This window comes from Pseudomonas flexibilis, assembly GCF_000802425.1.
In the GTDB taxonomy this organism is placed as follows: domain Bacteria; phylum Pseudomonadota; class Gammaproteobacteria; order Pseudomonadales; family Pseudomonadaceae; genus Serpens; species Serpens flexibilis.
On the sequence record NZ_JRUD01000010.1, the window covers coordinates 1 to 113521 of the forward strand.

General features: G+C 65.6%; 107 protein-coding genes, 1 tRNA gene, 1 other RNA gene and 2 pseudogenes (1 of these 111 cut by a window edge). 52 read left to right on the forward strand and 59 right to left on the reverse strand.

The window, feature by feature from the left end:
- Window positions 1-294: 294 nt before the first annotated feature.
- Window positions 295-786, reverse strand: a complete 492-nt coding sequence (locus SF06_RS17970) for a pilin (RefSeq protein WP_039560672.1) — start codon at window positions 784-786, stop codon at window positions 295-297.
- Between the two features lie 395 nt (window positions 787-1181).
- Between SF06_RS17970 and pilB the strand changes: the two genes are divergently transcribed.
- The 5 genes from pilB (at window position 1182) to SF06_RS07850 (ending at window position 6323) form a co-directional block, all read left to right on the forward strand.
- On the forward strand, window positions 1182-2885 hold the full coding sequence (gene pilB / locus SF06_RS07830; protein WP_027589494.1) for a type IV-A pilus assembly ATPase PilB: 1704 nt from the start codon (window positions 1182-1184) through the stop codon (window positions 2883-2885).
- 2 nt (window positions 2886-2887) lie between these two features.
- Entirely contained in the window at window positions 2888-4105 is a 1218-nt protein-coding gene (locus tag SF06_RS07835) for a type II secretion system F family protein (RefSeq protein ID WP_039560673.1), read from the forward strand.
- 115 nt (window positions 4106-4220) lie between these two features.
- Window positions 4221-5090, forward strand: coding sequence for a prepilin peptidase (locus tag SF06_RS07840; protein WP_027589492.1), 870 nt, complete (start codon window positions 4221-4223; stop codon window positions 5088-5090).
- A 56-nt stretch (window positions 5091-5146) separates the two neighbouring features.
- Complete coding sequence (locus tag SF06_RS07845; RefSeq protein WP_027589491.1) at window positions 5147-5386, forward strand: DUF2789 domain-containing protein; 240 nt, start codon at window positions 5147-5149, stop codon at window positions 5384-5386.
- A 67-nt stretch (window positions 5387-5453) separates the two neighbouring features.
- Window positions 5454-6323 (forward strand): EamA family transporter, encoded by an 870-nt coding sequence (locus SF06_RS07850; RefSeq protein ID WP_039560675.1) that lies wholly within the window; start codon window positions 5454-5456, stop codon window positions 6321-6323.
- Window positions 6324-6330: 7 nt separating this feature from the next.
- Here the strand turns inward: SF06_RS07850 and SF06_RS18835 are convergent, their stop codons facing one another.
- Window positions 6331-6456, reverse strand: coding sequence for a hypothetical protein (locus SF06_RS18835; RefSeq protein WP_256214691.1), 126 nt, complete (start codon window positions 6454-6456; stop codon window positions 6331-6333).
- Between the two features lie 150 nt (window positions 6457-6606).
- On the opposite strand from SF06_RS18835, the gene metR reads away from it, so the two are divergent.
- The 4 genes and pseudogenes from metR to SF06_RS07865 all read left to right on the forward strand — a co-directional run bounded on the left by metR (window position 6607) and on the right by SF06_RS07865 (window position 10891).
- Entirely contained in the window at window positions 6607-7533 is a 927-nt protein-coding gene (metR, locus tag SF06_RS07855; protein WP_027589489.1) for a transcriptional regulator MetR, read from the forward strand.
- 688 nt (window positions 7534-8221) lie between these two features.
- Window positions 8222-8992 (forward strand): annotated as a pseudogene (locus SF06_RS19010) (methyl-accepting chemotaxis protein); the annotation flags it as partial.
- A gap of 324 nt (window positions 8993-9316) precedes the next feature.
- Window positions 9317-9850, forward strand: a pseudogene (locus SF06_RS19015) (methyl-accepting chemotaxis protein); the annotation flags it as partial.
- A 120-nt stretch (window positions 9851-9970) separates the two neighbouring features.
- Window positions 9971-10891, forward strand: a complete 921-nt coding sequence (locus SF06_RS07865; RefSeq protein WP_039560677.1) for a bestrophin family protein — start codon at window positions 9971-9973, stop codon at window positions 10889-10891.
- 97 nt (window positions 10892-10988) lie between these two features.
- On the opposite strand, the gene putP is transcribed toward SF06_RS07865, so the two are convergent.
- Together putP and SF06_RS07875 are read right to left on the reverse strand one after the other, a co-directional pair.
- Complete coding sequence (putP, locus tag SF06_RS07870; RefSeq protein WP_039560678.1) at window positions 10989-12479, reverse strand: sodium/proline symporter PutP; 1491 nt, start codon at window positions 12477-12479, stop codon at window positions 10989-10991.
- A gap of 152 nt (window positions 12480-12631) precedes the next feature.
- Window positions 12632-14647, reverse strand: coding sequence for a TonB-dependent receptor (locus SF06_RS07875; RefSeq protein WP_039560679.1), 2016 nt, complete (start codon window positions 14645-14647; stop codon window positions 12632-12634).
- Window positions 14648-14815: 168 nt separating this feature from the next.
- Between SF06_RS07875 and lon the strand changes: the two genes are divergently transcribed.
- The 5 genes from lon (at window position 14816) to SF06_RS07900 (ending at window position 21385) form a co-directional block, all read left to right on the forward strand.
- Entirely contained in the window at window positions 14816-17188 is a 2373-nt protein-coding gene (gene lon / locus SF06_RS07880; RefSeq protein ID WP_039560680.1) for an endopeptidase La, read from the forward strand.
- Between the two features lie 176 nt (window positions 17189-17364).
- On the forward strand, window positions 17365-18423 hold the full coding sequence (locus tag SF06_RS07885; protein ID WP_039560683.1) for an acyltransferase family protein: 1059 nt from the start codon (window positions 17365-17367) through the stop codon (window positions 18421-18423).
- Window positions 18424-18498: 75 nt separating this feature from the next.
- Window positions 18499-19242, forward strand: coding sequence for a carboxy-S-adenosyl-L-methionine synthase CmoA (gene cmoA, locus SF06_RS07890; RefSeq protein WP_027589482.1), 744 nt, complete (start codon window positions 18499-18501; stop codon window positions 19240-19242).
- Window positions 19239-20198 (forward strand): tRNA 5-methoxyuridine(34)/uridine 5-oxyacetic acid(34) synthase CmoB, encoded by a 960-nt coding sequence (gene cmoB, locus SF06_RS07895; RefSeq protein WP_039560684.1) that lies wholly within the window; start codon window positions 19239-19241, stop codon window positions 20196-20198. Before cmoA ends, cmoB begins: the two co-directional genes overlap by 4 nt.
- 134 nt (window positions 20199-20332) lie before the next feature.
- A complete protein-coding gene (locus tag SF06_RS07900) occupies window positions 20333-21385 on the forward strand; it encodes a GGDEF domain-containing protein (RefSeq protein WP_039560685.1) in 1053 nt (350 codons plus the stop codon).
- Between the two features lie 6 nt (window positions 21386-21391).
- Here the strand turns inward: SF06_RS07900 and SF06_RS07905 are convergent, their stop codons facing one another.
- Window positions 21392-22231, reverse strand: coding sequence for an HDOD domain-containing protein (locus SF06_RS07905; protein ID WP_027589479.1), 840 nt, complete (start codon window positions 22229-22231; stop codon window positions 21392-21394).
- Window positions 22232-22248: 17 nt separating this feature from the next.
- A complete protein-coding gene (gene ygfZ / locus SF06_RS07910; RefSeq protein ID WP_039560686.1) occupies window positions 22249-23190 on the reverse strand; it encodes a CAF17-like 4Fe-4S cluster assembly/insertion protein YgfZ in 942 nt (313 codons plus the stop codon).
- Between the two features lie 170 nt (window positions 23191-23360).
- On the opposite strand from ygfZ, the gene SF06_RS07915 reads away from it, so the two are divergent.
- The 3 genes from SF06_RS07915 to SF06_RS07925 all read left to right on the forward strand — a co-directional run bounded on the left by SF06_RS07915 (window position 23361) and on the right by SF06_RS07925 (window position 25336).
- Window positions 23361-23615, forward strand: coding sequence for an FAD assembly factor SdhE (locus tag SF06_RS07915; RefSeq protein WP_027589477.1), 255 nt, complete (start codon window positions 23361-23363; stop codon window positions 23613-23615).
- Window positions 23599-24051 (forward strand): protein YgfX, encoded by a 453-nt coding sequence (locus tag SF06_RS07920; RefSeq protein ID WP_027589476.1) that lies wholly within the window; start codon window positions 23599-23601, stop codon window positions 24049-24051. The genes SF06_RS07915 and SF06_RS07920 overlap by 17 nt, the downstream gene beginning before the upstream one ends.
- Window positions 24052-24169: 118 nt before the next feature.
- Entirely contained in the window at window positions 24170-25336 is a 1167-nt protein-coding gene (locus tag SF06_RS07925; RefSeq protein ID WP_039560687.1) for a zinc-dependent alcohol dehydrogenase, read from the forward strand.
- Window positions 25337-25383: 47 nt separating this feature from the next.
- Here SF06_RS07925 and nadB read toward each other — a convergent pair whose 3' ends face one another.
- Complete coding sequence (nadB, locus tag SF06_RS07930; protein ID WP_027589474.1) at window positions 25384-26982, reverse strand: L-aspartate oxidase; 1599 nt, start codon at window positions 26980-26982, stop codon at window positions 25384-25386.
- 343 nt (window positions 26983-27325) lie between these two features.
- On the opposite strand from nadB, the gene rpoE reads away from it, so the two are divergent.
- The 12 genes from rpoE (at window position 27326) to pdxJ (ending at window position 37646) form a co-directional block, all read left to right on the forward strand.
- Window positions 27326-27910 carry an RNA polymerase sigma factor RpoE/AlgU gene (rpoE, locus tag SF06_RS07935; RefSeq protein WP_027589473.1) on the forward strand — a complete coding sequence of 195 codons (585 nt, stop codon included), beginning with the start codon at window positions 27326-27328 and terminating at the stop codon, window positions 27908-27910.
- A gap of 32 nt (window positions 27911-27942) precedes the next feature.
- On the forward strand, window positions 27943-28542 hold the full coding sequence (locus SF06_RS07940) for a sigma-E factor negative regulatory protein (protein WP_039560689.1): 600 nt from the start codon (window positions 27943-27945) through the stop codon (window positions 28540-28542).
- A gap of 11 nt (window positions 28543-28553) precedes the next feature.
- Window positions 28554-29489, forward strand: coding sequence for a MucB/RseB C-terminal domain-containing protein (locus SF06_RS07945; protein ID WP_037008502.1), 936 nt, complete (start codon window positions 28554-28556; stop codon window positions 29487-29489).
- Window positions 29486-29962 (forward strand): SoxR reducing system RseC family protein, encoded by a 477-nt coding sequence (locus tag SF06_RS07950; RefSeq protein WP_051587332.1) that lies wholly within the window; start codon window positions 29486-29488, stop codon window positions 29960-29962. Before SF06_RS07945 ends, SF06_RS07950 begins: the two co-directional genes overlap by 4 nt.
- A 27-nt stretch (window positions 29963-29989) precedes the next feature.
- Window positions 29990-31384 carry a DegQ family serine endoprotease gene (locus SF06_RS07955; protein WP_437123603.1) on the forward strand — a complete coding sequence of 465 codons (1395 nt, stop codon included), beginning with the start codon at window positions 29990-29992 and terminating at the stop codon, window positions 31382-31384.
- A gap of 130 nt (window positions 31385-31514) precedes the next feature.
- On the forward strand, window positions 31515-33314 hold the full coding sequence (gene lepA, locus SF06_RS07960; RefSeq protein ID WP_027589469.1) for a translation elongation factor 4: 1800 nt from the start codon (window positions 31515-31517) through the stop codon (window positions 33312-33314).
- Window positions 33315-33319: 5 nt separating this feature from the next.
- Entirely contained in the window at window positions 33320-34177 is an 858-nt protein-coding gene (gene lepB / locus SF06_RS07965; RefSeq protein WP_027589468.1) for a signal peptidase I, read from the forward strand.
- A 78-nt stretch (window positions 34178-34255) separates the two neighbouring features.
- Window positions 34256-34633, forward strand: coding sequence for a DUF4845 domain-containing protein (locus tag SF06_RS07970; protein ID WP_039560696.1), 378 nt, complete (start codon window positions 34256-34258; stop codon window positions 34631-34633).
- A complete protein-coding gene (gene rnc, locus SF06_RS07975; protein ID WP_027589466.1) occupies window positions 34630-35319 on the forward strand; it encodes a ribonuclease III in 690 nt (229 codons plus the stop codon). Before SF06_RS07970 ends, rnc begins: the two co-directional genes overlap by 4 nt.
- Complete coding sequence (gene era / locus SF06_RS07980; protein WP_039560698.1) at window positions 35312-36208, forward strand: GTPase Era; 897 nt, start codon at window positions 35312-35314, stop codon at window positions 36206-36208. The genes rnc and era overlap by 8 nt, the downstream gene beginning before the upstream one ends.
- Before the next feature lie 6 nt (window positions 36209-36214).
- A complete protein-coding gene (recO, locus tag SF06_RS07985; RefSeq protein WP_039560700.1) occupies window positions 36215-36919 on the forward strand; it encodes a DNA repair protein RecO in 705 nt (234 codons plus the stop codon).
- Window positions 36912-37646 (forward strand): pyridoxine 5'-phosphate synthase, encoded by a 735-nt coding sequence (pdxJ, locus tag SF06_RS07990; protein ID WP_039560705.1) that lies wholly within the window; start codon window positions 36912-36914, stop codon window positions 37644-37646. The genes recO and pdxJ overlap by 8 nt, the downstream gene beginning before the upstream one ends.
- 120 nt (window positions 37647-37766) lie before the next feature.
- Here the strand turns inward: pdxJ and ung are convergent, their stop codons facing one another.
- Window positions 37767-38468, reverse strand: coding sequence for a uracil-DNA glycosylase (ung, locus tag SF06_RS07995; RefSeq protein WP_027589462.1), 702 nt, complete (start codon window positions 38466-38468; stop codon window positions 37767-37769).
- A 228-nt stretch (window positions 38469-38696) separates the two neighbouring features.
- Here ung and SF06_RS08000 point away from each other — a divergent pair, with 228 nt between their 5' ends.
- From SF06_RS08000 to mmsB, 4 genes are all read left to right on the forward strand, one after another.
- Window positions 38697-39944, forward strand: coding sequence for an ABC transporter substrate-binding protein (locus tag SF06_RS08000; RefSeq protein ID WP_027589461.1), 1248 nt, complete (start codon window positions 38697-38699; stop codon window positions 39942-39944).
- Between the two features lie 170 nt (window positions 39945-40114).
- Complete coding sequence (locus tag SF06_RS08005; RefSeq protein ID WP_027589460.1) at window positions 40115-40933, forward strand: enoyl-CoA hydratase; 819 nt, start codon at window positions 40115-40117, stop codon at window positions 40931-40933.
- The gene (gene dspII, locus SF06_RS08010; RefSeq protein WP_027589459.1) at window positions 40930-42033 is read left to right on the forward strand and encodes an enoyl-CoA hydratase/isomerase DspII; all 1104 of its coding nucleotides are present in this window, start codon (window positions 40930-40932) and stop codon (window positions 42031-42033) included. The genes SF06_RS08005 and dspII overlap by 4 nt, the downstream gene beginning before the upstream one ends.
- 39 nt (window positions 42034-42072) lie before the next feature.
- On the forward strand, window positions 42073-42963 hold the full coding sequence (gene mmsB / locus SF06_RS08015) for a 3-hydroxyisobutyrate dehydrogenase (protein WP_039560708.1): 891 nt from the start codon (window positions 42073-42075) through the stop codon (window positions 42961-42963).
- A gap of 63 nt (window positions 42964-43026) precedes the next feature.
- On the opposite strand, the gene SF06_RS08020 is transcribed toward mmsB, so the two are convergent.
- From SF06_RS08020 to SF06_RS08030, 3 genes are read right to left on the reverse strand one after another with little or no spacing between them, the layout of a single operon-like run.
- Entirely contained in the window at window positions 43027-44340 is a 1314-nt protein-coding gene (locus tag SF06_RS08020) for an HlyD family type I secretion periplasmic adaptor subunit (RefSeq protein ID WP_027590787.1), read from the reverse strand.
- Window positions 44330-46480 (reverse strand): type I secretion system permease/ATPase, encoded by a 2151-nt coding sequence (locus SF06_RS08025; RefSeq protein ID WP_052199757.1) that lies wholly within the window; start codon window positions 46478-46480, stop codon window positions 44330-44332. The genes SF06_RS08020 and SF06_RS08025 overlap by 11 nt, the downstream gene beginning before the upstream one ends.
- 13 nt (window positions 46481-46493) lie before the next feature.
- Window positions 46494-47852 carry a TolC family outer membrane protein gene (locus SF06_RS08030; protein ID WP_039560710.1) on the reverse strand — a complete coding sequence of 453 codons (1359 nt, stop codon included), beginning with the start codon at window positions 47850-47852 and terminating at the stop codon, window positions 46494-46496.
- Between the two features lie 256 nt (window positions 47853-48108).
- Between SF06_RS08030 and SF06_RS08035 the strand changes: the two genes are divergently transcribed.
- Window positions 48109-50775 (forward strand): retention module-containing protein, encoded by a 2667-nt coding sequence (locus SF06_RS08035; protein ID WP_039560712.1) that lies wholly within the window; start codon window positions 48109-48111, stop codon window positions 50773-50775.
- On the opposite strand, the gene SF06_RS08040 is transcribed toward SF06_RS08035, so the two are convergent.
- Genes SF06_RS08040 through SF06_RS08050 form a run of 3 tightly spaced genes read right to left on the reverse strand, consistent with a single transcriptional unit; the run spans window position 50766 to window position 53694 of the window.
- On the reverse strand, window positions 50766-52739 hold the full coding sequence (locus SF06_RS08040; protein ID WP_039560713.1) for a bifunctional diguanylate cyclase/phosphodiesterase: 1974 nt from the start codon (window positions 52737-52739) through the stop codon (window positions 50766-50768). The genes SF06_RS08035 and SF06_RS08040 overlap by 10 nt on opposite strands.
- 50 nt (window positions 52740-52789) lie before the next feature.
- Window positions 52790-53407 carry a transglutaminase-like cysteine peptidase gene (locus SF06_RS08045; protein WP_052199758.1) on the reverse strand — a complete coding sequence of 206 codons (618 nt, stop codon included), beginning with the start codon at window positions 53405-53407 and terminating at the stop codon, window positions 52790-52792.
- Between the two features lie 35 nt (window positions 53408-53442).
- Window positions 53443-53694, reverse strand: a complete 252-nt coding sequence (locus SF06_RS08050; protein ID WP_027590782.1) for a hypothetical protein — start codon at window positions 53692-53694, stop codon at window positions 53443-53445.
- 121 nt (window positions 53695-53815) lie between these two features.
- On the opposite strand from SF06_RS08050, the gene SF06_RS08055 reads away from it, so the two are divergent.
- A tRNA-Gly gene (locus tag SF06_RS08055) sits at window positions 53816-53890 on the forward strand.
- A gap of 51 nt (window positions 53891-53941) precedes the next feature.
- Here SF06_RS08055 and SF06_RS08060 read toward each other — a convergent pair.
- The 3 genes from SF06_RS08060 to SF06_RS08070 form a co-directional block, all read right to left on the reverse strand.
- Window positions 53942-54499, reverse strand: a complete 558-nt coding sequence (locus SF06_RS08060) for a DUF2780 domain-containing protein (protein ID WP_039560719.1) — start codon at window positions 54497-54499, stop codon at window positions 53942-53944.
- Between the two features lie 80 nt (window positions 54500-54579).
- Window positions 54580-54885 carry a cell division protein ZapA gene (locus tag SF06_RS08065; protein ID WP_027590780.1) on the reverse strand — a complete coding sequence of 102 codons (306 nt, stop codon included), beginning with the start codon at window positions 54883-54885 and terminating at the stop codon, window positions 54580-54582.
- Window positions 54882-55166, reverse strand: a complete 285-nt coding sequence (locus tag SF06_RS08070) for a hypothetical protein (protein ID WP_234702686.1) — start codon at window positions 55164-55166, stop codon at window positions 54882-54884. The genes SF06_RS08065 and SF06_RS08070 overlap by 4 nt, the downstream gene beginning before the upstream one ends.
- A 66-nt stretch (window positions 55167-55232) precedes the next feature.
- On the opposite strand from SF06_RS08070, the gene SF06_RS08075 reads away from it, so the two are divergent.
- Entirely contained in the window at window positions 55233-55595 is a 363-nt protein-coding gene (locus SF06_RS08075) for a hypothetical protein (protein ID WP_437123604.1), read from the forward strand.
- 161 nt (window positions 55596-55756) lie between these two features.
- Window positions 55757-55981, forward strand: coding sequence for a hypothetical protein (locus SF06_RS08080; RefSeq protein ID WP_027590778.1), 225 nt, complete (start codon window positions 55757-55759; stop codon window positions 55979-55981).
- A 1-nt stretch (window position 55982) separates the two neighbouring features.
- On the opposite strand, the gene SF06_RS08085 is transcribed toward SF06_RS08080, so the two are convergent.
- From SF06_RS08085 to SF06_RS08105, 5 genes are all read right to left on the reverse strand, one after another.
- Entirely contained in the window at window positions 55983-57446 is a 1464-nt protein-coding gene (locus tag SF06_RS08085) for a helicase HerA-like domain-containing protein (protein ID WP_039560724.1), read from the reverse strand.
- Window positions 57447-57579: 133 nt separating this feature from the next.
- Complete coding sequence (groL, locus tag SF06_RS08090) at window positions 57580-59220, reverse strand: chaperonin GroEL (RefSeq protein ID WP_027590776.1); 1641 nt, start codon at window positions 59218-59220, stop codon at window positions 57580-57582.
- Window positions 59221-59265: 45 nt separating this feature from the next.
- Window positions 59266-59559 (reverse strand): co-chaperone GroES, encoded by a 294-nt coding sequence (locus SF06_RS08095; RefSeq protein ID WP_039560726.1) that lies wholly within the window; start codon window positions 59557-59559, stop codon window positions 59266-59268.
- A gap of 200 nt (window positions 59560-59759) precedes the next feature.
- Entirely contained in the window at window positions 59760-60209 is a 450-nt protein-coding gene (locus SF06_RS08100) for an FxsA family protein (RefSeq protein ID WP_027590774.1), read from the reverse strand.
- Between the two features lie 66 nt (window positions 60210-60275).
- Complete coding sequence (locus tag SF06_RS08105) at window positions 60276-61004, reverse strand: HugZ family pyridoxamine 5'-phosphate oxidase (protein WP_039560728.1); 729 nt, start codon at window positions 61002-61004, stop codon at window positions 60276-60278.
- Between the two features lie 102 nt (window positions 61005-61106).
- Here SF06_RS08105 and SF06_RS08110 point away from each other — a divergent pair, with 102 nt between their 5' ends.
- The gene (locus tag SF06_RS08110; RefSeq protein WP_027590772.1) at window positions 61107-61865 is read left to right on the forward strand and encodes an SDR family oxidoreductase; all 759 of its coding nucleotides are present in this window, start codon (window positions 61107-61109) and stop codon (window positions 61863-61865) included.
- 41 nt (window positions 61866-61906) lie between these two features.
- On the opposite strand, the gene SF06_RS08115 is transcribed toward SF06_RS08110, so the two are convergent.
- A complete protein-coding gene (locus SF06_RS08115) occupies window positions 61907-62920 on the reverse strand; it encodes a DUF481 domain-containing protein (protein ID WP_039560730.1) in 1014 nt (337 codons plus the stop codon).
- A gap of 119 nt (window positions 62921-63039) precedes the next feature.
- Between SF06_RS08115 and SF06_RS08120 the strand changes: the two genes are divergently transcribed.
- Both SF06_RS08120 and SF06_RS08125 read left to right on the forward strand, forming a co-directional pair.
- The gene (locus SF06_RS08120) at window positions 63040-63384 is read left to right on the forward strand and encodes an MGMT family protein (RefSeq protein WP_039560732.1); all 345 of its coding nucleotides are present in this window, start codon (window positions 63040-63042) and stop codon (window positions 63382-63384) included.
- A gap of 33 nt (window positions 63385-63417) precedes the next feature.
- The gene (locus SF06_RS08125; RefSeq protein WP_027590769.1) at window positions 63418-64950 is read left to right on the forward strand and encodes an AmpG family muropeptide MFS transporter; all 1533 of its coding nucleotides are present in this window, start codon (window positions 63418-63420) and stop codon (window positions 64948-64950) included.
- A 33-nt stretch (window positions 64951-64983) separates the two neighbouring features.
- Here the strand turns inward: SF06_RS08125 and SF06_RS08130 are convergent, their stop codons facing one another.
- Window positions 64984-65463: a YajQ family cyclic di-GMP-binding protein gene (locus SF06_RS08130; RefSeq protein WP_039560733.1), complete on the reverse strand. Its 480-nt coding sequence runs from the start codon at window positions 65461-65463 to the stop codon at window positions 64984-64986.
- Window positions 65464-65592: 129 nt separating this feature from the next.
- On the opposite strand from SF06_RS08130, the gene SF06_RS08135 reads away from it, so the two are divergent.
- Genes SF06_RS08135 through SF06_RS08150 form a run of 4 tightly spaced genes read left to right on the forward strand, consistent with a single transcriptional unit; the run spans window position 65593 to window position 70155 of the window.
- A complete protein-coding gene (locus SF06_RS08135; RefSeq protein ID WP_052199759.1) occupies window positions 65593-66549 on the forward strand; it encodes a GGDEF domain-containing response regulator in 957 nt (318 codons plus the stop codon).
- A gap of 55 nt (window positions 66550-66604) precedes the next feature.
- Window positions 66605-67516 (forward strand): putative 2-dehydropantoate 2-reductase, encoded by a 912-nt coding sequence (locus tag SF06_RS08140; RefSeq protein ID WP_039560735.1) that lies wholly within the window; start codon window positions 66605-66607, stop codon window positions 67514-67516.
- 44 nt (window positions 67517-67560) lie between these two features.
- Window positions 67561-69567 (forward strand): ATP-binding protein, encoded by a 2007-nt coding sequence (locus tag SF06_RS08145; RefSeq protein WP_027590766.1) that lies wholly within the window; start codon window positions 67561-67563, stop codon window positions 69565-69567.
- Window positions 69568-69573: 6 nt separating this feature from the next.
- Window positions 69574-70155 carry a cob(I)yrinic acid a,c-diamide adenosyltransferase gene (locus SF06_RS08150; protein WP_039560737.1) on the forward strand — a complete coding sequence of 194 codons (582 nt, stop codon included), beginning with the start codon at window positions 69574-69576 and terminating at the stop codon, window positions 70153-70155.
- 71 nt (window positions 70156-70226) lie between these two features.
- Here SF06_RS08150 and SF06_RS08155 read toward each other — a convergent pair whose 3' ends face one another.
- The 8 genes from SF06_RS08155 to SF06_RS08190 form a co-directional block, all read right to left on the reverse strand.
- Entirely contained in the window at window positions 70227-72266 is a 2040-nt protein-coding gene (locus SF06_RS08155) for an LTA synthase family protein (protein ID WP_039560830.1), read from the reverse strand.
- 85 nt (window positions 72267-72351) lie between these two features.
- A complete protein-coding gene (locus SF06_RS08160) occupies window positions 72352-72951 on the reverse strand; it encodes a hypothetical protein (protein WP_027590763.1) in 600 nt (199 codons plus the stop codon).
- The gene (locus SF06_RS08165; RefSeq protein WP_039560738.1) at window positions 72948-74246 is read right to left on the reverse strand and encodes a sialidase family protein; all 1299 of its coding nucleotides are present in this window, start codon (window positions 74244-74246) and stop codon (window positions 72948-72950) included. The genes SF06_RS08160 and SF06_RS08165 overlap by 4 nt, the downstream gene beginning before the upstream one ends.
- 127 nt (window positions 74247-74373) lie before the next feature.
- Window positions 74374-75318: a Nudix family hydrolase gene (locus SF06_RS08170; RefSeq protein ID WP_039560739.1), complete on the reverse strand. Its 945-nt coding sequence runs from the start codon at window positions 75316-75318 to the stop codon at window positions 74374-74376.
- 2 nt (window positions 75319-75320) lie between these two features.
- Window positions 75321-75956 carry a glutathione S-transferase family protein gene (locus SF06_RS08175; protein WP_039560740.1) on the reverse strand — a complete coding sequence of 212 codons (636 nt, stop codon included), beginning with the start codon at window positions 75954-75956 and terminating at the stop codon, window positions 75321-75323.
- A 111-nt stretch (window positions 75957-76067) separates the two neighbouring features.
- Window positions 76068-77285: a bifunctional glutamate N-acetyltransferase/amino-acid acetyltransferase ArgJ gene (gene argJ, locus SF06_RS08180; protein WP_039560742.1), complete on the reverse strand. Its 1218-nt coding sequence runs from the start codon at window positions 77283-77285 to the stop codon at window positions 76068-76070.
- A 110-nt stretch (window positions 77286-77395) separates the two neighbouring features.
- A complete protein-coding gene (gene secA / locus SF06_RS08185) occupies window positions 77396-80134 on the reverse strand; it encodes a preprotein translocase subunit SecA (RefSeq protein ID WP_039560743.1) in 2739 nt (912 codons plus the stop codon).
- 229 nt (window positions 80135-80363) lie between these two features.
- Window positions 80364-81284 (reverse strand): M23 family metallopeptidase, encoded by a 921-nt coding sequence (locus SF06_RS08190; RefSeq protein ID WP_039560745.1) that lies wholly within the window; start codon window positions 81282-81284, stop codon window positions 80364-80366.
- 78 nt (window positions 81285-81362) lie between these two features.
- On the opposite strand from SF06_RS08190, the gene SF06_RS08195 reads away from it, so the two are divergent.
- On the forward strand, window positions 81363-81824 hold the full coding sequence (locus SF06_RS08195) for a DUF721 domain-containing protein (protein WP_027590756.1): 462 nt from the start codon (window positions 81363-81365) through the stop codon (window positions 81822-81824).
- Between the two features lie 185 nt (window positions 81825-82009).
- Here the strand turns inward: SF06_RS08195 and lpxC are convergent, their stop codons facing one another.
- The 18 genes from lpxC to rsmI form a co-directional block, all read right to left on the reverse strand.
- Window positions 82010-82921, reverse strand: a complete 912-nt coding sequence (gene lpxC, locus SF06_RS08200; RefSeq protein ID WP_027590755.1) for a UDP-3-O-acyl-N-acetylglucosamine deacetylase — start codon at window positions 82919-82921, stop codon at window positions 82010-82012.
- A gap of 111 nt (window positions 82922-83032) precedes the next feature.
- The gene (gene ftsZ / locus SF06_RS08205) at window positions 83033-84217 is read right to left on the reverse strand and encodes a cell division protein FtsZ (protein ID WP_027590754.1); all 1185 of its coding nucleotides are present in this window, start codon (window positions 84215-84217) and stop codon (window positions 83033-83035) included.
- 48 nt (window positions 84218-84265) lie between these two features.
- Complete coding sequence (ftsA, locus tag SF06_RS08210) at window positions 84266-85513, reverse strand: cell division protein FtsA (RefSeq protein ID WP_027590753.1); 1248 nt, start codon at window positions 85511-85513, stop codon at window positions 84266-84268.
- A 16-nt stretch (window positions 85514-85529) separates the two neighbouring features.
- Window positions 85530-86399: a cell division protein FtsQ/DivIB gene (locus SF06_RS08215; protein ID WP_052199760.1), complete on the reverse strand. Its 870-nt coding sequence runs from the start codon at window positions 86397-86399 to the stop codon at window positions 85530-85532.
- Window position 86400: 1 nt separating this feature from the next.
- The gene (locus tag SF06_RS08220; RefSeq protein WP_027590752.1) at window positions 86401-87339 is read right to left on the reverse strand and encodes a D-alanine--D-alanine ligase; all 939 of its coding nucleotides are present in this window, start codon (window positions 87337-87339) and stop codon (window positions 86401-86403) included.
- Window positions 87336-88745, reverse strand: a complete 1410-nt coding sequence (gene murC / locus SF06_RS08225) for a UDP-N-acetylmuramate--L-alanine ligase (protein WP_037009079.1) — start codon at window positions 88743-88745, stop codon at window positions 87336-87338. The genes SF06_RS08220 and murC overlap by 4 nt, the downstream gene beginning before the upstream one ends.
- A gap of 34 nt (window positions 88746-88779) precedes the next feature.
- Window positions 88780-89850, reverse strand: a complete 1071-nt coding sequence (gene murG / locus SF06_RS08230) for an undecaprenyldiphospho-muramoylpentapeptide beta-N-acetylglucosaminyltransferase (RefSeq protein ID WP_039560747.1) — start codon at window positions 89848-89850, stop codon at window positions 88780-88782.
- Window positions 89840-91045 (reverse strand): putative lipid II flippase FtsW, encoded by a 1206-nt coding sequence (gene ftsW, locus SF06_RS08235; protein ID WP_027590749.1) that lies wholly within the window; start codon window positions 91043-91045, stop codon window positions 89840-89842. Before ftsW ends, murG begins: the two co-directional genes overlap by 11 nt.
- Window positions 91042-92391 carry a UDP-N-acetylmuramoyl-L-alanine--D-glutamate ligase gene (murD, locus tag SF06_RS08240; protein ID WP_039560748.1) on the reverse strand — a complete coding sequence of 450 codons (1350 nt, stop codon included), beginning with the start codon at window positions 92389-92391 and terminating at the stop codon, window positions 91042-91044. The genes ftsW and murD overlap by 4 nt, the downstream gene beginning before the upstream one ends.
- 13 nt (window positions 92392-92404) lie before the next feature.
- On the reverse strand, window positions 92405-93487 hold the full coding sequence (mraY, locus tag SF06_RS08245) for a phospho-N-acetylmuramoyl-pentapeptide-transferase (RefSeq protein WP_039560751.1): 1083 nt from the start codon (window positions 93485-93487) through the stop codon (window positions 92405-92407).
- A complete protein-coding gene (locus SF06_RS08250) occupies window positions 93487-94857 on the reverse strand; it encodes a UDP-N-acetylmuramoyl-tripeptide--D-alanyl-D-alanine ligase (protein WP_039560752.1) in 1371 nt (456 codons plus the stop codon). The genes mraY and SF06_RS08250 overlap by 1 nt, the downstream gene beginning before the upstream one ends.
- Window positions 94850-96313: a UDP-N-acetylmuramoyl-L-alanyl-D-glutamate--2,6-diaminopimelate ligase gene (locus SF06_RS08255; RefSeq protein ID WP_027590745.1), complete on the reverse strand. Its 1464-nt coding sequence runs from the start codon at window positions 96311-96313 to the stop codon at window positions 94850-94852. Before SF06_RS08255 ends, SF06_RS08250 begins: the two co-directional genes overlap by 8 nt.
- Complete coding sequence (locus SF06_RS08260; RefSeq protein WP_039560755.1) at window positions 96313-98037, reverse strand: peptidoglycan D,D-transpeptidase FtsI family protein; 1725 nt, start codon at window positions 98035-98037, stop codon at window positions 96313-96315. The genes SF06_RS08255 and SF06_RS08260 overlap by 1 nt, the downstream gene beginning before the upstream one ends.
- A complete protein-coding gene (ftsL, locus tag SF06_RS08265; RefSeq protein WP_027590743.1) occupies window positions 98034-98321 on the reverse strand; it encodes a cell division protein FtsL in 288 nt (95 codons plus the stop codon). Before ftsL ends, SF06_RS08260 begins: the two co-directional genes overlap by 4 nt.
- Entirely contained in the window at window positions 98318-99259 is a 942-nt protein-coding gene (gene rsmH, locus SF06_RS08270; protein ID WP_027590742.1) for a 16S rRNA (cytosine(1402)-N(4))-methyltransferase RsmH, read from the reverse strand. The genes ftsL and rsmH overlap by 4 nt, the downstream gene beginning before the upstream one ends.
- A gap of 2 nt (window positions 99260-99261) precedes the next feature.
- A complete protein-coding gene (gene mraZ / locus SF06_RS08275) occupies window positions 99262-99717 on the reverse strand; it encodes a division/cell wall cluster transcriptional repressor MraZ (protein ID WP_027590741.1) in 456 nt (151 codons plus the stop codon).
- 292 nt (window positions 99718-100009) lie between these two features.
- Window positions 100010-100357, reverse strand: an RNA gene (gene rnpB / locus SF06_RS17720) — RNase P RNA component class A.
- Window positions 100358-100368: 11 nt separating this feature from the next.
- Window positions 100369-101226 carry a 16S rRNA (cytidine(1402)-2'-O)-methyltransferase gene (rsmI, locus tag SF06_RS08280; protein WP_169745300.1) on the reverse strand — a complete coding sequence of 286 codons (858 nt, stop codon included), beginning with the start codon at window positions 101224-101226 and terminating at the stop codon, window positions 100369-100371.
- Window positions 101227-101346: 120 nt separating this feature from the next.
- Between rsmI and SF06_RS08285 the strand changes: the two genes are divergently transcribed.
- The 4 genes from SF06_RS08285 to SF06_RS08300 are packed head-to-tail and all read left to right on the forward strand — an operon-like array spanning window position 101347 to window position 104679.
- A complete protein-coding gene (locus SF06_RS08285; RefSeq protein WP_027590739.1) occupies window positions 101347-103158 on the forward strand; it encodes a penicillin-binding protein activator in 1812 nt (603 codons plus the stop codon).
- On the forward strand, window positions 103158-103526 hold the full coding sequence (locus tag SF06_RS08290; RefSeq protein WP_027590738.1) for a YraN family protein: 369 nt from the start codon (window positions 103158-103160) through the stop codon (window positions 103524-103526). The genes SF06_RS08285 and SF06_RS08290 overlap by 1 nt, the downstream gene beginning before the upstream one ends.
- Window positions 103527-103555: 29 nt before the next feature.
- The gene (locus SF06_RS08295) at window positions 103556-104149 is read left to right on the forward strand and encodes a phosphoheptose isomerase (protein WP_027590737.1); all 594 of its coding nucleotides are present in this window, start codon (window positions 103556-103558) and stop codon (window positions 104147-104149) included.
- Entirely contained in the window at window positions 104146-104679 is a 534-nt protein-coding gene (locus tag SF06_RS08300) for a BON domain-containing protein (RefSeq protein ID WP_027590736.1), read from the forward strand. Before SF06_RS08295 ends, SF06_RS08300 begins: the two co-directional genes overlap by 4 nt.
- A gap of 56 nt (window positions 104680-104735) precedes the next feature.
- Here SF06_RS08300 and SF06_RS08305 read toward each other — a convergent pair whose 3' ends face one another.
- The 9 genes from SF06_RS08305 to SF06_RS08345 all read right to left on the reverse strand — a co-directional run bounded on the left by SF06_RS08305 (window position 104736) and on the right by SF06_RS08345 (window position 111618).
- Entirely contained in the window at window positions 104736-105137 is a 402-nt protein-coding gene (locus SF06_RS08305) for a ClpXP protease specificity-enhancing factor (protein WP_039560758.1), read from the reverse strand.
- Window positions 105138-105156: 19 nt separating this feature from the next.
- The gene (locus SF06_RS08310; protein WP_027590734.1) at window positions 105157-105771 is read right to left on the reverse strand and encodes a glutathione S-transferase N-terminal domain-containing protein; all 615 of its coding nucleotides are present in this window, start codon (window positions 105769-105771) and stop codon (window positions 105157-105159) included.
- Window positions 105772-105859: 88 nt separating this feature from the next.
- Window positions 105860-106639 (reverse strand): cytochrome c1, encoded by a 780-nt coding sequence (locus SF06_RS08315; RefSeq protein WP_027590733.1) that lies wholly within the window; start codon window positions 106637-106639, stop codon window positions 105860-105862.
- Window positions 106639-107850, reverse strand: coding sequence for a cytochrome b (locus tag SF06_RS08320; RefSeq protein WP_027590732.1), 1212 nt, complete (start codon window positions 107848-107850; stop codon window positions 106639-106641). The genes SF06_RS08315 and SF06_RS08320 overlap by 1 nt, the downstream gene beginning before the upstream one ends.
- Window positions 107850-108443, reverse strand: a complete 594-nt coding sequence (petA, locus tag SF06_RS08325) for a ubiquinol-cytochrome c reductase iron-sulfur subunit (RefSeq protein ID WP_027590731.1) — start codon at window positions 108441-108443, stop codon at window positions 107850-107852. The genes SF06_RS08320 and petA overlap by 1 nt, the downstream gene beginning before the upstream one ends.
- 247 nt (window positions 108444-108690) lie before the next feature.
- The gene (rpsI, locus tag SF06_RS08330) at window positions 108691-109083 is read right to left on the reverse strand and encodes a 30S ribosomal protein S9 (protein WP_027590730.1); all 393 of its coding nucleotides are present in this window, start codon (window positions 109081-109083) and stop codon (window positions 108691-108693) included.
- Between the two features lie 15 nt (window positions 109084-109098).
- On the reverse strand, window positions 109099-109527 hold the full coding sequence (gene rplM / locus SF06_RS08335; protein WP_027590729.1) for a 50S ribosomal protein L13: 429 nt from the start codon (window positions 109525-109527) through the stop codon (window positions 109099-109101).
- A gap of 240 nt (window positions 109528-109767) precedes the next feature.
- Window positions 109768-110466 carry a deoxyribonuclease V gene (gene nfi, locus SF06_RS08340; protein ID WP_039560759.1) on the reverse strand — a complete coding sequence of 233 codons (699 nt, stop codon included), beginning with the start codon at window positions 110464-110466 and terminating at the stop codon, window positions 109768-109770.
- Window positions 110467-110481: 15 nt separating this feature from the next.
- Window positions 110482-111618: an acyl-CoA dehydrogenase family protein gene (locus SF06_RS08345; protein ID WP_039560760.1), complete on the reverse strand. Its 1137-nt coding sequence runs from the start codon at window positions 111616-111618 to the stop codon at window positions 110482-110484.
- Here SF06_RS08345 and SF06_RS18710 point away from each other — a divergent pair.
- The 3 genes from SF06_RS18710 to SF06_RS08355 form a co-directional block, all read left to right on the forward strand.
- Window positions 111505-111732 carry a hypothetical protein gene (locus tag SF06_RS18710; protein ID WP_234703318.1) on the forward strand — a complete coding sequence of 76 codons (228 nt, stop codon included), beginning with the start codon at window positions 111505-111507 and terminating at the stop codon, window positions 111730-111732. The two genes, SF06_RS08345 and SF06_RS18710, sit on opposite strands and share 114 nt — an antisense overlap.
- A gap of 18 nt (window positions 111733-111750) precedes the next feature.
- Window positions 111751-112782 (forward strand): GlxA family transcriptional regulator, encoded by a 1032-nt coding sequence (locus tag SF06_RS08350; protein ID WP_052199761.1) that lies wholly within the window; start codon window positions 111751-111753, stop codon window positions 112780-112782.
- A gap of 73 nt (window positions 112783-112855) precedes the next feature.
- Window positions 112856-113521, forward strand: the 5' portion of a protein-coding gene (locus SF06_RS08355) for a hypothetical protein (RefSeq protein WP_039560762.1). It continues 285 nt past the right edge of the window; 666 of the gene's 951 nt are visible here — the first part of the coding sequence; it begins with the start codon at window positions 112856-112858; its stop codon lies off the right edge, out of view.

A 113521-nucleotide genomic window follows, 5' to 3' on the forward strand; every position in this document is an offset into this window, starting at 1 on the left:
AACATAGAATCTCCCACAGGTTCGATCAACCCCCTGTTCCGCTGCTCCGTTGCCCAACCGTAGGGTAGACAACGGCAAAGCCTTATCTACTGGGACGCAATTGCGGTGGATAATCGCTAAGCGAGTTATCCACCCTACGACTGATTCCGGCCGGCTGATACCCGCAGCAGCGCTACCCCATAAAAATTGGCAAGCTTAAACGACAAAGCCCCGCCAAAAGGCGGGGCTTTGGGAGAGCAGAGGCCAGAAATAAATCTGTCCCCTTTTCTTCTTTCTTTTCTTCTTTTCTTCTTGTTAACGGCAGCTAGCCGGCAGGTATTTGGTCTCAATACCATTAGTGCTAGAAGTGCGGCAAACCCAAGAAAGGATGGGAGTCAGATTGGCGCGATTGTATCCGGAAGCAGCCATAGCAGTAGTTGCGCCAGCGTCACTAAACGGAGCCAATTCAATGTTCACGTTAGTCCCCAGCTGAGAAATGTTACGCGCAGAGACAGTGATAACACCACCAGCAGAGGTGGTAATAGTGTTCACATATTGCGACACCGGACCAGTAGCGGTCTCACCACACCCGAAGCCATTAGCAGTCGCATCTGCAGCAAAACCAGTCTGCGACGCCTCCGTAATCGTGGTACGGCATTGAGAAGCAGCCAGAACCACCTCGGAAACTTTCGCCCGCGCGGTGTAATCCTGATACGCCGGCAGCGCCACCGCGGCCAGAATGCCAATGATCGCCACAACGATCATCAATTCAATCAGGGTAAAACCTTTCTGCATTTGAGCTTTCATGCTGTATCTCCCTTGGGATTGTTCAAGGTCCGATGACCTGCCCAAGAGGCAGCAGCCGGCGTGCCAGAAAGCCGGCAATCCCTGACTCATCCATCGCTCAAAATACGCACAGAAACGTTCCAAGCCGTTGTTCTAAAAGCTTTTTACGAACAAATACGACCACCCACGATCTGTCAGTTTTGTGACGCGCGATAAAAACTCCGAGAGACGCAGATCACCATAAAAAATGGCCATATGACATCACTTTGCAGCGATCCGCGTCGAAACAAACAAAAAACACTCCGCCACGAACACGGCTCAGCCACAAAGTGACACCCCGCGTCACTGTGTGCGCCAGGTTTCAGAACTCACGGTGCGGCTGCGTTATAAGGCGGCCATTGCCACGGAGTGAGCCGATGAATACCGCCATTTCCCTCTCCGGTCTGGCCCGCCAATTGGTGCTGGCCGGACTGCTCGATGAAAAGACCGCACAGCAGGCGCAGATTCAGGCGCAGCGCGGCGGCCAGTCGCTGATCAGTTATGTGGTGCAGAACAAGCTGGCCAAGGGCCGGGCGGTGGCCGAGCTGGCCGCCGAGCAGTTCGGCGTGGCCCTGCTGGACCTCGGCGCTATCGACAAGGAGCAGCAACCCCGAGAGCTGGTCAGCGAGAAACTGGCCCGCCAGCATCGCCTGCTACCGCTGTGGAAGCGCGGCAACAAGCTGTTCGTGGCGGTATCCGATCCTTCCAACCAGCAGGCCATCAACGATGTGCAGTTCAGTACCGGGCTGACCACCGAGGGCATCCTGGTCGAGGACGACAAGCTGGGGGCGGCCCTCGACAAGTTCTACGAGAGCGCCACCTCGTCGCTCAGCGACCTGGACGATGTCGATCTGGACGGCCTGGACATCGAAAACGGCAACGACGACAAGGCTGCCCGCGATGAAGGCGAAGCGGCCGACGACGCGCCGGTGGTGCGCTTCGTCAACAAGATGCTGCTGGACGCCATCAAGGGCGGCTCCTCTGACCTGCACTTCGAGCCTTACGAAAAAGCCTACCGGGTGCGTTTCCGCACCGATGGCGTGCTGCACGAGGCGGCGCGCCCGCCGATCCAGCTGGCCACGCGCATTGCCGCGCGCCTCAAGGTGATGGCCGGCCTGGACATCTCCGAGCGGCGCAAGCCGCAGGACGGCAGGATCAAGATGAAGATCTCCAAGACCAAGGCCATCGACTTCCGGGTCAACACCCTGCCGACGCTGTGGGGCGAGAAGATCGTGATGCGTATCCTCGACCCGTCCAGTGCACAGCTGGGCATCGATGCCCTGGGATACGAGGAAAGCCAGAAGGAGCTGTATCTGCAGGCGCTGCAGCAGCCCCAGGGGATGATCCTGGTCACCGGTCCGACCGGTTCGGGTAAAACCGTGTCGCTGTACACCGGCATCAACATTCTCAACACGGCGGATATCAACATTTCCACCGCGGAAGACCCGGTGGAAATCAACCTGGAAGGCATCAACCAGGTGAACGTCAATCCGCGCCAGGGCATGGACTTCGCCCAGGCGCTGCGTGCCTTCCTGCGTCAGGACCCGGACGTGATCATGGTCGGCGAAATCCGCGACCTGGAGACCGCCGAAATCGCCATCAAGGCCGCGCAGACCGGCCACATGGTGATGTCCACCCTGCACACCAACAGCGCTGCGGAAACCCTGACCCGACTGCGCAACATGGGCGTGGCAGCGTTCAACATCGCCACTTCGGTGAACCTGATCATCGCCCAGCGCCTGGCCCGCAAGCTGTGCCCCAGCTGCAAGAAGCCGGTGGAGGTGCCGCGCGAAACCCTGCTCAAGGAGGGGTTTCCGGAAAACCGCATCGGCAAGTTCAAGCTCTACGGCCCGGTCGGCTGTGAACACTGCAAGGATGGCTACAAGGGCCGCGTCGGTATTTATGAAGTGGTTAAAAATACCCCTGCCCTGCAGCGCCTTATCATGGCCGACGGCAATTCCATCGAAATCGCGGCGCAGATGCGCGAAGAAGGCTTCAACGATCTGCGCACCTCCGGCCTGCTGAAGGTGATGCAGGGCGTGACCAGCCTCGAAGAAGTCAACCGGGTGACCAAGGACTAACCATGGCCGAGAAAGCAGTGAAGACCACCCTGTTCACATGGGAAGGTATCGACCGGCGCGGCGCCCGGCTGAAAGGCGAACTGAGCGGCATCAACCCGGCGCTGGTGAAGGCCCAGTTGCGCAAGCAGGGCATCAACCCGACCAAGGTGCGCAAGAAGGCGGTTTCGCTCTTCGGCGCCGGCAAGAAGATCAAGCCGCTGGACATCGCGCTGTTCACTCGCCAGATGGCCACCATGATGAAGGCTGGCGTACCGTTGCTGTCGGCCTTCGACATCATTGGCGAGGGCTTCGAGAACGCCAACATGCGCAAGCTGGTGGACGACGTGAAGCAGGACGTGGCGGCGGGCAACAGCCTGGCCAGTTCGCTGCGCAAGCGTCCCCAGTACTTCGACGAGCTGTACTGCAACCTGGTGGATGCCGGCGAGCAGTCCGGCGCGCTGGAAACCCTGCTCGACCGGGTGGCCACCTACAAGGAAAAGACCGAGGCGCTCAAGGCCAAGATCAAGAAGGCGATGAACTACCCGATCGCGGTGGTGCTGGTGGCGATCATTGTCTCGGCCATCCTGCTGATCAAGGTGGTGCCGCAGTTCCAGTCGGTGTTCGCCAACTTCGGCGCCGAGCTGCCGGCCTTCACGTTGATGGTCATCGGCCTGTCCGAGGCGTTGCAGGAGTACTGGCTGATCCTGCTGGCCGGCTTCTTCGCCGCCGGCTTCCTGTTCAAGGAGGCCCACAAGCGCTCGCAGAAATTCCGCGACTTCGTCGACCGCTCGGTGCTCAAGCTGCCGATTGTCGGCGACATCCTCTACAAGTCGTCCATCGCCCGCTACGCCCGCACCCTGGCGACCACCTTCGCCGCCGGTGTGCCGCTGGTCGATGCGCTGGACTCGGTGGCCGGCGCCACCGGCAACATCGTGTTCAAGAACGCGGTGCTGAAGGTCAAGCAGGATGTGTCCACCGGCATGCAACTGAACTTCTCCATGCGCACCACCGGCGTGTTCCCGGCCATGGCGCTGCAGATGACCGCCATCGGCGAAGAATCCGGTTCACTGGACGGCATGCTCGACAAGGTGGCGACTTTTTATGAGGCTGAGGTCGATAACATGGTCGACGGCCTGACCGCACTGATGGAACCGATGATCATGGCGGTGCTCGGCGTGCTGGTCGGCGGCCTGATCATTGCCATGTACCTGCCGATCTTCCAGCTGGGCGCGGTGGTGTAAGGCGCCGCGCGACAGAACCTGTAGGAGCGGCTTCAGCCGCGAGCTTCTGGCGTGGCCGCCAAAGGCATCGCGGCTGAAGCCGCTCTCACAAAAGAAAAATACTCGAGGGTTGACGATGTCCCTTGCCGATTACCTGGCCAGCCACCCGCTGGCCTTTGTTTTGTGCACCCTGCTGCTGGGCCTGCTGGTCGGTAGTTTCCTCAATGTGCTGGTCTATCGCCTGCCGCTGATGCTGCAGCGCGACTGGCAGCAGCAGGCCCGTGACATCCTAGCGCTGCCCGCCGAGCCAGTCGGTCCGGCCTTCAACCTGCTGACGCCGAACTCGCGCTGCCCCCACTGCGGACATGCCATTCGCCCCTGGGAGAACATTCCACTGCTGAGCTGGCTGGCCTTGCGCGGCCGGTGCTCAAGTTGCCAGGCGGCCATCAGCCCGCGCTATCCGCTGGTGGAGCTGGCCTGCGGGTTGCTCTCGGCATTCGTGGCCTGGCACTTCGGTTTTGGCTGGGCCTGCGCCGCCATGCTGCTGCTGACCTGGGGCCTGCTGGCCATGAGCCTGATCGATGCCGATCATCAGTTGCTGCCCGATGCGCTGGTGCTACCGCTGCTGTGGCTGGGGCTGATCGTCAACGCCTTCGGCCTGTTCACCTCGCTGGAAGATGCGTTGTGGGGCGCGGTGGCCGGCTATTTGAGCCTGTGGTCGGTGTACTGGCTGTTCAAGCTGCTCACCGGCAAGGAAGGCATGGGCTATGGCGATTTCAAGCTGCTGGCCATGCTTGGCGCTTGGGGCGGCTGGCAGATCCTGCCGCTGACCATCCTGCTGTCCTCGCTGGTCGGGGCGATTCTCGGCCTGATCATTCTGAAGGCGCGCGGCGCGACGCAAGGCTCGCCCATACCGTTCGGCCCTTACCTGGCCATCGCCGGCTGGATCGCGCTGCTCTGGGGCGACGCGATCACCGCCAGCTACCTGCGCTTCGCCGGCTTCTGATCCGTGGCTGGCTGCGCATGAACTATGGTTACTGCACGTTCAGTAGGAGGAAGACCATGGAACAGCCGATCCACAGCCTGGCCAGCCTGTTCAAACAGTTGGGCCTTGATGCCGACGATGCCAGCATCGACGCGTTCATCGCGCAGCACTCGCCGTTGCCGGAAGGCATGAAGATCAGCGAAGCCCCCTTCTGGACACCCGCCCAGGCCGCCTTGCTCAAGGAAGAAATCCTCGAGGACGCCGACTGGGCGGTGGTGGTCGATGAACTGAACGTGCGCCTGCACCCGCAGCACTGACGCGCCCCGCCCTGCGGCGGCCTTGCGCCGCTCACCCTGCTCCTGACTCGCCGGCCGGAGGTGCCGCGTGCCGCTCAAGGATGTGCTGCTGGCCCTGGTGGTGATCGCCGTCTGGGGGCTGAACTTCGTGGTCATCAAGATCGGGCTGCAGGGCGTGCCGCCGCTGCTGCTCGGCGCGCTGCGCTTTTTGCTGGTGTTATTCCCGGCAATCTTCTTCATTCCTCGCCCAAGGCTCCCGTGGCGCTGGCTGCTCGCCTACGGCATGACGATCTCGCTCGGCCAGTTCGCCTTCCTGTTCTACGCCATGTCGGCCGGCATGCCGGCCGGGCTGGCCTCGCTGGTGCTGCAGGCACAGGCCTTCTTCACCCTGTTGTTCGCCGTGCCGCTGCTGGGCGAGCGGGTGCGCGCCGGCCAGTTGCTCGGCTTGCTGGTCGCGGCGGCGGGGCTGACGCTGATCGGCCTGCGCAGCGGCACGGGCATGACGCTGGCGGGTTTCGCCCTGACGCTGTGCGCCGCGTCCATGTGGGCACTGGGCAACATCGTCACGCGCCGGATCGGCAAGGTGGACATCCTGGGACTGGTGGTCTGGGGCGCGCTGGTGCCTCCACTGCCGTTCCTGGCGCTCTCCCTGTGGCTGGAAGGACCGGCCACGCTGGAACGGGCGATACTCGGCCTGGATCTGCAATCGCTGCTGGCCATCGTCTACCTGGCCTTTGCCGCCACCATGCTCGGTTACGGTCTATGGGGCCGGTTGCTGAGTCGCTACCCGGCCAGCCAGGTCGCGCCTTTCTCGTTGCTGGTACCGGTTGTGGGGCTGAGTGCCTCGGCCCTGCTGCTGGGCGAGCGCCTGGACATCCAGCAGGGAGCCGGGGTGGGGTTGGTGCTGGCCGGCCTGCTGGTCAATCTGTACGGCGCCCGCCTGCCGGCACGGGCCTGAACGCAACTCAGGTTGGGGCATGACTGCCCAGCAGCGTGACACCGGACTTTCTGGCCCGCTTGGCCTGGCGCTTCTCCTGCAGGGTGCGCTGCGGTTTTTTCTTCCCCTGTTTACGGGCTTCATGGCTTTTCATGACGGTGACCCTCGGTGGAATGTGCCGTAACAGCATAGTTCAACCCGTCTGCGGCGGCCGCGCTCGACTTGGGTGCAGGCTCTGCGCCACACTCTGCGCCATTCATGAACAAGGCTCATGGGCGTGCTGTCGCTCCGGGAGAGTTGTGCAATGCTGGAAATACGCCACCTGAAAACCCTTCATGCACTGCGCGAGGCGGACAGCCTGGTGGAGGCGGCCGAGCGCCTGCACCTGACCCAGTCGGCGCTGTCCCACCAGTTCAAGGAGCTGGAGGAACGCCTGGGCATGCCGCTGTTCATGCGCAAGACCAAGCCGGTGCGCTTCACCAGCGCCGGCCTGCGCATCCTGCAACTGGCCGACGCCGTGCTCCCGCAGCTGCGCGGCACAGAGCGCGACCTGGCCCGCCTGGCCGGCGGCACCGCCGGCCGCCTGCACATGGCCATCGAATGCCACAGCTGCTTCCAGTGGCTGATGCCGACCATCGACCAGTTCCGCGATGCCTGGCCGGAAGTGGAGCTGGACCTGGCCTCGGGCTTCTCTTTCGCACCGCTGCCGGCGCTGGCCCGGGGCGACCTGGACCTGGTGGTGACCTCCGACCCGCTGGAGCTGTCCGGCATCACCTATGTGCCGCTATTCACCTACGAGGCGCTGTTGGCGGTGGCCAACCAGCACCCGCTGGCCAGCCGTCCCTACGTGGTGCCGGAAGACCTGCAGCGGGAAACCCTGATCACCTACCCGGTGGAGCGCGACCGGCTGGACATCTTCACCCGCTTCCTGGAGCCGGCCGACATCGAGCCTGCGCAGGTGCGCACCGCGGAACTCACGGTGATGATGATGCAACTGGTGGCCAGCGGACGCGGCGTGTGCTGCCTGCCCAACTGGGCGCTGCACGAATACAGCTCGCGCGGCTACGTGACCGCCAAGCGGCTCGGCGAAAAAGGCCTGTTCGCCACCCTGTACGCGGCGATCCGCGCCGACATGCTGGATGCGCCCTTCATGCGCGACTTCCTGCTCACCGCCAAGGACACCTCCTTCGCCACTCTGGAGGGCGTCAGCGCGGCGACGCGGGTGCGCTGACGCCCCGCCAACCTATTGATGTCAATTTAGCGGCACAAACTTTGCCCCTCCCTGGCAGCACAACCGCTCGCTGCCCTGCTGGCCCCGAAGAGCGCCCTCTTTCGGTGCCAGCCGCGAGCCATCCGCACCACCGCGGACCATTGCTGACCAAGGAACCCGCATGTTCATTCCGCTTTCCATCACCCGAAGAATCACCCTGCTTGCCGGCTGCTGCCTGCTGGCCGTGGTCACCTTGCTGATGGGCACCTCGCTCTATCAGATGCAGCGCAGCAGTGAAGGTGTCTGGGTTGGCAGCAATCAGATGCTCAACGCGTCGGCCCGCCAGGCCCTGTCCGCCCTGGGGGAATCCCAGGTGCTGAACGTCCAGCGCCTGTTCGCCGATGCTTACCGCCACGGCCAGGGCATCGCTCGCGAGCTCAGCCTGCTGCACGAATTGGGCGAGCAGGCAACCGGCCTTCCGCCCGAACAGCTGCGCCTGACCCTGCTCGATCTCACGCGCGATGCACTGGTCGCCTTCCCTGACCTGCTTGGCCTTTACGTGGTGTTCGAACACGACACCCTGGACGGCCGGGACGGTGCGTTCCATGACCGACCCGATCTGGGCAGCAATGAAACAGGCCGAATCGCCTTCTACTGGAGCCAGGGCGAACCCGGCAAGCCGGTCCTGGAAGTCATGGGTGAGAAGGTGATGCGCGACGCCACCCCCGGCGAGGATGGCCAGCCCTACAACAGCTGGTACACCTGCCCGCGGGACCGCGCCGCCATCTGCCTGCTGAACCCCTACCTGGACAAAGCAAATGGAGTCGAGACCCTGATGACCTCCATCGCCTATCCGCTCTTGCGGGACGGCAAGGTCGTGGCGGTCATGGGCCTCGATATCACCCTGGAGAAACTGCAGGTCCTGAGCCTGGCCGCCAGCCAGCAACTACCTGGCGGCCAGGGGCAGGTCAGCATCGTCAGCCCCAGCGGGCTGCTGGCGGCCCATAGCGCCGATGCCGGCGCGATCGGTCAGCCAATGGCCGGTGTGTTCGCCGAGCAGGCCGCCGAGCTGCTGCGCGTGGCCGGCGACGCCAAGCCGCACCTGCGCCTGGTCAGCCGGAGCGAAGGCAACCACCTGCAACGGGTCCATCCGTTCCAGCCCATTCCCGACGCGCAGCCCTGGTCGGTGATCCAGGCACTGCCAGAAGCCTCGCTGCTGGCCCCGGCCCTGCTGCTGAAGGCGCGACTTGATGAACAGGGCACACGCTCCAGCCTGGTGTCCCTGCTGCTGGGTGTACTGGCGATGCTGGCGGGCAGCCTGCTGATCTGGCTGACGGCCCGCAGCGTGACCCGCCCGATTCTCACCGTGGCCGGCGCGCTGCAGAACATTGCCAGCGGCAACGGCGACCTGACCCAACGCCTGAGCTACCGGCGCCGCGACGAGCTGGGGCAACTGGCCAGTGGCTTCGACCGCTTCCTGGACAAACTGCAGCCGGTCATCGCCGAGATCCAGCGCGCGGCGCAGGAAACCCGCGACACGGCCAGGCAGTCGGCAGGCATAGCCAGCCAGGCCAGTGCCGGGATGCAGCAGCAGTATCGCGAAATCGACCAGGTGGCTACCGCTGCCCAGGAAATGAGCGCGACGTCCCATGCGGTAGCGGACAACGCTGTCCAGGCGGCGCAGGCCGCACAGCGCGCTGAGCAGGCCACCCAGCAGGGACTGCTGGTCATCCGCGACACCACCCGAACCATCGACCAACTGACCCACGAGCTGGACGACGCCAGGAATCAGATCGAAGGGCTAGCCAGCAGCAGCGGACGCATCGGTATGGTGCTCGAAGTGATTCGCAGCATCGCCGAACAGACCAATCTGCTGGCCCTGAACGCGGCCATCGAGGCGGCGCGTGCCGGCGACGCCGGGCGCGGATTCGCCGTGGTGGCCGATGAGGTACGCGGGCTGGCCAAACGAACGCAGGAGTCGGTGGGAGAGATCAGCGAGGTGATCGCCAGCCTTCAGGGCATCACCCAGGAAGTGGTCGGCTCGATGCGCCAGGGCCATGGCCAGGCCGCTGCGGGTGCCGATCAGGTACAGCACGCCGTGCAGGCGCTGCAACACATCCGCGATGCCGTGGCGGTGATTAACGACATGAACCTGCAGATCGCCAGTGCCTCCGGGCAGCAGAGTTCGGTGGCCGAGGAGCTCAACCGCAACGTGACCGGCATCCGCAGCGTCACCGAATCGCTCGCCGCGCAGGCCGCAGAGTCCGCCCGGGTCAGCCAGACACTGGACCGGCTGGCCAACCAACAGCAGCAGCTGACCGAGCAGTTCACCGTCTAAGCCCTGCGCCAAGATGTCGCAGGTCGGGCACGGGGTCAGGTGCTGGCTGGGCTACGGGGTGCGGCGCATAATGCCGCGCCCCGCCCCTCCTCCGTTTTACCCCCTGGATATCCCCCCTGAATGATCGTTCGCCCGCGCCCCGGTGCGTTGCAGCTGTTCTTCATCCTGCGCGGTTCCATCCTGCCCAAGATTGCCGCCAAGATCCTCTTCATCAGCCTGCTGGCCTGCGTCACCGTCTGGTTCTACGAACATGGCGACCTGGAATCCCTGCGCTCCCTGAGCGCCCCGGCCTTCTCGCTGCTGGGCGTGGCCCTCTCGGTGTTCCTCGGCTTTCGCAACAGCACCTGCTACGACCGCTGGTGGGAAGCCCGCAAGCTCTGGGGCGAGCTGGTCATCCAGAGCCGCGGCCTGGCCCGCGATACTCAGGCACTGCTCGGCGACGAGGCCCACGCCGCCTTGCGTGAGCGCACCCTGCGCCGCTGCATTGCCTTTGCCCACGCCTTGGCGGCCTCGCTGCGCGGGCAGGACCCGCTCACGCCGATACGGCACTGGATCGACCCGCGGGAAGCAGAGCTGCTCAAGGCCCATCACCAGATTCCGGATGCGCTGCTGAACCGCATCGCCGATGACCTGGCTGACTGCCTGCGGCGCGGCGTGCTGAGCGATGTGCTGTACCAGACACTGGCACGCCGACTGGATGGCATGAGCTCGGCGCAGGCCAGCTGCGAACGCATCAAGAGCACGCCGACCCCGTTCGCCTATTCCCTGCTGTTGCACCGCACGGCCTGGTTGTTCTGCCTGCTGCTGCCGTTCGGCCTGGTCAGCTCGCTGGAGCTGATGACCCCGCTGGTGGTGGCGATCATTGCCTACACCTTCTTCGGCCTGGACGCGCTGGGCGACGAACTGGAAGACCCGTTCGGCTTCGCCGACAACGACTTGCCCCTCGATGCGCTGGTGCGGGTCATCGAGCGGGACGTGCTGGAGGTGCTGGGCGAGCCCGTGCCGGAGGCCCTGCAGCCGAAGGGTTACGTGCTGAACTGACGAGAGTCGCGGCTGGCGCTGCCTGGCTTGGGACGGCCGGGTTTACCCCGGCCAAGGGCCGGCGCCAGCCAGCCCTGTCACGCCGCGCCAGCGCCGCTCAGATATGCGCGTCCTGGTATTCCTTCTCGGCGACTTCGAAGCGCCGCTGGATGTCCGCTGCCGGCTCCTTGCCCATCAAGCTGACCACCCAGATGGTCAGGCTGGCGAGGATGAAGCCCGGAATGATTTCGTACAGTCCCAGGCCGATGAAGTTCTTCCACACCACCACGGTGACGGCACCCACGATCATGCCGGCCAGCGCACCATTACGGGTCATGCGCTTCCACAGCACCGAGATCAGCACCACCGGACCAAAAGCAGCGCCGAAGCCAGCCCAGGCGTAGGCCACCAGGCCGAGCACCTTGCTGTCCGGGTTGGAAGCGATACCGATGGCGATGAGCGCAATCAGCAGCACCATGCCGCGGCCGACCCAGACCAGCTCGCGTTCCGAAGCATGCTTGCGCAGGAAGGACTTGTAGAAGTCCTGGGTCAGCGCACTGGAGGACACCAGCAACTGGGCGCTGAGGGTACTCATCACCGCCGCCAGCACGCCGGACAGGATCACCCCGGCCACCCAGGGGTTGAAGAGGATCTTCACCAGCTCCATGAACACCCGCTCGCCGTTCTCGGTTACCGGACCGGCCTGTTCGGGATGACCGGCGAAATAGGCGATGCCCAGGAAGCCGACCGCCACGGCGCCGGCCAGGCAGAGGATCATCCAGGTCATGCCGATGCGCCGAGCGCGGGGAATGGCCTTCACCGAGCTGGCGGCCATGAAGCGCACCAGGATGTGCGGCTGGCCGAAATACCCGAGCCCCCAGCCCATCAGCGAAATGATGGCAATGAAGGACAGGCCGCGGAACATGTCGAAGTTGGACGGGTCCTGGGCGGCGATGGTGTCCATGGCCGTGCCCAGGTCGCCGAGGGCGAGAATGACGAACAGCGGCGTGATCAGCAGCGCAAAGATCATCAGCGACGCCTGCACGGTGTCGGTCCAGCTCACCGCCAGGAAGCCGCCGACGAACACATAGAGGATGGTGGCCGCGGCGCCGAGCCAGATGGCATAGTGGTAAGGCACGCCGAAGGTGGTTTCGAACAGCCGCGCACCGGCCACCACGCCGGAGGCGCAGTAGATGGTGAAGAACACCAGGATGACCAGCGCCGAGAAGATGCGCAGCAGGCGGCTGGTGTCCTCGAAGCGGTGGGTGAAGTAGTCCGGCAGGGTCAGGGCGTTGTGGTTGTGCTCGGTGTGCACCCGCAGGCGCCCGGCAACGAACAGCCAGTTGAGCCAGGCACCGATGATCAGGCCGATGGCGATCCAGCTTTCCGACAGGCCGGCGACGAAGATGGCTCCCGGCAGGCCCATCAGCAGCCAGCCGCTCATGTCCGAGGCCCCGGCGGACAGGGCAGTGACGAAACTGCCCAGGCTGCGACCACCGAGGATGTAGTCGTTGAAGTTCTTCGTGGCGCGGTAGGCGATGAAGCCGATCAGCACCATCGCCAGGATGTACAGCACGAAGGTTATCCAGGTGGGGTTGTTCCAGGACATGGGCGTGTTCCTTTAGTTGTGCGGGCGAAAAGCTGCGAACCAGGGGCATCCGTTCGTCGGCTTTCCGAAAAAAGCCGCCATCCAAACAGAGAGTAGACCTCCCGGTAAAGCACTTCCGCCCGCCAACCGCCCTTTTACACCCCAGGTGCGGGTCAGAAGGTGAAACGCGTGCCCAGGGTCAGGTTGCGTCCCGGCAGCACCACTTCGTCCTTGATCAGCGAGCTGTGCTGACGCGCCTCCACATCCAACAGGTTGTCCGCCTTCAGGTAGACCAGCCAGTCACCCTCGCTGAGCGCGCCCTGCCAGGACAGCCCGGCGGCCAGCAGGTTGTAGCCGGCAGTTTCCGTTTCGAATTCAGCCAGGCGATCCTGCCGCTGCACGCGCTGGAAGGACAGGTCGCCGCTCACACCGTTACCCAGTTCCTGCTCCAGGCGCAGCCCCAGCCGGTCGGCCGGAATACGCGGCAGATCACCGCCGTCCTTGAGTCGGCCACGCACCCGATCGCCGAACAGGGTCAGGGCCGTGGCCTCGGTGAACTGGTGGCGAATCTCGCCTTCGAAGCCGGTCAACAGCGCATCCGCCTGGCGATATTCCACCTCACGGTAGCCGCCACCCGGATTGCGCCCCAGGTCGGCGGCATAGATGAAGTCAGCCACCTGGTTGTGGAACAGGCCGAGGCTGAAGGTGGTGGCTCCGGCGAACTTGCGCAGGGTGATTTCGGCGTTGCGCGCGGTTTCCTCTTCCAGCTGCGGGTTGCCTTTCTCGATGGTGCGGCTGGCGGCATGCGGGCCGTAGGCGTACAACTCCTCGGCACTGGGCAGGCGTTGCGAACGCGACAGCGAGACACCCAGCGAGTACTCGGGCGCGAAGGTCCATACCACGCCGGCGGACAGCGACACACCGCTGTGCTCGGTGTCCGGCGCGCCCGCGTCGGCGTCGATGTCCTGCCATTCATAGCGGCTGCCCAGTTCGTAGCGCCAGGCACCGGCGGTGTATTCCTCCAGGAGGAACAGCGCGTGGTTGCGAGTCAGGGTCTGCGGCATCGGATTCTCCGCGGTCCAGCGCTGGAAATCCCGGCGCGTGGTCTGCCCGCCGAGCACGCCGTGCCAGCCGAACAGCGGACGATGAGTCAGCTCCACGCGTGCCTCGCTGGCCTGGTTGTCGAAGATCGCCGCGGCTTCGCCCGCTTCCATTTCCGCGTGCCGGTAGTCGCTGTGGCCGACGCGCAGGCGCGCCAGCTCGAAGCCGGGCAGCGGATCGTTCAGCTCGCCGCGCAGGTCCCAGCGGTTCTGGCGGAGGGTGATATAGGGCACCGCTTCGTCTTCGTGCTCATGATCGTCATGGTCATGGCCATGACCGTGGTCGCCGCAGTGCCAGTGGTCGCCATGCGGGTCGCACTCAACATGCTCGTGGGCCAGCAGGCCATAGCGGTTTTCCTGACGGCTGTATGCCAGGCCCAGATAGCCACGTGCGCCAATGAAGCTGCCGCCCAGGCTGTAGCTCTCGGTGTCGTTGTAGGCGCCCAGCTGCTTGTCGCTGGAGTCGGGCAGCTCGTAATCATCCGCCTGGCGCTTGACGCCCTCGACGCGCAAGGCGACGTTGCCCTGGCCAACCGTCAGGCCGAACAGGCCGGCGCCCTCGTTGGCCACGCTGTTGGCGCGCAGCTCCACCTCCCCTTCATAACCGTTGGCCGGCACGTAGGTGGGGACCTTCTTGTCGATCAGGTTGACCACCCCGCCAATCGCGCCGCCGCCGTAGAGCAGCGTTGCGGGTCCCCTGAGCACCTCGATGCGCTCGGTGAGAAGCGGTTCGACACTGACGGCGTGGTCCTGGCTGAGGGTCGAGGCATCCAGCACATCCACGCCATCGCTCATGACCATTACCCGCGCACCATCCAGGCCACGAATCTGCGGCCGCGAGGCGCCGGCGCCGAAGCCGCTGGCGCGCACGCCAGGCAGGCTGTCCAGGGTGTCGCCCAGGGTCGCCTCGCGGCGCAGCACCAGGGCATCGCCGTCGAGCACGGCGGCCGGCGTGGTCATCTGCTGTGCCGGTGTGTCCAGCGCGCTGGCGCGGATCAGGCTGCTGTCGAGTTCGATCGTCGCGCTCCAGGCGGCGGGCGCCAGGGTCAGACCGATAGCCAGGGTCAAGGGATGAAGCCTGCTGTGCATGTTGGTTTTCTCTCGCAGTACGTCGATTGCTCGACCCGCAGGTCGAGGAAGAGGCGCGGAATTAAACATGTTATATCGTAACATTTGCAATCCCATCGAATCGTCCGCCGGCTTGAAATGCGTGCACCGATGCCCATCTAACGTGAAAGATTGCTGCTCAGGTGTGCCATGAACGATCAGGACAACGCCCCGGAAAACGTCGAAACCGTCAGCGGCCAGCTGGCGCTGCCCGGCCAGAACCTGCCGGATACGCTGTACGTGATTCCCATCCACGGACGGCCATTCTTTCCGGCCCAGGTGCTGCCGGTGATCGTCAACGAAGACCCCTGGAGCGAGACGCTGCAACGGGTCGCCAACACCGAGCATCACTGTCTGGCGCTGTTCTTCGTGGAAGGCGACGGCAGCGAGTTCGACCTGAACGACTTGCCCGAGCACGGCACCGTGGTGCGCGTGCACCACGCCAGCCAGGAAGGCGGCAAGCTGCAGTTCGTCGCCCAGGGACTGACCCGCGTGCGCATCCGCGGCTGGCTGCGCCGGCGGCCGCCCTATCTGGTCGAGGTGGAATACCCGCAGAGCGCCAGCGACCCGCGCGACGAGGTCAAGGCCTACGGCATGGCGCTGATCAACGCCATCAAGGAACTGCTGCCGCTCAATCCGCTGTACAGCGAGGAGCTGAAGAACTACCTGAACCGCTTCAGTCCCAACGATCCCTCGCCGCTCACCGACTTCGCCGCCGCGCTGACCACCGCCCCCGGCAAGGAGCTGCAGGAGGTGCTCGACTGCGTGCCGGTGCTCAAGCGCATGGAGAAGGTGCTGCCGCTGCTGCGCAAGGAGGTCGAGGTGGCGCGCCTGCAGAAGGAGCTGTCCGCCGAGGTGAACCGGCAGATCGGCGAGCGCCAGCGCGAATTCTTCCTCAAGGAACAGCTGAAGGTCATTCAGCGCGAGCTGGGCATGACCAAGGACGACAAGAGCGCCGACGCCGACGAGTTCCGCGCGCGCCTGCAGGGCAAGACGGTGCCGCCGGCGGCACAGAAGCGCATCGACGAGGAACTGAACAAGCTGTCGATCCTGGAAACCGGCTCGCCGGAGTATGCGGTAACCCGCAACTACCTGGACTGGGCCACCAGCATGCCATGGGGCGTCTACGGCACCGACAAGCTGGACCTCAAGCGCGCCAGCAAGGTGCTCGACAAGCACCATGCGGGCATGGACGACATCAAGCAGCGCATCATCGAATTCCTGGCCGTCGGCGCCTTCAAGGGCCAGATCGCCGGTTCCATCGTGCTGCTGGTCGGCCCGCCGGGGGTGGGCAAGACCAGCATCGGCAAGTCCATCGCCGAAACCCTCGGCCGGCCGTTCTACCGCTTCAGCGTCGGCGGCATGCGCGACGAGGCGGAGATCAAGGGCCATCGGCGCACCTACATCGGCGCCCTGCCCGGCAAGCTGGTGCAGGCGCTCAAGGAGGTCGAGGTGATGAACCCGGTGATCATGCTCGACGAGATCGACAAGCTGGGCGCCAGCCATCACGGCGACCCGGCCTCGGCGCTGCTGGAAACCCTCGATCCGGAGCAGAACGTCGAATTCCTCGATCACTACCTGGACCTGCGCCTGGACCTGTCCAAGGTGCTGTTCGTGTGCACGGCCAATACCCTGGATTCGATCCCCGGGCCGCTGCTGGACCGCATGGAGATCATCCGCCTGTCCGGCTACATCACCGAGGAAAAGCTCGCCATCGCCAAGCGCCACCTGTGGCCGCGCCTGCTGGAAAAAACCGGCGTGCCCAAGCATCGTCTGGCGATCAGCGATGCCGCGCTGCGCGCGGTGATCGAGGGTTATGCCCGCGAAGCCGGCGTGCGCCAGCTGGAGAAACAGCTGGGCAAGCTGGTGCGCAAGGCGGTGGTGCGCCTGCTGGAGGATCCCGAGCTGACCATCCGCATCAGCCCCAAGGATCTGGAGGAATCGCTCGGCACCCCGGTGTTCCGCCGCGAGCAGCGCCTGCAAGGCATCGGCATCATCACCGGGCTGGCCTGGACGAGCATGGGCGGCGCCACGCTGCCCATCGAGGCCACGCGCATCCATACCCTCAACCGCGGCTTCAAGCTCACCGGCAAGCTGGGCGAGGTGATGAAGGAGTCGGCGGAAATCGCCTACAGCTACATCAGCTCGCATTTGAAGCAGTACGGTGGCGACCCGACCTTCTTCGACCAGGCCTTCGTGCACCTGCACGTACCGGAGGGCGCGACGCCCAAGGACGGCCCCAGCGCCGGCATCAGCATGGCCAGCGCGCTGCTGTCCCTGGCGCGCAATCAGGCGCCGAAGAAGGGCGTGGCGATGACCGGCGAACTGACCCTGACCGGCCAGGTGCTGGCCATCGGCGGCGTGCGCGAGAAAGTCATCGCCGCGCGCCGGCAGAAGATCTTCGAACTCATCCTGCCGGAGGCCAACCGCGGCGAATTCGAGGAATTGCCGGATTACCTGCGCGAGGGACTGACCGTGCACTTCGCCCGTCAGTACGCGGACGTCGCCCGGGTGCTGTTCTGAGCAGCAGCACGCACGGCACATGTCGAACGGTTAGCACTTTGGTGCACAGCAACTACTGTTGAGGTGTTCAGCCGTTTACCGGCTGTGCTGGCTCGCCTGGATGCGCGAGCCAGAAACCCCAACGGTTCCGCTCCGCAGTCAGGCATCACGGGCCCCGTACGTAAAAGGACTTACCGATGCCTAGCACCCAACGTTTCAGTGCCCTGGACAGCTTTCGCGGCCTGGCGGCCCTGGCCATCGTCGTCTGCCACCTGCCGCTGCTACTGGCCGACGGCGAACCCGGGCAGTTTGTTGATAGCGCCGTGTATGTGCAGTTCTTCTTCGTTCTCAGCGGCTTCGTGCTCTTCCATGCCAATGGAGCGCGCCTGGGTACACCGGCCGCCTTCGGCCGCTTCCTGACCGCGCGGGGCTTTCGCATCCTGCCAGTGCACCTGTGCTTGCTAGGCCTGATCCTGCTGCTCGGTGACACCCGACCGGACGCAGAAAGCGCATCGGCGCTGCTGGCCAACCTCCTGCTGTTGCAGGCCTGGCTGCCCACGGCCGATGACCTGTCACTCAACCCCGCAGCCTGGACCCTCAGCCTTGGCTTCTATTTCAGCCTGTTCTTCGGCCTGGCATTGCTGGCCCTGCCACGAGGCCGCAGCGCTGCGTTCCTTCTGCTGGCGGCTCTCGCCCTGGGGGGCCTGTTGAGTGGGTTTGACGACCTGCATGCCAGCCTGCTCCTAGGCGCCGTCGGGTTCTTCCTGGGGGCCATGCTATATCCGTTGCAGCAGAGCCTGCGTCTGCTGCCACTCAGCCAGCGTGCCTTCACCATTCTGGAAGTCACCGTGCTCGCGCTGCTCGGGCTGATTCTGGACAGCAGCTACCTGTATCGGGAGCTGTACGCCACGCTGGTATCTGCGCTCCTGCTGCTGATCTTCACCTTCGAAGGCGGGCTGCTGTCGCGCCTGCTGCGCCATCGTCTGCCGCTCACACTCGGCCGCTGGGCCTTCGCCCTCTACCTGAGTCATCTGGTGCTGTTCATGGCGCTCGCCGAACTCCTGCCGCTACTGCCGCAGCCAGACGTGCCGTGGCGCGACACGCTGCTGGCAACCGCTGCGGTACTGGTGGCGATCGCCCTGTCGGCACTGCTCCATCGCTACATCGAACGGCCCGGCATGGCCCTCGGCCAGCGTCTGCTGGCGCCTCGCTCGGGCACCGCACAGGCCGGCAACGCCTCCGAAGCCAGCGGCTGACGGCTCGGCGGTCTCGCAAAGCAGCCTGCACAAGCCCTAAAATGCGCGCCTTTCCAGCCAAAACCGTTAGCGCCGATGTCCCAGGAAGCCGACCGTCTCTTCGCCCAGCCGCTGGGCCAAGTGCCCGATTTCGTGTTCAACGAGGACGTGGCCCGGGTCTTCCCGGACATGATCAAGCGTTCCGTGCCGGGCTACCCCACCATTGTCGAGAACATCGGCGTGCTGGCTGGCCACTTCGCCCGGCCGGACAGCGTCCTGTACGACCTGGGCTGCTCACTGGGTGCCGTCACGCAAGCCCTGCGTCGCCATGTGAAGGCCGAACGCTGCCAGGTGATCGCGGTGGACAATTCGGCGGCCATGGTGGCGCGCTGTCGCGAATACCTGCAGGCCCAGGACGCCATGTTCCAGGAGCTGCTGCCGGTTGACGTGGTGGAAGCCGACATCCTGCAGCTCGACTACCAGCCCTGCTCGCTGGTGGCGATGAATTTCACCCTGCAGTTCGTCGCCACCGAACAACGCCCGGAACTACTGGCGCGCATTCGCCGCGCGCTGCTGCCGGGGGGCGCGCTGATCCTCTCCGAGAAGCTGCGCTTCGAGGATGCCGCCGAGCAGGCGCTGCTCACCGACCTGCACCTGGACTTCAAGCGCGCCAATGGCTACAGCGAGCTGGAAATCGCCCAGAAACGCAGCGCCATCGAACACGTCATGAAGCCCGACAGCTTGCAGCAGCATCGCGAACGCTTGCTGGATGCCGGCTTTTCCCGGGTGGTGCCCTGGTTCCAGTGCCTCAACTTCGCCTCGCTGATTGCCCTGCCATGATCGATTTCAACCCGCTGATCCGCCGCCTGGCTGGCACTCCGCTGGCAGCCTGGGCAGACACGCTGCCGCAACAGTTCGCCGACAAGCTGGCGTGCGGCCACGGCGACCTGGCGCGCTGGCGCCAGGCGCTGGACGCCCTGCCGTCGCTGCACGCGGAAACCATCGAGCTGCTGGAGCAGTTCCGGCTGGACGGCCCCTGTTCGGACGAGCAACGCGAGCACCTGCGCGGCGCGCTGATGGGCCTGTCGCCCTGGCGCAAGGGTCCCTTCTCGCTGTTCGGCATCGAGCTGGACACCGAGTGGCGTTCGGACTGGAAGTGGGCGCGCGTCGCCCCGCACCTGGACCTGCGCGGCAAACGCGTACTGGATGTCGGCTGCGGCAACGGCTACTACATGTGGCGCATGCTGGGCGCCGGTGCCGATTCCGTCATCGGTATTGACCCCAACTGGCTGTTCTTCTGCCAGTTCCAGGCGATGGTCCGCTACCTGCCGGAGCGGCCCGCCTGGCATCTGCCCTTTGCCCTCGAAGAGCTGCCGCCCAGCCTGCAGGGCTTCGACAGCGTGTTCTCCATGGGCGTGCTCTACCATCGCCGCTCGCCCATCGACCACCTGCTGGCCCTGAAGGACTGTCTGGCGCCTGGCGGGGAACTGGTGCTGGAAACGCTGGTGATCGAGGGGGATGAGAACGCCGTTCTGGTCCCGGAAGACCGCTACGCGCAGATGCGCAACGTCTGGTTCCTGCCTTCGGTGCCGGCCCTGGCACGCTGGCTGCGCCGCGCCGGTTTCAGCGACGTGCGCTGCGTGGATGTCAGCCTGACTTCGGTCCAGGAACAGCGCCGCACCGACTGGATGCGCTTCCAGTCGCTGGCCGACTTCCTCGACCCGCAGGACCCGTCCCTCACCGTGGAAGGCCTGCCGGCGCCCCGGCGCGCCGTGCTGCTGGCTCGCAAACCCTGATCCGCCTGCCCCTGCAGTGAAATTTATGACCTGATTCGTCGCCCTTTTGGCCGAAACGATGGCAGACTGATATCGGGATTTGGGACATACTGCCCCGGCATGTCCCTGCAGAACAACGACAAGAAAAGACGGCCATGGACAGGATTCTTTCGCGTTTTTGGCGGCGCCTGCGCACCGACTTCCCGTTCGCCACCCTCAGCCTGATGGGGTTGTTCGGCATTCTGGGGGTCTCGCCCTTCATCATCTACCGCGCCCTGGAAGGCAATTACCTGATCGCCATCGCCGACACCCTCATGGTGCTGGCGACCGTCAGCGCCATTGTCTACGCCTGGGTGACCCACGACACGGCCAAGGCCGGCATCTTCCTGCTGTGCATCTTCACCCTGGTCGCGCTGCTGGTGGCGATTACCATCGGCCTCGACGCGGTGTTCTGGATCTACCCGCTGATCCTCGCCAACTTCTTCCTCGCCGAACCTCGCGTCGCCCTGGTCGCCACGCTGGCCCTGCTGATGACCCTGACAGGCTACTCCCTGCTGGAGCCGGGACTGCTGTTCGAGAACCCGCGGCAGCTGGCGTCCTTCCTGGTGACCAGCCTGATGGCCGGCGCCCTGACGTACATCTTCGCGTCGCGCTCCCGAACGCAGCGCGAGCAGCTGGAGACGCTGGCCATCCAGGACCCGCTGACCGGGGCGCGTAATCGCCGGGCCATGAACCAGGACCTGCAGCTGGCCAGCGCCCGCCAGAAGCGCCAGAAGCAGCCGCAGGCACTGATGGTCATGGATCTGGATCACTTCAAGCAGATCAACGACCGCTTCGGCCACCCGGCCGGTGATCAGGTGCTGGTGGACTTCGTGAGCCTGGTCAAGCGCTGCACGCGCAGTAGCGACATGCTTTACCGCTTCGGCGGAGAGGAGTTCCTGCTGCTGCTGCCCGACACCGACCAGCAGGGATTGCAGCAGGCCGCCCAGAATCTGCAACGCCGCGTCCGCCAGCAACTGGTCGGCCCGGGTGGCACGGTGACGATCTCCATCGGCGGCGCGCTGCTGCGCACCGACGAACACTGGAACAGCTGGCTGCAGCGGGCCGATAAGTGCCTCTACCAGGCCAAGGGCAGCGGCCGCGACTGCATCATCCTCGACTGCGAGCCGACGGGCACAGACAGCGTGGCCGCTGCGCCGCACGCCTGATGGCCATTACTGCTGCAGCATGCTCATGGCCGAGCGCAGGGCGCCATGCAGGTCCTGATCGGACTGGATGTCGGCCTTGGGGTTGAGGCCCAGTTTGGCGAAGGCGGGAATGCTGCCCCAGTCCAGCTGGGTGAGCGGATGGCGCGTGCCCAGGTGGCTTTGCAGGATGGCCACCTGCACGATGTCCACGTAGTCCACCGCCGGGGAATTGCGGGTGAAGTCCTGCATCTGTCCCGGCACCACGGCGAGAGCCTCGGGAAACTCCCAGGCGCGCAGAATGCGCTCGCCCAGCTGCGGGTGAATGCGCTCGATCACATGATCGAGGCTGGCCGTATCGGCCAGCAGCAGCTCATGCTCCTCGGCGTAGGTGAGGATCGGCAGGACGCCGATCTGGTGAACGAGGCCGGCCAACGTGGCCTGGTCCGGTTGCAGGCGGGTGAAGTGGCGGCACAGCACCTGGCTGATCGCGGCGATTTCGGTGCTCTTGACCCATACCTCCCGCAGCTTGGCATCCACCAGCTCATGGGTGGCCTGGAACATCTGCTCCATTGCCAGACCAATCGCCAGGCTGCAGGTGTAGTTGATGCCCAGCCGGTCAACGGCCGACTGCAGGTCGTTTATCTCCCGGTTGCCGCGCAGCAGCGGGCTGTTCACCACCTTGATCAGCCGCGCGCTCAGTGCGGCGTCGTTGCTGATCACCCGGCTCAACGCATGGGTGCCGATGTTGGGATTCTCGGCGGCTTCGCGCACGCGGATGGCCACCTCCGGCAAGGTGGGCAGAATCAGCGCATCATCTTCGATGGCCTGGAGAAGTTCTTCCTGAATCCGATCGACCAGCTGGCTCATCTACTACTTACTCCATGTCAGCGTTGAATTTCCCGTTCGCTGTCCAGGCCATAGGGCAAGTCCAGCACCCGCAGACTCGGTCCCTGCGGATTCCCCAGGTGAAGGCGACCATCCTGCACGGCATCCTCCTGCAGAACGGCCAGCAACTCGACCTCCTCGGCGGACCGCGCAGCCAGCACCACTTCCCCGACACTGCTGCCATGCACCGGCGAGAACAACTCGACGCCAGGCACCGGCGGGGCTTCTGCCTGCACCGCCAGACGGTACATGCGTCGCTTCAGGCGCCCCAGGTACTGCATGCGGGCGACGATTTCCTGGCCGGTGTAGCAGCCCTTGCGAAAACTGACGCCATCCAGCGCCTGCAGATTGATCATCTGCGGAATGAACAGCTCGCGGGTGGCACCAAATACCTGGCCAATGCCGGCCCGAACCTGGGTCAGCAGCCAGTCGTTGAGCGGCGCCTCCGGCATCTGCTGCGCCAGGCTGGCCCGCACGGCGGCCGCACGTTCGGCCGGCGCCCACACCTCGAGGCGCCCAGCGGACAGGCGAATACCCAACAGTCCATCGGACTCGACCAGGGCGTTGGCCTCGGCGGGCACGTCAAGACCGAGCGAACCCAACGCGGCATCGCCGTTGTAGAGGCCGAAACGCACCCACTGGGCGCTCTCGTCCGCCAGGCGGGTGCCCCGCGAGAACACGGCGTACTTTTTCAGATCGGCCAGTTGCGCTTCGAGCAGCTCGCCGGCCAGGGCCAGCAGGAAGCCATCGCCCTGCGGCACGATGCGAAAGCTCGACTGCATGCGACCCTTGGGGGTGCAGCGCGCGCCCAGACTGGCGCGCCCGGTGAGGTACTTGATATTGCAGGTCAGCTGGCCCTGCAGGAACGTGCCGGCGTCCGTTCCGCGCACGGCGAACACCCCTTCGTGGGTCAAGGGGCTGAAGAATGCGGATTCGGCCATGAGGATGCCTGGGCTCGGTGTGGAAAAGGCAGATCATAGAGGGGCTGAGTGGTGCTTGTCAGCGGTTGCCATCTTCTCGCCGCATGGGCCGCCTGCGGACCTGGCGACCCGGCTCGCGACGAGACACGGCCAGACCCTATAATGCCGGCCTCTCTGCTAAGGAGCCTCGCATGGCCGACGATATCGAACTCAAGCGTCTTTTCTGGCACAGCCGTCGCGGCATGCTCGAGCTGGACGTGCTGCTGGTGCCCTTCGTTCAGGAGGTCTACCCGAACCTGGACCCGGAAGACCAGGCGCGCTACCGCCAACTGCTGGAATGCGAGGACCAGGACATGTTCGGCTGGTTCATGCAGCGCGGCGAGCCCGAGGACGCTGACCTGCGCCGCATCGTCAAGATGATCCTGGACCGTGTCCAGCCCAAGTGAGTCCTTCGAGTGCCATTGGCGGCCCTCGCGACTGCTGCTGGCGACCTACCTGCTGAGCCTGGCGCTGGCCCTGGCCGCCCTGCTGCTCGCCGCGCTGCCGGCCTGGGCGCAGCTCACCGGCGTGTTCCTGTGCGGCCTGCACGCCCTGTGGACCCTGCCGCGCCATCTGCTGCTGCGCTCACCGACCGCGGTTACCGCCCTGCGTCGCGACGCCAGCGGCTGGCATCTGTTCAGCACCGCCCACGGCTGGCAGGCGGTGCGCCTCCTGCCCGACAGCCTGGCACTGCCCTGGCTGATCGTGCTGCGCTACCGCCGCCCCGGCCGCGGGTTCAGCCAGGGCCTGTGCATTCCCCGTGACGCCCTGCCGCCCGACCAGCACCGACGTCTGCGCGTGCGGCTGAAATTCAGCCGCAACCGCTGGGCCGACCCGAGCTAGCCGCCCCCTCCTCCCAGTCACGCCGATCCCGAAGAAGGAACCGGCAGCCCCTGCCGCTGCCCACCAAGGTCTGGAAGCTCTCACCAGGGATTTCCTTCACCCGGAAGCGGAGAACCCCATGCGTGCACTGACCTACCACGGCGCTCACGACGTCAGAGTCGATACTGTTCCCGACCCGCAGCTGCAGCAGCCCGACGATATCCTGCTGCGTGTCACGGCCACGGCAATCTGCGGCTCCGACCTGCACCTCTACCACGGCAAGATTCCAGAGACCCGCGACGGCGACATCTTTGGACACGAGTTCATGGGCATCGTCGAGGAAGTCGGAACCGGAGTGACGGCACTCAAGCCCGGCGACCGGGTCATCGTGCCCTTCGTGATCGCCTGCGGCGACTGCTTCTTCTGCCGCCAGGACCTGTTCGCCGCCTGCGAAACCACCAACCCGGGGCGGGGTGCGATTCTCAACAAAAAGCAAATCCCCCCGGGCGCGGCGCTGTTCGGCTACAGCCATCTGTATGGGGGTATTCCCGGCGGCCAGGCAGAGTTCGTGCGGGTGCCCCAGGCCAACACAGGGCCGTTCAAGGTGCCCACCTCGCTACCCGACGAGCGCGTACTCTTTCTCACCGATATCCTGCCCACCGGCTATCAGGCGGCGGTGAACGCCGGCCTGAAGGCCGGCTCCAGCGTGGCTATCTACGGGGCCGGGCCGGTGGGGCTGATGACTGCGGCCTGCGCGCGCCTGCTCGGCGCCGAGCAGATCTTCATGGTCGACCAATTCGCCCACCGGCTGCAGTTCGCCCAGGAGGCCTATGGCGTCATTCCCATCGATTTCACCCAGGACGACGACCCCGCGGCAACCATCATCGAGCAGACTGCCGGACATCGCGGCGTGGATGCCGCCATCGACGCCGTCGGCTTCGAGGCCAAGGGCAGCACCACGGAAACCGTGCTGGCCACCCTCAAGCTGGAAACCAGCGTCGGCAAGGTGCTGCGCCAGTGCATCGCCGCCGTACGCCGGGGTGGCGTGGTCAGCGTGCCGGGGGTCTATGCCGGCTTCCTGCACGGCTTCCTGTTCGGCGATGCCTTCGACAAGGGGCTGACGTTCAAGATGGGACAGACCCACGTCCAGGCGCTGCTGCCGCAGCTGCTGGATCATATCGAACAGGGTCGACTATCGCCCGAGATCATCATCAGCCACCGCCTGCCCCTGGCAGAGGCCGCCAAGGGATACGAGCTGTTCGACAAACATCAGGACGAATGCCGCAAGGTGATCCTGCTGCCCTAGATGCCGGCAACGGCGGATTGCGCCCGGCCCAGCCGGGCGCAATCGCATCAGGGCGTCAGGATGGTATCGACCGCCTCGGGCAGCAGGTTCGGGTAGTCCAGCGTGTAGTGCAGGCCGCGCGACTCCTTGCGCTCCAGCGCCGAGCGGATCATCAGGTCGGCCACCAGCGCGAGGTTGCGCAGCTCGATCAGGTCGCGGGTGACCTTGTAGTTCGAGTAGAACTCGTCGATCTCGGCGAGCAGCAGCCGGACACGGTGCTGGGCACGCAGCAGGCGCTTGGTGGTGCGCACGATGCCCACGTAGTCCCACATGAAGCGCCGCAGCTCGTCCCAGTTGTGGGCGATGATCACATCCTCGTCGGAGTCGGTGACCTGGCTGGCGTCCCAGCTGGGCAGCGCCTGCGGCAGCTCGGTGTCGTCCAGCTTGGCAAGCATGTCCTGCGCCGCCGAGCGGGCATACACGAAGCACTCCAGCAGCGAGTTGCTGGCCATGCGGTTGGCGCCGTGCAAACCCGTGAAGCTGGACTCGCCGATGGCGTAGAGGTCCGGCACGTCGGTCAGGCCATGCTGGTCCACCAGCACGCCGCCGCAGGTGTAGTGCGCCGCCGGCACCACCGGGATGGGCTGGCGGGTAATGTCGATGCCGAAGTCCAGGCAGCGCTCGTAGACGGTGGGGAAGTGCTCCTTGATGAACGCCGCCGGCTTATGGCTGATGTCCAGGTACACGCAATCGATGCCCAGGCGCTTCATCTCGTGGTCGATGGCCCGGGCAACCACATCGCGCGGCGCCAGCTCGGCACGCGCATCGAAACGCGGCATGAAGCGCTCGCCACTGGGCAGCTTGAGCAGCGCGCCCTCGCCACGCAGCGCCTCGGTGATCAGGAAGTTCTTGGCCTGCGGGTGATACAGGCAGGTTGGATGGAACTGGTTGAACTCCAGGTTGCCCACCCGGCAACCGGCGCGCCAGGCCATGGCGATGCCATCGCCGGTGTTGCCGTCCGGGTTACTGGTGTACAGGTAGACCTTGGCGGCACCGCCGCAGGCCAGCACCACGAAACGCGCCGCGAAGGTGTCCACCTCGCCGGTCGCCCGGTTCAGCACGTAGGCACCCAGGCAACGCCGGCCCGGACGGCCCAGCTTGTGTTCGGTGATCAGGTCGACCGCCACACGCTCGTCCAGCAGCTCGATGTTCGGCCGCTGGCGGGCCTTGTCCAGCAGGGTATTGAAGATGGCGGCGCCCGTGGCATCGGCGGCATGGATGATACGCCGGTGGCTGTGCCCACCCTCGCGGGTCAGGTGGTAGGCAAAGCCGCCTTCGTCGTCGCCGGTGTCTTCCCGCGTGAAGGGCACACCCTGGGCGATCAGCCATTCGATGGCGGCCCGGCTTTGCTCGACGGTGAAGCGCACCGCGTCCGCGCGGCACAGCCCGGCGCCGGCAATCAGGGTGTCCTCGACATGTGATTCCACGGTGTCGGTATCGTCCAGCACGGCAGCCACGCCGCCCTGGGCATGGGGCGTAGAGCCATTGTCCAGCTGCCCCTTGCTGAGCACCGCGATGCGCAGGTTGCCCGGCAGGGTAAGGGCCAGGGTGAGGCCGGCGGCGCCGCTGCCGATGATCAGTACGTCGTGCCCGAAATGCTGGCTCATGAAGTGAATCCCGCGAAATAACCGCGTCTAGTATATCGGGGGCTCGGTCGACACAATAGCGACCGCGAGAGGGGAGGATGAACAGCGTGCGGAACTTTTTTCAGGATCGGTTTTCCATAGCAGGATTGCTTCGCATGCCCTGCTCAGGCAAGGCGTGCCATGGCACCTGCAACCGGATGCCTGAACATCAACAACGACAGGCAGTGCGCCTGATGTATGGCAAGCACCGCCTCGGCATTCTGCTTGCCTGTACGGGGGAGAACTTTTTGCATAACGCCTGGGTCTATCGAGGTAAGCCAGACCGGCAGCCAGTGCGGCGGGAAAGATGCGGAGAGGAATTCGCATGCTGACCCAGGAACAGGACCAGCAACTGGTCGAGCGCGTCCAGCGGGGAGATCGCCGGGCCTTCGACCTTCTGGTGATGAAGTATCAGCACAAGATCCTCGGGCTGATCGTGCGCTTTGTTCATGACACGCATGAAGCTCAGGACGTGGCCCAGGAAGCATTCATCAAGGCCTATCGCGCCTTGGGCAACTTCCGGGGTGAAAGCGCCTTCTACACCTGGCTGTACCGCATTGCCATCAACACGGCCAAGAACCATCTGGTCGCCAGAGGCCGGCGCCCGCCGGACAACGATGTCAGCGCCGAGGATGCCGAGTTCTACGATGGCGACCATGCCCTCAAGGACATCGAGTCACCCGAACGCGCGATGTTGCGGGACGAAATCGAGGCAACGGTGCATCGCACCATCCAGCAGTTGCCGGAGGATCTGCGCACGGCCCTGACCTTGCGCGAGTTCGACGGGCTGAGTTATGAGGACATTGCCAGCGTCATGCAGTGTCCGGTGGGAACCGTGCGCTCACGCATCTTCCGGGCGCGTGAGGTCATAGACAAGGCGTTGCAACCCCTGTTGCACGAGCAAACCTGAGACGGTGGGCGATGAGCCAAGAGAGGAAAGACATGAATCGTGAATCCCTGCGGGAAACGCTGTCCGCGGTGATGGATAACGAGGCGGACGAACTGGAGTTGCGCCGCGTGCTCGCCGCAGGCGGCGAGCCGGAGTTGCAGGCCACCTGGTCGCGCTACCAGATCGCCCGGGCAGCCATGCACGGCGAGTACTTCGCGCCCGGCCTGAACATCGCCGCAGGCGTTAGCGCCGCACTGGCCGAGGAGCCGGCGCCGTCCCGCTCCGGCGTGGGCGCACCGCTGTGGCGCGGCATCGGTCGTGTGGCAATCGCCGCCTCCGTCACCGTGGCCGTGCTCGCCGGGGTGCGCTTCTACAACCAGGACGCCCTGGATGGCGCTCAGATGGCCCAGCAAAGCGCCCAGCCCGCTGCGACGGCCAGCAGTGCAGCCCCCATAGCGCAGGGACCTGCGGTACTCGCCAGCTACAACCCCTCCGGGGAGGCTACCCTCGCCGTGCCGGTCGACCATGAGGCCCAGCTGACCGCCGAAGACCAGCGCCTGCTGGACTATGTACGCCAGCATGCCCGCCAGGCCGGCAGTGGCGCTGAAAGCACCCTGCCCCATGCACGGGCCGCCAGTCTGGAAAATCGCTGACAGGGAGTCGCATGCGCTTTATTCCATGCTTGTTGGCCGGTGCGCTGCTAAGCCCGCTGGCCCAGGGTGCGGAGAGCCAGAACTGGCTGCTGCGCCTGCAGGAGGCCGAACAGCGCCAGGAGTTCCAGGGCGTCTTCGTCTACGAACGCAATGGCAGCTTCTCCAGCCATGAAATCCACCGTCAGGTGCGTGAGGGCCAGGTGCGCGAGCACATCCAGCAGCTGGATGGCGTGTTCCATGAGAGTCTGCGTACCAATGGTCAGCTGGAATGCATGACCGGCCCGCGCTACGAGCAGATCATGGAAAACCAGGCCGATGGGCTGCGCCGCGTGCAACCGCGCACCTTGGCCCAGTGGTACGACATCCGCACGGCCGGCCAGTCGCGGGTTGCCGGCCGCGAGACTGTGGTGCTGTCGCTGCGACCGCGCGACCAGCACCGCTATGGCTTCGAGCTGTACCTGGACCGGGAAACCGCCCTACCCCTGAAGTCCCTGCTGCTCAACGAGCATGGCCAGCCGCTGGAGCGTTTCCAATACGTCGTTTTCGAACCTGTCGAGCAGCCGAAGCTGCAGGCCGGACAGGCCTGCCGGCCGGTCACGAACCGCGAGGTGCGCTCGCTGGAAGAGCAGGCCTGGCGCTCGGAATGGCTGCCGGCCGGTTTTTCCCTCACGCGCATCGTCGAGCAACGCACCGTGCGCGAAGACGCTCCGGTGGCCTGGCTGGTGTATGGTGACGGCCTGGCGCGCTTCTCCGTATTCCTCGAGCCCTGGCGCGAAGGGCTGAGCATCGACCAGCGCAGCCAGCTGGGGCCCACCGCCGCCGTATCGCGGCGCCTGGCCACTGACCAGGGCGATCTGCTGGTCACCGTGATCGGCGAAATTCCGCTGGGCACGGCCGAGCGGGTCGCCCTGTCGATTCGTTCTGGCTCGGGAGTCATGTTGCAGTGATCGAACAGGAAGGTCGCGTCGTCGCTGTGGAAGCCGACGCCGTCTGGGTGGAAACCCTGCGTCGAGGCACCTGTGCCAGCTGTTCGGCGCGCGCCGGATGCGGCCAGGGCCTGATGAACAGCCTTGGGGTCGGCGAGCGGCGCGGCCATGTTCGGGCACTGACCGACCTTCATCTGCGCGTCGGCGACACGGTCGCCATTGGCGTGCAGGAAGAAGTGCTGCTCAGCGGCTCCATTCAGGTTTATCTACTGCCCCTGCTGGGGCTGTTTGCCATGGCGCTGCTGGCCGATCGCCTGGGGGCTGCAGAGCCCTGGGTGATCCTCTCCGGACTGGCGGGCCTGTTTGGCACCTGGATCTACATTCGCCGGCGCAGCCTGCGCACGGCGGATGATCCGGCGCTGCAGCCGGTCGTGCTGCGCGCCTGTCCGACCACTCACCGGCCGGACTTTGTAGCTCTTGGCAAAGGGGAGTAAATCTTGAAAGCACATCTACGGACTTATGTGAGCACCCTGCTGGTCGTGCTGCTGGGCAGTCACGCCCTGGCGGCCCAGGCCCAACTGCCGGACTTCACCGAACTGGTGGAGGAAGCGTCGCCGGCCGTGGTCAATATCAGCACCCGTCAGAAAATGCCGGCGCGCGGCCAGTCGCAACTGATGATTCCCGACCTGGAAGGCCTGCCGCCGCTGTTTCGCGAGTTCTTCGAGCGCAACCTGCCGCAGGCGCCGCGCAACGGCAGGCAGCCCGAGGCCCAGTCGCTGGGCTCAGGCTTCATCATTTCCGACGACGGCTACGTGCTGACCAACAACCATGTGGTCGCCGACGCGGACGAGATTCTCGTGCGCATGTCCGACCGCAGCGAACTGGAAGCCAAGCTGGTGGGCGCCGATCCGCGCAGCGACGTGGCGCTGCTGAAGATCGAAGGCAAGAATCTGCCCACCGTGAAGCTCGGCAAGTCCGAAAACCTCAAGGTGGGTGAATGGGTTCTGGCCATCGGCTCGCCGTTCGGCTTCGACTACTCGGTGACCGCCGGCATCGTCAGCGCCAAGGGCCGCAGCCTGCCCAACGAAAGCTATGTGCCGTTCATCCAGACTGACGTGGCCATCAACCCCGGCAACTCCGGCGGCCCGCTGTTCAACCTGGATGGCGAAGTGGTGGGCATCAACTCGCAGATCTTCACTCGCTCCGGCGGCTTCATGGGCCTGTCCTTCGCGATCCCGATCACCGTGGCCCTCGACGTGGCCAACCAGCTCAAGGAAACCGGCAAGGTCAGCCGCGGCTGGCTGGGCGTGGTGATCCAGGAAGTGAACAAGGACCTGGCCGAATCATTCGGACTCGACCGTCCCGCCGGTGCTCTGGTAGCTCAGGTGCTGGAAGATGGCCCAGCGGCCAAGGGCGGCCTGCGCGTCGGCGATGTGATCCTCAGCCTCGACGGCCATCCCATCGTGATGTCCAGCGACCTCCCGCACCGGGTCGGCATTCTCAAGCCCGGCAGCAAGACGCGCCTGGAGGTGATGCGTGAAGGTCAGCGCCGCACCCTGAACGTGACCATCGGCGCCCTGCCCGAAGAGGGCGAGCCCCTGGCCATGCCGCGCGGCAACAACGGTGCGGAACGCAGCAGCAACCGACTGGGCGTGACGGTCATCGAGCTCACCGAGGAACAACGCAAGAGCCTCGACCTGCAGGGCGGCGTGGTCATCAAGGAAGTGCAGGGTGGCCCGGCAGTGGCCATCGGCCTGCGCCCCGGCGATGTCATCACCCACCTGAACAACCAGGCCATCAAGTCGTCCCAGCACTTCGCGCAGGTCGCCAAGGACCTGCCGAAGAACCGCTCGGTGTCGATGCGTGTGCTACGCCAGGGCCGCGCCAGCTTCATTACCTTCAAGCTGGCCGAATGACCCCCTCGGGAGGAAGGGCCCGCGCCCTTCCTCTCCCCCCCCAGCGGACGTGACGCCCTTTGCGGGCTTCAGGTAGAATCTCCGACTATTTTTCGGCGGGAGGTTCCCGCGGCCCATCGAGTAACGTCCCGTGAGCGACCTGAGCCATATCCGCAATTTCTCCATCATTGCCCACATCGACCACGGCAAGTCCACCCTCGCTGACCGCTTCATCCAGATCTGTGGCGGCCTGAGCGACCGGGAAATGGAAGCCCAGGTACTGGACTCCATGGACCTGGAGCGCGAGCGGGGCATCACCATCAAGGCCCACAGCGTGACCCTGTACTACAAGGCACGCAGCGGGCAAACCTACCAGCTGAACTTCATCGACACCCCCGGCCACGTGGACTTCACCTACGAAGTCAGCCGCTCGCTGGCGGCCTGCGAAGGCGCCATCCTGGTGGTGGATGCCGGCCAGGGCGTCGAAGCCCAATCCGTGGCCAACTGCTACACCGCCATCGAGCAGGGCCTGGAAGTGATGCCGGTGCTGAACAAGATGGACCTGCCCCAGGCCGACCCGGACAAGGTGAAGGAAGAGATCGAGCAGATCATCGGCATCGATGCCACCGACGCCGTGCCCTGCAGCGCCAAGAGCGGCATGGGCGTGGAGGATGTGCTGGAGCGCCTGATCACCGTGGTGCCGCCGCCGGTAGGCGAGATCGAAGCCCCGCTGCAGGCGCTGATCATCGACTCCTGGTTCGACAACTACCTGGGCGTGGTCTCGCTGGTGCGCGTCAAGCACGGCCGCGTGAAGAAAGGCGACAAGATCCTGGTCAAGTCCACCGGCAAGTTGCACCAGGTGGACAGCGTCGGCGTGTTCAACCCCAAGCACACCGAAACCGCGGACCTCAAGGCCGGCGAAGTGGGCTTCGTGATCGCCGGCATCAAGGACATCCAGGGCGCGCCGGTGGGCGACACCCTGACCCTCTCCACCACGCCGGATGTGGAGATGCTGCCGGGCTTCCAGCGCATCAAGCCGCAGGTGTACGCCGGCCTGTTCCCCGTCAGCTCCGATGACTTCGAGGATTTCCGCGACGCGCTGGAGAAGCTGACCCTGAACGACGCCGCCCTGCAGTACGAACCGGAAAGCTCCGACGCCCTGGGCTTCGGCTTCCGTATCGGCTTCCTCGGCATGCTGCACATGGAGATCATCCAGGAGCGCCTGGAGCGCGAATACGACCTGGACCTGATCACCACCGCGCCGACCGTGGTCTACGAGGTCGTGCTCAAGAACGGCGACACCGTCTACGTGGACAACCCGTCCAAGCTGCCGGACCTGGCCAACATCCAGGAAATGCGCGAGCCCATCGTGCGCGCCACCATCCTGGTGCCACAGGAGCACCTGGGCAACGTCATCACCCTGTGCATCGAGAAGCGCGGCGTGCAGCGCGACATGCAGTTCCTCAGCAGCCAGGTGCAGGTGGTTTATGACCTGCCGATGAACGAAGTGGTGCTGGATTTCTTCGACCGCCTGAAATCGGTGAGCCGCGGCTACGCCTCGCTGGACTATAGTTTCGACCGCTTCCAGGCCGCCAACCTGGTGCGCCTCGACGTGCTGATCAACGGCGAGAAGGTCGATGCCCTGGCGCTGATCGTTCACCGCGACCGCTCCCATCAGAAGGGCCGCTCGCTGACCGAAAAGATGAAGGAACTGATCCCGCGCCAGATGTTCGACGTGGCGATTCAGGCAGCCATCGGCGGGCAGATCGTGGCGCGTACCACGGTCAAGGCGCTGCGCAAGAACGTACTTGCCAAGTGCTACGGCGGCGACGTGAGCCGCAAGCGCAAACTGCTGGAGAAGCAGAAGGCCGGTAAAAAACGGATGAAGCAGGTCGGCAGCGTGGAAATCCCGCAGGAAGCCTTCCTTGCTGTGCTCAAGGTGGATAGCTGAGTTCTATGTCGATCAATTTCCCGCTGTTGCTGGTTCTCGCCGTCCTGATCTGCGGCGCATTGGCCCTGTTCGACCTGCTGGTCCTGGCCCCGCGGCGGCGGGCGGCGATTGCCGCCTACCAGGGCCAGGTTAACGGCGCAGCCGATGACAAGGTGCTGGAGAAACTGAACAAGGAACCCCTGCTCGTCGAGTACGGCAAGTCCTTCTTCCCGGTGCTGGCCATCGTGCTGGTGCTGCGCTCCTTCCTGGTCGAACCCTTCCAGATCCCCTCCGGGTCGATGAAGCCGACCCTGGAAGTGGGCGATTTCATCCTGGTCAACAAGTTCGCCTACGGCATTCGCCTGCCGGTACTCGATACCAAGATCGTCGAGGTGGGTGATCCGCAGCGCGGCGATGTCATGGTGTTCCGCTACCCCAGCGATCCGAACATCAACTACATCAAGCGCGTGGTCGGCCTGCCCGGCGACACGGTGCGCTACACCAGCGACAAGCGCCTGGTGATCAATGGTCAGCCTGTGGCGGAATCCTTCCTGCAGCAGGAGCCCGGCTCGCTGGGCAGCGCTGCACTGTATGAGGAAAAGCTCGGCGCGGTGGAACACCTGATCCGCAAGGAGATGCGCCGCTACCGCATCGAGCCCAGCCGCGAGTGGGTGGTACCGGAAGGCTACTACTTCATGGTTGGCGACAACCGCGACAACTCGAACGACAGCCGTTACTGGGACGATCCGGCGATCGATCCCGAGCTGCGCGGCATGGTGGCCGACCGCAATATCGTCGGCAAGGCGTTCGCGGTGTGGATGAGCTGGCCGGAACCCAAGGGCAGCAACCTGCCGAACTTTACCCGGGTAGGTCTGATCCACTGATTTGTGCGGCGTCAGGCAATATGCCGGCGGCGGCTTTTATAGGCTTGGCAGCCTCTGAATCCGCATCCGAGGTTGCTCATGACGTTCCCGCACACCCAGAAAGGCCTGTCGTTGCTGGGCTGGCTGATGGCATTGGCGGTGGTGGCCTTCTTCGCCAGCACCGCCTTCAAGGTCATCCCCCACTACCTCGACTACCTGTCGCTGGAGAAGATCATCGCCTCGGTCGAAACCGACAAGGCGGCCGATATCCGCAGCGTCGGCGATTTCTACACCCATGTCGGCAAGGGCATGCAGGTCAACAGCATTCGTGACCTGGACCTGCGCAAGGCCTTGACGGTGAAAGTGGAAAACCAGTATTTCCACGCACGACTGCAGTACGAAAAGCGTGAACCCCTGATCAAGAATCTCGATCTGGTGGTTCGTTTCGATAAAGAATTCCGCGTAAGAGTCCAGTGAACCCCCCACTCAACCGCCTTGAGCGCCAGCTCGGATACACCTTCCAGAACCAGGAGCTGATGCTCCTGGCCCTCACCCATCGCAGCTTTGCCGGGCGCAACAACGAACGCCTGGAATTCCTCGGCGATGCCATCCTCAACTTCGTGGCCGGCGAAGCGCTGTTCGAGCGCTTCCCGCAGGCCCGCGAAGGCCAGCTGTCGCGTTTGCGCGCCCGCCTGGTCAAGGGCGAGACGCTGGCCGTGCTGGCCCGCGGCTTCAGCCTGGGCGATTACCTGCGCCTGGGTTCGGGGGAACTGAAGAGCGGCGGCTACCGCCGCGAGTCAATCCTTGCCGACGCGCTGGAAGCCCTGATCGGCGCCATCTACCTGGACAGCGGCATGGAGCAGGCCCGCGAGCGTGTGCTGGCGTGGCTGGCCAACGAACTGGAAAGCCTGACCCTGGTGGACACCAACAAGGATCCCAAGACCCGCCTGCAGGAATTCCTGCAATCCCGTGGCTGCGAACTGCCGCAGTACGAGGTGGTGGACATCCAGGGCGATCCGCATTGCCGCACCTTCTACGTGGAATGCCGGGTCAGCCTGCTCAATGAAAAGACCTGCGGCCAGGGCGCCAGCCGCCGCATCGCCGAACAGGTATCCGCCGCGGCCGCCCTGGTGGCCCTGGGCGTGGAGAACACACATGAATGACATCAGCCGCTGCGGCTACGTGGCCATCGTCGGCCGCCCGAACGTGGGCAAGTCCACGCTGCTCAACCATATCCTCGGCCAGAAGCTGGCCATCACCTCGCGCAAGCCGCAGACCACCCGGCACAACATGCTGGGCATCAAGACCGAAGGCGCGGTGCAGGCCATCTACGTGGACACCCCCGGCCTGCACAAGAACAACGAGAAGGCTCTCAACCGCTACATGAACCGCAGCGCCAGCAGCGCCCTGCGCGATGTCGACGTGGTGGTGTTCGTGGTCGACCGGACCCGCTGGACCGACGAGGACGAGCTGGTACTGGAGAAGATCCGCGGCGTGAAGTGCCCGCTGATCGTCGCGGTCAACAAGGCCGACCAGCTGGAAGACAAGGCCGAGCTGCTGCCGCACCTGCAGTGGCTGGCCGAGCAGTTGCCCAACGCCGAGATCGTGCCGATCTCCGCGCTGCATGCCCAGAACCTCGACACCCTGGAAAACCTGGTCAACGAGCGCCTGCCGGAGAACGAGCACTTCTTCCCGGAAGACCAGATCACCGACCGCTCCAGCCGCTTCCTGGCCGCCGAACTGGTGCGCGAGAAGATCATGCGCCAGCTGGGTGCCGAACTGCCCTACCAGATCACCGTGGAGGTCGAGGAGTTCAAGCAGGAGGGTCGCATCCTGCATATCCACGCACTGATCCTGGTGGAGCGCGAAGGCCAGAAGAAGATCCTCATCGGCGACAAGGGCGAGCGCATCAAGCGCATCGGCCAGGACGCCCGCCGCGACATGGAAACCCTGTTCGACTCCAAGGTGATGCTCAACCTGTGGGTCAAGGTGAAGGGCGGCTGGTCCGACGACGAACGCGCCCTGCGCTCGCTCGGCTACCTCGACCTGTAGATCCCCATGAGCCAGGCCGGCGCGCCGCAGTCGGCGTTCGTGCTGCACAGCCGCCCCTACAAGGAAACCAGCGCGCTGGTGGACCTGTTCACCCCCGAGGGGCGCCTGCGCGCGGTGCTGCGCAGCGCGCGCGGCAAGTCCGGCAGCCAGGCCCGGCCGTTCCTGCCGCTGGAGATAGAGCTGCGCGGCAAGGGCGAGCTGAAGACCGTCGCCCGCCTGGAGCCCAACGGCATCCCGAATCTGCTGCATGGCGACGTGCTGTTCAGCGGCCTGTACCTCAACGAACTGCTGATCCGCCTGCTGCCGGCCCACGACCCGCATCCGGCGCTGTTCGAGCACTACGCGCTGACCCTGCAGGCGCTGGCCGCCGGGCGCCCGCTGCAGCCCTTGCTGCGCACCTTTGAATGGCGACTGCTCGACGAGCTGGGCTATGGCTTCGCCCTTGAACATGATGTCCAGGGCCAGCCGCTGGTGGCGGAAGTCTGGTACCGCCTGTTGCCCGAGTCCGGCCTGGAAGCGGTCGATCACCTGCAACCCGGGCTGTTCCTGGGCCGCGATCTGCGCGCCCTGGCCGACGCCGACTGGGAACAGCCCACTACCCTTGCCACCGCCAAGCGCCTGATGCGTCAGGCGCTGGCCCCCCATCTGGGCGGCCGACCCCTGGTCAGCCGCGAGCTGTTCATGAATCTCAAGGAGCCACCCCGTGCCTGATCCCATTCTGCTGGGCGTCAACATCGACCACGTCGCCACCCTGCGCCAGGCGCGCGGCACCCGCTATCCCGACCCGGTGAAGGCCGCACTGGATGCCGAGGAAGCCGGCGCCGACGGCATCACCGTGCACCTGCGCGAAGACCGCCGGCATATCCAGGAGCGCGACGTGCTGCTGCTCAAGGAGTGCCTGCAGACGCGCATGAACTTCGAGATGGGCGTCACCGAGGCGATGCTGGCCTTCGCCGAGCGGGTGCGCCCGGAGCATGTCTGCCTGGTGCCGGAGACCCGCCAGGAGCTGACCACCGAGGGCGGCCTGGACGTGGCCGGCCAGGAAGAACGCATCCGCGCCGCCGTACAGCGCCTGAGCGCACTGGGCTGCGAGGTGTCGCTGTTCATCGACGCCGATGAAAGTCAGATCCGCGCCGCACGCCGCGTCGGTGCCCCGACCGTTGAACTGCACACCGGTCGTTACGCCGATGCCCCCGATGCCGCGACCCAGGCCCGAGAGCTGGAACGCATCCGTGAAGGCGTGCGCCTGGGCCGCGCCGAGGGGCTGATCGTCAACGCCGGGCACGGCCTGCACTACCACAACGTCGAGGCGGTGGCCGCCATCGACGGCATCCACGAACTGAACATCGGCCACGCCATCGTCGCCCACGCGCTGTTCGTCGGCTTCAGGGACGCGGTGAAGGAGATGAAGCAGCTGATCCGCGCCGCGCGCGGCTGATCGCCGCCGAATCGCGACGTAGACGTGGGGTGGTCAAGGTGTTTTCTTGGCCACCAGCGCGCCGGTACGGCGCGCCTGGCGACGCGTTCGTGCTCGCGTGAGTATCCGACCGTCGCTGCCCTACCCCTCGGCCAATTCCGGCAGCCGCCAGTCGATCGGCGCCATGCCATGCTGTTCCAGGTAGCGGTTGGCGCGGCTGAAGTGCCCGTTGCCGATGAAGCCGCGATGGGCCGACAGCGGCGACGGGTGCGGCGAGCGCAGGATCAGGTGCTTGGTCGGATCGATCAGCCGTTCCTTGCTCTGCGCGTGGGCGCCCCAGAGCAGGAACACCAGGTGCGGGCGGCGCTCGCTGACCACCTGGATGATGCGATCGGTGAAGCGCTGCCAGCCGGCGTTGGCATGGGAACCCGCCTGGCCGCGCTCGACGGTCAGCGAGGTGTTGAGCAGCAACACGCCCTGCTCGGCCCAGTGCTGCAGGCAGCCGTGGCCGGGAATCGGCAGGTTCAGGTCGCGCTTGAGTTCCTTGAAGATGTTCTGCAGCGACGGCGGCGCCGGCACCCCGGGCTGCACCGAGAAGCACAGCCCGTGGGCCTGTCCGGGGCCGTGATAGGGGTCCTGGCCAATGATCACCACCTTCACCTGGTCCAGCGGCGTGGAATCCAGGGCATTGAAGATCAGCGGCCCGGGCGGGTAGATCTCCTTGCCGTTGGCCTTCTCGCTACGCAGAAACTCGCCCAGCTCGCGCATGTAGGGCTGCGCGAACTCCTCGTTCAGCGCCGCCTTCCAGCCGGGCTCCAGCCTGATGCGCTGGTTGTCGCTCATGAATACCCCCTCGTTCGTCCGGCCGGCACGCTAGAGAAGCCCTCCCGGCAAGTCAAGGCGCACCCGCGGCAATCGGCCCCACTCTGGCCACGCCAGCCCGCGACCTTGCTCGCGACACGTGAGAGCTGTCACACAAAACGCGCACCCTTATAGACCAAAAGCCGATGCCGTCCATCGGCAGGTTTGCGTACAAACGTTCCAATTTCCATACAGATCGAGAGGTTACGCATGAAACGCCTGACTGCCACGCTGGCGCTCTGGGTTGGTCTCGCCACCGGCGTGCAGGCCGCCGATCCCATCACCCTTGGCCTCAACTACCCGCGCAGCGGCAGTTACAAGGAAGAAGGCCTGTCGCAGATGCGCGGCGCCCTGCTGGCCCTGGATGAGATCAATGCCCGCGGCGGCGTGCTGGGCCGGCCGTTGCGGCTGTCCACCCTGGACAGCGCCTCGCAGGTCGACAAGGCCGTGGGTAACGTCGACCAGTTGGCCGCGGAAGGCGCCGCCATGCTGTTCGGCGGGGCGTCCAGTGCCGTGGCGATCGCCGCCGGCAAGCGCGCCCGCGAGCACGGCCTGATCTACTTCGGCACCCTCGGCTACTCCAACGACACCACCGGCAAGGACGGCCATCGCTACCTGTTCCGGGAGAGCAACAACGCCACCATGAGCGCCCGTGCCCTGGGCCAGTACCTGGCCCAGCATCTGCCGAACAAGCGCTACTTCTACGTGACTTCCGATTACACCTGGGGACTGACCAGCGAGGCGTCGCTGCGCACGGCGACCGGCAGCGAAGACCAGGCCCGCCATCCCAGCGTGCGCCTACCCTTTCCCGGCGCACGCCTGAGCCAATACCGCGATGCCCTGACCCTGGCCGGCAAGAGCGATGCCCAGGTACTGGCCCTGGTGCTTTTCGGCGAGGACCTGGTGCGCGCCATGCGCATCGCTCACGAGACAGGCCTGACCTCGCGCATGCAGGTGGTGGTGCCGAACATCACCGGGCATATGGTCGAACAGGCCGGCCCCTCCATCATGGAAGGCGTGCTCGGCACCACCCCCTGGACCTGGCGGGTACCGGACATGGAGGACAGCGAGCGTGGCCGCGCCTTCGTGAAGGCCTATGTCGAGCGCTACCAGGTCTACCCGACCAGCTCCGCCGCCCACGCCTACGGCATCGTCCACCAGTGGAGCGACGCCGTGGAGCGCGCCCGCAGCCTGAAGAGCGAGGCGGTGATCAAGGCCCTGGAGGGGCACCGCTACCGGCTGCTCAAGGGTGAGCAGGAATGGCGGGCCTTCGACCACCAGAACGTGCAACGCACCTATGTGGTCAAGGTCAAACCACGCGCCGAGGTGCTCAAGGATCCGCTGCACCAGGACTTCTTCGAGATCGTCCACCACCTGGACGGCGAACAGGGCGCGCCCAGCCTGAGCGAGTGGCAGGCCGAGCGCCGCGCGGCCGGCCAGCCGGACAAGCTCCTGTAGCTCGCCGGGATGCTCCCGCCGGCTGGCAGGCAACTGCTGCCGATCGACTCTCCGGGCCGCACGGCGACTATGGTTATCTCAACGACTACGCCCCCGGGCGCCGGGCGCACAGGCGGCCCTGCGAGGGGCCATTCGAACCCGCCGTAGACCGGCCCGAACGGAGGACCTGCATGACCCACGCCGTCGAACCCTACCAGTCCATCCCCCTGGAGCTGACCCACAAGCTCACCGTGGAAAAGATCGGCCACACCGCGCTGATCACCATCAGCCACCCGCCCGCCAACACTTGGGACCGCGACTCGCTGATCGGCCTCAAGCTGCTGATCGAGCACCTGAACCGCGACGATGACATCTATGCGCTGGTGATCACCGGCCAGGGCGAGCGCTTCTTCAGCGCCGGCGCCGACCTCAAGCTGTTCGCCGACGGCGACAAGGCCCGCGCGCGGGACATGGCCCGGCTGTTCGGCGAGGCCTTCGAGGCGCTGCGCGATTTCCGCGGCGTGTCCATCGCCGCCATCAACGGCTACGCCATGGGCGGCGGCCTGGAGTGCGCGCTGGCCTGCGACATCCGCATCGCCGAGCGCCAGGCGCAGCTGGCCCTGCCGGAAGCCACGGTGGGCCTGCTGCCCTGCGCCGGGGGCACCCAGGCGCTGCCCTGGCTGGTCGGCGAAGGCTGGGCCAAGCGCATGATCCTGTGCGGCGAACGCATCGACGCGCAGACCGCGCTGCGCATCGGCCTGATCGAGGAACTGGTGGACAGTGGCGAGGCACGCGGCACCGCGCTGATGCTGGCCGCACGGGTGGCGCGCCAGAGCCCGGTGGCGGTGCGCACCATCAAGCCGCTGATCCAGGGCGCCCGCGAGCGAGCGCCGAACAGCTGGCTGAGTGCCGAGCGCGAACGCTTCGTCGACCTGTTCGACGCCGACGACACCCGCGAAGGCGTCAACGCCTTCCTGGAAAAGCGCGACCCGCGCTGGCGCAACACATGAACGTGCAATTCGCCGAGCACTCCGGCCTGCACGGCCAGCGTATCGGCGTGGCGACCCTCGCCGCGGAGCAGAGCCTCAACGCGCTCAGCCTGCCGATGATCGAAGCCCTGCACGCGCGCCTGGGCGCCTGGGCCGACGACCCGGAGATCGCCTGCGTGGTGCTGCGCGGCGCGGGCGAAAAGGCCTTCTGCGCTGGCGGCGACGTGCGCCAGCTGGTGGAGGCCTGTCGCCAGCATCCGGGAGAGGTACCGCCGTTGGCGGCGCGCTTCTTCGCCGACGAATACCGCCTCGACTATCGGCTGCACACCTACCCCAAGCCGTTGCTGTGCTGGGGCCACGGCTACGTGATGGGTGGCGGCATGGGCCTGCTGCAAGGCGCGGCGGTGCGCGTCGTCACACCCGGCTCGCGGCTGTCGATGCCGGAAATTTCCATCGGCCTGTACCCGGACGTCGGCGCCGGCTGGTTCCTGCCCCGGCTGCCGGGGCGCTTCGGACTGTTCCTGGCGCTCAGCGGCGCCCAGCTCAACGCCCATGACGCGCTGCAACTGGGCCTGGCCGACCGTGTGCTCCTGGACAGTCAGCAGGATGCCCTGCTGGCCGGCCTGATGCAGCTGAACTGGCAACGCCAGCCGGAGCGCCAGTTACTCAGCCTGCTCAAGGCACTGGAGCTGGAGGCTATTCCCCGGCTGCCCGAACCCCAATGGCTACCGTTGCGCGCGCGCCTCGATGCACTGCTCGACGTCGCCGACCTGCCCGCCGCCTGGCAGGCGCTGAGCAGCCTGCGCGACGATGCCGATCCGTTGCTCAGCCGCGCCGGCCAGACCCTCAGCGGCGGCTGCCCGCTGACCGCACACCTGATCTGGGAGCAGCTGCACCGTGCCCGCCACCTGTCGCTGGCCGAGGTGTTCCGCCTGGAATACACGCTGAGCCTGAACTGCTGCCGCCACCCCGAATTTGCCGAAGGGGTGCGCGCCCGCCTGATCGACCGCGACAACCATCCGCAGTGGCACTGGCCGGAGGTGGACCAGGTGCCAGCCAGCGTGGTCGCGGCGCATTTCCAGCCGACATGGGAGGGCGCGCATCCGTTGGCCGATCTATAGGTGCCGAAACCTCAACAGCCCCCGTACGGAGGAGCCGCCATGGCCCGTATCGCCTTTATCGGACTCGGCAACATGGGCCTGCCCATGGCCCGCAACCTGCTCAAGGTCGGTCACACCCTGAGCGGATTCGACCTGGTACAGGCAACGGTGGCTCAACTGGCCAGCGAAGGCGCGCGGGCAGCTACCTCGGCCCGCGATGCCGCCAGCAGTGTGGATGCGGTGATCAGCATGCTGCCAGCCGGGCGCCAGGTGGAGGAGCTGTACCTGGGCGAAGAAGGCCTGCTGGCCGCGCTGCCCGCCGACTGCCTGGTGCTGGAATGTTCGACCATTGCCCCGTCGGCGGCCCGCCGCGTTCACCGGGCCGCCGCCGCCCACGGCGTGGCCATGCTCGACGCACCAGTGTCCGGCGGCACCGCCGGGGCTGCTGCCGGCAGCCTGACCTTCATGATCGGCGGGGCCGCGCAGACCCTGGAAAGGGCTCGGCCGCTGTTCCTAGCCATGGGCCACCACCTGTTTCACGCCGGCGCTGACGGTGCCGGGCAACTGGCCAAGCTGTGCAACAACCTGCTGCTCGCAGTGCAGATGATCGGCACCGCCGAAGCCATGGCGCTGGGCACCCGCTGCGGCCTGGACGCGAGCGTGCTGGCGGAGATCATGCGCCAGAGCTCGGGCGGCAACTGGGTGCTGGAACGCTACAACCCCTGGCCCGGCGTTCACGCCAACAGCCCCGCCTCGCACGGCTACCAGCCGGGCTTCATGGCCGGCCTGATGGCCAAGGACCTGGGCCTCGCCCAGGAAACCGCCCTGCAGGCCGGTTCCGCGATTCCCATGGGCAGCCTGGCGCTGAACCTCTACCGCCTGCTGTTGCAGCAGGGCCTGGGCGGGCAGGATTTCTCGGCGGTGCAGAAGCTGTTCATCGATCAGGCATGAGTCCGGCGGAGGGCGGGTCCAGGCGCGGCGGTGACCGAGAACGACCTGCCCCGGGAATGCTCATCAACGCTCGCGAAACGCCTCGCTGCGCGCACGGATGATCGGCTTGAGCAGGTAGCTGAGAATGCTCTTGCGCCCGGTGACGATATCCACCGAGGCGATCATGCCCGGGATGATCAGCAGAGGTTCCTCCTCGCTGCCCAGGTGGCTGCGTTCGGTACGCAGCTGCACCAGGTAGAAGCTGTTGCCCTCCTCGTCGCTGACGGTGTCCGCGCCAATCTGCACCAGGTGCGCCGGCAGTCCGCCGTACAGGGTGTAGTCGTAGGCGGTAAAGCGCACCATCGCCGCCTGGCCGGGATGCAGGAAGGCGATGTCCTGCGGGCGGATGCGCGCCTCGATCAACAGGTGGTCGTCCAGCGGCACGATTTCCACCAGGTCGCTACCCGGCTGGATGACGCCGCCGATGGTGTTGACCTGCAGGCGCTTGACGATGCCGCGTACCGGCGAGGTGACCAGCGTGCGCCGCAAGCGGTCTTCCAGCCCCCGGCCGGTGGCGGCGAGCTTGTTGAGTTCGGCGCGTGCCTCGTTGAGGCGGCCCAGCGCCTCGTTGCGAAAGCGTGCCCGGGTCTCGTCGACCTTGCGCTCCACCTCGCGGATCGCCGCCTCGGCGCGCGGGATGGCCAGACGGGTGGCCTCCAGCTGTCCACGAGTCTCCAGTTCGGCCCGGCGTAGCCGCAGGACTTCCACCTGCGAAATCGCCCCCTCGGCTACCAGGGGCTCGGACATGCGGATCTCCTCGGCCTGCAGCGCCAGGCTGGCGCTGTATTGCCCGCGGCGGGCCATGTAGTCGCGCAGTTCCTGCTGGCGCTGCTCCAGCTGGGCTTCCAGACCCGCGATCTCCTCGCGCAGTTGGCGCCGGCGCCCGGCGTGCAACGCCAGCTCGCTGCGCGCCAGGATCGGCACCGCCTGTTCGAGTGCGGCGGGAAACACCGGCTCACGGTCCTGCACTTCCGCCTCCAGACGCTCGATGCGCAGCAGCAGGGCATGCCGGTCCGCCTCGGTCTCGCCCATGCTGGAGGCAAAACGGGTGTCGTCGAGCCGCACCAGGGGCGCCCCCGCCTCCACCAGTTGCCCTTCCCGCACAAACAGCTCGGCGACGATGCCACCCTCCAGGTTCTGGATCTTCTGCAGGCGCGACGAGGGAATTGCCTTGCCATCGGCGCGCGTGACCTCATCCACCACCGCGAAGTGCGCCCAGAGCCCGGCAAACACAAAGAAGCCCAGCAGGGACCAGAGGGTCAGCCGCGCCATGCGAGGCAGATCCTCGTCCTGCGCCTGGCGCACGTCGGGCATCAGCCCGTAGGCATCAGCCGCCATACAGGCGTCCCTCGCGCAACGCGGCGAGCACCGCCTCGCGCGGCCCATCGGCCAGCAGACGGCCGCGTTCCAGCACCAGCACCCGGTCCACCAGGGCCAGCAGCGAGGTCCGGTGGGTGACCAGCAGCAGCGTCTTGCCCACCAAAGCCGGGCGCAGGCGCTGGATCAGGCGCTCCTCGCCGCCGGCATCCATGGCACTGGTCGGCTCGTCGAGCACTAGTAGCGCCGGGTCCAGCAGCAGGGCCCGCGCCAGCGCCACCTGCTGGCGCTGGCCGCCGGACAGCTGCTGTCCGCGCTCGCCCACCGGCATCCCGTAGCCCTGCGGGTGCAACTGGGCGAAGGCCTGTACACCGGCCAGCTCGGCCACCTGCAGGATGCGCTCGTCGCTGACCTGGCGGGCGCCGGCCACCAGGTTGTCGCGCAGCGTGCCGCTGAACAGCTGGATATCCTGGGGCACATAGCCGATCTGCCGGCGCACCTCGGCGATGTCCAACTGGCGGATGTCCAGGCCGTCGAGCAGCAAACCGCCACTTTCGGCCTCATACAGGCCAACCAGCAGGCGGGCCAGCGAACTCTTTCCCGATCCACTGCGCCCGAGAACCGCGACGCGCTCACCAGGGGCGATGCGCAGGTTGAGATCGCGCAGCGCCGCTTCCGGCTGACCCGGATAGCGAAAACTCAGCTGTCGACACTCGATCTCGCCCTTGAGCCGGTGCGGCTCCAGCGCACGCTCGCCGCCCGGGCGCTCCTGGGGCAGCGCCATCATCTGGTCGACGTTGCGTTTGGTCAGCCGCGCCTGCTGGTAGCGGGTCAGCAATCCGGACAACTGCCCAAGCGGCGCCAGCGCACGGCCATTGAGCATGTAGCAGGCGATCAGGCTGCCCATGCTCAAGCTACCGCCGATGATCAGGTGTACGCCCCAGACAATCAGCACCACGCCGCTCAACTGCTGCACCGCCTGCCCCAGGTGCAGCACCAGGCTGGAGAGCTGGCGGGTGCGCAATTCCAGACGCCCCAGGGTGCCGATGGTCTGTTCCCAATGATGCTGACGCTCGCCCTGAGCGTTGTTGACCTTCAGGGCATCCAGCCCGCCAAGGGTCTCGATCAGCGTCGACTGGCGCTCGGCGGCCAGTGCCATGCTGCGCTCGAGGCTCTTCCTGAGTGGCGCCTGCAGCAGCCAGCCCAGACCCAGTGCCAGCGGGAAGGCCAGCAGCGGCACCCAGACCAGCGGACCGCCCAGCCAGGCGATGGCCAGCAGCACCAGCAGGCAGAACGGCAGGTCGATCAGGCTGGTGAGGGTCAGCGAGGAGAGAAAGTCGCGCAGGCCCTGAAAGTCATGGATGTTCTGCGCGAAACTGCCGACCCGCGCCGGACGCAGGCTCAACGGCATGCCGAGAATGCGTTCGAACAGGGTGGCCGAAACGATCAGATCGGTCTTCCTGCCCGCCAGGTCCAGACTCAGGCCGCGCAGACTCCTGAGCAGCAATTCGAAGCCATAGGCACCGACGATGCCGATGGCCAAGACCCAGAGCGTAGACAGCGCCTGGTTGGGCACCACCCGGTCGTAGACATTCATCACGAACAGGGGCGCGAACAGGCCGATCAGGTTGATCAGCAGGCTGGCGACCACGGCGTCGGCGTATAGCCAGCGCGAGTGCAGCAAGGTATCGCGGAACCAGGCATGGGTGCGCGGAATCAGTGATTCCGGGCGCAAGTCGAAGGCGTGCCGGGGCTGGGCAAAGAACACCCGGCCACTGTACCGGACCTCCAGTTCGGCACGATCGATACTGACCTCGCCCCCGGCGCTTTCGCTGGCCAGGATTCGCGCCCGGCACTCACCCAGCTCCAGCAGCACCGCAGTACCGCCATTGTCCAGCAACAGCAGCGCCGGCAGCGCCACGTCCGAGATGCCGCCCAGCGAGCGGTTCAGCCAGCGCCCCTGCAACCCTGCGCGGGCCGCCGCACGGGGTAGCAATTCGGCGGTCAACCGTTGCGCCGGCAACGGCAACCCGCTGAGCAGCTGGCCTCGACTGATCGCCCGGTCCCACAGCTGGCAAAGCAGCAGCAGGCCATCGAGCAGCGGATCGTCCGTTTCGTGCAGCGGCGCACCTACGCCCGCGTGCGCGACCTGTATGCCCACCGGCGCCGCGCCGTCAGTTCAGGCTGGGCAGCAGGTCGTCCCGCCGCGGTGTGGGCGAGCTGAGCGCCACAGCCTCCATGGGTGGCACCACCCCGAGGCTCTGCAGCAGCTCACCTTCGGCCGCCTTGATGCGGTAATGGCTGTACAGCTCCGTATAGGTGAGGTCCACCAATCGACGCTGGGCGGCGAACAGTTCGTTCTCGTTGTCGAGCAGATCGAGCAGCGTGCGGTCACCGAGGCTGAACTGCTTCTGGTAGGCCTCCTTGACCCGCTCGCTGTACTGCACGTAATCAAAGGCCACGGCCTTCTGCTCGCGGGCATTGCGCAGGGCGTTCCAGGCCAGGCCCAGGTCCTCGCTCAACAGACGCAGGGTGTTGATGCGCACGTCCCAGGCCTGGGCGACCTGGTAGGAGCGCGCCTCCAGCTGAGCCCGGTCACTGCCACCGGCCAGCAGGTTGTAGCGCATGCGCAACATGGCCTGCCATTCGTTCACGTGACCCCGCTGGCCATCCAGGTTGTTGTCGGCGCTGTGCGACAGCTCGACGTCCATGCGTGGATAGAAGCCGGCGCGGGCCGCCTCGTACTGGCTTTCCGCGGCGCGGATGTCCGCATCGGCCGCGCGTAGCAGCGGGTTGTTGTCGATCATGCGCAGACGCGCCTGCTCCAGGCTGGCCGGCAGATGGCCGGGCAGCCCCGGCGGCAGGGACAGGTCTTCCGGATGACGGCCGACCCGACTGAAAAAATTCACCTGCGCATCGGCCAGGTTGGTGCGCTCGGTGGTCAGGTTGTTGCGTGCCTGGGCCAGGCGCGCGTCGGCCTGGTCGCGGTCGGAGGCACTGCCCACGCCCCGCTCGCTGCGCAGGCGGATCTGGTCGTAGACGCGCTGGTGGGCGCGCAGGTTGTCATTGGCGATGCGCACCAGTTCTTCGCGGCGCAGCACGTCCAGATAGGCCTCGACCACTTCCAGCGCGGTGCGCTCGGCGGTCGCCTGCAGGGCATGCGCCTGCGAGTCGACCCCGGCCTTGCGGCGCTGCACCTCGTTGGCGGTCGCGAAGCCATCGAACAGCAACTGCTGGATGCGCAGGCTGGATTCGCTACGGGTCAGGCTGGTCCAGTGGTCGTCATCGCCCCGCCGGGTGGCGGGTTCGTCGGTTCCCTCGCGGCCATAGCCCGCGAACAGGTCGACCCTTGGCCAGTAACCGCCGCGGGCGGCCTTGAGCTCGTAGTCGGCGGCCAGGCGGCCGTTCACCCCGGCGCGTACTTCCGGATGGACCTCCAGAGCCTGCTGCACCGCCTGCGGCAGGCTCTGCGCCTGGGCTGGCACGGCAAGCCCCAGGGCACAGGGGAGGACGACGAGAAGAGACTTGCGCATGGTGGGACATCCTTGTTCACGAGTAGGCCTTGCATGCCGTGCGGCGGCGATCCGTTCGCCTGACGCGCTGCCAGCGCCCAAGCGGGCCACAGGCAGAGCGCTGCACAGATGCACAAAGGCATAGACAAGGGTCCGGCGGAATGTCAAGGAAGCGGCACACAACCTACCGGTCTCGACTATAAGTGAGGAGCGGCAGTTCACGCCCAGGCCTGTAGCGCTACCGACAGGTCCGTCACCGAATCAAGGAGAGATTCCCATGGCCCCCACCTACGCCATCGTCCATACCGTGATCGGTCAGGTTTACGCGCGCTCGCCCGACGGCTTGCGCCGCCTGCTCGGCAAGGGCGCCCGGGTCTACGAAGGGGAGCAGATCATCAGCCTGTCCAGCGAGGACATGATCACCCTGGCCCTGACGGATGGCCGGATGCTCGACCTCGGCCGCGACAGCCAGTGGATCCAGCCGCGCGGCCCGCGCAACCCCGACCATGTCGGCGAGGCGGTGCAGCAGATGCGCGAGATCCACTACCCCATGCTGGCGGGCGTCGATCCGACCCTGATGTTCGAGCCACCCGCCGCCGGCCCTGCCACGCCGGACGAGCCCGGCAAGGCCGCCGGCGGGCGGCGCAGCTTTGTGATCCTCGATACCGTGGGCGGCGAAGTGGAGGTCAGTGGTGGCTTTGCCGTCGATGACCTGACCCTGGCGCGGCGGTTGGACGGCATCGAGGAGAGTCGTCAGCCCCGTGCCCCAGGCGCTGACGAGGGGCCAGGCGCGCCGGCCCCGACGCACCAGCAGGGTCTCGAGGACCGCGCGCTGCAGGGCAGCCTGTTCGAGGCCGGCTCCGCCCTGCGCCTGCTGGACTTCCGCATCGGCGACCAGATCCATGCCGCCGGCAGCCGCGTCGAGCTGCCCGGCCAGGGCAGTCTGGTGCTGCATGCCGATGGCCACTACACCTTCATCCCGGCGCCGGACTGGAATGGCAGCCTCCCGGAGATCCACTACCGGGCCGAAAGCGGCGGGCAGATCGTCGAATCGAGCCTGCGCATCGACATCCTGCCCGCCAACGACGCGCCGGCCTCGGCCGACGTGCAGGTCAGCCTGGATCTCGGCCAGGCCTACCGGTTCAGTCCGGAGGATTTCCCCTTCAACGACGCGCGAGACGCAGCCAATGGCCAGCAGCACGAGCCGCTGCAACTGATCATCGACAGCCTGCCCGCCTGCGGCAGCCTGCTGCTGAACGGCCAGCCGGTCAGCGCCGGCCAGGCCATCGATTTCGCCGACATCGCTGCCGGACGGCTGCACTACCTGCCCGGCGCCGACGGCCAGGCAAGCTTCGACTTCCGCGTCCGCGACAACGGCGGCCTGCCCGATGCCGACACCTCCGATACCCAGCGCTTCACCCTCACGCAAGGCACGCTGACGATCCCCGAGAACCCGAACTGCGACAACGAGGTACCCGGCGGCGCCGGCAACGACATCCTGCTCGGCGACAGCGGCGGCACCCAGACCACCCTGCAACCTGGCCAGAACTACAACATCGTCCTGCTCATCGACACTTCGGGCAGCATGGCTGCCCCCAGCGGCGACGCCGGCGCATCACGCATCGAGCTGGTCCGCGAAGCCCTGTTCAACCTGGCACCGCAGCTCACCGGACACGACGGGGTGATCAACCTCGCAGTGATCGGCTTCGCCTCCCATGTCACCCTGCAGCTCAGCCTCGCCGGACTGGACGACGCCAGCCTCGACCAGTGGCTGGCAGATCTGGCAAGCCTCGGGCCCGAACATTTCGACTACAGTGCCGGCACCAACTACCAGGCAGGGTTCGAGACTGCCACGGCCTGGTTCGCCCAGCAGCCAACACAGGGCCACGAGAACCTCACCTACCTGTTGACCGACGGCAACCCGACCCAGTACTACGACCCCTACACCGGCAACCTGGCGGGCGGCGGGCCCTCGGTCAGCGCGGAGACGCTGCAGCACACCATCGATGCCTTCGCGCCGCTGGCGGCCATCAGCACCGTGCATGCCATCGGCATGGGCCAGGGGGTCAGCGCTGGGCAACTCGCCTATTTCGACAACAGCCAAGCCACCGGCGAGCGCGGCATGTGGCTGGCCGATTCCGATGGTATTCCCCGCTGGGTCAGCGGCCCGGCGGGCGAAGCCACGATTATCGAGCGTGCCGAGGACCTGCAGGCGGCTCTGCAACCTGGTCGGCCTGTGAGTGAGCCGGTGGCGGTCGGCAACGATTGGATCAGTGGCGGTGCCGGCAACGACATCCTGTTCGGCGATGTCATCAACACCGACCGCCTGCCCTGGGGCGTCGACGGCAATCCACAGCGGCCGGACCACCTGCCGGATGGCTCCGGGCTGGCGGCCCTAGAGGCGTTCCTCGGCCTGCGCCAGGGCACGCCACCCACCGCCGCGCAGCTGTACGACTACATCAAGCAGCACCACGGCGAACTGCATCTGGCGGGGGATACGCGGGGCGGGCACGATCTGCTGGACGGCGGCGCGGGAAATGACGTGCTGTATGGCCAGGGTGGCAACGACATCCTGCGCGGCGGCGCCGGCAGCGATCAGCTGTTCGGTGGAACCGGCGCGGACCTGTTCGTCTGGCGCCAAGGTGATGCTGGCAGTGCCGGAGCGCCCGACCGGGACCGCATCCATGACTTCAACGCCCAGGAAGGGGATCGCCTGGACCTGCGCGACCTGCTGCAAGGTGAGCATGCCGGCAACCTCGACGACTACCTGAAGCTGTTCGCCGATGGCGGCGATGCCGTGTTGCTGGTCAGCTCGACCGGCCAGTTAAACGCCGGGGGCCAGGCTGATCTGCAGATTCGCCTGGAGGGCGTGGACGTGGCAGGCCGCAACCTGGACAGCCTGATCGCCGGCGCCGATCCGCTAATCCGGGTGGATCACGCCTGATCGGGCACCGGCACGCCGGTGGGCAACGCGTTCCAGGGTGCCGGTTCGCCGAACAACCGGCCCATGCCCCCCTGGAAGCCCAGCACGCGCAGCACCTGCAGCTCCTCCGGTGTTTCCACCCACTCGGCGATCAGCGGCAGGTCGATGCTGCGGGCGGTCTGCTGCAGCGCGGCGAGGAAGCGGCGTTTGTCTTCCTCGCGGTCGATATGCTGGATGTAGCCCCCATCCACCTTCAGCCAGGCCAGCCCGAGGCGCGAGAGGCTGCCCAGCACACCGAAACGTCCACCGAAATGCTGCAGGCTGAGGGCGAAGCCCAGGCGCCGCAGGCTGTGGGCCAGCGACTCCAGCTGCGCCGCCGGCAACGGCCGGTTGCCGGCCAGTTCGAGGGTGAGGCGCGAGCTCAGCGCAGTGTGCCTACGCAATAGCGCCAGCAGATCTGCCTGGGCCTGGGCCGACTCCAGACTGGCGGCTGACAGGCTCAGCGACAGCGGCAGGCGGTGACTGCCCATCTGCTCCAGCACCAGCGACAACATCACCCGGTCGAAGCGCGCCATCCAACCGAAGCGCTCCAGCCACGGCAGGAAACGCCCGGCCGGCAGGCAGCGGCCCTGGGCATCGGGCAGGCGCGCCACCACCTTGTAATGCAGCAGATTGTCCGGATCGCGGGCCTCCACCACTGGCTGGAAATGCAGCAGGAAACGCCGCTGTTCCAGCGCTTGCTCCAGACGTGCCTGCCACAGGTGTCGCTCCTCCAGGGTGTCGTCCAGATCGCTGCGCTGCAACCGATGCCACTGGGTACTGGCCAATCCGTCGATGGCTGCCAGCGCCTCGTCGGCCAGGCGCATCAGGGCCTGCATGTCATCTCCGGCGCCGAATGGCACGAGGCCCAGGTACGCCAGCGGCCCTTCGCGTGTCGTGGCACGCAGGTCGTCCAGATCGGACTGTAGGCGCTCGGCCAGCGTCTCGGCCTCATCGGCCAGCAGCCCCGGCAGCAACAGGGCGAACTCGCCACCGCGTATCCGCGCCAGCAACGCCGGCTGGAGCAGCTCGGCGCAGCGTTCGCGCAGCAGGCTGGCCAGATGACAGATCAGACGGTCCACCGGCTCGCCACCAAGGCGCTGGTTGAGTCCGGCCAGGTCGCGGATGCGCAGCACGGCGAGAAAGCCATGGCGTACCGCCTCTTCGTCGGCCAGCCGGGCCCTCAGGCGCATCTCGAAACTGCGGCGGTTGGCCAGACCGGTGAGCGGGTCTACATAGGCCTCGTCACGCAACGCCTCGACGTTACGGGCGTGCTCTTCGAACTGCCCACGCAGCCGCGCGACCATATGGTTCATGGCGCTGACCACACGGCGCAGCTCAGGGCTGGCCGGCAGCTTCGGCTGGCTGACGAATTCGCGACGCTCGAGCGCTTCGGCCTGGTCGACCAGGGCGTCCAGCGGGCGCAACTGATAGCGCAGCAGCCAGCCGCCAAGCAATGCGCTGATCACGCCGCACAGCGCCAGCCAGAACAGGCTACCCAGCGCCGCATGCCAGAGCGTGGCCAGCGCGAAGCGCGGTGTGCTGGCGACCTGCACCCGCGCCGCCTGTTGCCAGCCCCGGCTGACCAGCGCCTCGGCCTGGACTACCGGCAGATCGATCAGACGTGCGAACCAGGCAGGGACCAATGCCTGCTCGCCAATCGCCTCCCGCGTCGCCAGCACCTGCTCACCGACGGGATCGACCACGCGGATGTGCTCGAAGTAGCCGCTGTCGAAAATGGCGCTGACCAGCAGCTCGGTCATTTGCGGGTCGTCCACATGGTTGCCCAGCGACAGGCCAAGCGCCGTCGCAGCATTCTGGGCATGGGAACGCAGCTGGGCCACCTGCTGCTCGCGCGAACTTTCCAGGCTGATCAGTAAATTGCCCGTATAGGCCACGATCAGGAACAGGCCGATGGCCAGCAGTCGTTGCTTGAAGAGTGACATCCCTTTCTCCTGGACCAATTCCGTTGTGCGCCCAGCGCGGCATGCGAGCCCTAGCGCTGAACCAGGGACGGGAACCCCTCGCGCCGCATTCGGTGCAGCACCTCCTGCCAGCGCGACAAACCCTGGCTATCGCCCGCCAGGCGATCCGCATACCACAGCCCTTCGCCGTTGAAGGCGTAGACGGGTTGCAGGTCGCTCCGCTGGCTGGCGGGCAGGACAGCGGTGATCCGGTTGTCCAGCACCCAGGGGTCTGCGTCGGGTTCAGCGTAGTAGGCCAACACCATGTGTGCCTGCCCGGAGGCTTTCACGTAGGTCAGGCGCAGGCGCTCCATGGGTACGCCGAGCTGGCGCAGGCTGACGTACTTGGCCAGGGCGTAGTCCTCGCAATCGGCCGCGCCCTGGTACAGCGACTCGACCGGCGTGGCCCAGTAATCGATGCGCTGCCAGATACGACGGTCGTCATCGAAACGCAGGGTGTCATTGAAGAAGCCGTTGACGGCGTGTAGCTGTTCCTCGACGTCACGGTCACGCTGTTCAGCCAGCAGCCGCCACCAGGCTTCCAGGCGCTGACTGCCCTCGGCTTGCGGGCCGTACAGGACTTCGGCGCGCCGGCCGATCTCGGCCACGTCCCAGCCCCAGGCGGGCAGCCAGACGCAGCACAATGCCAATAGCCCGCACCGACCGGCGCGCTTGCCAGTCCCGCTCACTCCAGGGGCTCGCGCCGCCAGCGGTAGTGGCTCACCTGTCCGCGCCCTTCGTAACGGCGGGCCTGGACCAGACGGTATTCACCGGCCGGCGCGTCGCGAAAGTCCGGCTGCAGCGGCCGGAAATGCTGGAACTGAGCCTTGGCGCCATAGCGGTTGAGCGCCTGCTCCGCAGTCGCTGAGGAGGGCTGGCCGGCACAGGCGGACAGCACAAGAGTGGAGCCCAGCAGGGCCATGATCGGCAGGCGCATGACAGATCCCTCGCGGTGGTGGTGAGATCACTGTGTGGACTCGTCCGATCAGCGAATGGTTGCAAACCGGGCACCGGCGGGCTTCTTTTTTGCCGGGCCTTCTGGTAAAAAGGCCGCCTTTGCGGGCGTCGTATAATGGCCATTACCTGAGCTTCCCAAGCTCATGACGTGGGTTCGATTCCCATCGCCCGCTCCAGCTTCAATGAAAAAACCGGCCCAGTGGCCGGTTTTTTTGTTTTCGCACGCTTCAGCGCTGAACGCCCCAGACACTGGCCAGGCTCTGCAGGAGCGGCGTACTGACCCCCTCACTGCCGAAATACTGCAGCAGCAGCTGGGAAAAGACCCCCACCATGCTGGTGTCCATGCCCAGCGCGGAGAACGCCTGGCTGACCCCTGCCGGGCTGCCGGTGTTGCCCAGCGCAGTGCTGAGCAACGACTGCTGATTGCTCTTGCCGCTCAGCATGCCCAGCGCGTTCAGCTGGCTGACCGCGTTACTGCCGGTGATCTGCTGCAGGCCCGGCACCTGCTGGGCAAGCTGGGCATACTGGTTGCCACCCAGCTGACTCTGCGCCAGACCGAGCAGCGCGGCAGTGCCGCCCAGTGCCTGCTGACCGGAAACCGGAGTGGCGGCGAACACATTGAGCAGTTCGGTGATGGTGGTCCGGGTGGCGGAGGTGCCTGCATTGGGTGTCGCGGTATTGATGGCCGAGGCCACCTGTACGGCGTCGTTCATGGTCACGCCGGAGTTGGCGCAGCCGGACAGCGCCACGACCATCGCCAGGCTCGCAAGAGCTGGGTGCTTCATCAAAGAATCCTCATGGGGAAGAAGGCTGGGCCCAGCCGATTATCGACCGATATCGCGCGACTGCCAGTTTCGCGCGCCGGTCAGCCGGCAGCCAGATCCAGTTGCAGCTGGATCCGGTCTCGGGTGGCCATGAGCCGCTGCTCCACCGATTCCAGCTGCTGCCGATGCTGTTCCTGCATTTCCAGATGAGCGGAGCAGACGCTTAGCGCCGCCAGCAGCAGCAACTCGTCCGAGCGCATGGCCGGGCGCTTCTGCTGAATGTCCGCAATATGTGCGCGCAACAACGCAGCCGATTCCTCGAGAAGCTTCTGCTTCCCGCTCGGAGCCTTGAGAGCATAGTCGCGGCCGAAGAAGCTCAGAACCGAGACTGCGTTATCGCTGTTCATGCGCTGGCGATGACACTACCAACGCCGGTGGCCTGACCGACACTGGTCAGCTTGCCGGCCCGCTGCAGCATGGTCTGCAGACGCGCAACCACGGCACCCTGCTTTTCTTCCATTTCCAGCACCTGCAGCTGCAGGGTGTCGTTTTCTTCCTTGATCTGCGCCAGGGCTTCGGTCAACTCGGTCTGACTGGCCAGCAACTGCTGGTTCTGCGCGAGCAGATCGCCAATGAGTTGCTCCATTTGCTCGAGGGTTTCTTCCAACATCATGACTTCCAGGGGCATATCAACGGAGCCGCTACGATAATGGAAATACGCAGCGGGTGGCCAGCGGCAAAGAGGGCTCGACAGATGTCTTCCGACAGCCACCCGCAACGCCTGTCGGAGATTCGCGCAGGCGTACACACGGAACTATCTTTTCAGCATCGAAATCGTTCCCGGGAATCCTGCACAATGCCAGCCGCTCCCTATATTGACGCAGAAGCCTTTCGTGAGTACCTGAACGCCGTCGGCCTTGAAATACCTTCGCAGACCAGCCCGGCGGAGGCCTGTGAACAGGCGGTACGGGGCCTTGATGCGCAGCGGGCGAGGGAGCTGCGCCACCTGGTGGAACAGCTGTTGGCCGGAAGCGCCACACTGCACCCGGAAGTGCGGCAGGCCATTTCCCACACCCTGCTGCCGGCACTCTGCAATGCTGCGGAACGCACGCATTGAAAACTGGCGCAACCATGGCTTTTTTATGCCGGCAACCTGCCAACAACAATTGCCAGCGATATACTTTCCAGCCGTTAACCGACTTCATGGCGAGGAAACTTTTCCGCCGGTTGTCACTGTGTCCGTCACCCCAATCAATGTTTATCGCAAACAGGTAACTCGTGACCAAAGAAGAGCTGCGTGCCGAACTCGAACGCCAGGCCAACCGATATAAGGATGTGTACGGCGGAGAAGTGATCACCTACGCCGCCCAGCCGGACCCGGGCCGCAAGCCCTGGCGAAAGAAATCCACCGTTTCCGACCAGGTTTTCCAGCGCGAACTGGAGCGCATGGAAAAGGACTTGCGCAAGGCCGCCGAGGAGCAGGCTGGCAAAACCAGCAACTGATTCAGCGTTTGCCACTGCCACGCAGCGAACCCAGCAGGCCGCGCACCAGTTGCCGACCCAGCTGGCTGGCCGTTTGCCGCACGGCACTTTGTACCGTGCGCTGCAGGAAGTCACCCAGCATATCGGTCACCGGCGACGCGGATGCGCTGCTCGCTTCCTTCACCCGGGCCGCATCGTCTGCCCGTTCCGCCAGCAGTTCGTAGGCCGACTCGCGATCCAGGGTTCGTTCGTAACGACCGGCCAACGCCGAGTCACTCAGCAGCCGGGCGCGTTCATTCTCGCCAAGCGGACCGATGCGCGATTGCGGCGGCGCGATCGCCACGCGCTGCACCGGTGCCGGCGTGCCCTTCTCGTCCAGCGTACCCACCAGCGCCTCGCCGATGCCCAGCTCGGTCAGTGTCGCCAGGGTGTCGATGTGCGGGTTGGGGCGAAAGCCCTGGGCCACCGCGCGCAGGGCCTTCTGCTCGCGCACCGTGTAGGCGCGCAGCGCGTGCTGGATACGCATGCCCAGCTGGCCAAGCACGGTATCCGGCAGATCACCGGGCGACTGGGTGACGAAATACACCCCGACGCCGCGCGAGCGGATCAGCCGCACCACCTGTTCCAGGCGCTCCTGCAAGGCACGGGGCGTGCCGTTGAACAGCAGGTGCGCCTCGTCGAAGAACAGCGCCAGCAGCGGTCGCTCGGCGTCGCCACGCTCGGGTAGTTGCTCGAACAGTTCGGCCAGCAGCCAGAGCAGGAAGGTCGCATAGACCCGCGGGGCGTCATGCACCAGTCCCCGGGCATCCAGCAGGTGAACCATGCCGCGTCCATCGGCGGTCGGGCGCAACAGGTCTTCCAGTCGCAGGGCCGGCTCGCCGAACAGCGCCTCGGCGCCCTGCTGCTCCAGGCTGGCCAAGCGGCGTAGCAGCGCCTGGGCGGAAGCCCGGGTGAACAGCGCCGCATCCTCACCCAGCGCCTGCGGATTGCCCTGGAGGTAGTTCAGCAGGGCCTTGAGATCCTTGAGATCGAGCAGCAGCAGGCCCTCCCGGTCGGCGACCCGATAGGCCGCGTACAGCGCGGCCTGCTGGCTGTCGGTCAGCTCCAGCAGGTTGCCGAGCAGCAACGGGCCGATTTCGCTCAAGGTGGTGCGCAGCGGATGACCGCTGCGACCCTGGATATCCCAGAGCGTTACCGGATAGGCCTTCGGCTGGTGCGCCAGCCAGGGCATGCTGGCAATGCGTTCGGCGACCTTGCCAGTCGGCTGGCCGGCCACACCCAGGCCGCACAGGTCGCCCTTGATGTCGGTGGCGAACACCGCCACGCCGGCATCGCTGAAGTTTTCCACCAAGCGCTGCAAGGTGACGGTCTTCCCGGTGCCGGTGGCGCCGGCGATCAGCCCATGGCGGTTGGTCAGGCGCAGCGGCTGGCCGACTGGCTGGCCGGTCGGGTCGCTGCCGAGCAGGAAGGAGAAGGTATCGGACATGGCGGGCGCTCGCGGCGATGCATTCGCTTCTGAACGTAGCCCACCGGCCCGGATTCCTCGCGGGCCTGCCACGCAAAAAAGAAAAGCCCCGCACAAGGCGGGGCTTTCAATACAGCGCTTGGGACCGGTCGGCTTACATCATGCCGCCCATGCCACCCATGCCGCCCATGTCGGGCATGGCCGGAGCCGGCTTGTCTTCCGGCAGGTCGGCGACCACGGCTTCGGTGGTGATCATCAGACCGGCGATGGAAGCGGCCGCCTGCAGCGCGCTGCGGGTGACCTTGGCCGGGTCCAGGATGCCCATTTCGATCATGTCGCCGTACTCGCCGGTCGCGGCGTTGTAGCCGAAGTTGCCGGAGCCCTGCTTGACCTTGTCCAGCACCACGGATGCTTCGTCACCGGCGTTGGTGACGATCTGGCGCAGCGGCGCTTCGATGGCGCGACGCAGGATGTTGATACCGGCGTCCTGCTCCTCGTTGACACCCTTGAGGCCAGCGATGGCGCTCAGGCAGCGCACCAGGGCCACACCGCCGCCGGGCACCACGCCTTCTTCGACGGCCGCACGGGTAGCGTGCAGGGCGTCTTCGACGCGAGCCTTCTTCTCCTTCATTTCGACTTCGGTGGCTGCGCCAACCTTGATCACCGCAACGCCGCCCGCCAGCTTGGCCAGACGCTCCTGCAGCTTTTCCTTGTCGTAGTCGGAGGTGGTTTCTTCGATCTGCTTGCGGATCTGCGCCACGCGAGCTTCGATGTCGGCCTGCGCGCCGGCACCGTCGATGATGGTGGTGTTTTCCTTGGACAGGACCACGCGCTTGGCGTTACCCAGGTGCTCCAGGGTGGCGCCTTCCAGGCTCAGGCCGACTTCTTCGCTGATCACGGTACCGCCGGTGAGGATGGCAATGTCCTGCAGCATGGCCTTGCGGCGATCGCCGAAGCCCGGCGCCTTCACGGCAGCAACCTTGACGATGCCGCGCATGTTGTTGACCACCAGGGTAGCCAGGGCTTCGCCTTCCACGTCTTCGGCAACGATCAGCAGCGGACGGCCGGACTTGGCCACGGCTTCCAGCACCGGCAGCAGTTCGCGGATGTTGGAGACCTTCTTGTCGACCAGCAGCAGCAGCGGGTTGTCCAGCTCGGCCACCATGGTGTCCGGCTTGTTGATGAAGTAGGGCGACAGGTAGCCACGGTCGAACTGCATGCCTTCGACCACGGACAGTTCGTTCTCCAGGCCCGAGCCTTCTTCAACGGTGATCACGCCTTCCTTGCCAACCTTGTCCATGGCTTCGGCAATGATGTTGCCGATGGAGTCGTCGGAGTTGGCGGAGATGGTGCCTACCTGGGCGATGGCCTTGCTGTCGGCGCAGGGCTTGGACAGGTTCTTCAGCTCGGCGACCACGGCAGCGGTGGCCTTGTCGATGCCGCGCTTGAGGTCCATCGGGTTCAGGCCGGCGGCCACGGACTTCAGGCCTTCGGTGACGATGGCCTGGGCCAGCACGGTGGCGGTGGTGGTGCCGTCACCGGCCTGGTCGTTGGCGCGGGAGGCCACGTCCTTCACCAACTGGGCGCCGATGTTCTCGATCTTGTCCTTGAGTTCGATTTCCTTGGCGACGGACACGCCGTCCTTGGTGATCAGCGGCGCGCCGAAGCTGCGCTCGAGCACCACGTTGCGGCCCTTCGGGCCGAGGGTGGCCTTGACCGCGTCGGCCAGGGTGTTGACACCGGTGAGCATCTTCTTGCGGGCGGAATCACCGAACTTTACGTCTTTGGCAGCCATGTTCTTTCCTCGAATTCGTTACAGGGATGAATGCGTAAGCGGGTATCAGCCTTCGATGACGGCGAGGATCTCGTTCTCGCTCATCACCAGCAGTTCTTCGCCGTCAACCTTGATGGCGTTGCTGCCGGAATAGGGGCCGAACACCACCTTGTCACCGACCTTAACGGCCAGCGGGCGAACGTCTCCATTGTCCAGAACGCGACCAGCGCCTACGGCAACGACTTCACCGCGGTTCGGCTTCTCGGCGGCCGAGCCCGGCAGCACGATGCCGCCAGCGGTTTTGCTTTCTTCTTCGCTGCGACGGATGACGACGCGGTCATGCAGGGGACGAAGTGCCATTGTCGATTTCTCCCAAGTAGTTGCTTGCAGCCGGTGAACCCACCGACCCGTTAGTGATTCCGGCGAGGCCGGAGCGGCGCGCCCCTGGCGCGCCGCGAAAACTGCTCTGCCGAAGCAGAAACCTTGCGGTGACAGCTAGATAGGGACAGGCAAGCGCATTTCAAGGGCGGGGATGAAGAAAATTTCACCCCGGAGGAACGTCAGCGGTCGTGGCGCTTGTACTCGCCGTCGATGACGTTGGTGCGCTGCGACTGGCGCGCTGCCAGGTCATCGGCGAAGGCGCGCTGACGGCGCGCCTGCTCCTCGGCCTTCTGGCGCAGCTTGCGCAGCAGCAGGTTGCGGGTCATCGGCAGCAAGCAGACCACCGCCAGCACGTCGCTAATGAAACCGGGGAACAGCAGCAACAGGCCACCGACAGCCAGCATAAGGCCTTCGAGCATGGCAGCTTCCGGCATCTCGCCCCGCGCCAGGCGCTCGCGGGCGCGCAGGGCCATGGCCGGTCCGGCCACGCGGATCAGCATGACGCCGAGAATGCCTGCGCCGATGATCAGCAGAAGCACGCCCAGCACCCCGATGGAGCCGCCGACCTTGATCATCACGGCCAGTTCGAGCAGGGGAAACAGCAGGAACAGCAACAGAAAGACACGCATCACAACTTCTCTGAAAGGGGAGCAACGCTCCGAATGCCCATTAGATGACGGTGCGGGGCCGGGAATTCAACCGCTGCGTTCGTCCCGTTCCGGCCATTGCGCGGCCCGCGCCAGCTGCACCAGGGCCTGACGAACCTCCAGCGGACTGTTACAGGATGTTGGGAACGGAAGCCAGTGCAGCCGCGACCCGACGCGCAGGTGGAAACCCTCGGCATCAATGCCGACCATCTCCGCAGCCTCACCCGGAATGCCCGCCAGGGACAGGTAATGGTCGATCGCTGCGGCGTGATCGCGGTTCATGTGCGCCAGCATGCCCTGCTCCACCTCGCCAGCAAAGGGATTGGCCTGGGAAACGGCCTCCAGCCAGTGAATCGACCCGAAGCCGCCGATAAAGCGCCAGCGCACCGGCTCGAGCAACCAGAAATCGAAGTCATGGATGCGGTGGTAATCCCGCGACTGGGGAAAATAGCGGTAGTAGCGCGCGGCGGCCGCCTCGATGGCCCCCTCTTCATTCAACTGCCGAGCCTCGGCAAGCAGGGTCAGCCGGCCGGCGGCCTGGATATCCTCGGCATCACGCTCGCCGATCAGCAGTGAACAGCGCCCATCGGCCTGCAAATTGTGGGTGTGCTGTGCGATGCGGCTGATCAGCAGCAGCGGTCGCCCGTCGGCATCCAGGCAATAGGGCACGACGGAACCGAACGGGAAGCCCGGCATCTTTTTGGAGTGGGTGGCCAACATGCCACGGTATTCCTTGAGCAGCAGTTCTCGGGCATGCTTCGCGGCCTTGGCACTCATTTCGACTCCTCGCTGAACCCGTGGGAAACGGATGGGGAGGCCCAGCATAGCCGCTGGCCACCCGCGCGAGGCAACCACCCGCAGTACTTCAAGGGGCACAACATGGAACTCAAGGACAAAGTCATCATCATCACCGGCGGCGGTCAGGGCCTGGGGCGCGCCATGGGCGAGTACCTGGCGGCCCGCGGCGCCCGGCTGGCGCTGGTCGACCTCAACCAGGAGAAGCTGGACGAGGCCGTGGCGGCCTGCCAGAAGGCCGGTGGCGAAGCGCGCGCCTACCTGTGCAACGTGGCCAATGAAGAGCAGGTCACCGGCATGGTCGCCCGGGTGGCTGCCGACTTTGGCGCCCTGCACGGCCTGGTGAACAACGCCGGCATCCTGCGCGACGGGCTGACCATCAAGGTCAAGGACGGCGAGCTGAGCAAGATGAGCCTGGCCCAGTGGCAGTCGGTGATCGACGTGAACCTGACCGGCGTGTTCCTGTGCACCCGCGAGGTGGCGGCCAAGATGATCGAGCTGAAGTGCCAGGGGGCGATCGTCAACATTTCCTCGATCTCCCGGGCCGGCAACATGGGCCAGGCCAACTACTCGGCCGCCAAGGCCGGCGTTGCGGCCGATACCGTGGTGTGGGCCAAGGAGCTGGCGCGTTACGGCATCCGCGTGGGTGGTGTTGCGCCGGGCTTCATCGAGACCGAGATGGTCGCCAGCATGAAACCCGAAGCCCTGGCCAAGATGACCTCGGGCATTCCGCTGCAGCGCCTCGGCCAGCCGAAGGAAATCGCCCACTCGGTGGCCTACATCCTGGAGAACGACTACTTCACCGGTCGCATCCTGGAGCTGGACGGCGGCCTGCGCCTGTAATCCCGTCCTCCCGCTGCCGGCTCCCGCGGAGCCGGCACATCTCACCAGCCGACGCCAACCCCGAACAGGTAGCGCTGCTCGTTCAGGCTGGCATTGTCCTTGCCGCCCTTGACCATGTCCTTCTCGGCGCGCACGTTCAGCCACGCCCAGTCGGTGACCCGGTAGCGAACCCCCGCCTCGGCGTCCAGCGAGTAGTCGGCCACGCTGTCCAGCGGCTTGCCGACCTCGCCCTTGCTGTACAACTCGAAGCGCTTGCCCAGCAGGTAGCGGTTGTACTGCCATTTCAGCCCCACCGACAGAAAGCTGTCGTTCTCACCGTTGGCATAGTCGTAATCGCTGCGGTTGATCAGCGAGGCCAGCGAGAAGGCGCCCAGCTCGTTGTCCCAGAACTGGTAACCGGGGCCGCTACCCAGCTGGCGCTGGCGCTCGATGTCGCCGAGGTTGTCGCGCTGGTAGTCGAAACGACCCTGCCAGAACCATTGATCGCTGACGAAATGGTCGAGCGCGTACTCCAGGTCGTAGTTGTCCTCGACCTCGACGTCATTGCTCAGCTCACGGTTGTACTCGGCCCCGGCATTGTGCCGCCAGCGACCGTGGCGGGCCGACGTGGCGAGCTTGACGTTATGGTCTTCCGTCTGGCTCGCGCCATCCTTGTAGTTGAAGGCCACATCCACCGAGCCCTTCCAGCTCAGGTCGGTGAGCAGCGGCTTGGGCCTGAGGATCTGCTGGATGCTGGACAGCGGCACGGTCCGCGGGCGCTCGCCGTTGGCCAGGGTCACATGGCCCTCCTCGGCACTTTGCAGGGAGCGGGCGACCTCGCCCTCGTAGCGGCTCTGCTTGACCATCACCGCCTGGTCGCTTTCGAGGGTCGCCACGCTCGACCAACTGATCGACAGCTCGCCACTGTACGGCGTCTGGAGAACCAACTTGCCACCGTCGAACGCCTTGATAATGCCGGTCAGGCGATCGCCATTCTTCAGCCAGACGGTATCGCCCAGCGCGGGCAGCGCGCAGCCCAGCGCGACTACGCATACAACACTTCGGAACAACGTCATCGGAAAACTTCGTCAAAATCTCTGCACAAGCGCGGCATTATCCTGCCTTGAGCGAGACGACGCACCCCCGACCGACGGGCGTAGCCGTTCGTCCCCCTGCCCGCTGTCACGAGGCCCGCATGACCGAACCTGAATTCGATACGCCCCAGACCCGCCGCGAAGCGCTCTATGCCGTCCTTGCCCAGGTACCGGCCGGCAAGGTGGTGACCTATGGCCAACTGGCCCAGCTGGCGGGTCTGGGACGCGCTGCGCGCTGGGTCGGACGCACCCTGGCGCAACTGCCGGACGAGACGCGCCTGCCCTGGCACCGGGTACTGGCTGCGGGCGGACGCCTGAGCTTGCCCGCCGGCAGCCCGGCGGGCGACGAACAGCGTGCCCGCCTGCGTGATGAAGGCCTGCTATTGGATGGGAACCGCGTGGACTTGCGTCGGCACGGCTGGCATCCGGAGGAAAACTGCGGTTAGATGCAGCCTTCCTGACGCCTGCCTCACCCTTCCATGACCAAACGCACCTGGCGTGACGCCCTCGCCGCCTATGCCAGCCCGGCCACCCTGGCCCTGCTGCTGCTCGGCTTTGCCGCCGGCCTGCCCTACATGCTGGTGTTCGCTACCCTCTCGGTGTGGCTGCGCGAAGCCGGCGTGTCGCTGCAGGCCATCGGCTTCGCCAGCCTGATCGGCCTGGCCTACGCCTTCAAATGGGTGTGGGCGCCGATGCTCGACCAGTGGCGCCTACCCCTGCTCGGCCGCCTGGGCCGGCGCCGCTCCTGGCTGGTGCTGTCCCAGTGCCTGGTGATGCTCGGCCTGGTCGGCATGGCGTTGTTCGATCCGCAGCAGCACCTGGCCTGGTTGATCGCCCTGGCGGTGCTGGTGGCTTTCGCCTCGGCAACCCAGGACATCGCCATCGATGCCTACCGCCTGGAAGTCGCCGAGGACAGCCGCCAGGCCGCGCTGGCGGCCAGCTACATGGCCGGCTACCGGGTGGCCGCCCTGCTGGCCACTGCCGGCGCGCTGTACTTCGCCAGCTGGTTCGGCTCCACAGGCGGCGAATACCATTTCGGCGCCTGGCGTGGCACCTACCTGCTGTTCGCCGCGCTGATGCTGCCCGGCCTGCTGACCAGCCTGGTCATTCGCGAGCCGCAACCGTTGAGCCAGAATCAGGCACCGGCCCAGTACGGCCTGCACCGCCAGCTGCTGTCGGTCCTGGTACTGATCGTGCTGCTGGTCTCGGTTCCCGCGCTGTTCACCCAGCTGTACGACACCGAGTTCTCCCTGCTGGCCAGCAACCCCTTCGGCCTGCTCACCGACGATCGCGCCTTCCTGCGCGCCCTGCTCTACGGCCTGCTGATCGCCGCCTGCCTGTCCGCCGTCGGACGGCGCAGCCTGGCGCCAGTACTCACCCCGGTCAGCGATTTCGTGGTGCGCTATCGCTGGCAGGCGCTGCTGATGCTTGGCCTGATCGCCACCTATCGCATGTCCGATACGGTGATGGGCGTGATGGCCAATGTGTTCTACATCGATCTGGGCTTCAGCAAGGAACAGATCGCCAGCATCAGCAAGCTGTTCGGGCTGGTGATGACCCTGCTCGGCGCCGGGGCTGGCGGCCTGCTGATCGTGCGTTTCGGTATCCTGCCGATCCTGTTCGTCGGGGGCGTGGCGTCGGCGGCCACCAACCTGATGTTCGCCCTGCTCAGCAGCATCGGCCCCGACCTGAAGATGCTGATGGTCACCATCAGTTGCGACAACTTCAGCGGCGGCCTGGCCACCGCAGCCTTCGTGGCCTATCTGTCGAGCCTGACCAACCTCAAGTTCTCCGCCACCCAGTACGCCCTGCTGAGCTCCATCATGCTGCTGCTGCCGCGGCTGGTGGGTGGCTATTCGGGCGCGCTGGTCGAGCGCCACGGCTACCAGGACTTCTTCGTCATCACCGCCCTGCTGGGCATTCCCACGCTGATCCTCATCGGCCTGCAATGGGGCCGGGACCGGCGCCATGCGCAGGCGGTCGCGACGACCGAGTCCGAGGCGCGCCAATAAACGAAAAGGGCCGGTTGAACCGGCCCTTTTTCTTCAATCACGGAAGTTGGTGAACTGCAGCGGCATGTCGAAGCTCTGCCCGCGCAGCGAGGCGATGACCTCCTGCAGATCGTCGCGCTTCTTGCCGGTGACCCGCACCTGCTCGCCCTGGATGGCCGCCTGGACCTTGAGCTTGGCGTCCTTGATGTGGGCGACGATCTTCTTGGCCAGCTCCTTGTCGATGCCCTCGTGGAACACCACGTCCTGCTTCATCACCTTGCCGGACGCGTAGGCATCCTTCACTTCCAGGCACTGCACGTCGATCTTGCGCTTGACCAGGCTGCTCCGCACGATCTCCAGCACCTGATCGAGCATGAACTCGGCCTCGGCGGTGATCGTCAGCTCCTTGTCCTTGCTCTCGATGCTGCATTTGCCGCGCAGGTCGAAGCGCCGGTCGATCTCCTTCACGGCGTTGTCCACGGCATTGGTCAGTTCATGCTTGTCCAGTTCGGAAACCACGTCGAACGAGGGCATGGGAATCCTCCAAAAGGTTGTCGCGACCGGCTTCACGGAACGAAACGCGGCTGGCTTGACGGTTGAAAAGGGCCGGTCATTATAGCCGCACAAACCGGCCCCCGTGCCGTACCGCCAACGAGCCTGCCGATGCCCAATCCTCAAGTCAGCATTCTGGTGGTGGACGACACCAAGTTCTCCAGCGCCCTGATCGGCCGCGCCCTGACCCAGGCCGGCTACCGCGACGTCCGCTTCGCCAGCAGCGCCGGTGAAGCCCTGCGCCAGCTGGAGGAACGCCCGGCGGGCATCCTGCTCGCCGACTGGCTGATGCCGGAAATCGATGGCCTGGAGCTGACCGCCCGGGTCCGCCAGCAGGACGAGATGTCCGATCACTACACCTACATCATGCTGCTCACCGGCCGCGAAGGCGAAAGCGATCTGGGCGAGGCCTTCGCACGCGGCGTGGATGATTTCATCAGCAAGGCCAAGATCCATGAACAACTGATCCCGCGCGTGCTGGCCGGCGACCGGCTGTGCAACACCCTGCAGCGCCTGCTGCAGGAAAACCACCAGTTGACCCAGAGCTTCACCAACCTCGAGCAGCGCAATCAGGTGGACCCGCTCACCGGCCTGGGCAACACCCGCTGCCTGCAGCTCAAGCTCGCCGACTGCCTGCGCGAGCTGGAAAGCCGTGGCGGGGCCTTCTGTTTACTGCTGATCGGCGTGCCGCAGCTGCCAGGGCTGCGCGACCGACATGGCGAGGCGCTGTATCGCGAACTGCTGACCGGTATCGCCCGGCGCCTGCAACAGCTGGTCCGCCCGCTGGATGTGCTCGCCCGCCTGGATGATGGCCATTTCGCCCTGATCGCCCTGCTCGACCGCCTGGAGGAAGGCGCGGTGAACAGCTTCCGGCGCCTGGCCGACAACCTCAACCGCCAGGCGTTCCGGACCCGCGACGGCGCCTTCGAGCTGCACGCGGACATCGCCCTGCTGGGCGTGGACAGCCGCGCCCTGCCACAAACGCCCGACCAGTTGCTGGCCCAGGCCAGCGAACTGCTGGCGCAGAACAGTCCGGAAGGCGAGATGCGCATCCGCCAGCTGGGCTGACACACGGGCTGCATTTGGCTATCGTCCGGGCTTTTCCGCCACAGGCCCTTTTCCCATGACCTGGCATATTCTCGGCGCCGGCAGCCTCGGCAGTCTCTGGGCCACGCGCCTGGCGCGCGTCGGCCTGCCGGTGACGCTGTTGCTGCGCGATGCCGAACGGCTGGCCGCCTACCATGACGCGGGCGGCCTGGCCCTGGTCGAGAACGGCAGGGAACAGCGCCTGGCGATTTCCGCCCAGACTGTCGATGCCTCTGACCCCATCCGGCGCCTGCTGCTGGCCTGCAAGGCCTATGACGCGCTGGCCGCCGTGGACGCCATCGCCCACCGACTGACCGCGGAGGCCGAACTGATCCTGCTGCAAAACGGCCTGGGCAGTCAGCAGCAGGTGACCGAGCGGCTGCCGGGCGCGCGCTGCATCCTGGCCTCCAGCACCGAGGGCGCCTACCGCGACGGCCCGTTCCGGGTGGTGTTCGCCGGGCGCGGCACCACCTGGCTGGGCGACCCGTATCATCCGGCCCCGCCCGCCTGGCTTGCCGAGCTGACCCAGGCCGGCATCCCCCACGCGTGGAGCGACCAGATCCAGAGCCGTCTGTGGCGCAAGCTGGCCATCAATTGCGCGATCAATCCGCTGACGGTGCTGCACGATTGTCGCAACGGCGAGCTGGACGCCCACCAGGACGAGGTCGCCGGGCTCTGCACGGAGCTGGGCGGCCTGCTGCACGCCTGCGGCCAGGACGAGGCAGCCGCGGGGCTGTTCGAGGAGGTGCAGCGGGTTATCCAGGCCACTGCCGCCAACAGCTCCTCGATGCGCCAGGATGTCGGCGCCGGACGACGGACCGAGATCAGCTACCTGCTCGGCCATGCCTGCGCCGAGGGCCTCAGGCAGGGCGTGCCCCTGCCGCGGCTGACCGCACTGTTGCAGAGCCTGCAAGCCCATCTGCGCGCGCGCGGATTGCCCGATACCTGAAGCCCCGCTACCCTGCCCGAACCGCAACCTGTCGCGAAATCACCATGAGCCTGCAACGGCGCCTGGACAACCTGCCGGTCGGCCGGAAACTGCTCGCGGCCCTGCTGGTGCTGCTGGCTACCGTGCTGCTGGTAGCCAACCTGACCTTCATCAGCGCCGCCTACTGGATTTCCCAGCAGAGCGTCACGCCCCAGGCCATGCATACGCTCGGCCAGTTGGCCGCCACGCCCGCCTTGAGCCAGCAGGCGCTCGCCTCGCCGCAGGCCGCCGCCGAGTTGCTGGGGCAGCTGCACAGCTACCGTCCATTGCGTGCTGCCGCACTGTTCGACGGCCAGGGGCGCCGGCTGGCGCAGTTCGGCGAGGACGACGCCCTGCAGTTGCCCGCCCACCTGTCCCAGCTGCAGGCCTGGCGCAACGGCCAGTTCCACACCCATCAGTTGACCGCGCTGCCGCAACCCCAGGGACCTTCCGGCCATTTGCTGCTGGTGGCCTCCAGCGAGATTCCCGGCGCCTTCTGGACCGGCACACTAAGCGCCAGCGCGGCGATCCTGGCGCTCAGCCTACTGTTCTGGCTGCTCATCGACCGCCAGGTACGCCGCCTGGTGACTCGCCCGCTGCGCAACCTGGAAGAGCTGGCGCGCCAGGTGACCCGGCAGGAGAACTATGCGCTGCGCGCCGCACCCGGCAACCGCGATGAGCTGGGCAGCCTGGCGGAAGCCTTCAACACCATGCTGTCGCGCATGCAGGCCCGCGAACAGCAGCTCAAGCGTACGCGCGACGAGGCTCGCGAGGCGTTCGATCGCGCCCACTCGCTGGCCGAGGAAACCCGCCACTCCAACCGCCAACTGGAACTGGAAGTGCAGGTACGCGGCAAGATCGAGCGCCAGCTGACCGGCTTCCAGAACTACCTGAACAGCATCATCGACTCCATGCCCTCGGCGCTGATCGCCCTGGACCAGGACCTGTTCGTCACCCAGTGGAACAAGGAAGCCGCGCGTCTCTCCGGCACCAGCCTCGAACAGGCCCTCAACCAGCCGGTGCTGATGGCCTTCCCGCAGCTCAAGCCCTACCTGGCACAACTGCAGGAAGCGGTCGAGCAGCACCGGGTGGCACGCATCGAGCGGGTCGCCTGGCCATTGGGCGACGAGCTGCGCCACTACACCCTGACAGTCTATCCGCTGGCCGGCGGCGCCGGTCGGGGCGTGGTGATCCGCATCGACGACATCACCCAGCGCCTGGCGCTGGAAGAAGCGATGGTGCAATCGGAGAAGATGCTGTCGGTCGGTGGCCTGGCGGCCGGCATGGCGCACGAGATCAACAACCCGCTGGGGGCGATCCTGCACAACGTGCAGAACATCCGCCGACGGCTGTCTGCCGACCTGGAGCGCAACCGTCAGCAAGCGGAGGCCTGCGGGGTCGATCTGGAAGCGGTCACCCGTTACCTCGATGCGCGGGAAATCCCTCGACTGCTGGATGGCATCCAGGGGGCCGGCACCCGCGCCTCGCGCATCGTCAGCCACATGCTCAGCTTCAGCCGGCGCAGCAATCGCGAAATGGCTCTGGCCTCGTTGCCGCAGTTGATCGACCAGGCTGTGGAGATCGCCGGCAACGATTTCGACCTCAGCGAAGGTTTCGACTTCAAGGGCCTGCGCATCGAGCGCGATTTCGACCCGGAACTGGGCAAGGTGCCTTGCATTGCCAACGAACTGGAGCAGGTGCTGCTCAACCTGCTGAAGAATGCCGCCCAGGCCATTCACCCGCGCGACGACGGCCGCATCCTGATACGCACCCGCCTGAGCCCCCCCTGGGCGGAAATCCAGGTCGAGGATAACGGCATGGGTATGCCCGAGGCGGTGCGCAAGCGTATCTTCGAGCCCTTCTTCACCACCAAGGAAGTGGGTGACGGCACCGGGCTCGGCCTGTCCGTTTCCTATTTCATCATCACCAACAACCACAAGGGCCAGATGGAGGTCGCCTCCATGCCCGGCCAGGGCACGCAGTTCACCCTGCGCCTGCCGCTGGCCGAACCGCCCACCAGCTCGGGACTTTGATTTCATATGGGATACCGCTTGTCCAAGATCTACACCCGCACCGGCGATGCCGGCGAGACCGGCCTGGCCGATGGTCGCCGGGTGCCCAAGGACCATCCGCGCATCGAGGCGATGGGCGAGGTGGACAGCCTCAACAGCCTCCTGGGTGTCCTGCTGGCCGAACTGGACGAAGCGCAGGAGCGTCATCCCGGTCTCGGTGAGCTGAGCGAGGTGCTCGCGCCGTGCCAGCATCGCCTGTTCGACCTGGGCGGCGAGCTGGCGATGCCCGAGTACCAGGCGCTGAATGCTGGCGAAATTGCCCGCCTGGAAGACGCCATCGACCGCTGGAACGAGGAAGTCGGTCCGCTGGAAAACTTCATCCTGCCTGGCGGCTCGCGGCTGATTGCCCAGGCCCATCTGTGCCGCAGCGCCGCGCGGGCGGCCGAGCGGCGCTGCCAGACCCTGAACGGCGAGGAGCCGCTGCGCAACGAGCTGCTGGCCTACCTGAACCGCCTGTCCGACCTGTTGTTCGTCGCTGCGCGGCTGATCGCCCGGCGCCAGCACGTGGCGGAGATCCTCTGGCAGGCGGCCGCCAAGCCGGGCGTATGACGCCGTTGCCGACAACGCCCTGAAACGAGAAAGGCCGACATGATGTCGGCCTTTTCGTTTGCACCGTTCGATCAGTCGCGCACGTTCTGATACAGCATCAGTCGTGCCGCCTCGTACAGCCCGCGAGTCAGCTCGCGCAGGCGCTCGAACTCGTCCGGATGCTCCTGCGCTACGTCTTCCAGCGGCTGCTGGGACGCCAGGTCGTGCAGGGTCGGATTGCTGCCGTCGTGGTTCATGCGCAGCAGGAAGTCCTTGGTGATGCCGCCAAACACGGGGAACGTGCCTTCGTGCAGCATCAGCGGAACCACGCGCTCCCCTTCAGGGGTCGGTTGCAGGATGTCGCGGCCCATGGTGCCGGTTTCATACGGGATACCCAGCAGGCCCATCAGCGTCGGCCACAGATCCGAAAGCCCGGTCGCCTCCTCGAACACACGCGCAGACAGGTACTTGGGCGCATGGATGAGCATCGGCACGTGGTTGCTTTCGATGCCCAGCTTCTCGAAGGCCGGCGGCATGTGCGGCAACTGGGTGATGCGGGTGTTGTGGTCACCGAACATCACGAAGATGGTGTCCTCGTACCAGCCCCCAGCCTTGGCGATTTCCATCAGCCTGCCGATGTTGAAGTCCAGCAGACGCACCGCCTCGTACTGGGCCTTGGTCACCGAGCCGTATTCACGCACCTGCTCTTCGGTGAGCTCGCTGATCTGGAAGCCGTCATTGTCCTTCGGAATGGTGAAGGGACGATGGTTGCCGGCGGTCTGGATGTAGGCAAAGAAGGGTTTGTCCTTCGGCACCGCGCGCAGCAGTTCGTCACCTTCCTTGAACAGGCTCAGGTCAGAGATCCCCCAGACGTCCACCTGCGGCGACTTCCAGTAGCTTTCCTCGTACAGACGCACGCCATCGATGCTCTGGCGCACCAGCGCGTTCATGTTCGCCCAGCCGGCGTTGCCTCCGATCATGTAGAACTTCTCGTAGCCCTCCAGCGCATTGACCAGGACCCGCTGGTTGACGATGAGCGGATTGCGCGTTGAGGTCTCCCCGCGGGACACGTCCGGAATGCCGGTGATGCTGGCCCACACGGTCTTGGCGGTGCCCACCGCCGGCACGTAGAAGTGCTTGAAGGTCCAGCTTTCCTCGGCCAGGCGGTCGATGTTCGGCGTGGGGTTGAGCGGGTTGCCGTGATGGCCCACCGCACTGGCACCCAGCGACTCCAGCATCACGAACACCACGTTCGGCTTGCGCTCGCCCAGCGCCAGCGCATGCGGCTGCACGTCCTGGCTGCGACGAAGATTGAGTGCCGCCGCGTCCGGCTGCTGGATACCGAAATAGTTCACCAGCAGTTCGTAGCGCTCGCGCACCGCCTCGGTATCGTAGGGCTGGAGGCTGACACTCGAAGTGTCATAGAGGAACAGCACCGGGTTCAGGCCCAGGGAGGCGACCTGGTTGTCACCGGAGAAGAACGCGTCGCTCCAGCGCAGCGGTACCGGGTTCTCCAGGTTGAGGTTCTCAAACCGGCCCAGCAGGCCGAAGAACACCAGCACGACCACCAGGGCGCTGCCCCATACCCGCGACCAGCGCTTGAGCGGACGCGCCGGACGGGCCAGGGTCACGCGCTCCAGGCGTACCAGGGCGAAGGTCAGCAGCCCCACCGAAACCACCCAGCCGAGGCTGATCCACACTACCGGGTAGGTCTGCCACAGCATGTCGCGGGAGATCTGCATATCACCCAGGAAGCGGAACACCGTGGCATTGATCCGCACGCCCAGATAGGCGTAGTGGCCGAAATCGATGATGTACACCAGCATCAGCACGGCCAGTGCCAGCGCCAGGTACAGGCGCGGCAACCAGCGCAGCCAGGGCAGACTGGTCAGGTTCCAGCGCGGCAGCCAGGCCAGTACGGCCAGCGGCAAGGTCAGCAGGATGGCCAGACGCAGGTCAAAGCGCAGGCCGATGCCCAGGGTTTCGGGCACCGCGCCGTTATCGGTCAGCGCACTGCTGTCCAGGCCGGAGAAGCCGAAGAAGAACACCATCCGCAGGACGGCGAACCACAGGAAGAGTATTGCCACGACGCCGAAGCAGTAGTGCAAGCGGCGGGACTGCAGCCAATCCATCATTTCACCTCAAGACCAACCAACGCCGGCCAAAGCAGCCGGCGGTAAACATGCGAAAGCCCCGCGCAGGCGGGGCCGGTATCGTTCAGCGAGCCAGTTCTCGCGGGCCGGCACGCCTGAATCGCCGCACCCCATGACCCAGCAGGGCGAACCAGCAATACAGGGCAACAAAGGGGTCGAGCAGGTAATCCCAGTAGTTCTCCGAGGCCAGCAGGTCGAGGCCGAAGGCCAGGGTGGCCAGGCTCAGCAACAGGGTGCCCAAGAGATTGCCACTCACCAGCAGCGCCAACGCCAGCACGCCAACGGCGAGGATCATGGGCTGGGGGCTGAATCCCAACCGGTAGGGATCGAAGGGGCCGATGCCCAGGGCGGCAGGATAGAGGATCAATCCAAGCGCACCGAACACTATCAACAGCGTAAAGCGCTGACGAGCCGCCAGCGGCGCAACCAGCTCCAGGCGAACCAGCGCCGCCCAGACCAGCGCCAGCAGGCCGACAACGGAGGGCTCGGGGATCAGCGTACGCACGTAGAGCGCCAGCGGCAGCTCACCCACCGGCACGAAACCAAGCACGAGGAGCCCAGCCAGCACCGCCAGTTGCAGTGGCCAGGGGCGGCCGCGCAGCGGCAGCAGCAGAAACGCCAACAGGGCGAAGCAGAGGTGGATATGCCAGAAGTCGAGGGTCACAGTTGCTGCTCCAGCCAGGCGTCATTGAAGCTCACGTGCTTGATGAACGAGTGGTTCCAGGAATACACGAGGTGGTAACGGCCGTCGGCCCCGCGAATCACGTAGGGATAGTCGTACTCCAGGTTGCAACGCCCGCGCTTGCAGACGCGCCGATCGTGGCGCTCAAGCAAGGCATCCAGATCAGCATCACCGAGGTCTGCGCGAGCCTGTCGGTACTCGGCACGCAGCAGGCTCTGGTAGGTCGCCTCGTCCACAGGGTCGCCTTCCGGATCGGGGGACTCGTCCAGATCCATCAGCGGCGTCCATTGCTGCAGCTCAGCATCGGCCCCGTACAGACTGAGGCGGAAGCGGCCCTCGGTCAGGTCGTTGAGCGCCACCAGCAGACCGTGGCGGGGGGTGACGATCGCCGCCAGTGACGAGTTGGGGTTGTTCGGCGCCAGTGGCACCGGCGCGCTCCAGGTCTGGCCACCGTCCTCGGTACGGCTGGCCAGTACGCGATGCAGTTCATCACCGGCGTAACGCAGCATCGCCACCGCACGCTGTCCGTCCAGCGGCACAACGGTCGGCTGCAGGGAATGATTGCCATGACTGATGCGGAACTTGTCCACCACTTCGCCGTTGCGGTCCAGGTACAGGTACTCGGCGAACTTGCCCAGAAACTCGTGATAGACCGGCAGACCAATCGAGCCATCGGCATGGACGACCGGCGCGCCACGTACCAGCGTGCTGATATTCAGGAACGGCGAGGTAACCAATTGCCGTGGAGTGGACCAGGTGTTGCCGAGGTCATCGGAGAACATGGCATTGATCGAGCTGGCAGCCCAGCCACCGATGGAAACCGATACATAGAACATCCACAGGCGCTCATCCGGAGTGACCACCACCACCGGGTTGCCCAGCTTGCGGATGTGCTTCTGCAATCCGCGCTGGGTGGATTCCCGGGTAGCCAGGATCATTTCCTCACCCCAGGTACCGCTGCGGACATCGAAACGTGCACCGCGGATCTGTACATCGGCGGCGCCTTCGCGCGATCCGGCGAACCAGACCGACAACAGGTCACCGTTGGGCAGCGCGGTGATCGCCGAGGCGTGCGCAAAATTCTGCAGGTTCGAAGACGCGAAGCGCGACTCGAACACCGGCTGCTGATCTCCTGCCAGAGGAACAACCTGCGTCTGGGGCAACGCAAAGCCGGCCAGTTGCGGTTGCGGCTTGCTCTGCCAGGCGAAGGCGAATACCGCCGCCAGGCCCAGGCCACCCAGGGTCAGGGCAAGTCTTTTGAAAGTGTGTGGTTTCATGACACGTCCATAGATCGAGACTACTGCTCGCCTCGACGCACACCGGCCAGACCGAAGCGACGCGCAACGGTCGGCGGCTTGGCAGAATCTTGGCGGCACCGGGCATCCGCTGCGCCGGATACAAGAATCAGGCCAGCGGCCAGAATCCGCGGATGCCGGCGACGCCCTGCGCTCCGATGTTCCGCGCCTGTGCCCGATGTTCGTGGGACAGCCCGCCCAATACGAACACCGGGCAGGTGCAGCGCTCGGTCAGTGCCCTTGCCATGCCCCAGCCCAGCGGCTCGGCGTCGGGGTGGCTGAGCGTGGGCAGAATCGGGGACAAAGTGACAAAATCCACACCCATGCGCGCCGCCAGCGCCAACTCCTCGGCGCTGTGGCACGAGGCGGCCAGCCAGCGTTCGCGGGGAAACGGCCGGCCGTTGGGGGCGTAGCGGCGCAACTGCTCCGCGGTCAGATGCCAGCCCGCAGCCGGAAAGTCGCCCAGCCACTCAAGTGGCCCCTTGAGCATCAGCTGGGCACGCCCGGCGCACAGCCCCAGGGCATCCAGGGCCAGATCGCGGTAGGCGGGATCGAACATCGACGGCGCGCGCAGTTGAACCAGACGTACGCCCTGCTCCACCGCCAGGCGCAGCCCGCGCAGCAGCTCGTCGGGCGCAAGCCCGTCGGGCGTGATCAGGTAGCGGTCGGGCAGACGGGCCGCCGCCACGATCGGCCGATTGGCGGCAGGAAATTCGTACTCAGGCAGATCCTGCGGACGCACCCAGGCCAGGGGCTGGCCTTCGGCTCCGTGGGGTTCGCCGTCGAAAGCGGTCACTTCCCAGACATCCAGCAGCACCTGCTTGTCGGGGTAATCGTGGTGGATGCGGATCAGCGGTCGGGCGGCGCGAACCTGGATGCCCAGCTCCTCCTGCAGCTCTCGGCCGAGCGCGGCCTCGGCCGTCTCGCCGGGCTCGATCTTGCCGCCGGGGAACTCCCACAGTCCGCCCTGGTGCTTGTCGAGCGGGCGCCGGGCGATCAGCACCCGGCCATCGCCGCTACGGATCACCGCGGCGGCCACTTCAATACGCGTCACGTTCAGATCGTCTCCGTTTCCTGCAGCGCCGCCCGGTACCAGCGCTGGAAGGCCGGCCACTGATAGACGGTGGCGACATAGGTGGTTGCCTCGGCGGGCAGGTCCACCTGATAACTGTGAAAGCGCGCCGCTACCGGCGCGTAGAAGGCATCGGCGAGACTGGCATGGCCGAACAGGAAGGGACCGTCCGCGCCGAACTGCTGCCGGCAATGCTGCCAGAGCGCGCAGACGCGGCGTATGTCGGCCTGCGCCTCCTCGGGAATGTGCTCCAGGCGGGCCTCGCGCTTGAGGTCCATGGGCAGATGCGTGCGCAGGGCGGCAAAACCGCTGTGCATCTCGGCGCACACGGAGCGGGCCACTGCCCGGGCATATTCCCCCCGCGGCCACAGATAGGCCTCCGGGAAGCGCTCGGCCAGGTATTCGCCAATGGCCAGCGAATCCCAGACCGGCCCGAAATCGGTGAGCAGTACCGGCACCCGGCCACTGGGCGAGTGCTCGCCGATGCGCTGCGCGGTATCCGGCTGGCGCAGGGCAATGCGCCGCTCCTGGTAGGGCTCGCCGGTCAGTTCCAGGGCCAGCGCGGCACGCAGCGACCAGGACGAGTAGTTCTTGTTGCCGATCACCAGGGTCAGGGACATGAAGCACCTCTCAGTCGCCGGGAGGGTTGCTCGCCCCATCCCGGCGCTGGATGGGCACGGACTGACTCAGGCCGAGCCAGGGTGGCTCTCACCACCCTGCTCATGTGCAGATCAGGTGCGGTATTCCGCGTTGATCTTCACGTACTCGTGGGACAGGTCGGTGGTCCAGATGGTCTCGCTGCAGGCGCCACGACCCAGCTCGATACGGATGGTGATCTCCTCGCGGGCCATCACCGCCGCGCCCTGGGCCTCGGTATAGGTCGCCGCGCGGCAGCCCTGGCTGGCGATGCAGACCTCGCCGAGGAACACGTCGATCTTGCTTACGTCGAGGTTTGGCACGCCGGCATAACCGACGGCGGCGAGGATGCGCCCCCAGTTCGGGTCCGAGGCGAACAGCGCAGTCTTGATCAGCGGCGAATGGGCCACGGCGTAGGCCACGTCCAGGCACTCCTGGTGGTTGGTGCCGCCGTTGACCTGCACGGTGACAAACTTGGTGGCACCCTCACCGTCGCGCACGATGGCCTGGGCGACTTCCATGAACACTTCGCACACCGCCTGCTTGAGCTTGGCGAACAGCTCGCCGGAGGCCGCGGTGATCTCAGGCAGCTTGGCCTGACCGGTGGCGATCAGCATGCAGCAGTCGTTGGTGGAGGTGTCGCCGTCGATGGTGATGCGGTTGAACGACATGTTAGCCGCGTCGCGCACCAGGTCCTGCAGCACATCCCGCGCCACCTTGGCATCCGTGGCGATGTAGCCGAGCATGGTGGCCATGTTCGGGCGGATCATGCCGGCGCCCTTGGAGATGCCGGTCACGGTGACGGTCACGCCATCGTGCTGGAACTGGCGGCTGGCACCCTTGGGCAGGGTGTCGGTGGTCATGATGCCGGTGGCGGCCTCGGCCCAGTGGTTCTCGGACAGGTCATCCAGGGCAGCCTGCAAGGCGCCCTCGATCTTGGCCACGGGCAGCGGCTCGCCGATCACCCCGGTGGAGAACGGCAGCACGGCGCTTTCCGGCACGCCGGTCAGCGCGGCCAGCGCGGCGCAGGTACGACGGGCATTCGCCAGGCCATCGGCACCGGTGCCGGCGTTGGCGTTGCCGGTATTGGTCAGCAGATAACGGACATCACCCGACATGCGCTCACGGGTGATCAGCACCGGCGCGGCACAGAAGGCATTGGTGGTGGTGACACCCGCCACGCGAGAACCCTCGGCGCAGCGCATGACCACCACATCCTTGCGCCCGACGCGCTTGATGCCAGCAGAGGCGATGCCGAGTTCGAAACCGGGGACCGGGTGCAGGGTGGGCAGAGGGCCAAGACCGACAGCCATGGAAGCGCTCCTGATTCAGAGTGAAATACGCCGTTTAGGCGTTGCAGTGTAAGGAAAAACGCCGCGAGCGGGAGAACCCGTCGCGGCGCTGGCAAGACAGGGGGCAGTCCCTATTGGACCTGCCCATGGCAATGCTTGTATTTCTTGCCGGAACCGCAGGGGCACGGCTCATTGCGGCCGATCTTCGGCTCGGTGCGCACCGCTGTGGCTGCGGTCGCGCCAGCCGTTTCGCCTTGGGGTTGCGGAGCATCCGGCTCCAGCGCCGGTGCGGCGGCATGCTGGAACTGCATGCGCTTGGCCATTTCCTCGGCCTCGCGACGCAGACGCGCCTCTTCCTCTGCCGGATCCTCGCGACGCACCTGCACATGGGACAGCACGCGAATGGTGTCGCGACGGATGCTCTCGAGCAGCTCCTGGAACAGGTTGAAGGACTCGCGCTTGTATTCCTGCTTGGGGTTCTTCTGGGCGTAGCCGCGCAGGTGGATGCCGTGGCGCAGGTGATCCATGGTGGACAGGTGGTCCTTCCACAGGTCGTCCAGCACACGCAGCAGGATCTGCTTCTCGAAAGTGCGCAGCGCCTCGGCGCCGGCCAGCGCCTCCTTCTCGGCGTAGGCGGCCAGCAGGGCGTCGCGGATCTTCTCGCGCAGGCTTTCCTCGTGCAGGTGATCGTCTTCGTCAAGCCACTGCTGCAGCGGCAGATCCAGCCCGAAGTCGCTGCGCAGGGTAGCCTCCAGGCCCTTGATGTCCCACTGTTCGGGCAGCGACTGCGGCGGCAGGTGCTGGTTGATGGCGTTGGCCAGCACTTCGTCGCGGAACTCGGCGATGGTTTCGCCCACGTCCTGGGCGGCCAGCAGGCTGTTGCGCATGTGATAGATCACCTTGCGCTGCTCGTTGGCCACGTCGTCGAATTCCAGCAGCTGCTTGCGGATGTCGAAGTTGCGACCCTCCACCTTGCGCTGTGCCTTTTCGATGGCGTTGGTGACCATGCGGTGCTCGATGGCCTCGCCGGACTGCATGCCCAGCGCCTTCATGAAGTTCTTCACCCGGTCGGAGGCGAAGATGCGCATCAGACCGTCTTCCAGCGACAGGTAAAAGCGGCTGGAGCCCGGGTCGCCCTGGCGACCGGCGCGGCCGCGCAGCTGGTTGTCGATGCGGCGGGACTCGTGACGCTCGGAGGCGATCACATGCAGACCGCCGGCCTCGATCACCTGCTGGTGACGCTTCTGCCAGTCGCTCTTGATCTGCGCGATCTGCGCCTCGGTGGGGTTCTCCAGCGCCGCGACTTCCACTTCCCAGTTGCCGCCCAGCAGGATGTCGGTACCCCGACCCGCCATGTTGGTGGCGATGGTCACCGCGCCGGGGCGACCGGCTTGGGCGATGATCTCGGCTTCCTTGTCGTGATACTTGGCGTTCAGCACGTTGTGGGCAATGCCGGCCTTGTTCAGCAGCTGGGAGACATACTCGGAGCTTTCGATCGAGGCGGTGCCGACCAGCACCGGGCGGCCCTTGGCCTGGCAGTCCTGGATGTCGGTGATGATCGCCTGGTACTTCTCTTCCTGGGTCAGGTAGACCAGGTCGTTGTAATCGATCCGCGCGACATCCTTGTTGGTGGGGATGACCACCACGGCCAGGCCGTAGATCTGCTGGAACTCGAACGCCTCGGTGTCCGCGGTGCCGGTCATGCCGGACAGCTTCTTGTACAGGCGGAAGTAGTTCTGGAAGGTGGTCGACGCCAGGGTCTGGCTTTCGGCCTGAATCTGCAGCCCTTCCTTCGCCTCGATGGCCTGGTGCAGGCCCTCGGAGAGGCGGCGGCCGGGCATGGTACGGCCGGTGTGCTCGTCGATCAGCAGCACCTGGCCATTCTGCACGATGTATTCGACGTTGCGGTTGAACAGCGTGTGGGCGCGCAGGCCGGCATACACGTGGGTGAGCAGCGACAGGTTGTGCGCCGAGTAGAGGCTTTCGCCTTCGGCCAGCAGGCCGGCGCCGGTGAGCATGTCCTCGACGAACTGATGGCCTTCCTCGTTCAGCTCGACCTGACGGGTCTTCTCGTCGATGCGGTAGTGGCCCTGCTGGGTGACCACGCCTTCCTCTTCCTCGATGTGGCGCTTGAGGCGTGGGATCAGCTGGTTGATCTGCTGGTACAGGCGCGAGCTGTCCTCGGCCTGGCCGGAGATGATCAGCGGCGTGCGCGCCTCGTCAATGAGGATGGAGTCGACTTCGTCGATGACCGCGAAATTCAGTTCGCGCTGGAACTTGTCCTCCAGGCTGAAGGCCATGTTGTCGCGCAGGTAGTCGAAGCCGAATTCGTTGTTGGTGCCGTAGGTGATATCGGCGGCGTAGGCGGCGCGCTTCTCCTCCGGCGGCTGGAAAGGCGTGACCACGCCGACGCTCAGGCCGAGGAATTCGTACAGCGGGCGCATCCAGTTGGCGTCGCGGCGGGCCAGGTAGTCGTTGACGGTGACCACGTGCACGCCCTTGCCTTCCAGCGCATTGAGGTACACGGCCAGGGTCGCCACCAGGGTCTTGCCCTCACCGGTGCGCATTTCGGCGATCTTGCCTTCGTGCAGGGTCATGCCGCCGATCAGCTGGACATCAAAATGGCGCATGCCCATGACGCGCTTGCCGGCCTCGCGGGCCACGGCAAAGGCTTCAGGCAGCAACTGATCGAGGGTCTCGCCCTTGGCCAGGCGCTCGCGGAACTCCGCGGTCTTGGCGCGCAGCTGCTCGTCGGTAAGCGCCAGCATCTGCTCTTCGAGCGCATTGACGGCTTTCACCGTCTTGAGCATGCGTTTGACTTCCCGCTCGTTCTTGCTGCCAAAGAGTTTTTTCAGGAGAGGCGCAAACATATCGACTGGTTCTTCCACGCATTTGAATGGAGGGCGACCAGGCAGCCGCCCGCGCAACCTGCGGCTGCGCACGAAGAGGGCATTCTACTCGGAATCGGGAATCAGGAAAGCGACCTTGTCCAGCTTGTTCGCCAGGCCGGCGATCACGGGAGAAGCGGGTGAAATTCCGACACAAACGCAGATAACAGGCTGACAACCGGCCGAGGCGGGTTGTCAGCAGGCGGCCTGCTCAGTTCTGAGCCTTGGCGCGCGCGATGAAGCTGTAGGGGTTTACCTGGCGACCATCCTTGATCACCTCGAAGTGAACATGCGGCCCGGTCGAGCGCCCCGAGCTACCGACCTTGGCGATCACCTGGCCCCGTTGCACCAGCTCGCCGACCCTTACCATGTTTTCCTTGTTGTGGGCGTACAGGGTGACGTGGCCATCGCCATGATTGATCTCGACCATGGTGCCGTAACCGCTCTTGCGACCGGACCAGGTCACTACGCCAGCAGCCACCGCCACTACGTCGCTGCCCTCGCGGGCGGCAAAGTCCACGCCCTTGTGCATGCGCTGCTGGCCAGTAAACGGATCGTTGCGGCGGCCGAACGGCGAGGACAGGTAACCCTGGGTCACCGGCCGACCGGACACGTTGCCAGCCTCGCTCAGACGGCGCTCGGCAAGCACTTCCTCCAGCACTTCCAACTGCTGCTCCCGGCTGTCCAGACGCTCCATCAGCTCATCGAGCGTCTGCAGGAAAGGGGGCGGTGCAAAGAAGGCGTTTTCCAGCAGCTCCTCAGGACCACCCTGCCCCACGCTGAGGGAGAAATCGAATTCGCGGGTATCCAGCCTGGCCAGCTCGGTCAGACGCTCGCCCAGTGCATCCAGGCGGGTCAGGCGCGCCTGCATTTCCGCGATGTGCACACCGAAGGCGTCCAGCTGCCGCTGTGCCGTCAGGCGAGCGTCGGCCAACTTGGCGCGCTGCTCTTCCATATGGGCGGCCATGCGCCCCTCTGCGTCGCTGAAGAACGGGTACAGCGCACCGCCAAGAGCGATGCCGCCCGCAAGGGTCAGCATTGCCAGCACACCGGCGCCGATGGACAACAGCCGCACGTCGATACTGAGCGAACGCGCCGCACCATTACGCTGACCGAGCAGAATGATTTGCATAACTCCCCCTTGGGTAACGCCGCGACCGCTGGGCATATTTGCTACCATGCGACCCCGCCAACTACAGGCTTTCCTGCCATGACTTTTCGTCCCTTGCCGGCCCGGACTCCCACCGCGCTGCTGCGCGATGCCAAACCTCTCAAGGCGCTGTTCGGCGAAGCCCAGCGGCTTGCCCGGCTGCAGGCGCTTCTGGAAAGCCAGTTGCAACCCGCCGCCCGCCCGCATTGCCATATCGCCTCATGGCGCGAAGGCTGTCTGCTGCTGATCATCACCGATGGCCACTGGGCCACCCGCTTGCGCTATCAGCAACCCCGCCTGCTGCGTCAATTGCGGGGACTGGAGGAGTTCGCGAACCTATCGAGAATCCTCTTCAAGGTGCAACCTCCCGCCACCCAGCAACGTGACCCAGGTCACGCTTTGCAGCTTTCGCAAACCGCCGCGTCCCATTTGTGCGAGACGGCGGACACGATCAGCGACCCAACCCTGCGCGCAGCACTCCTGCGCCTGGCCAGCCGCGTCAAGAAACACGACCCGGAATAATGGCTCAATGCGATCATGCAAGAAGAGAGCCATACAGGCAAGTAGCCATTACCGGCGCGGGCATCACGCATCGGGAGCACTGAAGCAGGGCTCGAGCGGCAAGCGATTGCCGCCCGGCGACAATTCGCAGGCATGAAAAAGCCACCCGAAGGTGGCTGTTTCATGAGAGGGAGAGCGAAAAAGGCTTAGCCGGCTGCTGCCGGGCGCATGTAGGAGATGGGAGCGTTCTTGATGTCGTCGAAGGTCACCATTTCCCAGGCATCCTGCTGTGCCAGCAGGCTGCGCAACAGGCGGTTGTTCAACGCGTGTCCGGACTTGTAGCCATGGAACTCGCCGATCAGGCTGTAGCCCAGCAGGTACAGGTCACCAATGGCATCCAGGATCTTGTGCTTGACGAATTCGTCCTCATACCGCAGGCCGTCCTCGTTGAGCACACCCTGCTCATCGACCACGATGGCATTCTCGACGCTGCCGCCCAGGGCCAGGTTGTGGGAGCGCAGGAATTCGATGTCGCGCATGAAGCCGAAGGTGCGCGCGCGGCTGACTTCCTTGACGAACGAGGTACTGGAGAAGTCCACGCTGGCGATCTGGGTGCGACCGTGGAACACCGGGTGGTCGAAATCGATTTCGAAGCCGACCTTGAAGCCGTCGAAAGGACGGAAGGTGGCGCGCTTGTCGCCGTCCGTGACGGTGACTTCACGCTTGATGCGAATGAATTTCTTCGGCGCATCCTGCTCCTGCAGACCCGCGGACTGGATCAGGAACACGAAGGGACCGGCGCTACCGTCCATGATGGGCACTTCCGGCGCGGACAGCTCGACAATGGCGTTATCGATGCCCAGCCCGGCCAGGGCGGAGAGCAGATGCTCGACGGTATCCACCTTCACGCTGCCGTTGTAGAGAGTGGTCGACATCGTGGTCTCGCCGACATTCTCGGCGGTCGCCTGGATTTCCACGACAGGATCGAGGTCGACACGACGGAAGACGATGCCGGCATCCGCGGGCGCGGGCTTCAGGGTCAGGTAAACCTTTTCCCCCGAGTGCAAGCCAACGCCAGTGGCACGGATGACGTTCTTGAGAGTGCGTTGCTTGATCATGGCAGTGGCTGCTGTTGATAGGATTGCGAATACGTGTCAAATGAGGCCGGAATCATAGCAGACCCGGCCTTAAGTGAACACCAATCAATCCTTCACCCCTCATAGTTTTTATTAATCTGCCTGACGACGCAGGAAGGCCGGAATGTCCAGGTAATCGAGATCTTCCTGGGGGTTCTGCTTGGCCGCGGTGGACGGACCCGTGCTGCGCATCACCGTTGGCCGGTCATAATCCCGGTAATTGACCGGCTGCTCGGCACGGCCCGCTGCTGCCGGAGCAGGTGCGGCGGCCTGGGCGACCTGGGTGTTGTCCACCACCTTGACCGGCTTCTCCTGACGCACCTGAGGACCCAGACCGGTCGCCACCACGGTGACATGCAGCTCGTCGCGCAGTTCCGGATCCACCACGGCACCCACCTTGACGGTCGCATGCTCGGAAGCGAAGGCGTTGACGATCTCGCCCACGGCCGAGTACTCGCCAAGGGACAGGTCCAGACCCGCGGTGATGTTGACCAGGATGCCGCGCGCGCCCTGCAGGTTGACGTCTTCCAGCAGCGGGTTGCGGATCGCCGCCTCAGTGGCCTCGCGGGCACGGTTCGGGCCGCTGGCGCTGCCGGTACCCATCATGGCCATGCCCATTTCGGCCATCACGGTCTTCACGTCGGCGAAGTCCACGTTCATCAGACCTTCGCGCAACATGATGTCGGAAATGCCACGTACCGCGCCGCACAGCACGTCATCGGCCTTGGCGAAGGCCGACAGCAGCGACGCATCCTTGCCCAGGATGGTCAGCAGCTTTTCGTTGGGGATGGTGATCAGCGAGTCGACGCTCTCGGACAACTGGCGGATGCCCTCGTCGGCCACCACCTGGCGCTTCTTGCCCTCGAACGGGAACGGACGGGTCACCACGGCTACCGTCAGGATGCCCATTTCCTTGGCGACCTGGGCGATGATCGGCGCCGCACCGGTACCGGTGCCGCCGCCCATGCCAGTGGTGATGAAGACCATGTCGGCGCCCTGCAGTACTTCGGCGATGCGCTCGCGATCCTCCAGGGCGGCCTGACGGCCTACTTCCGGATTGGTGCCGGCACCCAGCCCCTTGGTCACACTGCGACCCAGCTGCAGGATGGTGCGGGCGTGCACATTCTTCAGCGCCTGGGCATCGGTGTTGGCACAGATGAACTCCACGCCCTCGATGCTGCTGCGCACCATGTGGTTGACGGCGTTACCGCCACCACCGCCCACACCGATGACTTTGATGACCGCACTTGGCGTCACGTTGTCTACTAGCTCGAACATAATCCCTCTCCTCTCTTCTCGTCTTTATCGCCCACTGCTACCACTTATTCAGAAATTGCCCTGGAACCACCGCTTCATTTTTTCCAGGACAGAAACACTGGGTTCTTCGTCGTACATGCCCGGGCTCGACACGACGAAGCCTTCGGCCTGTTTTTTCAAGCCGTACAGCAGCAGGCCCACGCCTGTTGAATAAATGGGATTGCGCACAACATCGATCAGTCCCTTGACGCTGTGCGGAACTCCCAGGCGTACCGGCATATGGAAGATTTCTTCCGCCAGTTCTACAGCCCCTTCCATTTTCGCCGTGCCACCGGTGAGCACGATTCCGGCCGGAATCATGTCTTCATATCCGCTGCGGCGAAGTTCGGCCTGGATCAGGGTGAACAACTCGTCGTAACGAGGCTCCACCACTTCCGCCAGGGCCTGACGGGACAATTCCCGCGGCGGGCGATCGCCCACGCTGGGAACTTTGATTGTTTCACCCGCTCCTGCCAGATTGGCAAGCGCGCAAGCATACCGAATCTTGATCTCCTCGGCATACTGGGTCGGTGTGCGCAAGGCCATGGCAATGTCATTGGTCACCTGGTCACCCGCAATGGGAATAACCGCAGTGTGACGAATCGCACCTTCGGTGAAGATGGCGATATCGGTGGTACCGCCACCAATATCCACCAGACACACCCCCAGTTCTTTTTCATCCTCGGTCAATACCGCATACGCCGATGCCAGTTGTTCGAGAATGATGTCGTCAACTTCCAGGCCACAACGCCGCACACACTTTTCGATGTTCTGCGCCGAATTCACCGCGCAGGTCACCACATGCACCTTGGCTTCCAGACGCACACCGCACATGCCGAGCGGTTCGCGCACCCCTTCCTGGTTATCCACCACATAGTCCTGCGGCAGGGTGTGCAGCACACGCTGGTCGGCGGGAATGGCCACCGCCTGGGCGGCATCCAGCACCCGGTCCAGGTCGGCACGGGTCACCTCGCGGTCGCGGATGGCCACGATGCCATGGGAATTCAGACTGCGGATGTGGCTGCCTGCCAATCCCACATAGGCCGAGTGGATGTAGCAGCCCGCCATCTGCTGGGCTTCTTCCACGGCACGCTGGATGGACTGCACGGTGGACTCGATATTCACCACCACACCTTTCTTCAGGCCGCGAGAGGGGTGGGAGCCAATGCCGACGATTTCCAACCGGCCGTCCTCACGCACTTCACCGACCAGCGCCACCACCTTGGACGTGCCGATGTCCAGGCCGACGATCATCTTGCCGCTCTGCACAGTAGACATAGCTGTCGCTTTCTCCTTAATTCACGGCGCCGCCGCCGGCGGCCCGTGTGCCCGCATCCGCCGCCGCCAGCCAGGTGACCGCCAGGCCGTTGGCATAACGCAGGTCGATGCGTGCGATGTTCTCGATCCGGTCCTTGAGAGTCTTGTCGTGGATGGTCAGGAACCGCCGGACCTTCTCCACCACATGATCCCGACCGAGCAGCAGTTCGATGCGCTGCCCACTTTCCTTCGCCTCCAGGGTGGCGAACCAGCTGCCGCGCTCGCGCAGCTCCAGACGTGCGATGGCAAACCCCTGCGGCCGCAACATCTGACTGAGCACCTGGTACTGCTGCATCATCCCCTGGCGCGCCCGCTCAGGTCCGAGCAACTGGGGCAGTTGCCGATAGCGCTCGATGGCCTCGAAGGCGTAGGCCTCGCCACGATTGTTCAGCAGCGCACCCTCTCCCCAGCGGGCGATGGGCAGGTGCTCGTTCAATTCAATCTCCACTTCGTCCGGCCAAACGCGCCGCACCTGCGCGTGGGCAATCCACGGCAGCGCCTCGAGATCATGCCGCAGACCTTCCAGGTCCACGCCGAAGAAGCGGGTGCTTACGTAGGGCTCGATGACCCGCTCGACTTCTTCCGGCGCGGTGAAGGTCAGTTTGCCGGCGATGCCGATGCGCGCGATCGGCCGGTCCAAATAAGGCTGCAACTGCTGGAACAGCGCGACGCCGCCCATCAGCAGCGCCACCAGCAGCAACGGCCAGGTGAAACGCTTGAATGCGCTGAAATCCGGCTTCGGCAAACGCTCGCGCAGCGGCGTCCGGACCACCGGACGGCTGGCGCCCCGCGGCGCCGGCTTGCGGCCGGGCCCGGGTTGCTGATGACGAAGCAGGATGCTCAGCATGTCAGGAGCGTGCCTCCAGGCTGTCGGCGAGGATCGCCAGGACCAGTTGCTGGAAGTCCAGGCCCGCGGCGCGAGCCGCCATCGGCACCAGGCTGTGATCGGTCATGCCCGGCACGGTGTTCACTTCCAGCAGCCAGAAACGACCCTCGGCGTCCTGCATCACGTCCGCACGCGCCCAGCCCCGAGTGCCCACCGCCGCGCAGGCACGCGCGGTCAGCTCACGCAGCTCGGCTTCCTTGTCGGCGCTCAGGCCGCAGGGTATGCGGTACTGGGTATCGTTGGAGAGGTATTTGGCCTCGTAGTCGTAGAAGCTGTTGGGCGTGCCCAGCGCAATCGGTGGCAGCACCTCGCCCCGCAGCATGGCGATGGTGAATTCCGGCCCCTGGATCCACTGCTCGACCAGCACCTGCGAATCGAAACGGCTGGCCTCCTGCCAGGCGGCCACCAGCGCCTCGACGCTCTCCACCTTGGCCATGCCGATGCTGGAGCCTTCGTGGGCCGGCTTGACGATCAGCGGGAAGCCCAGCTCGCGGGCAGCCGCGTGACAGTCCTCGACGCTGGCCAGCGCGGCGTGGCGCGGCGTCGGCAGGCCCAGGCTCTGCCAGACCTGCTTGGTGCGCAGCTTGTCCATGGCCAGCGCGGAAGCCAGCACGCCGCTGCCGGTGTAGGGAATACCCAGGCACTCCAGCAGGCCCTGCATGCTGCCGTCTTCACCGCCACGCCCATGCAGGACGATGAAGGCGCGGTCGATCTTCTCGCCCTGCAGTCGCGCCAGCAGGTCGCTGCCGACGTCGATGCCGAAGGCGTCCACACCGGCGTCCCGCAGGGCCTGGAGCACGGCGGCGCCGGATTTCAGCGACACCTCGCGCTCCGCGCTGCGACCGCCGTAGAGCACGGCCACCCGGCCGAAGTCGCGGGGGTCGATCACTGCGGCGTTCATGCTGCGCCCTCCTCGGCTGCGGCAAACAGCGGATGCTTGACCAGCTGCGGCGCCAGGCTGCCGATGTCACCAGCGCCCTGGCAGAGCAGGATGTCGCCGGCGCGCAGCAGCGGCTTGAGCACCGGGGCCAGATCGGTGCCGCGCTCGACGTAGATGGGGTCCAGTTGGCCGCGCTGGCGGATGCTGTGGCACAGATTGCGGCTGTCGGCGCCGGGTATCGGCTCCTCGCCGGCCGGATAGACCTCCATCAGCAGCAGCACGTTGGCGTCCGCCAATACCTGGACGAAGTCCTCGTACAGGTCGCGGGTACGGGTGAAGCGGTGCGGTTGATAGACCATCACCAGGCGGCGCTCCGGCCAACCACCTCGCACCGCCTTGATCACCGCCGCCACTTCGCGCGGGTGGTGACCGTAGTCGTCCACCAGCATCACGCCGCCGCCGTCCACCGGCAGCTCGTCATAGACCTGGAAGCGCCGGCCGACCCCCTGGAAACCCTCCAGGCCGGCGACGATGGCGTCGTCCTCGATGCCTTCGTCACTGGCGATGGCGATGGTGGCCAGGGCGTTGAGCACGTTGTGCACGCCGGGCATGTTCACGGTGACCGGCATCGGCGCCTTGCCTTCGCGCAGCACGGTGAAATGGGTGCGCATGCCTTCCTGACGGATGTCCACGGCGCGCAGGTCGGCATCTTCGGTGAAGCCGTAGGTAACGGTCGGCCGGCCGATCTGCGGCAGGATCTCGCGTACCACCGGGTCGTCAATGCACAACACCGCCAGGCCGTAGAACGGCAGGTTGTGCAGGAAGTCCACGAAGGTCTTCTTCAGCTTGTTGAAGTCACCCTCGTAAGTGCTCATGTGGTCGGCGTCGATGTTGGTGACCACGGCCACCATCGGCTGCAGATGCAGGAAGCTGGCGTCGCTCTCGTCGGCTTCGGCGATCAGGTAGCGACTGCCGCCCAGCTGGGCATTGGTGCCGGCGGCGGTCAGCTTGCCGCCGATCACGAAGGTCGGATCCAGCCCGGCGGCGGCGAACACCGAGGCCAGCAGGCTGGTGGTGGTGGTCTTGCCGTGCGTGCCGGCCACCGCGATGCCATGGCGGTAGCGCATCAGCTCGGCAAGCATCTCGGCGCGCGGCACCACCGGGATACGGCGCTCCAGGGCACGGGCCACTTCCGGGTTGCTGTGGTTGATGGCGCTGGAGACCACCAGCACATCGGCGTCCTCGACGTTCTCGGCCTGGTGGCCGATGAACACATGGGCACCGAAGCCTTCCAGGCGCGCGGTCACCGGCGAGGCCTTGATATCCGAGCCGGACACTTCATAGCCAAGGTTGAGCAGCACCTCGGCGATACCGCACATGCCCACCCCGCCGATGCCGACGAAATGGATGCGGCGGATGCGACGCATGCGCCGTACTTCAGCCTTGGCGGCAGCGGGCGACTTAGCCACGGGCCACCTCCAGGCAGATATCCACCACGTCACGGGTGGCATTCGGCTTGGCCAACGTCCGGGCGGCGGAGCCCATGGCCTCGAGTCGTTGCGGTTGCATCAGTACCTCGTTTAGCTGCGCGGCCAGCCCGGCCGCATCAGTAGTGGCTTGCGGCAGCAGGACGGCGGCGCCCTCGCGTGCCAGGAATTCGGCGTTGCGGCTCTGGTGGTCGTCGATGGCGTGCGGCAACGGCACCAGGAAGGACGGCAGCCCGGCGGCGGCCAGCTCGCTGACGGTCAGCGCACCAGCACGGCAGATCACCAGGTCGGCCCACGCATAGGCACCGGCCATGTCTTCGATGAAGGGCACCACATGGGCCTTCACCCCGGCCTCGTCATAGCGGGCCTTGGTGATGTCGGCATGGGCGGTACCGGTCTGGTGCACCACGGCCGGGCGCTCCGCATCCAGCAGGTGGGACAGCGCCGCCGGCACCAGCTTGTTCAGCGGCTCGGCGCCCAAGCTGCCGCCCAGCACCAGCAGGTTGGCCTGGCGGCCGAGCAGCGCGGCCCGCGCCGGCACCGCGAACACCTCGCTGCGCACCGGATTGCCGGTGGTGCGACGCTGCGCACCGGCCGGGAAGGTATTCGGAAAGGCTTCGCAGATGCGTTTCGCAAAGCGCGCCAGCAGGCGATTGGCGGTACCGGCCACCGCGTTCTGCTCGTGGATGATCAGCGGCACGCCGGCCAGACGCGCGGCGAGCCCGCCCGGGCCGGTGACATAGCCACCCATGCCCAGCACGCACACCGGCTTGAGCTCGCGCACGATCCGGCGCGCCTGCAGCAGGGCGCCGAAGATCTCGAACGGTGCCTTGAGCAGGGCCTTCAGACCCTTGCCACGCAGGCCGCCGACCTGAATCAGGTGCAGCGGCAGACCGGCCTCCGGCACCAGGCGGTTCTCGATACCGCGCGGGGTGCCCAGCCAGTGCACGCGGTAACCGCGCGCCTGGAATTCGCGCGCGCAGGCCAGCGCCGGGAACACGTGGCCCCCGGTGCCGCCAGCCATGATCAGGACATTACCGGGCATGTATCACTTCCTCCTCGGCAAGATCCTTCTCGCTGAATTCCGTCGCCCCGCCCAGCAACTGCCGGCGTTCCCAGTCGATGCGCAGCAGCATCGCCAGGCTGACGCAGCAGATCATCAGCGAGCTGCCGCCGTAGCTGAGGAACGGCAGGGTCAGGCCCTTGGTCGGCAGCAGGCCGACGTTCACGCCGATGTTGATGAGAATCTGACCGATCCACAGGAGGGCCAGGCCGTAGGCCACATAGGCGGCAAAATGCTGCTTGGCCTGTTCGGCCCACAGGCCGATGTACAGGGCACGCAAACAGACGAACACCAGCAGCGCCAGGGTGGCCAGCGCGCCGATCATGCCCAGTTCCTCGGCGAGGATGGCGAACACGAAATCGGTGTGTGCTTCGGGCAGGTAGAACTGTTTCTGGATGCTGTTGCCCAGGCCGACCCCGAACCATTCGCCACGCCCGAAGGCGATCAGCGCCTGGGTCAGCTGGTAGCCGGCACCGAACTGATCGGACCAGGGATCGGTGAAGGTGGTCAGGCGCGCCACCCGGTACGGCTGGGTCTTGACCAGCAGCCAGACCACACCGATGGCCAGACCGGCGGACAGGCCGAAGCGCACCAGGCCCACACCACCGAGGAACAGCATGCCGGCCGCCGCACCCAGCAGCACCACGGTGGCGCCGAAGTCAGGCTCGAGCAGTAGCAGCACGGCCATGGGGATCAGCACGGCGATCGGCTTGAGGAACCCGCGCCAGCTTTCGCGTACTTCTTCCTGGCGGCGCACCAGATAACCGGCCAGGTAGACCACCACGAACACCTTGGCCAGTTCGGAGGCCTGCAGGTTCAGCGGCCCCAGGTGAATCCAGCGGATCGAACCATTGATCTCGCGACCCACCAGCAGCACCAGCAGGAGCAGGACGAAGGCCGCCGCCAGCAGCAGCCAGCCCAGCCGTTTCCAGGTGGCCACCGGCACCATGAGCACCACCGCTCCGGCGACCAGCCCGATGAGCAGGAAGCTGCCCTGGCGAATGCCGTAGTGCAGCGGTCCGCTCAACTGGGCGGCGGCCACTTCCGAGGACGCCGAGGTCACCATCACCAGCCCGAGCCCGAGCAGCACCAGGCAGCCCAGCAGCAACGGGACGTCCAGATCGACTCCCCGAGGGCTGAGCAGCGGTGACGGCGACGGGCGCAGGAAGGTCATCATGCCGGCAGCGCCTCCACGGCGGCGGCGAACAGACGACCGCGCTCCTCGAAGTTCTTGAACATGTCCAGGCTGGCGCAGGCCGGCGACAGCAGCACCGCGTCGCCCGGCTCGGACAGCTCGGCACAACGCTGCACGGCCTCGTCCAGGCTGGCGACGCGCACCTGTGGCACGGCGTCTCCCAGGGCCTCGGCAATCAGCCCGGCGTCACGACCGAGCAGCACCACGGCGCGGCAGTGCCGGGCCACCGGATCGCGCAGCGAGGAGAAATCCGCACCCTTGCCGTCGCCACCGGCGATCAGCACCAGTTGGCCGCGTATATCCGCGCCCAGGCCTTCGATGGCCGCCAGGGCAGCACCCACGTTGGTGGCCTTGGAATCGTCGTAGTAATTCACCTCGCGGCGCTCGCGCACCCACTGGCAGCGGTGCGGCAGGCCGGCAAAGGTTCTCAGGGTCTCCAGCATCGGCGCGAAGGGCAGGCCGACGGCATGCCCCAACGCGAGCGCCGCCAGGGCGTTGGCCTGGTTGTGGGCGCCACGGATCTTCAGTTCGCGGGCCGGCATCAGCGGCTCGAACTGGAAGGCCAGCCACTTCTCGCCCTGTTCCTCGATCAGGCCGAAGCCGCGGAAGTCCGGCTTGCCGAGCCCGAAGGTCCAGCACGGCAGCTGGTCGGCCACCAACGGCCGGGACAACGCATCGTCGCGGTTGACCACTACCTGGCGGGCGCCGCGGAAGATGCGGTGCTTGGCCAGGTGATAGGCCTGCAGGTCGGCATAGCGGTCCATGTGGTCTTCGCTGACGTTCAGGCAGGTGGCCACCTCGGCATTCAGCCAGTCGGTGGTTTCCAGCTGGAAGCTGGACAGCTCGATCACGTACAGCTCGACATCATCAGCCAGCAGGTCGAGCGCCGGCGTGCCGAGGTTGCCACCCACCGCCACCTTCCGGCCGGCCGCCGCCGCCATCTCACCTACCAGGGTGGTGACGGTGCTCTTGGCGTTGGAGCCGGTGATGGCGACGATCGGCGCCTTCGCCTCGCGGGCGAACAGCTCGATGTCGCCGGACAGCTTCACGCCGCGTGCGGCAACCTGTTGCAATGCCGGCGTGGCCAGCGCCAGGCCGGGGCTGACCAGCAGCTCGCTGGCACGGCAGAGGAAGTCGACGTCCAGCGCGCCGCAGCGCACCTCCACCTGCGGGAAGTCGCGGCGCAGGGTTGCCAGCTCGGGCGGATTGGCGCGGGTGTCGGCCACCGCAAACGGCAATCCCCGGCGCGCCAGATGGCGCACCAGGGACATGCCGCTCTTGCCGAGGCCGACAACGATGCGGAATTGGTCGGAAGCGATCAGGCTCATGACATACGGCGCCTCAACGCAGCTTCAGACTGGAAAGACCGATCAGCACCAGGACCACCGTGATGATCCAGAAGCGCACGATCACCCGGGGCTCGGGCCAGCCTTTGAGTTCGAAATGGTGGTGGATCGGCGCCATGCGGAACACGCGCTTGCCGGTCAACTTGAAGCTGGCGACCTGGATCATCACCGACAGGGTTTCCATGACGAACACGCCGCCCATGATGAACAACACGATTTCCTGGCGGACGATCACCGCGATGGTGCCCAGCGCGGCGCCGAGGGCCAGGGCACCCACGTCGCCCATGAACACCTGGGCCGGGTAGGTGTTGAACCACAGGAAACCCAGGCCGGCGCCGATCAGCGCGCTGCAGAAGACGATCAGCTCGCCCGCGCCCGGCACGTAGGGGATCAGCAGGTACTGGGCGAAATTGGCGTTGCCGGACAGGTAGCAGAAGATGCCCAGGGCACCGCCGACCAGCACGGTCGGCATGATGGCCAGGCCGTCCAGGCCGTCGGTGAGGTTCACCGCGTTGCTGGAGCCGACGATCACGAAATAGGTCAGCACGACGAACCCGATGCCCAGCGGCAGCACGGCATCCTTGAAGAACGGCAGGATGAAGGTGGTCTCGATCGGGTTCTCGGCGGTCAGGTAGAGAAACAGCGCCGCGCCCAGGCCGAACACCGACTGCCAGAAGTACTTCCAGCGGCTCGGCAGCCCGCGGGAGTTCTTCTCGATCACCTTGCGGTAGTCGTCCACCCAGCCAATGGCACCGAACAGCAGGGTCACGGCCAGCACCACCCAGACATAACGGTTGGACAGGTCAGCCCACAGCAAGGTGCTGATGGTGATCGCGGAGAGAATCAGCGCGCCGCCCATGGTCGGGGTGCCCTTCTTGGACAGGTGCGACTGCGGGCCGTCGGTACGCACGGCCTGGCCGATCTGGCGCAGTTGCAGGGTGCGAATCATCCAGGGCCCGAGCCACAGGGCCAGCACCAGCGCGGTGAGCACCCCGAGCATGCCGCGCAGGGTCAGGTACTGGAAGACGGCAAAACCTTTGTGAAACTGTTGCAGGTACTCTGCCAGGAGCAGAAGCATCAAGGATTCTCCTCGGGTTCGCACAACGCGGCGACGACCTTGTCCATTGCCGCACTTCTCGAACCCTTGATCAAAAGCGTGGTTTCGCCCCGAGCCTCCTGGCGCAGAGCGTCGATCAGACCTTGCTGGTCGGCAAAATGTTTCGCACCTTCACCAAAAGCCGCCACGGCATGTGCCATCAACGGTCCCACGGCATACAGCCCATCCACCTTGCCGACAGCGTACGCACCCACCTGACGATGTCCTTCCTCGGCCCACTCGCCCAGTTCCCCCATGTCACCCAGCACCAGCAGCCGGCGACCGGAGAACCCGGCGAGAATATCGACCGCGGCACACATCGACAGAGGATTGGCGTTGTAGCTGTCGTCGATGACCCTCAAGCCGCCGGGGGCCAGTTGCGCCACGGCGCGCCCCTTGACCGGCCGCAGTTGCTCCAGGCCCGAACGGATATGCTCAAGGGAAATACCCAGCGCATGGGCCGCAGCCGCAGCCGCCAACGCGTTCGCCACGTTGTGTCTGCCCAGCAGATTGAGTTGCACCGACGTGCAGCCTGACGGGGTATGCAAATGGAAGGCCATGCAGCCGCGCGCGTCGCGATGCAGATCGGTGGCGCGGATATCGGCCTGTTCCGATTCGAGGGAAAAGGCCAGTACACGGCGGGCGCCAGCCCTCTGGCGCCAGATCGGATAGGCCGCATCGTCCAGGTTGAGCACCGCCACACCGTCCGCCGCCAGGCCGTCAAGAATTTCGCCCTTGGCTTCGACGATCTTTTCCGGACCACCGAATTCACCGACATGGGCGTTGCCGGCATTGCTGATGATGGCCACGTGCGGCCGGGTCAGGCCGACCGTATAGGCAATTTCACCCACATGGTTGGCGCCGAGCTCGATCACTGCCGCGACATGCTCCGGCGCCAGCTCCAGCAGGGTCAGCGGCACGCCCAGGTCGTTATTCAGGTTGCCCCGGGTGGCCAGCACCGGGCCGTGAAGGCCGGCACGCAGGATGCTGGCGAGCAGCTCCTTGATGGTGGTCTTGCCGCTGGAGCCGGTCACCGCTGCCAGCGGCGCCTTGAACGCATCGCGATTGAGCGCACCCAGTCGCCCCAGCGCCAGGCGGGTATCGGCCACCACCAGTTGCGGCAGATCCACCTCGGGAACCCGCCGCGAGACCAAGGCCGCCACCGCGCCCTTGGCCGCCACATCGGCAAGATAGTCATGGCCGTCGAAGCGCGGTCCGACCAGGGCGATGAACAGCTGGCCGGGCTGGATGGCGCGGCTATCGGTAGACACCGCGCCGAATGAGGCATCGCCGTTTTCCAGGCGCCCCTGCAAGGGCTCGACCAGCTGACTGAGGCGCAGGACTTCAAGCATGAGCGGCCTCCCAGCGCGCCAGGGCGGCGGTCGCCTCGTCAAGATCGGAGAAGGGATGGCGCACGCCGGCAATCTCCTGGTAGTCCTCGTGACCCTTGCCGGCCAGCAGCAGCACGTCATCGGCAGCGGCTTCGCCGATCAGCTGGGCGATCGCCTCGCCACGCCCCGGCACGAAGCGCACCGCCTCGGGATGGACGAAGCCGCCACGGATCTCGTCGAGAATGGCCAACGGCTCCTCGCTGCGCGGGTTGTCGTCGGTGACCAGCACGCCATCGGCGAGCCGCTCGGCGACAGCGGCCATCAGCGGGCGCTTGCCGCGATCCCGGTCGCCACCGCAGCCGAACAGGCAGAACAGGCGACCCTTGACATGCGGACGCAGGGCTTCGAGGACCTTCTCCAGGGCATCCGGCGTGTGCGCGTAGTCCACGACGACCAGCGGCTTGTCGCCACCGCCCAGACGTTGCATGCGCCCGACCGGACCACGCAGGCGGGGCAACAGGCGCAGGATACTGTCCAGCGAATATTCCATGGCCAGCAGCGTGCCGATGACCGCCAGCAGGTTGCTGAGATTGAAACGACCCAGCAGCGCGCTACGTAGCAGGCCTTTGCCCTGCGGCGTGATCAGCTCCGCGCTGACGCCTTCGTCGTCGAAACGAATGTTGCGGCAGTGCACCGCGGCGCCGACATCTTCCAGGCTGTAACCCAGCAGCCGGGCGCCAGGACGCGCAGCCAGCTCACGACCGAACGCATCGTCGAGATTGATCACCCGGCAGGCCAGCCCGGGCCACTCGAACAGGCGCGCCTTGGCGGCACCGTAGGCTTCCATGCTGCCGTGGTAATCCAGATGGTCGCGGGACAGGTTGGTGAACACTGCAATATCGAAGGCCAGCGCAGCCACGCGACCCTGCTGCAGCCCGTGGGACGACACCTCCATCGCCACCGCCTTGGCGCCTGCCCTGTGCAGACGGGCCAGCGTGGCCTGCACGGCCAGCGGGTCGGGGGTCGTGTGCCGGCCGCTTTCCAGGGCGTCATGGAAGCCGGTACCCAGGGTGCCGATGATGCCGCAGCGCTGGCCGAGCAGGTCCAGGGCCTGGGCCAGCAGCTGACTGACACTGGTCTTGCCGTTGGTGCCGGTCACACCAATCAGGTTGAGGCTGCGGCTAGGCTCGCCATAAAACCGCCCGGCAATGGCCGACAACTGTCCGGCGAGCCCGCGCACCGGCAGCAGCTCTGCGCCCGCCCCAGCTGACAGCGGCGGCGCGCCTTCAGCTTCATAAGCGACGGCGGCCGCACCATGGGCCAGAGCATCGGCGATGTGCGCGCGCCCGTCCTGGCTGGTGCCAGGCACGGCGAGAAACAGATCGCCGGGGCGGACCTTGCGGCTGTCCAGGGTCAGTTCACGGATCAGCGTCCCCGATTGGGCCTGGGGAAGCAGTTGGTTGAGCGGCATGGGCATCAGCTACGCCCTCCTTTGCCGGCGCTGGTGCCGGCGGTACGCTCCACCGTCGGCAGGTTGTCAGGGGTAATGTTCATCAGACGCAGAGCGCCGGCCATGACGCGGCCGAACACCGGTGCCGAGACCAGTCCGCCGTAGTAGCCGCCCTTGCTGGGCTCGTCGAGTACCACCACGGCGGCGATGCGCGGGTTGCTGAGCGGAGCCAGGCCGGCGAAGAACGAGCGGTAGGCATCGTCGGTGTAGCCGCCACTGCTGGAAACCTTCTTGGCCGTGCCGCTTTTGCCGCCCACCTGGTAGCCGGGCACCTGGGCGCGGGTGCCGCCGCCGCCCGGCTCTTCAACCACGGCGCGCAGCATGTGCAGCACCTCGCGGGCAATCGCCGGATCCATGACCTGATGGCCGCCCTCGGGCCGCCCGCGCCGCATCAGCGACAGCGGCACGCTGCGCCCTTCGTTGCCCAGCGCGGCATAGGCATGGGCCAGCTGCACGGCCGTGACCGACAGGCCGTAGCCATAGGCCAGGGTGGCGGTTTCCGCCTCGTTCCAGATGCGGTGGTTGGGCAGTACGCCGGCGCGCTCGCCAGGGAAGCCCAGGCCGGTGATCTCGCCGAAACCGGCGGAACGCATCATGGCGTGGACCGGCCCGGCGCCGATATCCAGGGCGATCTTGCTGATGCCGATGTTGCTGGACTTCTTGAGGATGCCGGTGAGGTCGAGCTTGCCGCCGCGCGACACGTCGCGGATGGTGTAGCGGCCCAGACGCATCCAGCCGGGCGTGGTGTCAACCACGGAGTCCGGCTGCCAGCGACCGGTGCCCAGCGCTGCCGCGATGGTGAACGGCTTGACGGTGGAGCCCGGCTCGAAGGCATCGATCATGGCGCGGTTGCGCATCGCCGCCGGATCGAGCTGCTTGCGGTTGTTGGGGTTGTAGGTCGGCTGGTTGACCATGGCGAGGATTTCGCCGCTCTTCACGTCCACCATGACCAGGCTGCCGGCACGGGCACCGAACTCATGCAGGGCGTTGCGCAATTCCCGATGCGCCAGGTACTGCAGGCGCATGTCGATGGACAGCTCGATGTTGCCACCCGGCTTGGCGTTGCGCACGACATCGCCGTCGCGCACCACACGACCGCGACGGTCCTTGATGACCTGACGCTGCCCCGGGACCCCGGCCAGCCACTCGTTGAAGGCCAGCTCGATGCCTTCGCGCCCCACGTCGTCCACATCGGTGAAGCCCACCACATGAGTGGCCACCTCGCCCGCCGGATAGAAACGGCGGAACTCTTCCATGTGGTAGACACCCGGAATCTTCAGCGCCATCACCGCCTCGCCCTGCTCCGGGGTCAGGCCTCGCGCCAGGTAGAGAAAGTCGCGATCGGCCGATTTCTCGAGACGTTCCGCCAGCCGTTGCGGGCTCTGGCCGAGCGCCTGGGCCAGCTGCGACCAGCGCTCCGGCACTTCCTTGAGTTCCCGCCCGTTGCCCCACAGGGTGGAGACCGGGGTGCTGACCGCCAGCGGCTCACCATGCCGATCGGTGATTACGCCGCGGTGCGCCGGGATGGGTATATGCCGCACGCTGCGGGCGTCCCCCTGATGCTGGAGGAAGTCCTGCTCGAACACATGCAGGTCGATGATGCGCCACGCGACTGCGGCCACCATCAGCGCGAACAGCGCCAGGACCAGGCCGAAACGCCCGACGAGGTGTTTGCCGAATAGCCCGATCATGGCCGCACCAGTTGGACGTCGGCGGGCTCGGGAATGCGCATGCCGAGCCGCTCGGTGGCCAGAGTCTCGATACGGTTATGGGCCGTCCAGGTGCTTTGCTCCAGCACCAGCCGGCCCCACTCCGCCAGCACACGGTCACGCTCGTTGAGCTCCCCGTACAGCAGGTTGACCCGTTGCCGATGGTGGTGCGCCGACCAGGTGACCGCCAGGGCGGACAGCACGATGGCCGCGAACAGCGCCGGCAGCAGCAGGCTGCCTCGGGGAAGCCGCCGATGGGCATTCACCGCAACTTCTCCGCCACACGCATCACCGCGCTGCGTGAGCGCGGATTGGCACGGACTTCGGCCTCGGAGGCATATTGTGGCTTGCCGAGCAGCTTCAGACGCGGCTCGAAGGCCTTGGGAATAATCGGCAGATCGCGAGGCAGCGTATCGGCCTCGCCCTTGGCCTGGCGCCGCATGAACTGTTTGACGATGCGATCTTCGAGGGAGTGGAAGCTGATCACCACCAGACGTCCGCCCACCTCAAGCACGTCGAGGGCTGCCTCGAGCCCCTGCTCCAGATCGCCCAGCTCGTTGTTGATATGGATGCGCAGCCCCTGGAACGCCCGCGTGGCCGGGTTCTTGCCCTTCTCCCAGGCCGGGTTGGCCTCGGTGATCACCGCGGCCAGGTCGGCCGTGCGGGTAAAGGGCTTCTCGGCGCGCCGCTGGACGATGGCCTTTGCCATGCGCCGGGCGAAACGCTCCTCGCCGTAATCTTTGAAGACCCGGGCAATTTCCTCTTCATCAGCCGAAGCGATCCAGTCGGCGGCGCTCTGTCCCAGCCCCGGATTCATGCGCATGTCCAGCGGACCATCATTGAGGAAGCTGAAGCCGCGCTCGGGATCGTCCAGTTGCGGGGACGACACGCCGAGGTCCAGCAGTACGCCGGCGATGCGCCCCTGTAGGCCCTGCTCGGTCACGGCCTGGCCGAGCTCGGCGAAGCTGCGTTGCACGATGGTGAAGCGCGGGTCTTCAGCCATCAGCGCCTGCCCGGTGGCGATGGCCAGGGGATCCTTGTCGAAGCCGAGCAGGTGCCCCCGCTCGTTCAGCTGTTCGAGAATACGGCGACTGTGACCGCCGCGTCCGAAGGTGCCGTCCAGATAGCAGCCGTCCGGACGCACGCCCAGCGCGTCGACGGCTTCCTCCAGCAATACGGTGATGTGGCGAAAGGTGCTGGTCATAGTCACAGAGTCAGATCGAGCAATTCAGCCGGCATACCGCCGGGCTTCTTGACGGCTTCACGGTCGGCCTGCTCCATGGCGTTCCAGGCTTGTTCATCCCACAGCTGAAACTTGTTCAGCTGGCCTACCAGCATGACGTGCTTGTCCAGGCCAACGTACTCGCGCAGCCGCGGCGGTATCAGCAGGCGCCCGCTGCCATCCAGCTCCAGGTCAACGGCGTTGCCGATCAGCAGACGCTTCAGGCGGCGGGTTTCCTCGTGCAGCGAAGGCAGAGCGCACAGCGTGGTCTCGATCCGCTCCCATTCGGGCAGGGGGTAGATGCACAGGCAGGGATCCAACGCGTCGACAGTCACCACCAACTGGCCACCACAGCGCGAAGAGAGCTCGTCACGATGCCGACTCGGCATTGCGAGGCGCCCCTTGGCATCCAGGCTGACTGCGTTGGCTCCGCGAAACACGTCGACGCTTCCCCACTCTGATTAGCTGGTCATGCCTGCACTACCCACTTCCTGCCACTTTGCACCACTTGAACACACTATAGGAACGCGCCTTGCCCAGCGTCAAGGTTGCCCAAAGGCAGAAAACCCTTGCAGGCCAGGAATTTAGCGACGAGTGGAAATATTTGAGACGAAGCGCAAAAGGCGCCCGCCGCACGATAGCGATGGCGTTTATGTGGATAGGGCAGGAACTTGAAGCATTGCCTTAACTGCGCGACGCAGGATATCCGCCAGGGTGCGGATGGAAATAAAAAGAGAGAGTCAGCCTGTAAGCCGGGTTCTGTCGAGGACAGTCATTCATCTACGATGGCCATCACTGACCACCTCTAGCAACCTACCCGGATCCAGCGCGGGCCACGCCAATGGATCCCTATTTGGTCTTGCTCCGAGTGGGGTTTGCCTAGCCACGGACTGTTACCAGCCGTGCGGTGCGCTCTTACCGCACCTTTTCACCCTTACCGGCGCTTGCGCGCTTAGGCGGTAGTTTTCTGTGGCACTTTCCGTAGGCTCGCGCCTCCCAGGCGTTACCTGGCACTCTGCCCTGCGGAGCCCGGACTTTCCTCCCCCTTCTTGCGAAGGCGGCGACTGCCCGGCCGACTCTCGGCGCGAAGGTTACTTGGATTGCCGCTCCAGCGCCACCTGGTAGAGGAGATTCTTGCGCGCCCCGGTGATCTCCGCCGCCAACGCCGCCGCACGCTTGACTGGCAGCTCGGCCAGCAGCAGATCCAGCACCCGCAGGGCTTCGGCAGAGACCGCCTCGTCCCCCTCGGGTGCCTGCCAGCCAGCCACCAGCAGGACGCACTCACCACGCTGCTGATTGGCATCGGCGCGCACCCATTCACACAGCTCGCCCGCCGGCAGCCCCTTGAGCGTCTCGAACGTCTTGGTCAGTTCGCGGGCCAGCACGACCTGCCGCTCGGCGCCCAGCGTGTCGCGCAGTGCTTCCAGACTTTCCAGCAGACGATGCGGCGCCTCATAAAAGATGAGCGTGCGCGGCTCCTCGCGCAGCGCCTCCAGGCGCGCCCGCCGACCGGCGGCCTTGGCAGGCAGGAAGCCCTCGAAGATGAAGCGGTCGGATGGCAACCCGGCCGCGGACAGGGCCGTGATCAGCGCACTGGGTCCGGGCACCGGCACCACGCGAACCCCTGCCGCGCGCGCCTGGCGCACCAGATGGAAGCCCGGATCCGAGATCAGCGGTGTTCCGGCGTCCGAGATCAATGCCACGTCATCCCCGGCCAGCAGGCGACTCAGGAAACGCCCCCCCTGCTCGCGCTCGTTGTGTTCATGGCAGGCCTGCAGTGGCGTCGTGATCCCGAAGTGCTGCATCAGGCGCTGGGAATGACGCGTATCCTCGGCGGCGATCAGGGCCACATCGCCCAGGACGCGCAGCGCCCGCGCGCTGATGTCGTCGAGATTGCCAATGGGCGTGGCTACCACATACAGCACGCCAGCGGACGTCGGGTCGGCCACGGAACACCTCCAGCCTGAAAAAACGCACAGTGTACTCGGTTTGCCAATTCCACATCGCGAACCCCGCAAGCCTTGAGTACAATCCAGGGTCCCTTTTGCCAGCGCATCGGAAACCGACCCATGATCTCTCGCCTGCGTCTGCTCTCGGTCTTGTGCCTGCTCGGCCTGCTGGCCGCCTGCTCCGGTACGCCAAAGCCGCCTGCCGGCGACCTGCCCAAGACGCCGCAAGCCAGTGTCGACCAACTGCTGCTCAAAGCTGCGCAAAGCTCGCCCAAGGAAGCCGCCCAACTGCGCCTGGCCGCCGCGGACAAATCCTATGCCTTGGGCAATCCCCTACGCGCCGCCCATATCATTCAGCAGGTGCCGCTCGATCAGCTGGGGCGTACCGAGCAGGCGCTGGCCAGCATTCTCAATGCCGAACTCTCGCTCTATCGCCAGCGCCCCCAGGCGGCCTGGCAGTTCCTCCAGCATCCGAGCCTTGAGCAGATCGGCCGCTTGCCGAACGACCTGCAGATTCGCGCCCACATGGCCAGGGCGCGCGCGCTGGAGGAGGACAACCAACTGCTGGACGCCACCCGCGAGCGGGTTTTCGCCGCCCCCCTGCTCACGGGCCAGCCCGCCGAGGAAAACCACGAGGCAATCTGGTCCCTGGTGGCGCGCCTCAACGGCACGCAGCTGACCACCCCCAGCGAGGGCGATCTGGCCGGCTGGCTGACCCTGGGCATTGCGGTGCGAGACGCGCTGACGGTGGAAATGCAGCAGGCCGGCATCGACCGCTGGCTGAGCGCCAACCCGCAGCACCCCGCCGCGCTGAACCTGCCCGAGCCGCTGCGCAAGCTCAAGGAGCTGCCCGCCGAACCGCTGCGCAAGATTGCCCTGCTGCTGCCCATGCAGGGCCAGCTGGCGAATGTGTCACGCGCCCTGCGCGACGGCTTCATGTCCGCCTATTACCACGCCCAGCAGACCGGCCAGAACCCGCCCGAGGTGATTCTGTTCGACTCCACCGAGATCGTCTCGCTGGACAACTTCTACACCCTGGCGAAGGCGCAAGGCATCCAGCTGGTGGTCGGCCCCCTGGAGAAGAACCTGGTCAAGGACCTGGGCCAACTGCCGCAGCTGCCGATCATGACCCTGGCGCTCAACTACGACGACAGCAACGAATCCGGTCCCGCCCAGCTCTTCCAGTTCGGCCTGGCCGCCGAAGACGAGGCGCTGTCCGCCGCCCGGCGCGCCTGGCAGGACGGCATGCGTCGCGCCGTGGCACTGGTGCCGCGCGGCGAGTGGGGCGATCGCGTACTGGCGGCCTTCAACCGCGGCTGGCAACAACAGGGCGGCACACTGCTGGCCGCCAAGCGCATCGACCAACCGGTGCAACTGGCCCAGCAGATCGCCGACCTGTTTCAGTTGCGGCAAAGTGAGGCACGCGCCCAACGCCTGAAGGAAGTGCTGGGCGTCGAGTTTGCGGCGGAACCGGCGCGACGCGCCGACGTCGACTTCATCTTCCTGGCCGCGACACCGCTGCAGGCCCAGCAGATTCGCCCGACCCTGACCTTCCAGTACGCTGGCGACGTGCCCGTGTATGCGACTTCCCATCTGTATACCGGCAGCCGCGACGGCACCCAGCTGCAAGACCTGAACGGCATCCGCTTCAGCGAAACCCCCTGGCTCCTCGACGAGCACAATCCGCTGCGCGAGCAGGTCGCCCGCCAATGGCCGCAGGCCAGCGGCAGCCTCGGCCGGCTCTACGCCATGGGTATCGACGCCTATCTGCTGGCGCCGCGCCTTTCGCAGCTCAAGGCACTGCCGGAGACCCGCATTCACGGCCAGACCGGCACACTCAGCCTGACCGAGCAGCAGCGCATCGAGCGCGAACTCCCCTGGGCCCAGATCCAGAATGGCCGGATCCGCCGCCTGCCGGATTACGTCTACTGATGCAGGGCGGCACCGCTGGACAGCGCGGCCGCGAGGCCGAGGCGCTGGCCTGCCGCTACCTGCTCCAGCAGGGGCTGCGCCTGCTCAGCCAGAACTGGCGGTGCCGGCGCGGCGAGCTCGATCTGGTCATGCTCGACGGCGATACAGTAGTATTCGTCGAAGTCCGCTACCGCCGACACCGCGCATGGGGTGGCGCGATTGAAAGCATCGACTGGCGCAAGCGCCAACGGCTTGTCATCGCCGCACAACTGTTCCTGCAGCGCGAACAGCGCTGGGCGAACAACCCTTGCCGTTTCGACGTGGTCGCCCTGGGCCACGATCAAGCGACCCAACCCCCGGACTGGATCCGCAACGCGTTCGACTCCTGATAAAGCCGCCATTCAAAGGTCAACACTCGATGGACATGCAATCCCGTATCCGCCAGCACTTCCAGGCCAGCATCGAAACCAAGCAGCGTGCCATGGAAGTGCTGATCCCCTACATCGAGCAGGCCAGTCAGGCGATGGTCCGGGCCCTGCTCAACGAGGGCAAGATCCTCTCCTGCGGCAACGGCGGTTCGGCTGGCGATGCCCAGCACTTCTCCTCGGAACTGCTCAACCGCTTCGAGCGTGAGCGCCCGAGCCTCCCCGCCGTGGCGCTGACCACCGACAGCTCGACCATCACGTCGATTGCCAACGACTACAGTTACAACGAAGTCTTCTCCAAGCAGATCCGCGCCCTCGGACAGCCGGGCGACGTGCTGCTGGCCATCTCCACCAGCGGCAATTCGGCCAACGTGATCCAGGCCATCCAGGCCGCCCATGATCGGGAGATGACCGTGGTCGCCCTGACCGGCCGCGACGGGGGTGGCATGGCCTCGCTGCTGCTGCCCGAAGACGTGGAGATTCGCGTGCCCGCCAAGGTCACCGCCCGTATCCAGGAGGTCCACCTGCTGGTTATCCACTGCCTGTGCGACCAGATCGACACCCAACTGTTCGGGAGTGAAGAATGACGCGCAATCCGCTGATCCTCGTTTTCCTGACCCTGGCGCTGGTACTGACCGGGTGCGGCAACCGCAGTATCGGCAACAAGATTGACGATCAATTCCTCGAACCCAAGGTTCTCTCGCGTATCCAGGACGCCAACCCGGACCTGGCGGCGCCTACTTCGCGCGTGGTGGTGACCGCCTACAACGGCGTGATCCTGCTCGCTGGGCAGACCCCGCGCGCGGAGTTGCGCGACCAGGCCGAGCAGGCCGCCCGCCTGGTGGTGGGTGTCAAGAAGGTGCACAACGAGCTGCAGATCCAGCAGCCGGCATCGGCGTTGGCACGCAGCAACGACTCGCTGCTGACCACGCGTATCAAGAGCAGCATGCTGGTAACCAGCGGCGTACCCAGCAGCCACATCAAGGTGGTCACCGAAAATGGCATCGTCTACCTGATGGGCATTGTCACTCGCGCCCAGGCCAACCAGGCAACCGCCGTTGCCCAGAACGTCTCGGGCGTCCAGCGCATCGTCAGGCTATTCCAGTACACCGACTGAACGTACTGACAACAAGGGCGCCTCTGGCGCCCTTGTGCATTTCCATTGGACAGCGGTCACTTGACCACTTTCAGGCTGGGCCGACCACCCGGGCGCGGCGTTTCCGGCGGTGGCAGATCATCCTCATCTTCCGCTGCCTCTGCGTCGGGAGCCTCCAGCTCGAACACCATGCCTTGTCCGTTCTCGCGGGCATAGATGGCGAGCACCGAGGCAATCGGCAGGTAGATGCCATGGGCGACACCACCGAAGCGGCTCTCGAAACTGATGCCCTCGTTGTCCATGTGCAGCTGGCGCACCGCACCGGGCGACACATTGAGCACAATCTGCCCATCCTGGGCATAGCCGGCAGGCACACGAACCTGAGGATATTCGGCGTCCACCAGCAGGTGCGGCGTGCAATCGTTGTCCACGATCCACTCGTAGAGGGCACGCAGCAGGTAGGGGCGACTGGATTTCATGCGACGGCTCCTGTCTGGGTCAGCGCATCTCGCGCTCTTGGTTGGAAAGACTGGCCTGGAACGCCGGGCGCGCAAAGGCCCGCTCCATATAGTCAAGCAGGGGCTTGGCGGTGCGCGGCAGCTCCACGCCCAGCAGCGGCAGACGCCACAGCACTGGCAGCAGGCAGCAGTCCGCCAGGGTTGGCTCGTCGCTCAGGAAGAACGGCTTGCCGGCGAACACCGGAGCGATGCTTGTCAGGCTGTCGTGCAACGCCTGGCGTGCCTGCTCCCTAGCCTCGTCGCTTCGTGACGGGTCGAGAATCGCATCGACCTTGGCACACCAGTCGCGTTGGATACGGTGCATCAGCAGGCGGACATTGGCGCGCGCCAGCGGATAGCTGGGCAACAGCGCGGGGTGAGGATAGCGCTCCTCAAGATACTCGAGCAGGACGCCCGGCTCGAACAGCGCCAGATCGCGGTCCACCAGTGCCGGCACCTCTCCGTAGGGATTGGCCTCCAGCAGCTCGGCAGGACATTGGCCAGCAGGAACGTCAATGATGTGAGCGGTAACGCTCTTCTCAGCCAGCACCAGGCGAACCCGGTGGCTGTAATGATTGGCGGGATCGGAAAAGCAGGCCAGACGATTGGCGGCCATGGCGTCCCTCCTGAAAACGGAAGTCGATAAACGGAAAAAAGCGCGCGCGCCATGGGGCGCGCGCGCTTTCGGTCAGATCAGCGAGTGATCAGTGGACGTCCTTCCAGTACTCACGCTTGAGCAGGTAGGCCACCACGAAGAAGAACGCCAGGAACAGCAGCACGTAGGTGCCGATGCGCTGGCTCTCCAGCTTGACCGGGTTGGCCGAGTAGGCCAGGAAGGTCACCAGGTTCTTCACCGTCTCGTCGAACTCGGCCTCGGTCTGCTTGGCAGTACCCGGGACGATGGTCAGCTGATCGCAGGCTTCCTCGGTGACCGGGGTGCCGGTCAGCGGATCGAAGACCTTCTTGCCATTCTCGACCACTTGCACCTGCTTGCAGCCAATCACCTGGCGACCCTGCAGGTCGGACAGCACGTTGGGCATGCCCACGTTCGGGAAGACCACGTTGTTGGCACCCAGCGGACGCTTCGGATCTTCGTAGAAAGTGCGCAGGTAGGTATACAGCCAATCGGTGCCGCGTACGCGCGCCACGAGGGTCAGGTCCGGCGGTGCGGCACCGAACCAGACCTTGGCGTCGGACGGCTGCATGCCGATCTTCATGTGGTCGCCGATCTTGGCATCGGAGAAGACGATGTTTTCCATCATGACTTCTTCCGGAATGCCCAGGTCGTTGGCCACCCGCTCATAGCGCTGGAACTTGGCGCCATGGCAGCCCATGCAGTAGTTGGCGAAGGTTTTCAGACCATCCTGCAGCGCCGCCTTGTCGGTCAGGTCGATATCCACCTTGTCCAGCGGAACCTCCGGCCCTGCCGCCATGGCGGTCAGCGGCAGAACGGAAAACATCAGTGCAGCGAAGAGCTTTTTCATCAGCCAGTCACCCTTTCCGGAACGGGTTTGGTCTTCTCCATGCGCGTGTAGAACGGCATCAGGAGGAAGTAGGCGAAATACAGCACGGTGCAGATCCGCGCCAGCAGGGTGCGGCCGTCGGTCGGCGCCAGTACACCCAGCACGCCCAGGATCACGAAGCTGATGCAGAACACCACCAGCCAGATCTTGCTCAGCCAGCCCTTGTAACGCATGGACTTGACCGGGCTGCGGTCCAGCCACGGCAGCACGAACAGCACGGCGATGGCGGCGCCCATGGCGACCACGCCCAGCAGCTTGTCCGGCACGGCGCGCAGGATGGCGTAGAAGGGGGTGAAGTACCAGACCGGAGCGATGTGCGCAGGCGTCTTCAGCGGGTTGGCTTCTTCGAAGTTGGGCTTCTCCAGGAAGTAGCCGCCCATTTCCGGGAAGAAGAACACCACGGCGCAGAACACGAACAGGAAGACCACCACGCCGACGATGTCCTTGACGGTGTAGTAGGGGTGGAACGGGATGCCGTCCAGCGGAACGCCATTCTCGTCCTTGGTCTTCTTGATGTCGACGCCATCCGGGTTGTTGGAGCCCACTTCGTGCAGCGCGAGGATGTGCAGCACAACCAGGCCCAGCAGGACGATCGGCAGCGCGATCACGTGCAGTGCGAAGAAGCGGTTCAGGGTGATGCCGGAGATCAGGTAGTCACCACGGATCCACTCGGTCAGGTCGGCACCGATCACCGGGATGGCACCGAACAGCGAGATGATCACCTGGGCGCCCCAGTAGGACATCTGGCCCCAGGGCAGCAGGTAGCCCATGAAGGCTTCGGCCATCAGCGCCAGGTAGATCAGCATGCCGAAGATCCACACCAGCTCACGCGGCTTCTGGTAGGAACCGTAAAGCAGGCCGCGGAACATGTGCAGGTACACCACCACGAAGAACGCGGAAGCGCCGGTGGAGTGCAGGTAGCGCAGGATCCAGCCGTACTCCACGTCGCGCATGATGTACTCGACGGATGCGAAGGCCTCTTCGGCGCTGGGGGTGAAGCTCATGGTCAGCCAGATGCCGGTCAGCAGTTGGTTTACCAGGACCAGCAGCGCCAGGGAGCCGAAGAAGTAGAAGAAGTTGAAGTTCTTCGGGGCGTAGTACTTGGACAGATGGTCTTCCCACATCTTGGTCGCGGGGAAGCGGGCATCGACCCATTCCATGAATTTGCTCATCAGGCGTTCTCCTGGTCCACACCGATGACGATGACGTCATCCGACTCATACGAATGCGGCGGCACCGGCAGGTTCAAGGGAGCGGGCTGCGCCTTGTAGACGCGACCGGCCAGGTCATACTTGGAACCGTGGCACGGGCAGAAATAGCCGCCCATCCAGTCGGCGCCCAGGTCGGCCGGAGCCACTTCGGGACGGAAGGAGGGTGCGCAACCCAGGTGAGTGCACAGACCGACCACCACCAGAATTTCCGGCTTGATGGCGCGGTGCTTCGGATCCACATAAGCCGGCTGCTCGGAAGCCTGCGAAGCCGGGTCGGCCACGGTGCCTTCCAGACCAGTCAGGTTCTTCAGCGTTTCTTCGGTGCGACGCAGGATGAATACGGGCTGGCCACGCCATTCGGCGACCATCTGCTGGCCCGGTTCGATCTTGCTGATATTCACCTTCACCGGTGCACCTGCGGCCTTGGCCTTGGCGCTCGGGAACCACGATCCCACGAACGGGACCGCTGCCCCCACCGCTCCAGCCGCACCCACCACGGAGGTGGCTGCGACCAGGAAGCGACGCCGGCCAGCATTCACGCCGTCATTGCTCATTCAGTCGTCTCCCATCAGCTTTGCGACCCGGTTGAGCCCGGGTCTTGAAGTAAATTTTCAAGGACGAGCCCGAAAAATTTGCTGAATGTTAAAGAAAAGCCCCCCTGCTGGCAAGGTAACAGCCTGGGCAAAACCCTTGAGCCACGCGGCTTCCCGGGCTGTGGCACGTTGTCGCACGAGTGTTTTTGCCGCATAAAAAAACGCCCGATCCATAAGGACCGGGCGTCTTCTGAAGCGGTAACCGAAGTTAGCGCTTGGAGTACTGCGGACGCTTGCGCGCCTTGCGCAGACCGACCTTCTTACGCTCGACTTCGCGGGCGTCGCGAGTCACGTAACCGGCCTTGCGCAGCGAGCTGCGCAGGGTTTCGTCGTAGGAGATCAGCGCACGGGTGATACCGTGGCGAATGGCGCCAGCCTGGCCACTCACGCCGCCACCCAGAACGGTGACGTACACGTCGAACTTCTCGGTGTTTTCGGTCAGCTCCAGCGGCTGGCGAACCACCATGCGAGCGGTTTCACGACCGAAGAAGTTTTCCAGGGTGCGGTTGTTGATGGTGATCTTGCCAGTACCCGGACGCAGGAAGACGCGAGCGGTAGCAGTCTTGCGACGGCCAGTGCCGTAATTTTGAGTCGCCGACATAATGAGCTATTCCCGTTAAAACTTCAGTTCTTGAGGCTGCTGAGCGGCGTGCGGGTGCACGGAACCCTTGTACACCTTCAGCTTGCGATACATGTCGCGACCCAGCGGGTTCTTGGGCAGCATGCCCTTGACCGCGGTCTCGATCACACGCTCGGGAGCCTTGGCGATCAGCTTCTCGAAATTGATTTCCTTGATGCCGCCCGGGAAGCCGGAGTGCGAGTAGTACTTCTTGTCGGTGGCCTTGGCGCCGGTGACACGTACCTGCTCGGCATTGATCACGACGATGTAGTCGCCGGTATCAACGTGCGGGGTGTATTCCGGCTTGTGCTTGCCACGCAGACGGCTCGCGATTTCAGTGGCCAGACGACCCAGGGTCTGACCGGCAGCGTCGACGACGTACCAGTCGCGCTTTACGGTTTCCGGTTTAGCAGAAAAAGTTTTCATTCGTTATAAGCCTCAGGGGCCGCCCTGAAAATAAGACGGCGAATCTTACTGAATAGTACGTACCCTGGCAAGGCCAGGGCCGGGCCGCGGCAGACGCTATCGGGGGCTCGGGTCTTCGCGTCCGCATTGGCAGAACAAGGAATCGCGCGGCGGGCTAGGCATCCCCACCTATTTCCCGAGGAGCTAGGCGGTCCCCGCGGGAAAGTCGCGGGATTATGCCCAAGCCTCGGAAAATTGCAACTAGCGCATCCCGGAAACGCGCCGCGAGGCCAACCTGTCGGCCAGGCGCGTGGGCTCCGGCAGCCGGTAGCGCGTCACGTAGCGCAGCACCAGATCGGGCGCGCTGCACAGGCTCACCCGATGCCCAGGCGAGACGACCAACGGTCGCACGCCGTCCTTGCTGCGCAGCAGCCAGCCGACCTGCTCTTCACTGTCGAGCAGCTGACTCCGTTCGCCCCGCTTCTCCCCCAGCGGTCCGGCGGCGCCAACCAGCAGCGTCTTGGCCACGCCGATGCTCGGCAGGTCCGCCACTATTCCCAGGTGAGCCGCAATGCCCAGCCGTCGTGGATGCGCAATACCCTGCCCGTCGATGAACAGCAAATCAGGCCGATGCGGCAGCTCACCCAACGCCTGCAGCAGCGCCGGCAGCTCGCGAAAGGACAGCAACCCCGGGATATACGGCATGCTGGTCGCGCGCCGCACCACCACTTCGGCCAGCACTTCGGCGCTCTCGGCATCCAGCAGCACCGCCACCGCCCGAGTGATGCTGCCCCGCTCCTCGAAGCCGACATCCAGCCCGGCAATCAGGCGCAGCGGCACGGGAAACTCGTCCCGCAGCCGCACCTGCGCCGCGAGCTGTTGCTGCAGTCGGCGCGCCCCGGCGACGGTACCGTCCCAGCCAGGAAAACAATGTGGATCGGCGTCGTAACGAGCAACCATGGCTTGTCTCGCGGATCACAGCGACCGCGCGATGATCTCCTTCATGATTTCGTTGGTCCCCGCATAGATGCGCTGCACACGGGCATCTGCCCAGGCGCGCGCCACCGGGTATTCCCACATGTAACCGTAGCCGCCATGCAGCTGCACGCATTCGTCCAGCACGCGGCACTGCAGCTCGGTCGACCAGTACTTGAGCATCGCCGCCGTCGGCACATCCAACTTGCCCTGCAGATGCAGTTCCAGGCAGCGGTCGGTGAACACCCGACCCACCTGGATCTCCGCCGCCATTTCCGCCAACTTGAAGCGGGTGTTCTGGAAGTCTGCCACCGCCTTGCCGAACGCCTTGCGTTCGCGGGTGTAGTCGAGGGTCCAGCGCAACGCTGCCTCGGCCGAGGCCAGCGCGCCGACGCCGACCGTCAGGCGCTCCTGCGGCAACTCCTGCATCAGGTAGGCGAAGCCCATGCCCGGCTGACCCAGCAGGTTCTCCTTTGGCACCCGCACGTCCTGGAAGAACAGCTCCGAAGTGTCCTGAGCCTTCATGCCGACTTTTTCCAGGCGCCGACCGCGACTGAAGCCCGGCGTGCCGCTTTCCACCAGGAACAGGCTGGTGCCCCGTGCGCCAGCCTGTGGATCGGTCTTGGCCACCACGACCACCAGATCAGCCAGCCAGCCGTTGGTGATGAAGGTCTTGGAGCCATTCAGCACATACTCATCACCGTCCAGAACCGCGCTGGTGCGCACGCCCTGCAGGTCGGAACCGGCGCCCGGCTCAGTCATGGCGATGGCGCTGACCAGCTCTCCGCTCACCATGCGCGGCAGGTAACGCTGCTTCTGTTCCTCCGAGCCGTAATGCAGCAGGTATGGAGCCACGATGTCCGAATGCAGGGAGAAGCCGATGCCACTCAGGCCGAGCCGGGCAACCTCCTCGATCACCACGGCGCTGTAGAGGAAGTCAGCACTCATGCCGCCATAGGCTTCCGGGATATGCGAACACAGCAGACCCGCCTCGCCGGCCTTGCTCCACAGGGCGCGATCCACATGTCCATCCTTCTCCCATTGAGCATGGAAGGGGACGGCGTGTTGCTCGAGGAACTTCCGAACGCTGGCGCGGAAGAGTTCGTGGTCAGCACTGAACAGGGTTCTTGGAATCATTGTTATCACCTGATAGCCGTTGCGATGGATGTCCAGACTCTAGGTCAGCCGCGCTCGGCTTCAAACTGGACAGTTGCGCCAAAAAACCCGACGATCCAGCCACCCATTGGCTAATTCACCTTAATAACAACAATGAGCATGCCAACTCTCCCCCTCAGCCGGGTCAGCATCCTGGCCTGCGAAGGCGTCCTGGCTTCCACCCTGATGCAAGCCTGCGACCTGTTCCACATGGCCAGCCTGCGCCTGGGCAAGCGCCAGGGCCTGGGCACCACCCCGGCGTTCCAGACACGCCTGGTCAGCGCCGACGGTCAGCCGGTACGCAGCTTCAGCGGCGTGCACCTGCCTGTCGACGGCGGCCTCGAGGCTGCGGACATTCTGGTCCTGCCCGCCTTCTGGGGCGATTTCGATGCGCTTCGTCAGCGCCACCCCCAGGTGCTCGAGTGGCTGCAGGCCAGCCACGCCGCCGGCAGCACGCTGTGCGGCGAAGCCAGCGGCGTGTTCTGGATCGCCCAGGCCAGCCTGCTGGACGGCAAGGAGGCCACCACCTACTGGCGCTTCTTCGACGAGTTCACGCAACGCTTTCCGCAGGTGCAGCTCAACCGCGACAAACACCTGACCGACGCCGACCGCCTGTACTGCACCACCAGCAGCACCTCGGCCTGCGACCTGTATCTGCACCTGATCGAGCGTTTCTGCGGCCTGGACATTGCCCAGACCGTCGCCCGCGACGTGCTGCACGAGGTGCAGCGCAGCTATACGCCGGGGCGCATCGGCTTCGGCGGCCAGAAGCTGCACCGCGACATGGCCATCCTGCAGATCCAGCACTGGCTGGAGGAGCATTACACTGAGAAATTCCGCCTCGAGGACGTCGCCAGTCGCCACGGCATGAGCATCCGCAACTTCATGCGGCGCTTTCAGGCCGCCACCGGCGACAAGCCCCTGCACTACCTGCAGCGACTGCGCATCGAAACCGCCAAGAGCCTGCTCAGCGCCTCGCGCAAGAGCATCAAGACCATCAGTTACGAAGTGGGTTACGACGACGCCAGTTTCTTCGCCCGACTGTTTCGCCAGCACACAGGCCTGTCACCAAACCAGTATCGTCAGCACGCCGCGCCCAAGGAACCGCAGGCGAGCGCGACCCGGCCCGCCCCGCACAGAACATAGGATGGGGCGGCCGGCCTCGGCCACCTGTCTATGCTGGCGACCCATCACAACAATAAACAAGGGTTCAATCGCCATGCGCATCCTGTTCGTCCTGCTCGCCCTGTTCAGTCTCGGCGCACAGGCCAACCCCGACTGGAAAGCCTTCCCCCACGACCAAAGCGCCTTCGACTACAGCGGCGACAAGCTGCGCCAGGCGTGGCCGCGCCTCACCCTGGGCTTCGGCGATTACCCGTTCCCCGACGCCGCCTGGGTTCGCCGCATGGCGGAGGAAAATCCCGAAGCGCTGCAACGCACCACGGCCGAAACGGGCTTCTCCGGCGCGCCCGGAGACGCGGAGGTGTACGCAGCCGAGCTGCAGGAGGTCTGGCGTCTGCTGTTCCGTGGCGATTTCGCCGAAGCCAAGGCGCGTGGCATGGCCCTGGGGATTGGCGGCCAGGTGCCGGCCATGTATGCCCAGGTGATCTACGCCATGTTCCTGGCCGACAGCCAGGAAGAGAAGCACCGCCTGCTCGAGGAAGTGATCGAATACAACGAACAGGCCGGGGAGCTGATCCGCGCCGACTCGGTGGCCATGTTCGGCGGCGTGTATGCCAAGGCTCGCCTGGGCGAGGAACTGTCCGTGCCGGTGGTGCTCAAGCGCGGCTACACCTCGCAGATCCCGGATCAGCTGGATGAACTGCTCAAGCAGCACCCCAAGCATCCCTACGCCCTGGCCCTGTATGGCGGCTATCACGCTGGC

Bases quoted from the DNA above. Each gene is read 5' to 3' on its own strand.
- SF06_RS08150 (WP_039560737.1), top strand. From the start codon at position 69,574: ATGGGATACCGCTTGTCCAAGATCTACACCCGCACCGGCGATGCCGGC.
- SF06_RS18710 (WP_234703318.1), top strand. From the start codon at position 111,505: ATGTCCATCCTTCTCCCATTGAGCATGGAAGGGGACGGCGTGTTGCTC.
- SF06_RS08065 (WP_027590780.1), bottom strand. From the start codon at position 54,885: ATGAACAGCGATAACGCAGTCTCGGTTCTGAGCTTCTTCGGCCGCGAC.
- SF06_RS08120 (WP_039560732.1), top strand. From the start codon at position 63,040: ATGACCGAACCTGAATTCGATACGCCCCAGACCCGCCGCGAAGCGCTC.
- SF06_RS08320 (WP_027590732.1), bottom strand. From the start codon at position 107,850: ATGAGCAAATTCATGGAATGGGTCGATGCCCGCTTCCCCGCGACCAAG.
- SF06_RS08310 (WP_027590734.1), bottom strand. From the start codon at position 105,771: ATGGCCGCCAATCGTCTGGCCTGCTTTTCCGATCCCGCCAATCATTAC.
- putP (WP_039560678.1), bottom strand. From the start codon at position 12,479: ATGTCCTGGAACAACCCCACCTGGATAACCTTCGTGCTGTACATCCTG.
- SF06_RS07875 (WP_039560679.1), bottom strand. From the start codon at position 14,647: ATGCACAGCAGGCTTCATCCCTTGACCCTGGCTATCGGTCTGACCCTG.
- nfi (WP_039560759.1), bottom strand. From the start codon at position 110,466: ATGGTTGCTCGTTACGACGCCGATCCACATTGTTTTCCTGGCTGGGAC.
- SF06_RS08100 (WP_027590774.1), bottom strand. From the start codon at position 60,209: ATGCGTGTCTTTCTGTTGCTGTTCCTGCTGTTTCCCCTGCTCGAACTG.
- era (WP_039560698.1), top strand. From the start codon at position 35,312: ATGAATGACATCAGCCGCTGCGGCTACGTGGCCATCGTCGGCCGCCCG.
- SF06_RS08345 (WP_039560760.1), bottom strand. From the start codon at position 111,618: ATGATTCCAAGAACCCTGTTCAGTGCTGACCACGAACTCTTCCGCGCC.
- SF06_RS08220 (WP_027590752.1), bottom strand. From the start codon at position 87,339: ATGAACGCCGCAGTGATCGACCCCCGCGACTTCGGCCGGGTGGCCGTG.
- SF06_RS08140 (WP_039560735.1), top strand. From the start codon at position 66,605: ATGACCTGGCATATTCTCGGCGCCGGCAGCCTCGGCAGTCTCTGGGCC.
- groL (WP_027590776.1), bottom strand. From the start codon at position 59,220: ATGGCTGCCAAAGACGTAAAGTTCGGTGATTCCGCCCGCAAGAAGATG.
- SF06_RS08040 (WP_039560713.1), bottom strand. From the start codon at position 52,739: ATGTCACTCTTCAAGCAACGACTGCTGGCCATCGGCCTGTTCCTGATC.
- dspII (WP_027589459.1), top strand. From the start codon at position 40,930: ATGAACGTGCAATTCGCCGAGCACTCCGGCCTGCACGGCCAGCGTATC.
- SF06_RS08030 (WP_039560710.1), bottom strand. From the start codon at position 47,852: ATGCGCAAGTCTCTTCTCGTCGTCCTCCCCTGTGCCCTGGGGCTTGCC.
- SF06_RS08315 (WP_027590733.1), bottom strand. From the start codon at position 106,639: ATGAAAAAGCTCTTCGCTGCACTGATGTTTTCCGTTCTGCCGCTGACC.
- mraY (WP_039560751.1), bottom strand. From the start codon at position 93,487: ATGCTTCTGCTCCTGGCAGAGTACCTGCAACAGTTTCACAAAGGTTTT.
- SF06_RS08095 (WP_039560726.1), bottom strand. From the start codon at position 59,559: ATGGCACTTCGTCCCCTGCATGACCGCGTCGTCATCCGTCGCAGCGAA.
- argJ (WP_039560742.1), bottom strand. From the start codon at position 77,285: ATGGCTGTCGGTCTTGGCCCTCTGCCCACCCTGCACCCGGTCCCCGGT.
- SF06_RS07970 (WP_039560696.1), top strand. From the start codon at position 34,256: ATGACGTTCCCGCACACCCAGAAAGGCCTGTCGTTGCTGGGCTGGCTG.
- SF06_RS17970 (WP_039560672.1), bottom strand. From the start codon at position 786: ATGAAAGCTCAAATGCAGAAAGGTTTTACCCTGATTGAATTGATGATC.
- ung (WP_027589462.1), bottom strand. From the start codon at position 38,468: ATGAGCGACAACCAGCGCATCAGGCTGGAGCCCGGCTGGAAGGCGGCG.
- SF06_RS07865 (WP_039560677.1), top strand. From the start codon at position 9,971: ATGATCGTTCGCCCGCGCCCCGGTGCGTTGCAGCTGTTCTTCATCCTG.
- SF06_RS18835 (WP_256214691.1), bottom strand. From the start codon at position 6,456: ATGAAAAGCCATGAAGCCCGTAAACAGGGGAAGAAAAAACCGCAGCGC.
- SF06_RS08105 (WP_039560728.1), bottom strand. From the start codon at position 61,004: ATGAGTGCCAAGGCCGCGAAGCATGCCCGAGAACTGCTGCTCAAGGAA.
- murC (WP_037009079.1), bottom strand. From the start codon at position 88,745: ATGCGTCGCATCCGCCGCATCCATTTCGTCGGCATCGGCGGGGTGGGC.
- nadB (WP_027589474.1), bottom strand. From the start codon at position 26,982: ATGAGCCAGCATTTCGGGCACGACGTACTGATCATCGGCAGCGGCGCC.
- SF06_RS08020 (WP_027590787.1), bottom strand. From the start codon at position 44,340: ATGGCGGCTGATGCCTACGGGCTGATGCCCGACGTGCGCCAGGCGCAG.
- SF06_RS08110 (WP_027590772.1), top strand. From the start codon at position 61,107: ATGGAACTCAAGGACAAAGTCATCATCATCACCGGCGGCGGTCAGGGC.
- pilB (WP_027589494.1), top strand. From the start codon at position 1,182: ATGAATACCGCCATTTCCCTCTCCGGTCTGGCCCGCCAATTGGTGCTG.
- SF06_RS08175 (WP_039560740.1), bottom strand. From the start codon at position 75,956: ATGTCCCTGACCCTGGTGATCGGCAACAAGAACTACTCGTCCTGGTCG.
- SF06_RS07915 (WP_027589477.1), top strand. From the start codon at position 23,361: ATGGCCGACGATATCGAACTCAAGCGTCTTTTCTGGCACAGCCGTCGC.
- SF06_RS08260 (WP_039560755.1), bottom strand. From the start codon at position 98,037: ATGATCGGGCTATTCGGCAAACACCTCGTCGGGCGTTTCGGCCTGGTC.
- SF06_RS08250 (WP_039560752.1), bottom strand. From the start codon at position 94,857: ATGCTTGAAGTCCTGCGCCTCAGTCAGCTGGTCGAGCCCTTGCAGGGG.
- SF06_RS08155 (WP_039560830.1), bottom strand. From the start codon at position 72,266: ATGGATTGGCTGCAGTCCCGCCGCTTGCACTACTGCTTCGGCGTCGTG.
- SF06_RS08050 (WP_027590782.1), bottom strand. From the start codon at position 53,694: ATGCGCCTGCCGATCATGGCCCTGCTGGGCTCCACTCTTGTGCTGTCC.
- SF06_RS07900 (WP_039560685.1), top strand. From the start codon at position 20,333: ATGGACAGGATTCTTTCGCGTTTTTGGCGGCGCCTGCGCACCGACTTC.
- SF06_RS08305 (WP_039560758.1), bottom strand. From the start codon at position 105,137: ATGAAATCCAGTCGCCCCTACCTGCTGCGTGCCCTCTACGAGTGGATC.
- petA (WP_027590731.1), bottom strand. From the start codon at position 108,443: ATGAGCAATGACGGCGTGAATGCTGGCCGGCGTCGCTTCCTGGTCGCA.
- SF06_RS08295 (WP_027590737.1), top strand. From the start codon at position 103,556: ATGGACATGCAATCCCGTATCCGCCAGCACTTCCAGGCCAGCATCGAA.
- SF06_RS08285 (WP_027590739.1), top strand. From the start codon at position 101,347: ATGATCTCTCGCCTGCGTCTGCTCTCGGTCTTGTGCCTGCTCGGCCTG.
- SF06_RS08130 (WP_039560733.1), bottom strand. From the start codon at position 65,463: ATGCCCTCGTTCGACGTGGTTTCCGAACTGGACAAGCATGAACTGACC.
- ftsA (WP_027590753.1), bottom strand. From the start codon at position 85,513: ATGTCTACTGTGCAGAGCGGCAAGATGATCGTCGGCCTGGACATCGGC.
- rsmH (WP_027590742.1), bottom strand. From the start codon at position 99,259: ATGACCAGCACCTTTCGCCACATCACCGTATTGCTGGAGGAAGCCGTC.
- SF06_RS08145 (WP_027590766.1), top strand. From the start codon at position 67,561: ATGAGCCTGCAACGGCGCCTGGACAACCTGCCGGTCGGCCGGAAACTG.
- recO (WP_039560700.1), top strand. From the start codon at position 36,215: ATGAGCCAGGCCGGCGCGCCGCAGTCGGCGTTCGTGCTGCACAGCCGC.
- ftsZ (WP_027590754.1), bottom strand. From the start codon at position 84,217: ATGTTCGAGCTAGTAGACAACGTGACGCCAAGTGCGGTCATCAAAGTC.
- mmsB (WP_039560708.1), top strand. From the start codon at position 42,073: ATGGCCCGTATCGCCTTTATCGGACTCGGCAACATGGGCCTGCCCATG.
- SF06_RS07885 (WP_039560683.1), top strand. From the start codon at position 17,365: ATGCCTAGCACCCAACGTTTCAGTGCCCTGGACAGCTTTCGCGGCCTG.
- SF06_RS07845 (WP_027589491.1), top strand. From the start codon at position 5,147: ATGGAACAGCCGATCCACAGCCTGGCCAGCCTGTTCAAACAGTTGGGC.
- rpoE (WP_027589473.1), top strand. From the start codon at position 27,326: ATGCTGACCCAGGAACAGGACCAGCAACTGGTCGAGCGCGTCCAGCGG.
- SF06_RS07940 (WP_039560689.1), top strand. From the start codon at position 27,943: ATGAATCGTGAATCCCTGCGGGAAACGCTGTCCGCGGTGATGGATAAC.
- metR (WP_027589489.1), top strand. From the start codon at position 6,607: ATGCTGGAAATACGCCACCTGAAAACCCTTCATGCACTGCGCGAGGCG.
- SF06_RS08135 (WP_052199759.1), top strand. From the start codon at position 65,593: ATGCCCAATCCTCAAGTCAGCATTCTGGTGGTGGACGACACCAAGTTC.
- SF06_RS08125 (WP_027590769.1), top strand. From the start codon at position 63,418: ATGACCAAACGCACCTGGCGTGACGCCCTCGCCGCCTATGCCAGCCCG.
- SF06_RS08290 (WP_027590738.1), top strand. From the start codon at position 103,158: ATGCAGGGCGGCACCGCTGGACAGCGCGGCCGCGAGGCCGAGGCGCTG.
- murD (WP_039560748.1), bottom strand. From the start codon at position 92,391: ATGAGCCTGATCGCTTCCGACCAATTCCGCATCGTTGTCGGCCTCGGC.
- lon (WP_039560680.1), top strand. From the start codon at position 14,816: ATGAACGATCAGGACAACGCCCCGGAAAACGTCGAAACCGTCAGCGGC.
- SF06_RS08350 (WP_052199761.1), top strand. From the start codon at position 111,751: ATGAGCATGCCAACTCTCCCCCTCAGCCGGGTCAGCATCCTGGCCTGC.
- SF06_RS07925 (WP_039560687.1), top strand. From the start codon at position 24,170: ATGCGTGCACTGACCTACCACGGCGCTCACGACGTCAGAGTCGATACT.
- lepB (WP_027589468.1), top strand. From the start codon at position 33,320: ATGTCGATCAATTTCCCGCTGTTGCTGGTTCTCGCCGTCCTGATCTGC.
- SF06_RS08075 (WP_437123604.1), top strand. From the start codon at position 55,233: ATGTCTTCCGACAGCCACCCGCAACGCCTGTCGGAGATTCGCGCAGGC.
- SF06_RS08085 (WP_039560724.1), bottom strand. From the start codon at position 57,446: ATGTCCGATACCTTCTCCTTCCTGCTCGGCAGCGACCCGACCGGCCAG.
- SF06_RS08215 (WP_052199760.1), bottom strand. From the start codon at position 86,399: ATGCTGAGCATCCTGCTTCGTCATCAGCAACCCGGGCCCGGCCGCAAG.
- SF06_RS08005 (WP_027589460.1), top strand. From the start codon at position 40,115: ATGACCCACGCCGTCGAACCCTACCAGTCCATCCCCCTGGAGCTGACC.
- SF06_RS08195 (WP_027590756.1), top strand. From the start codon at position 81,363: ATGACTTTTCGTCCCTTGCCGGCCCGGACTCCCACCGCGCTGCTGCGC.
- murG (WP_039560747.1), bottom strand. From the start codon at position 89,850: ATGCCCGGTAATGTCCTGATCATGGCTGGCGGCACCGGGGGCCACGTG.
- secA (WP_039560743.1), bottom strand. From the start codon at position 80,134: ATGTTTGCGCCTCTCCTGAAAAAACTCTTTGGCAGCAAGAACGAGCGG.
- SF06_RS07945 (WP_037008502.1), top strand. From the start codon at position 28,554: ATGCGCTTTATTCCATGCTTGTTGGCCGGTGCGCTGCTAAGCCCGCTG.
- SF06_RS07835 (WP_039560673.1), top strand. From the start codon at position 2,888: ATGGCCGAGAAAGCAGTGAAGACCACCCTGTTCACATGGGAAGGTATC.
- cmoB (WP_039560684.1), top strand. From the start codon at position 19,239: ATGATCGATTTCAACCCGCTGATCCGCCGCCTGGCTGGCACTCCGCTG.
- SF06_RS08035 (WP_039560712.1), top strand. From the start codon at position 48,109: ATGGCCCCCACCTACGCCATCGTCCATACCGTGATCGGTCAGGTTTAC.
- ftsW (WP_027590749.1), bottom strand. From the start codon at position 91,045: ATGATGACCTTCCTGCGCCCGTCGCCGTCACCGCTGCTCAGCCCTCGG.
- SF06_RS07840 (WP_027589492.1), top strand. From the start codon at position 4,221: ATGTCCCTTGCCGATTACCTGGCCAGCCACCCGCTGGCCTTTGTTTTG.
- SF06_RS08060 (WP_039560719.1), bottom strand. From the start codon at position 54,499: ATGAAGCACCCAGCTCTTGCGAGCCTGGCGATGGTCGTGGCGCTGTCC.
- SF06_RS08115 (WP_039560730.1), bottom strand. From the start codon at position 62,920: ATGACGTTGTTCCGAAGTGTTGTATGCGTAGTCGCGCTGGGCTGCGCG.
- rpsI (WP_027590730.1), bottom strand. From the start codon at position 109,083: ATGTCGGCGACTCAAAATTACGGCACTGGCCGTCGCAAGACTGCTACC.
- SF06_RS08190 (WP_039560745.1), bottom strand. From the start codon at position 81,284: ATGCAAATCATTCTGCTCGGTCAGCGTAATGGTGCGGCGCGTTCGCTC.
- rplM (WP_027590729.1), bottom strand. From the start codon at position 109,527: ATGAAAACTTTTTCTGCTAAACCGGAAACCGTAAAGCGCGACTGGTAC.
- SF06_RS08300 (WP_027590736.1), top strand. From the start codon at position 104,146: ATGACGCGCAATCCGCTGATCCTCGTTTTCCTGACCCTGGCGCTGGTA.
- SF06_RS08000 (WP_027589461.1), top strand. From the start codon at position 38,697: ATGAAACGCCTGACTGCCACGCTGGCGCTCTGGGTTGGTCTCGCCACC.
- cmoA (WP_027589482.1), top strand. From the start codon at position 18,499: ATGTCCCAGGAAGCCGACCGTCTCTTCGCCCAGCCGCTGGGCCAAGTG.
- SF06_RS07905 (WP_027589479.1), bottom strand. From the start codon at position 22,231: ATGAGCCAGCTGGTCGATCGGATTCAGGAAGAACTTCTCCAGGCCATC.
- lpxC (WP_027590755.1), bottom strand. From the start codon at position 82,921: ATGATCAAGCAACGCACTCTCAAGAACGTCATCCGTGCCACTGGCGTT.
- SF06_RS08070 (WP_234702686.1), bottom strand. From the start codon at position 55,166: ATGCCCCTGGAAGTCATGATGTTGGAAGAAACCCTCGAGCAAATGGAG.
- SF06_RS08255 (WP_027590745.1), bottom strand. From the start codon at position 96,313: ATGCCCATGCCGCTCAACCAACTGCTTCCCCAGGCCCAATCGGGGACG.
- ygfZ (WP_039560686.1), bottom strand. From the start codon at position 23,190: ATGGCCGAATCCGCATTCTTCAGCCCCTTGACCCACGAAGGGGTGTTC.
- SF06_RS08165 (WP_039560738.1), bottom strand. From the start codon at position 74,246: ATGAAACCACACACTTTCAAAAGACTTGCCCTGACCCTGGGTGGCCTG.